This is a genomic window from Pseudoalteromonas apostichopi (genome assembly GCF_030297135.1).
Lineage (GTDB): Bacteria > Pseudomonadota > Gammaproteobacteria > Enterobacterales > Alteromonadaceae > Pseudoalteromonas > Pseudoalteromonas apostichopi.
Window position 1 is genome coordinate 2,037,501 of sequence record NZ_AP028065.1, and the last position, 115,343, is coordinate 2,152,843.

90 protein-coding genes, 2 tRNA genes, 2 rRNA genes and 1 riboswitch (2 of these 95 cut by a window edge) are annotated in these 115,343 nt (G+C 41.8%); of the genes, 62 read left to right on the forward strand and 32 right to left on the reverse strand.

Translation table 11 applies throughout. The features are described from left to right. Both QUE86_RS09165 and rrf read left to right on the forward strand, forming a co-directional pair. Positions 1–2,338 (forward strand): 23S ribosomal RNA (locus tag QUE86_RS09165); it begins 545 nt to the left of the window's first position. 124 nt (positions 2,339–2,462) lie between these two features. Continuing rightward, positions 2,463–2,577: ribosomal RNA gene (gene rrf, locus QUE86_RS09170) — 5S ribosomal RNA — on the forward strand. Between the two features lie 639 nt (positions 2,578–3,216). Here rrf and QUE86_RS09175 read toward each other — a convergent pair. The 8 genes from QUE86_RS09175 to cysG form a co-directional block, all read right to left on the reverse strand. Continuing rightward, the gene (locus QUE86_RS09175; protein WP_286256738.1) at positions 3,217–4,479 is read right to left on the reverse strand and encodes an aromatic amino acid transport family protein; all 1,263 of its coding nucleotides are present in this window, start codon (positions 4,477–4,479) and stop codon (positions 3,217–3,219) included. A 154-nt stretch (positions 4,480–4,633) separates the two neighbouring features. Further along, positions 4,634–4,825: a hypothetical protein gene (locus QUE86_RS09180; RefSeq protein WP_055022144.1), complete on the reverse strand. Its 192-nt coding sequence runs from the start codon at positions 4,823–4,825 to the stop codon at positions 4,634–4,636. A gap of 156 nt (positions 4,826–4,981) precedes the next feature. Beyond that, a complete protein-coding gene (gene cysQ / locus QUE86_RS09185) occupies positions 4,982–5,752 on the reverse strand; it encodes a 3'(2'),5'-bisphosphate nucleotidase CysQ (protein ID WP_130049910.1) in 771 nt (256 codons plus the stop codon). A 3-nt stretch (positions 5,753–5,755) separates the two neighbouring features. Further along, on the reverse strand, positions 5,756–6,352 hold the full coding sequence (gene cysC / locus QUE86_RS09190; RefSeq protein ID WP_130049909.1) for an adenylyl-sulfate kinase: 597 nt from the start codon (positions 6,350–6,352) through the stop codon (positions 5,756–5,758). A 14-nt stretch (positions 6,353–6,366) separates the two neighbouring features. Continuing rightward, on the reverse strand, positions 6,367–8,094 hold the full coding sequence (locus QUE86_RS09195; protein WP_286256748.1) for an SLC13 family permease: 1,728 nt from the start codon (positions 8,092–8,094) through the stop codon (positions 6,367–6,369). A gap of 32 nt (positions 8,095–8,126) precedes the next feature. Next, positions 8,127–9,551, reverse strand: coding sequence for a sulfate adenylyltransferase subunit CysN (cysN, locus tag QUE86_RS09200; RefSeq protein WP_130049907.1), 1,425 nt, complete (start codon positions 9,549–9,551; stop codon positions 8,127–8,129). Beyond that, positions 9,551–10,450: a sulfate adenylyltransferase subunit CysD gene (gene cysD / locus QUE86_RS09205; RefSeq protein ID WP_105173930.1), complete on the reverse strand. Its 900-nt coding sequence runs from the start codon at positions 10,448–10,450 to the stop codon at positions 9,551–9,553. Before cysD ends, cysN begins: the two co-directional genes overlap by 1 nt. A gap of 35 nt (positions 10,451–10,485) precedes the next feature. After that, entirely contained in the window at positions 10,486–11,907 is a 1,422-nt protein-coding gene (cysG, locus tag QUE86_RS09210; RefSeq protein WP_239977516.1) for a siroheme synthase CysG, read from the reverse strand. Between the two features lie 272 nt (positions 11,908–12,179). On the opposite strand from cysG, the gene deoC reads away from it, so the two are divergent. Genes deoC through QUE86_RS09225 form a run of 3 tightly spaced genes read left to right on the forward strand, consistent with a single transcriptional unit; the run spans position 12,180 to position 14,281 of the window. After that, the gene (gene deoC, locus QUE86_RS09215; protein WP_167659195.1) at positions 12,180–12,923 is read left to right on the forward strand and encodes a deoxyribose-phosphate aldolase; all 744 of its coding nucleotides are present in this window, start codon (positions 12,180–12,182) and stop codon (positions 12,921–12,923) included. After that, entirely contained in the window at positions 12,913–13,413 is a 501-nt protein-coding gene (locus QUE86_RS09220) for a hypothetical protein (RefSeq protein WP_054554823.1), read from the forward strand. Before deoC ends, QUE86_RS09220 begins: the two co-directional genes overlap by 11 nt. 19 nt (positions 13,414–13,432) lie before the next feature. Next, the gene (locus QUE86_RS09225) at positions 13,433–14,281 is read left to right on the forward strand and encodes an SPFH domain-containing protein (protein WP_250661556.1); all 849 of its coding nucleotides are present in this window, start codon (positions 13,433–13,435) and stop codon (positions 14,279–14,281) included. 40 nt (positions 14,282–14,321) lie between these two features. On the opposite strand, the gene QUE86_RS09230 is transcribed toward QUE86_RS09225, so the two are convergent. Together QUE86_RS09230 and QUE86_RS09235 are read right to left on the reverse strand one after the other, a co-directional pair. Further along, positions 14,322–15,455, reverse strand: coding sequence for a CsgG/HfaB family protein (locus QUE86_RS09230; RefSeq protein ID WP_167659196.1), 1,134 nt, complete (start codon positions 15,453–15,455; stop codon positions 14,322–14,324). A 125-nt stretch (positions 15,456–15,580) separates the two neighbouring features. Further along, a complete protein-coding gene (locus QUE86_RS09235; protein WP_286256767.1) occupies positions 15,581–19,525 on the reverse strand; it encodes a two-component regulator propeller domain-containing protein in 3,945 nt (1,314 codons plus the stop codon). Positions 19,526–19,687: 162 nt separating this feature from the next. On the opposite strand from QUE86_RS09235, the gene QUE86_RS09240 reads away from it, so the two are divergent. The 22 genes from QUE86_RS09240 (at position 19,688) to QUE86_RS09345 (ending at position 52,126) form a co-directional block, all read left to right on the forward strand. Further along, a tRNA-Trp gene (locus tag QUE86_RS09240) sits at positions 19,688–19,764 on the forward strand. Positions 19,765–19,896: 132 nt separating this feature from the next. Continuing rightward, positions 19,897–20,274, forward strand: coding sequence for a preprotein translocase subunit SecE (gene secE, locus QUE86_RS09245; protein WP_130049901.1), 378 nt, complete (start codon positions 19,897–19,899; stop codon positions 20,272–20,274). A gap of 4 nt (positions 20,275–20,278) precedes the next feature. Then, on the forward strand, positions 20,279–20,836 hold the full coding sequence (gene nusG / locus QUE86_RS09250) for a transcription termination/antitermination protein NusG (RefSeq protein WP_054554826.1): 558 nt from the start codon (positions 20,279–20,281) through the stop codon (positions 20,834–20,836). A 214-nt stretch (positions 20,837–21,050) separates the two neighbouring features. Further along, the gene (gene rplK / locus QUE86_RS09255) at positions 21,051–21,479 is read left to right on the forward strand and encodes a 50S ribosomal protein L11 (RefSeq protein WP_054554827.1); all 429 of its coding nucleotides are present in this window, start codon (positions 21,051–21,053) and stop codon (positions 21,477–21,479) included. A gap of 4 nt (positions 21,480–21,483) precedes the next feature. Further along, on the forward strand, positions 21,484–22,188 hold the full coding sequence (gene rplA / locus QUE86_RS09260; protein ID WP_062568393.1) for a 50S ribosomal protein L1: 705 nt from the start codon (positions 21,484–21,486) through the stop codon (positions 22,186–22,188). A gap of 319 nt (positions 22,189–22,507) precedes the next feature. Further along, positions 22,508–23,002 carry a 50S ribosomal protein L10 gene (gene rplJ / locus QUE86_RS09265; RefSeq protein WP_130049900.1) on the forward strand — a complete coding sequence of 165 codons (495 nt, stop codon included), beginning with the start codon at positions 22,508–22,510 and terminating at the stop codon, positions 23,000–23,002. 81 nt (positions 23,003–23,083) lie between these two features. Next, a complete protein-coding gene (rplL, locus tag QUE86_RS09270; protein ID WP_054554830.1) occupies positions 23,084–23,446 on the forward strand; it encodes a 50S ribosomal protein L7/L12 in 363 nt (120 codons plus the stop codon). 272 nt (positions 23,447–23,718) lie between these two features. Continuing rightward, positions 23,719–27,744, forward strand: coding sequence for a DNA-directed RNA polymerase subunit beta (rpoB, locus tag QUE86_RS09275; protein ID WP_286256779.1), 4,026 nt, complete (start codon positions 23,719–23,721; stop codon positions 27,742–27,744). 97 nt (positions 27,745–27,841) lie between these two features. After that, complete coding sequence (gene rpoC, locus QUE86_RS09280) at positions 27,842–32,014, forward strand: DNA-directed RNA polymerase subunit beta' (protein WP_130049898.1); 4,173 nt, start codon at positions 27,842–27,844, stop codon at positions 32,012–32,014. A 193-nt stretch (positions 32,015–32,207) separates the two neighbouring features. Next, a complete protein-coding gene (gene rpsL / locus QUE86_RS09285) occupies positions 32,208–32,582 on the forward strand; it encodes a 30S ribosomal protein S12 (RefSeq protein ID WP_002958885.1) in 375 nt (124 codons plus the stop codon). Positions 32,583–32,679: 97 nt separating this feature from the next. Beyond that, the gene (gene rpsG / locus QUE86_RS09290; RefSeq protein ID WP_054554834.1) at positions 32,680–33,150 is read left to right on the forward strand and encodes a 30S ribosomal protein S7; all 471 of its coding nucleotides are present in this window, start codon (positions 32,680–32,682) and stop codon (positions 33,148–33,150) included. Between the two features lie 27 nt (positions 33,151–33,177). After that, entirely contained in the window at positions 33,178–35,292 is a 2,115-nt protein-coding gene (fusA, locus tag QUE86_RS09295; RefSeq protein WP_130049897.1) for an elongation factor G, read from the forward strand. A 60-nt stretch (positions 35,293–35,352) separates the two neighbouring features. Continuing rightward, positions 35,353–36,537 (forward strand): elongation factor Tu, encoded by a 1,185-nt coding sequence (gene tuf / locus QUE86_RS09300; protein WP_054564107.1) that lies wholly within the window; start codon positions 35,353–35,355, stop codon positions 36,535–36,537. 994 nt (positions 36,538–37,531) lie between these two features. Further along, on the forward strand, positions 37,532–41,176 hold the full coding sequence (locus QUE86_RS09305) for a cadherin-like domain-containing protein (RefSeq protein WP_286256788.1): 3,645 nt from the start codon (positions 37,532–37,534) through the stop codon (positions 41,174–41,176). 301 nt (positions 41,177–41,477) lie between these two features. Next, entirely contained in the window at positions 41,478–43,067 is a 1,590-nt protein-coding gene (locus QUE86_RS09310; RefSeq protein WP_286256790.1) for an alkaline phosphatase, read from the forward strand. A gap of 11 nt (positions 43,068–43,078) precedes the next feature. Further along, positions 43,079–44,875 (forward strand): alkaline phosphatase, encoded by a 1,797-nt coding sequence (locus QUE86_RS09315; RefSeq protein ID WP_286256792.1) that lies wholly within the window; start codon positions 43,079–43,081, stop codon positions 44,873–44,875. Between the two features lie 73 nt (positions 44,876–44,948). Then, positions 44,949–45,665: a hypothetical protein gene (locus tag QUE86_RS09320; protein WP_239977285.1), complete on the forward strand. Its 717-nt coding sequence runs from the start codon at positions 44,949–44,951 to the stop codon at positions 45,663–45,665. Positions 45,666–45,850: 185 nt separating this feature from the next. Further along, positions 45,851–46,645: a VOC family protein gene (locus QUE86_RS09325; RefSeq protein WP_130049893.1), complete on the forward strand. Its 795-nt coding sequence runs from the start codon at positions 45,851–45,853 to the stop codon at positions 46,643–46,645. 117 nt (positions 46,646–46,762) lie between these two features. Next, positions 46,763–47,428 (forward strand): SDR family oxidoreductase, encoded by a 666-nt coding sequence (locus QUE86_RS09330; protein WP_130049892.1) that lies wholly within the window; start codon positions 46,763–46,765, stop codon positions 47,426–47,428. 138 nt (positions 47,429–47,566) lie between these two features. Further along, positions 47,567–47,947, forward strand: a complete 381-nt coding sequence (locus QUE86_RS09335; protein ID WP_130049891.1) for a hypothetical protein — start codon at positions 47,567–47,569, stop codon at positions 47,945–47,947. Continuing rightward, entirely contained in the window at positions 47,944–50,280 is a 2,337-nt protein-coding gene (locus QUE86_RS09340) for a fatty acid cis/trans isomerase (protein ID WP_130049890.1), read from the forward strand. The genes QUE86_RS09335 and QUE86_RS09340 overlap by 4 nt, the downstream gene beginning before the upstream one ends. A gap of 97 nt (positions 50,281–50,377) precedes the next feature. Then, positions 50,378–52,126 (forward strand): response regulator, encoded by a 1,749-nt coding sequence (locus QUE86_RS09345; protein WP_286256798.1) that lies wholly within the window; start codon positions 50,378–50,380, stop codon positions 52,124–52,126. Between the two features lie 13 nt (positions 52,127–52,139). Here the strand turns inward: QUE86_RS09345 and QUE86_RS09350 are convergent, their stop codons facing one another. Further along, entirely contained in the window at positions 52,140–52,763 is a 624-nt protein-coding gene (locus QUE86_RS09350) for a toast rack family protein (RefSeq protein WP_130049888.1), read from the reverse strand. Positions 52,764–52,892: 129 nt separating this feature from the next. Between QUE86_RS09350 and QUE86_RS09355 the strand changes: the two genes are divergently transcribed. Beyond that, positions 52,893–54,350 carry an ATP-binding cassette domain-containing protein gene (locus QUE86_RS09355; protein ID WP_286256801.1) on the forward strand — a complete coding sequence of 486 codons (1,458 nt, stop codon included), beginning with the start codon at positions 52,893–52,895 and terminating at the stop codon, positions 54,348–54,350. A 28-nt stretch (positions 54,351–54,378) separates the two neighbouring features. Here the strand turns inward: QUE86_RS09355 and QUE86_RS09360 are convergent, their stop codons facing one another. Next, positions 54,379–55,257: a TraB/GumN family protein gene (locus tag QUE86_RS09360; protein WP_130049886.1), complete on the reverse strand. Its 879-nt coding sequence runs from the start codon at positions 55,255–55,257 to the stop codon at positions 54,379–54,381. A 534-nt stretch (positions 55,258–55,791) separates the two neighbouring features. On the opposite strand from QUE86_RS09360, the gene ilvG reads away from it, so the two are divergent. The 7 genes from ilvG (at position 55,792) to can (ending at position 64,243) form a co-directional block, all read left to right on the forward strand. Further along, entirely contained in the window at positions 55,792–57,441 is a 1,650-nt protein-coding gene (gene ilvG, locus QUE86_RS09365) for an acetolactate synthase 2 catalytic subunit (protein ID WP_130049885.1), read from the forward strand. Beyond that, positions 57,438–57,683: an acetolactate synthase 2 small subunit gene (gene ilvM / locus QUE86_RS09370; protein WP_054554110.1), complete on the forward strand. Its 246-nt coding sequence runs from the start codon at positions 57,438–57,440 to the stop codon at positions 57,681–57,683. Before ilvG ends, ilvM begins: the two co-directional genes overlap by 4 nt. A 103-nt stretch (positions 57,684–57,786) precedes the next feature. Next, a complete protein-coding gene (gene ilvD, locus QUE86_RS09375; RefSeq protein ID WP_130049884.1) occupies positions 57,787–59,643 on the forward strand; it encodes a dihydroxy-acid dehydratase in 1,857 nt (618 codons plus the stop codon). 2 nt (positions 59,644–59,645) lie between these two features. Then, on the forward strand, positions 59,646–61,199 hold the full coding sequence (ilvA, locus tag QUE86_RS09380; RefSeq protein WP_130049883.1) for a threonine ammonia-lyase, biosynthetic: 1,554 nt from the start codon (positions 59,646–59,648) through the stop codon (positions 61,197–61,199). A 129-nt stretch (positions 61,200–61,328) separates the two neighbouring features. Continuing rightward, a complete protein-coding gene (locus tag QUE86_RS09385; RefSeq protein WP_286260362.1) occupies positions 61,329–62,333 on the forward strand; it encodes an ABC transporter substrate-binding protein in 1,005 nt (334 codons plus the stop codon). Between the two features lie 50 nt (positions 62,334–62,383). Further along, positions 62,384–63,562, forward strand: coding sequence for a methyltransferase (locus QUE86_RS09390; RefSeq protein WP_130049882.1), 1,179 nt, complete (start codon positions 62,384–62,386; stop codon positions 63,560–63,562). Between the two features lie 18 nt (positions 63,563–63,580). Then, positions 63,581–64,243, forward strand: coding sequence for a carbonate dehydratase (gene can, locus QUE86_RS09395; protein ID WP_130049881.1), 663 nt, complete (start codon positions 63,581–63,583; stop codon positions 64,241–64,243). Positions 64,244–64,288: 45 nt separating this feature from the next. Here can and ubiK read toward each other — a convergent pair whose 3' ends face one another. Continuing rightward, positions 64,289–64,552, reverse strand: a complete 264-nt coding sequence (ubiK, locus tag QUE86_RS09400; RefSeq protein ID WP_054561163.1) for a ubiquinone biosynthesis accessory factor UbiK — start codon at positions 64,550–64,552, stop codon at positions 64,289–64,291. A gap of 111 nt (positions 64,553–64,663) precedes the next feature. Between ubiK and rep the strand changes: the two genes are divergently transcribed. Then, on the forward strand, positions 64,664–66,676 hold the full coding sequence (gene rep / locus QUE86_RS09405) for a DNA helicase Rep (RefSeq protein ID WP_286256812.1): 2,013 nt from the start codon (positions 64,664–64,666) through the stop codon (positions 66,674–66,676). Here rep and QUE86_RS09410 read toward each other — a convergent pair. From QUE86_RS09410 to elbB, 3 genes are all read right to left on the reverse strand, one after another. Then, the gene (locus tag QUE86_RS09410; protein ID WP_130049879.1) at positions 66,666–69,230 is read right to left on the reverse strand and encodes a bifunctional diguanylate cyclase/phosphodiesterase; all 2,565 of its coding nucleotides are present in this window, start codon (positions 69,228–69,230) and stop codon (positions 66,666–66,668) included. The two genes, rep and QUE86_RS09410, sit on opposite strands and share 11 nt — an antisense overlap. Positions 69,231–69,431: 201 nt before the next feature. Continuing rightward, positions 69,432–69,824, reverse strand: a complete 393-nt coding sequence (locus QUE86_RS09415) for a c-type cytochrome (protein ID WP_130049878.1) — start codon at positions 69,822–69,824, stop codon at positions 69,432–69,434. A gap of 181 nt (positions 69,825–70,005) precedes the next feature. Further along, positions 70,006–70,656, reverse strand: coding sequence for an isoprenoid biosynthesis glyoxalase ElbB (gene elbB / locus QUE86_RS09420; RefSeq protein ID WP_130049877.1), 651 nt, complete (start codon positions 70,654–70,656; stop codon positions 70,006–70,008). A gap of 511 nt (positions 70,657–71,167) precedes the next feature. Between elbB and polA the strand changes: the two genes are divergently transcribed. Further along, the gene (gene polA / locus QUE86_RS09425; RefSeq protein ID WP_130049876.1) at positions 71,168–73,903 is read left to right on the forward strand and encodes a DNA polymerase I; all 2,736 of its coding nucleotides are present in this window, start codon (positions 71,168–71,170) and stop codon (positions 73,901–73,903) included. Between the two features lie 252 nt (positions 73,904–74,155). Here the strand turns inward: polA and QUE86_RS09430 are convergent, their stop codons facing one another. Next, positions 74,156–75,076 (reverse strand): lipase family alpha/beta hydrolase, encoded by a 921-nt coding sequence (locus tag QUE86_RS09430; RefSeq protein WP_286256816.1) that lies wholly within the window; start codon positions 75,074–75,076, stop codon positions 74,156–74,158. Positions 75,077–75,500: 424 nt separating this feature from the next. Here QUE86_RS09430 and QUE86_RS09435 point away from each other — a divergent pair, with 424 nt between their 5' ends. Both QUE86_RS09435 and QUE86_RS09440 read left to right on the forward strand, forming a co-directional pair. Beyond that, entirely contained in the window at positions 75,501–76,088 is a 588-nt protein-coding gene (locus QUE86_RS09435) for a YceI family protein (protein ID WP_130049874.1), read from the forward strand. Continuing rightward, positions 76,088–76,606, forward strand: a complete 519-nt coding sequence (locus QUE86_RS09440) for a DUF1285 domain-containing protein (protein WP_286256818.1) — start codon at positions 76,088–76,090, stop codon at positions 76,604–76,606. Before QUE86_RS09435 ends, QUE86_RS09440 begins: the two co-directional genes overlap by 1 nt. 4 nt (positions 76,607–76,610) lie before the next feature. On the opposite strand, the gene yihA is transcribed toward QUE86_RS09440, so the two are convergent. Next, positions 76,611–77,258, reverse strand: coding sequence for a ribosome biogenesis GTP-binding protein YihA/YsxC (yihA, locus tag QUE86_RS09445; protein ID WP_130049872.1), 648 nt, complete (start codon positions 77,256–77,258; stop codon positions 76,611–76,613). A gap of 283 nt (positions 77,259–77,541) precedes the next feature. Here yihA and QUE86_RS09450 point away from each other — a divergent pair, with 283 nt between their 5' ends. The 3 genes from QUE86_RS09450 (at position 77,542) to QUE86_RS09460 (ending at position 80,036) form a co-directional block, all read left to right on the forward strand. Then, positions 77,542–78,174 (forward strand): c-type cytochrome, encoded by a 633-nt coding sequence (locus QUE86_RS09450; protein WP_054561153.1) that lies wholly within the window; start codon positions 77,542–77,544, stop codon positions 78,172–78,174. A 750-nt stretch (positions 78,175–78,924) separates the two neighbouring features. Further along, the gene (gene yihI, locus QUE86_RS09455) at positions 78,925–79,521 is read left to right on the forward strand and encodes a Der GTPase-activating protein YihI (protein WP_286256820.1); all 597 of its coding nucleotides are present in this window, start codon (positions 78,925–78,927) and stop codon (positions 79,519–79,521) included. Then, positions 79,521–80,036 (forward strand): DUF2489 domain-containing protein, encoded by a 516-nt coding sequence (locus QUE86_RS09460; protein ID WP_130049869.1) that lies wholly within the window; start codon positions 79,521–79,523, stop codon positions 80,034–80,036. The genes yihI and QUE86_RS09460 overlap by 1 nt, the downstream gene beginning before the upstream one ends. A 59-nt stretch (positions 80,037–80,095) precedes the next feature. Here the strand turns inward: QUE86_RS09460 and hemN are convergent, their stop codons facing one another. Next, positions 80,096–81,469: an oxygen-independent coproporphyrinogen III oxidase gene (gene hemN / locus QUE86_RS09465; RefSeq protein WP_178926534.1), complete on the reverse strand. Its 1,374-nt coding sequence runs from the start codon at positions 81,467–81,469 to the stop codon at positions 80,096–80,098. A 272-nt stretch (positions 81,470–81,741) separates the two neighbouring features. Here hemN and QUE86_RS09470 point away from each other — a divergent pair. Then, a tRNA-Ile gene (locus QUE86_RS09470) sits at positions 81,742–81,818 on the forward strand. A 250-nt stretch (positions 81,819–82,068) separates the two neighbouring features. Beyond that, a complete protein-coding gene (locus QUE86_RS09475; protein ID WP_286256821.1) occupies positions 82,069–82,383 on the forward strand; it encodes a hypothetical protein in 315 nt (104 codons plus the stop codon). On the opposite strand, the gene QUE86_RS09480 is transcribed toward QUE86_RS09475, so the two are convergent. The 7 genes from QUE86_RS09480 to QUE86_RS09510 all read right to left on the reverse strand — a co-directional run bounded on the left by QUE86_RS09480 (position 82,346) and on the right by QUE86_RS09510 (position 92,153). Further along, the gene (locus tag QUE86_RS09480) at positions 82,346–82,567 is read right to left on the reverse strand and encodes a hypothetical protein (protein ID WP_286256822.1); all 222 of its coding nucleotides are present in this window, start codon (positions 82,565–82,567) and stop codon (positions 82,346–82,348) included. The two genes, QUE86_RS09475 and QUE86_RS09480, sit on opposite strands and share 38 nt — an antisense overlap. Positions 82,568–82,674: 107 nt before the next feature. Continuing rightward, positions 82,675–83,805, reverse strand: a complete 1,131-nt coding sequence (locus QUE86_RS09485) for a site-specific integrase (RefSeq protein ID WP_353506592.1) — start codon at positions 83,803–83,805, stop codon at positions 82,675–82,677. Between the two features lie 239 nt (positions 83,806–84,044). After that, on the reverse strand, positions 84,045–84,758 hold the full coding sequence (locus QUE86_RS09490; protein WP_286256824.1) for a M48 family metallopeptidase: 714 nt from the start codon (positions 84,756–84,758) through the stop codon (positions 84,045–84,047). A 1-nt stretch (position 84,759) separates the two neighbouring features. Next, on the reverse strand, positions 84,760–87,837 hold the full coding sequence (locus QUE86_RS09495; protein ID WP_286256826.1) for a type I restriction endonuclease subunit R: 3,078 nt from the start codon (positions 87,835–87,837) through the stop codon (positions 84,760–84,762). Beyond that, positions 87,837–89,126: a restriction endonuclease subunit S gene (locus QUE86_RS09500; RefSeq protein WP_286256828.1), complete on the reverse strand. Its 1,290-nt coding sequence runs from the start codon at positions 89,124–89,126 to the stop codon at positions 87,837–87,839. Before QUE86_RS09500 ends, QUE86_RS09495 begins: the two co-directional genes overlap by 1 nt. Further along, positions 89,117–91,882, reverse strand: a complete 2,766-nt coding sequence (locus QUE86_RS09505) for a type I restriction-modification system subunit M (RefSeq protein WP_286256830.1) — start codon at positions 91,880–91,882, stop codon at positions 89,117–89,119. Before QUE86_RS09505 ends, QUE86_RS09500 begins: the two co-directional genes overlap by 10 nt. Before the next feature lie 31 nt (positions 91,883–91,913). Then, positions 91,914–92,153 carry an HTH-like domain-containing protein gene (locus QUE86_RS09510; RefSeq protein WP_286256832.1) on the reverse strand — a complete coding sequence of 80 codons (240 nt, stop codon included), beginning with the start codon at positions 92,151–92,153 and terminating at the stop codon, positions 91,914–91,916. Positions 92,154–92,314: 161 nt separating this feature from the next. Here QUE86_RS09510 and QUE86_RS09515 point away from each other — a divergent pair, with 161 nt between their 5' ends. Beyond that, positions 92,315–93,700: an AAA family ATPase gene (locus QUE86_RS09515; RefSeq protein ID WP_286256834.1), complete on the forward strand. Its 1,386-nt coding sequence runs from the start codon at positions 92,315–92,317 to the stop codon at positions 93,698–93,700. A 1-nt stretch (position 93,701) separates the two neighbouring features. Further along, positions 93,702–94,376 carry an HNH endonuclease gene (locus QUE86_RS09520; RefSeq protein ID WP_286256836.1) on the forward strand — a complete coding sequence of 225 codons (675 nt, stop codon included), beginning with the start codon at positions 93,702–93,704 and terminating at the stop codon, positions 94,374–94,376. A 165-nt stretch (positions 94,377–94,541) separates the two neighbouring features. On the opposite strand, the gene QUE86_RS09525 is transcribed toward QUE86_RS09520, so the two are convergent. Next, complete coding sequence (locus QUE86_RS09525) at positions 94,542–95,789, reverse strand: AICE element replication initiation protein (protein ID WP_286256838.1); 1,248 nt, start codon at positions 95,787–95,789, stop codon at positions 94,542–94,544. 43 nt (positions 95,790–95,832) lie between these two features. Here QUE86_RS09525 and QUE86_RS09530 point away from each other — a divergent pair, with 43 nt between their 5' ends. From QUE86_RS09530 to QUE86_RS09545, 4 genes are all read left to right on the forward strand, one after another. Next, positions 95,833–96,150 carry a hypothetical protein gene (locus QUE86_RS09530; RefSeq protein WP_286256840.1) on the forward strand — a complete coding sequence of 106 codons (318 nt, stop codon included), beginning with the start codon at positions 95,833–95,835 and terminating at the stop codon, positions 96,148–96,150. 661 nt (positions 96,151–96,811) lie between these two features. Continuing rightward, positions 96,812–97,519 (forward strand): hypothetical protein, encoded by a 708-nt coding sequence (locus tag QUE86_RS09535; RefSeq protein ID WP_286256841.1) that lies wholly within the window; start codon positions 96,812–96,814, stop codon positions 97,517–97,519. A gap of 21 nt (positions 97,520–97,540) precedes the next feature. Then, positions 97,541–98,044 (forward strand): RNA polymerase sigma factor, encoded by a 504-nt coding sequence (locus tag QUE86_RS09540; protein WP_286256842.1) that lies wholly within the window; start codon positions 97,541–97,543, stop codon positions 98,042–98,044. 5 nt (positions 98,045–98,049) lie between these two features. Continuing rightward, positions 98,050–98,619, forward strand: a complete 570-nt coding sequence (locus QUE86_RS09545) for a hypothetical protein (RefSeq protein WP_167659008.1) — start codon at positions 98,050–98,052, stop codon at positions 98,617–98,619. A 246-nt stretch (positions 98,620–98,865) separates the two neighbouring features. Here the strand turns inward: QUE86_RS09545 and galE are convergent, their stop codons facing one another. After that, positions 98,866–99,879 (reverse strand): UDP-glucose 4-epimerase GalE, encoded by a 1,014-nt coding sequence (galE, locus tag QUE86_RS09550; protein WP_130049864.1) that lies wholly within the window; start codon positions 99,877–99,879, stop codon positions 98,866–98,868. Positions 99,880–100,109: 230 nt separating this feature from the next. On the opposite strand from galE, the gene QUE86_RS09555 reads away from it, so the two are divergent. Further along, positions 100,110–100,613, forward strand: a complete 504-nt coding sequence (locus QUE86_RS09555) for a DUF3016 domain-containing protein (protein ID WP_130049863.1) — start codon at positions 100,110–100,112, stop codon at positions 100,611–100,613. 408 nt (positions 100,614–101,021) lie between these two features. Here QUE86_RS09555 and QUE86_RS09560 read toward each other — a convergent pair whose 3' ends face one another. Further along, positions 101,022–101,312: a hypothetical protein gene (locus QUE86_RS09560; protein ID WP_054554123.1), complete on the reverse strand. Its 291-nt coding sequence runs from the start codon at positions 101,310–101,312 to the stop codon at positions 101,022–101,024. Between the two features lie 72 nt (positions 101,313–101,384). On the opposite strand from QUE86_RS09560, the gene QUE86_RS09565 reads away from it, so the two are divergent. Continuing rightward, a complete protein-coding gene (locus QUE86_RS09565) occupies positions 101,385–101,597 on the forward strand; it encodes a hypothetical protein (protein ID WP_130049862.1) in 213 nt (70 codons plus the stop codon). Positions 101,598–101,865: 268 nt separating this feature from the next. Here QUE86_RS09565 and epmB read toward each other — a convergent pair whose 3' ends face one another. Next, complete coding sequence (epmB, locus tag QUE86_RS09570) at positions 101,866–102,879, reverse strand: EF-P beta-lysylation protein EpmB (RefSeq protein ID WP_286256848.1); 1,014 nt, start codon at positions 102,877–102,879, stop codon at positions 101,866–101,868. A gap of 41 nt (positions 102,880–102,920) precedes the next feature. Here epmB and efp point away from each other — a divergent pair, with 41 nt between their 5' ends. Beyond that, positions 102,921–103,487 (forward strand): elongation factor P, encoded by a 567-nt coding sequence (gene efp / locus QUE86_RS09575; protein ID WP_054554126.1) that lies wholly within the window; start codon positions 102,921–102,923, stop codon positions 103,485–103,487. Between the two features lie 224 nt (positions 103,488–103,711). Then, positions 103,712–104,686, forward strand: a complete 975-nt coding sequence (gene epmA, locus QUE86_RS09580; RefSeq protein WP_256854960.1) for an elongation factor P--(R)-beta-lysine ligase — start codon at positions 103,712–103,714, stop codon at positions 104,684–104,686. 54 nt (positions 104,687–104,740) lie between these two features. Here the strand turns inward: epmA and QUE86_RS09585 are convergent, their stop codons facing one another. Then, positions 104,741–106,840, reverse strand: a complete 2,100-nt coding sequence (locus tag QUE86_RS09585) for a TonB-dependent receptor (protein WP_178926538.1) — start codon at positions 106,838–106,840, stop codon at positions 104,741–104,743. A 230-nt stretch (positions 106,841–107,070) separates the two neighbouring features. On the opposite strand from QUE86_RS09585, the gene QUE86_RS09590 reads away from it, so the two are divergent. The 8 genes from QUE86_RS09590 to QUE86_RS09625 all read left to right on the forward strand — a co-directional run bounded on the left by QUE86_RS09590 (position 107,071) and on the right by QUE86_RS09625 (position 114,620). Beyond that, positions 107,071–107,460: an acyl-CoA thioesterase gene (locus QUE86_RS09590; RefSeq protein WP_130049858.1), complete on the forward strand. Its 390-nt coding sequence runs from the start codon at positions 107,071–107,073 to the stop codon at positions 107,458–107,460. A 124-nt stretch (positions 107,461–107,584) separates the two neighbouring features. Beyond that, the gene (locus tag QUE86_RS09595; protein ID WP_130049857.1) at positions 107,585–107,986 is read left to right on the forward strand and encodes an META domain-containing protein; all 402 of its coding nucleotides are present in this window, start codon (positions 107,585–107,587) and stop codon (positions 107,984–107,986) included. A gap of 64 nt (positions 107,987–108,050) precedes the next feature. After that, positions 108,051–108,152, forward strand: a riboswitch (TPP riboswitch). Positions 108,153–108,299: 147 nt separating this feature from the next. Further along, positions 108,300–110,252, forward strand: a complete 1,953-nt coding sequence (gene thiC, locus QUE86_RS09600) for a phosphomethylpyrimidine synthase ThiC (protein ID WP_130049856.1) — start codon at positions 108,300–108,302, stop codon at positions 110,250–110,252. 65 nt (positions 110,253–110,317) lie between these two features. Next, complete coding sequence (locus QUE86_RS09605; RefSeq protein ID WP_286256857.1) at positions 110,318–111,322, forward strand: FAD-dependent oxidoreductase; 1,005 nt, start codon at positions 110,318–110,320, stop codon at positions 111,320–111,322. Between the two features lie 8 nt (positions 111,323–111,330). Continuing rightward, a complete protein-coding gene (gene thiS / locus QUE86_RS09610; protein ID WP_239976590.1) occupies positions 111,331–111,528 on the forward strand; it encodes a sulfur carrier protein ThiS in 198 nt (65 codons plus the stop codon). A gap of 1 nt (position 111,529) precedes the next feature. Then, positions 111,530–112,312 carry a thiazole synthase gene (locus QUE86_RS09615; RefSeq protein ID WP_130049853.1) on the forward strand — a complete coding sequence of 261 codons (783 nt, stop codon included), beginning with the start codon at positions 111,530–111,532 and terminating at the stop codon, positions 112,310–112,312. A 15-nt stretch (positions 112,313–112,327) separates the two neighbouring features. Further along, positions 112,328–113,851: a thiamine phosphate synthase gene (gene thiE / locus QUE86_RS09620; protein WP_286256861.1), complete on the forward strand. Its 1,524-nt coding sequence runs from the start codon at positions 112,328–112,330 to the stop codon at positions 113,849–113,851. Between the two features lies 1 nt (position 113,852). Further along, complete coding sequence (locus tag QUE86_RS09625) at positions 113,853–114,620, forward strand: HesA/MoeB/ThiF family protein (protein WP_130049851.1); 768 nt, start codon at positions 113,853–113,855, stop codon at positions 114,618–114,620. Positions 114,621–114,658: 38 nt separating this feature from the next. On the opposite strand, the gene asd is transcribed toward QUE86_RS09625, so the two are convergent. Continuing rightward, positions 114,659–115,343: the 3' portion of an archaetidylserine decarboxylase gene (gene asd / locus QUE86_RS09630; RefSeq protein ID WP_205987916.1), read on the reverse strand. 182 nt of this gene lie beyond the right edge of the window; 685 of the gene's 867 nt are visible here — the last part of the coding sequence; its start codon lies beyond the right edge, outside the window; it ends in the stop codon at positions 114,659–114,661.

Sequence of the window (115,343 nt, forward strand, 5' to 3'; positions counted from 1 at the left end):
TACCTTTTGTATAATGGGTCAGCGACTTATATTTTGTAGCGAGGTTAACCGATTAGGGTAGCCGTAGTGAAAGCGAGCGTTAACTGCGCGTTTAGTTGCAAGGTATAGACCCGAAACCCGGTGATCTAGCCATGGGCAGGTTGAAGGTTGAGTAACATCAACTGGAGGACCGAACCCACTAACGTTGAAAAGTTAGGGGATGACCTGTGGCTAGGAGTGAAAGGCTAATCAAACCGGGAGATAGCTGGTTCTCCCCGAAATCTATTTAGGTAGAGCCTCGGACGAATACTTACGGGGGTAGAGCACTGTTAAGGCTAGGGGGTCATCCCGACTTACCAACCCTTTGCAAACTCCGAATACCGTAAAGTACTATCCGGGAGACACACGGCGGGTGCTAACGTCCGTCGTGAAGAGGGAAACAACCCAGACCGCCAGCTAAGGTCCCAAAGTCATAGTTAAGTGGGAAACGATGTGGAAAGGCCCAGACAGCCAGGAGGTTGGCTTAGAAGCAGCCATCCTTTAAAGAAAGCGTAATAGCTCACTGGTCGAGTCGGTCTGCGCGGAAGATGTAACGGGGCTAAACTATGCACCGAAGCTGCGGATTCAAACTTTGTTTGAGTGGTAGGGGAGCGTTCTGTAAGCCGTTGAAGGTGTACCGGGAGGTATGCTGGAGGTATCAGAAGTGCGAATGCTGACATGAGTAACGATAATGCGGGTGAAAAACCCGCACGCCGGAAGACCAAGGGTTCCTATCCCATGTTAATCAGGGTAGGGTAAGTCGACCCCTAAGGCGAGGCCGAAAGGCGTAGTCGATGGGAAACGGGTTAATATTCCCGTACTTGGTATAATTGCGATGGGGGGACGGAGCAGGCTAAACAAGCATGGCGTTGGTTGTCCATGTGAAAGTGAGTAGGTTGAGAGTTTAGGAAAATCCGGACTCTTAAGACTGAGACACGAGACGAGCACCCAAGGGTGTGAAGTTGTTGATGCCATACTTCCAGGAAAAGCCTCTAAGCTTCAGATTATACCGAATCGTACCCCAAACCGACACAGGTGGTCAGGTAGAGAATACTAAGGCGCTTGAGAGAACTCGGGTGAAGGAACTAGGCAAAATCGTACCGTAACTTCGGGAGAAGGTACGCTCCTATCTGTGATGAGACTTGCTCTTTAAGCGGACGGGAGCCGCAGTGACCAGGTGGCTGGGACTGTTTATTAAAAACACAGCACTGTGCAAAATCGCAAGATGACGTATACGGTGTGACACCTGCCCGGTGCCGGAAGGTTAATTGATGGGGTTAGTTTTCGGACGAAGCTCTTGATCGAAGCCCCGGTAAACGGCGGCCGTAACTATAACGGTCCTAAGGTAGCGAAATTCCTTGTCGGGTAAGTTCCGACCTGCACGAATGGTGTAACCATGGCCACGCTGTCTCCACCCGAGACTCAGTGAAATTGAAATCGCAGTGAAGATGCTGTGTACCCGCGGCTAGACGGAAAGACCCCGTGAACCTTTACTACAGCTTGGCACTGAACATTGAACCTACATGTGTAGGATAGGTGGGAGGCTTTGAAGCAGAGACGCTAGTCTTTGTGGAGCCGTCCTTGAAATACCACCCTTGTAGTTTTGATGTTCTAACGTTGGTCCCTAATCGGGATTACGGACAGTGCCTGGTGGGTAGTTTGACTGGGGCGGTCTCCTCCCAAAGAGTAACGGAGGAGCACGAAGGTTGGCTAAGTACGGTCGGACATCGTACGGTTAGTGTAATGGTAGAAGCCAGCTTAACTGCGAGACAGACACGTCGAGCAGGTACGAAAGTAGGTCATAGTGATCCGGTGGTTCTGAATGGAAGGGCCATCGCTCAACGGATAAAAGGTACTCCGGGGATAACAGGCTGATACCGCCCAAGAGTTCATATCGACGGCGGTGTTTGGCACCTCGATGTCGGCTCATCACATCCTGGGGCTGAAGTCGGTCCCAAGGGTATGGCTGTTCGCCATTTAAAGTGGTACGCGAGCTGGGTTTAGAACGTCGTGAGACAGTTCGGTCCCTATCTGCCGTGGGCGTTTGAGAATTGAGAGGGGTTGCTCCTAGTACGAGAGGACCGGAGTGAACGAACCGCTGGTGTTCGGGTTGTCATGCCAATGGCACTGCCCGGTAGCTACGTTCGGAACTGATAAGCGCTGAAAGCATCTAAGCGCGAAGCAGGCCTCGAGATGAGTTCTCACTAGACTTTTAAAGTCTCTGAAGGGCCGTTGAAGACTACAACGTTGATAGGCAGGATGTGGAAGTGGTGCGAGCCATTAAGCTAACCTGTACTAATTACCCGTGAGGCTTAACCATACAACGCCAAACGCGTTTTATGACAGCGTAACAGACAGAAGTTAAGAAACTAAAGTAGACATTTACTTGATATCAGAATTCCGAATTTTAGTTGATTGCCAAGGCGATTAACGACCCAAATTTGCTTGGTGACAATAGCGTTTTGGACCCACCTGACCCCATGCCGAACTCAGTAGTGAAACGAAACAGCGCCGATGATAGTGTGGCATTTGCCATGTGAAAGTAGGACATTGCCAGGCTCCAAATTAAAGAAAGCCCGATTCGAAAGAGTCGGGCTTTTTTGCGTTTGGAGCTGTCAGCTTTCAGCCGTCAGATAATAAATGTCAGCTGAGCGGTGGAGTTGTTTAGTACAGAGACTCCCTCAGCAACAAAACCTTGTAGGAGGTACGTCAGTGCCGAGTTCAGCCCATAACCAACACATTCATGGCTAAAGCCATTCCTACGTGATGCGTATCTCAGATGCCAGAGATTAGATGGCAGTTGATCTACAGGATTGTTTGGTACTTCAGAGTGTTCCTCAGCAACAAAACGAGTAGGAGGCACTTCAGTGCCGAATCTAGGCCATAAGCAATATATTCATGGCTAAAGCCATTCCTACAACGACACTCTTCCTAGAACCTAGAACCTAGAACCTAGAACCTAGCAATTCTTAGTGCCTCCGGCGGGATCTTATTGCTTAGGGGGGACTCTGACCAAAACACCTCCACCGAGCGGCTGAACGCTGAAAGCTGATAGCTCTGTGTTGGGTTTCACTTCGCTCTACCCAATCTACCAGACCTTAAAACGTTACCCTTTTTAACTTTACTCTCGAAACTCGCGAACTAAAAAAGCCCAGCAGGCTTCCCTGCTGGGCTTCTTAATGTATAAGCAGTTGTTGACTATTGAATCATGCTGTAAATAAGCGCAAATACAGCAAGAGAGCCAACTGTTAATACGAACAGTGTGCTCAAGCGGTTTCTGTATTTGTGTAAGCTAGGTACCTTATACACGGCAATCATTGGCATGATGAAAAGGATCATGGCAATGATTGGGCCTGATAACTGATCCATCATGTCTAAAATACTTGGGTTGATCACTGAGCAATACCAAATAGCGAAGAACATGATAACAGTGCCAATCTTATCAACGAGTTTAGGGTTCATATGTGCTTGCTTACTAACAAGACCGTTGAAGCTTTCACGGGCACCTAAGAAGTGACCTAAGAATGAAGACGTAATCGCAATAAAGGCAACTAATGGTCCTAAGGTCGCAATAAATGAGTTATCAGTGATATTGGCAAGGAATGACAAGATAGACACGTTATCAGCTTTTGCTTGTACCATTTGTTCAGTAGATAGTGACAGCACACACGAGAATACAAACAGTAAAACAAACACAATTAATAGTAGGCTGGTACGCTTCAGAATTGCTTCTGACTTCATTTTAGCATTGTTGCCGTAGTGAGCACGCTGTACATTCACAAAGCTTGATATTGCAGCTGCATGGCTAAATGAAAATACAATGATAGGTATTGATAACCAAAGTGTTTTCATGAAGCCCGAAAACTCAGGTACAGATACATCTGGCATTTGCCAGCTTGGGATTAAATAAATCGATAAGAAAAACAAAATAGCGACAAGTGGATAAACAAGTATCGAAAAAGCACGTAACATCAATGCTTCGCCACCCAGCATTAAGCTGATCATACCGCCAACGAGTACGCCAGATAACAACACGCGTGGTGGCGACTCCATGCCTAACTGATTAACGATAAAGCTATCAACGGTATTTGTTAGGCCAACACCATAAATAAGTAAGATAGGGAAGATAGAGAGAAAATACAGTAAAGAGATCAAGCGCCCCGCATTTATGCCAAAGTGCTCTTCTACTACATCAGTAAAGTCAGCTTCAGGCTTTTTTGATGATAAAACAAATCGGGCTAAGCCTCTGTGGGCTAAGTAGGTCATCGGAAAAGCAAGGCATGCCATGATAATCAATGGCCAAAATCCGCCGATGCCGATATTAATTGGTAAGAATAAAATCCCAGCACCGACTGCGGTGCCAAATAAACTTAACACCCATTGGGTGTCATGAAGATTCCATTTTGAGTTACTACTTGTTGTCGATGCATCATACGGCATAGCATCTTGATGTGTGTTCATTAGCACTCCACTATTAGAATAATAATTGTCGCGCAGCATATAGAAAAGCGACTAAGAATGCATGTTTTAGCGTTGTGTTTAGATAACTATGCTGTAAGGAGAGACTTACAAAGGAAGAGAACTGGGCTCATTTAGAAAAGCCCAGTTGTGGTATTTATTCTGCTGCTGCAAGTGCGCGAGCTTTAATGTCTGCGGCGAATGCTAAACCTTTCTTAAAACGTGCCTCAGCTGCTGTGATTTCGCTTTCATCGCCATTAGCGGCAAGCACCCCTTGTGAAAGCGCTTTATATAGTGCGCTAATTTGTGCCTCATAGCCGGCTTCAATTGCTTTTTCAACAGTCGTCATGGTTATTCCTTTAATAGATAAGATAGCAAAATACTATAGGAACAAGGACTTATTGGCTAGATAGAAGTGCCTATAAAGTAGGGAATATTAAAGTTTATGGCTCAATGCTGGGTTTCGCTGTGCTCTACCCAGCCTACGGTATTTAACGGAACGCTTTTAGTTCTGTAATGCTGATACGACAAAAAACGGATTCAGATATTCTTCTTTACTGTTATACAGTAGTGGGCTGCCATCGAGTTTGCTAACCGTTGCGCCTGCTATTTCGGCAATCGCATGACCTGCTCCGGTATCCCACTCACAGGTTGGGCCAAGGCGGGGGTATATATCAGCACTACCTTCGGCAACAAGACAAAGTTTTAGCGAGCTGCCTTTTGAAACCATTTCTACATCTTCAAACTGTTTTACGAATTCTGCTAAATCAGGAGAAGGGTGCGAGCGGCTTCCGACAACACGGATCAGCCCTTTATTTGGCTTACGGGTTACCTTAAGTTCGATACGCTCATCACCTTTATCTTTAAAGGCACCAATTGCTTCAGCAGCAATATACGACACACCTAATGCCGGTGCATCGACAACTGCCAATACTGGTTTACCTTTTTCAATCAAGGCAATATTCACGGTGAACTCGCCATTCTTTTTAATGAACTCTTTGGTGCCATCAATTGGGTCTACTAACCAGTAGCGTTGCCAAGTTTGACGGATATCCCAGCTAATATCAGCGCTTTCTTCGCTTAGAATTGGTACATCAGGGGTGAGGTGTTGTAAGCCATTCACAATCACTTTGTGAGCTGCTAGGTCTGCGTCGGTAACTGGGCTTTCATCAGCTTTGTACTCAACATTAAAGTCCTTTTCGTAAATCCCCATTATTGCACTACCTGCTTGGCGTGCGAGGAGTAATATTTCTTCTAGCAGTTCCGTTTGATTCATGACTTAACCTATAATTTGCTGTTGTTTTAAATACGCTACCAGTTCTTGCACCGATTGGTCTAGGGTGTTTTTGCTGGTATCGATTTTAATTTCTGGCGATGCAGGGATTTGGTAGTCTGAGTCTATACCGGTGAAGTGCTTAATTTCACCTGCACGGGCTTTTTTATAAAGCCCTTTAGGGTCGCGGGTTTCACACACTTCAAGCGGGGTATCTAAAAATACCTCAATAAACTCACCATCCTCTACTAAGTTTCTTACCATATCGCGTTCGCTTTGGAACGGCGAAATAAATGCGGTCAATACCACAAGACCGGCATCGACCATCAACTTTGCGGTTTCGCCTACGCGACGAATGTTTTCAACGCGGTCTTCATCAGTAAAGCCAAGATCTTTACACAAGCCATGACGCACATTGTCGCCATCGAGTAGGTAGGTGTGAACGCCTAATTGGTTTAATGCGCTTTCTAGTGCGTTTGCAACAGTGCTTTTACCTGAGCCTGAAAAACCAGTGAACCATAGAATGGTTGGCTTATGCTTTTTTTGCTCACTACGCTGTGATTTGCTAATGGCGTAATTATGCCAAACGATATTTTCATCCATTGTCTTTACTCTCGTTATTGAAATGGGAATACCAGTGGTATGAGTGTTAAAACCGTAATCGAGTAAATAATCGATAAAGGTAAGCCCATGGCAATATAATCTTTAAGGCGGTAGTTTCCCGCGCTGTAAACCATCAAGTTAGTTTGATAACCAAATGGCGAAATGAAGCTAGCCGATGCACCAAATGCGACAGCCATAATAAAAGGCAACGGTGATACATCAAAACCAACGGCTAGTGCATACGCTACCGGAAACGAAAGCGCAGCAGCGGCATTGTTGGTAATGAGTTCGGTAAACAAAACCGTCATTAAAAATATTGCGATAAATGCCCCGTAGGGCCCAAAGTCACCTAAAACGTATAACATGGCTGATGAAATTTCACCGGCAAGCCCTGTGCCTATCATGAGTTTGGCAAGGCCAATAGCACTACCCACTACTGCGAGTAACTCAATCGGAAAACGACGTTTTACTTCACTTAGCTTGATTGTGCCCGTTAGCATTAAACCGATAAGAAGAACGAGTAGGCCTTTCACTAAGGGAACAAGGCCAATAATACTTAACCCCAATACGGCTGCAAAACTCGCTAACACAATATTTGATTGCTTAGGTTTTAAATGGGTTTGTAAATCAAGACCTGAAATATAAACAAACTCGCGCTTTAAATTGGGTAGCGAGTAAAACTCTTTGCCAGGCGCAAGGATCAATGAGTCACCCGCTTGCAATTGAACTTTACCTAAGCCGCCTTGTAAACGGTCATGGCCGCGACGAATAGCAATAACGGCTGCATGAAACTGCTCACGAAAGCGAACTTCTTTAATTGTTTTACCAATGTATTTTGAAGAATGGCTAACAACAACTTCAACTAGGTGCTCAACGTCTTTCTCATGTTTGTCGTGCACAACTTTTAAGCCATCAAATTGGGTAAGCAGAGGCACTGACTTTATGTCACCTACAAACAGCAGTACGTCACCTTCTTTGATAACTTGTTTTGGTGTAACCGCGCAAATTCGTTTATCACCACGGATTATTTCGGCTAAGAACAAGTCTTTTAATTCACGAAGGCCATTCTCTTCAACACTTTTACCAATTAATTTCGAACCTGTTTCTACTTTACCTTCAAGGTAAAAGGGCACCACTTCTTGGTCGTTTTTACCGTTATCTGGTAAATACTTGAGCATCACCAAAATAGTGATAAGTCCGACGCTCAATGCGCCTAAACCAATCAAGGTAAAATCAAAAAAACCAAGGGGCTCCATTCCTGCTTCAACGGCAAAGCCATTAACAATTAAATTGGTTGAAGTGCCAATCAGCGTAATTGTGCCACCTAAAATGGCGGTATACGATAAAGGTAATAAAAGCTTAGATGGTGAATGGGTCGGGCTTTCTTTTATTGCACTAATCAGCGATGCCACTACCGCAGTATTATTGGTAAATGATGATAAAAAGGCGGTTGATAAACCTAGTTTTGTCACCGAACTTGTCAGGCTGCCTTTCGAAAGAGACTGAGCAAGCTTTTGCACTAGCGTGGTTTTTTCTACAGCTATCGAAACGAGTACAAGTAGAATAAGCGTAATTAAAGAAGGGTTTGCATAGTTAATTAGCATATCTTCAAGACTGATCAGCCCTGCTAAATAACTAATACCAATAGCGCCGACAAATAACCATGCTGGTTTTAGTCGAGTGCCAAAAAGACACCCCACTAATACCAGCATAATGCCTGTTAATACCAGCTGTTGATACATGCTTTTTACTTCCTATAACAGGCGAATAATGATTACTTAAGCTTAGTTATATCAAGCGCTTGCCAATGAGGGAAGTGCTTGCGTACTAAAGCATTAAATTCAACTTCAAAGTCGCTAAAGCTACTTTGCTGCTCTTCAGTGCTAAGTAATTGCTCAATCATACCTGCCGCAACGGTTAAGTTTGATAGGCGATCAATTAAAATAAACGCACCTGTTTCATGGTTGTTGTGGTACTCATCGGCCAAAATTGTTTCAGTAAGCTCTAAGGTTACAATAGCAATTTCGTTAAGTTGTAATGAGTCAGCTTGACCATGCTCAAGGGTATTTACATCAATGGTGTGATCGATCTTTCTAACCACTGCTGAGGTGTTTTTGCTGCCTAACTTAAAGTTGTAGCTTTTACCTAATACTAACGGTGCTTCATGCATCCATACTAATTTAGCTTGAATACGGTTAGTAACAGCTGCTTTTGAAGCTGCTGGCACAATAACATCACCACGACTGATATCAATTTCATCATTTAACGTTAAAGTGATTGCTTGACCTGCTTCAGCCGTATCTAGGTTACCATCGAAAGTCACAATTTCTTTAATGCTTGAGCTTTTACCAGATGGTAAAACTTTTACTGCATCACCAACACTGAACTTGCCAGACGTTAAAGTGCCTTGGAAGCCACGAAAATCTAAGTTAGGGCGCACAACATATTGCACAGGAAGACGTGCTTCAAAACCGCTATCAATTTCAGCCGCTGGTGAGTCTTCAAGTAACTCAAGCAGTGGTTTATCTGTGTAGTAAGGTGTGTGTAGAGAGCGTGTTACTACGTTGTCACCCTTGAGCGCTGACATAGGTACAAACTTGATATTAGTAACATTTAGCTGCTCTGCAAATTTTAGATAATCCGCTTTGATTTTCTCATACACGGTTTCATCGAAATCGACGATATCCATCTTGTTGATTGCAACAACAAACTGCTTAATGCCGAGCGAATCGCAGATAAAGCTATGACGTTTAGTCTGCACTTGTACACCGTAACGAGCGTCGACTAAGATAATCGCCACATCGCTGGTTGATGCGCCGGTAACCATGTTGCGCGTGTACTGCTCATGTCCTGGCGTATCAGCAATGATGAACTTACGTTTTGCTGTTGAAAAGTAACGATAAGCAACGTCAATCGTAATACCTTGCTCACGCTCAGCTTGAAGGCCATCTACAAGTAGTGCTAAATCAAGCTCTTCACCCGCATTACCGACTTTTTCATTGTCTTTATGTAGTGCAGCAAGTTGGTCTTCATAAATTTGATGGCTGTCATGTAAAAGGCGGCCAATCAGGGTCGACTTACCGTCATCTACACTACCACAGGTAAGCATGCGTAAAAGGCTTTTGTCTTGCTGACGCGCAAGGTAGGCGTCGATGCCTAACTCTCTTACTTCATTAATTGTGTCGTTTGTTTTAGACATTAGAAATAGCCCTCACGTTTTTTCTTTTCCATTGAACCCGCAGAGTCGTGATCAATCACGCGGCCTTCACGCTCAGAAGAGGTTGAAAGCAGCATCTCTTCAATAATTTCAGTTAAGGTTCCTGCCGTTGATTCCACGGCACCTGTTAGCGGGTAACAACCAAGGGTACGAAAACGGACAGATTTCATTTGTGGTACTTCACCTTCTTCCAATGGCATGCGCTCGTCATCAACCATGATTAGCGTACCGTTACGCTCTACAACAGGGCGTTCTTTAGCAAGGTAAAGTGGAACCATTTCAATGTTTTCTTGGTAGATATACTGCCAAATATCAAGTTCAGTCCAGTTAGATAATGGAAATACACGAATGCTTTCACCCGGGTTAACTTGGCTGTTGTACGTATTCCAAAGCTCTGGACGTTGGTTTTTTGGATCCCATCTGTGGTGCTTATCACGGAATGAGTAAACACGTTCTTTAGCACGAGATTTCTCTTCGTCACGACGTGCACCACCAAATGCAGCATCGAAGCCGTATTTGTCTAACGCTTGCTTTAAGCCTTGCGTTTTCATGATATCGGTGTGCTTTGCTGAGCCGTGTACAAACGGATTAATATCAATCTCTAACCCTTCAGGGTTTTTGTGGACGATTAAATCAAAACCATACTCTTTAGCTAGACGGTCACGAAACTCAATCATTTCCTTAAATTTCCAGTTGGTATCAACGTGTAAAAGTGGAAATGGAATTTTTGCTGGATAAAACGCTTTACGTGCTAAGTGTAATAACACTGATGAATCTTTACCGATTGAGTAAAGCATCACCGGGTTTTCAAACTCAGCAGCTACTTCGCGCATGATTTTGATACTTTCAGCTTCTAATTGCTGAAGGTGTGTTAAAGCCATTGTTAGTCGTCCTACTAAAATGATTAAAAGTTAAATTAAGCTACGCCAGTGATTGGCTGGGCAAAGCTGCTGGTTTGCTCGGTTTTACCAAACCATGCAAGCTGATGGTGCAATGATGCAACTTCGCCAATAATTAATAAGGCTGGTGAAATAATGCTATGGCGCGAAATCAAATCGGCCAGCTCACCTAATTGCCCTGTAACCACTCGTTGTTCTTTACGTGTGCCGTTTTCGATTATGGCAACGGGGGTGTCTGCACCGCGGCCGTGTTTCAATAATTGTGCTTGAATATGCGGTGATTTAATCACTCCCATATAAATTGCTAATGTCTGATTTGGCTTTGCGAGTGACTGCCAATCTAATTCTTGACCATCTTTTTTACAGTGACCTGTTACAAACTGAATGGCTTGCGCATGATCTCTGTGGGTAAGTGGAATACCAGCATATGCACTACAACCTGCAGCAGCAGTAATACCCGGTACAATTTGGTAACGTACTTGATTAGCGGCTAGCACTTGCACTTCCTCACCACCACGACCATAAATAAACGGGTCGCCACCTTTAATACGGCATACTTTTTTGCCTTGTTTGGCAAAATCGACCAGCATCTGATTAGTATCTTCTTGTGCAACACTATGATCGCCTAAACGTTTACCTACGCAAACTAAGTCGGCATCACGGCGTACTAAATCCATAATTTCATCAGAAACCAAGTAGTCATAAACAACGACGTCGGCTTGTTGCATTAATTGCAGTGCTTTTAGTGTTAATAACTCTGGGTCACCTGGGCCTGCACCAACAACATATACTTCGCCTTCAGGCTCTGGCTTAGCATCTAATAGTTGCTCTAATTGCGCTGAAGCAGCTTCGGTATTACCCGCTTGTACTTTGCTTACCACTGATGAATCAAATACGCCCTCCCAAAACTGGCGACGATCAGCAAAGTGTTTAAAGCGCTGTTTTACTTTATTACGGAAGCTACCTACTAATGTAGCGAGAGGACCAATATGTTGTGGAATAAGTGTTTCTAGTTTTTCACGTAAACGACGTGCTAAAACTGGTGCTGTGCCTGCACTTGAAATCGCAATTGTGATTGGATCACGGTCAACAATTGATGGAAAAATAAAGCTGCACTTAGGTTGGTCATCCACCACGTTAACGAAAATATTGCGCGCATTCGCAAGTTCGAAAACATCTTTGTTAACACTGTCTATATCAGTTGCGGCGATTATCAGCATTTGCTGATCCAGATACTGCTCTTTAAAAGTATCAGAAATCAGGTTTACTTCACCTTGCTTAGCAAGAGCGAGCAGCTCATCGCAAAACTCAGGGGCGACTAGTGTCACATTGGCACGTGCTTTTAAAAACGCACGGCATTTGCGTAACGCGACATCTCCACCGCCGACTACCAGTACTGGTTTGTCGTCTAATTTGGTAAAGATTGGTAAATATTGCACTTTGTTCTCACCCCTAAAACACATCAACGAAACTGCTTATTGCAGGCAAGCAGAATATAGTGCTCTAAAAAAAGTAAAAAATAATTAAAACCAAGTTTATATAACTAAAAGTTATACCCGGTGGTTTGTTTTGGCTTAAGACTTAGTTAACAAGGGATTGCGACGAGTTACAAGTAAATAAGTAGCCTTATGGTGATTAGTTATGATTTATAGCCGAATGATAAAAATTTGCTACTATAGGTCACTAATATGGCAACACAAATATAAGAGCTATGACTAAAATGCAAACAAGCGCTGCCCAAGCGGTGGCACTGATGGACTTAACAACTCTGAACGACAGCGACACAACAGAAACCATTAATAACTTGGTTGCCAGTATTGAGCCAAAGTTAGGTATTCCTGCTGCGGTCTGTGTATATAGCCAGTTTGTAAGCGACGCAAAGCTTGCACTCGCTGAGCGTGAACTACAGCAAGTCAAAGTAGCTACAGTTACTAACTTTCCTAGTGGGGAGCAATCGTTAGAACAAGTGATAAATGAAACGCTGTTTGCTATTGAGCGCGGAGCTGATGAAATTGATTTAGTGATCCCCTATAAAGCACTAATCGCCGGTGATGAGCGCAAAGTTTTTGAGTATGTCAAAGCGTCAAAAGAGGCATGTAGCAATAAAGCGCAACTCAAAGTGATTATAGAAAGTGGCGAATTAAGCGATGATCTCATCTCAACGGCCACTAAACTGGCAATTGAAGGCGGTGCTGATTTCGTTAAAACTAGTACCGGTAAAGTGGCTGTTAATGCAACTCTAGCTGCAACAGATATCATGTTAAACACCATAAAAGCGAGTGGTAAAAAAATTGGTTTTAAGGCTGCGGGCGGAGTCAGAACAGTCACCGATGCTGCTGAGTATTTAGCCCTCGCTGAATCAATTATGGGTGAAGCGTACTTACAACCCGAGCTATTTCGTTTTGGCGCTTCTGGGTTATTAAAAGATGTGTATGCAACATTAAATGAATCGTGAAAGTGAACAAGAGAAAATAGCGCTCGAGCATGGCGCAGCAAAGCTGTTTTTACGCTGTTACGAAAAGCAGTTTGGCGTAAGTATGCGTAATATTTGGCATAACACACCGAGTAAGCCAGACGTGAGTTGTTATAAAGGTGATGAGCGGCTCGATATTGAAGTCGCCCATTTATATGCCAGTGAAACAGAAGCAATGGCGGTGTTAGGTAGGCCGCTGTCTATCTCAATGCAACGAGATCTCGCTGAAATGGCTTTAGCTCCAAGTAACGAGCGTCTGCACTGTGCTTTGCATCGGTTGTTGGCACAAAAAGCCAAGAAACATTACGAATCTACGCAGCCTTGGTTATTAATTCGAAATGCCAGTACTATATGGCATCTTGATGATTTTAAGTCAGTACTTACTCACCTTGATGTACCTAAACAACATCCATTTCAACAAATTTGGTTGTTATGTGATTTTTATCGTGGTGAGCTATTACAAATTTTATAATGGAATGAGATAACAAAAAATGAAATTTAAACGTTCAGGGACGCAAACACTTCTATCGAGTGTTTTTCCAAGTTTAGCATTAGCAGGTGTAGTTGCTGTATCGCTCACGGCGTGTACTAACCCAAGTACACCAGCGGGTGAAGAGGGTTACGTATTTGAAAAGCCGCGCGTGTTTGGTGAAGGCGGTTATCAAGGCACTATGATTGGCCCAGCTAACTACGGCATGTCACTTTGGCGTAATCAGGTGATTAATATAGACATGCGCCCGAACACCTATACTGAAGCATTTAAAATCTTAGCTAACGATGACTTAAACATTAGTTTTGATTTTCATGCGGTCATTTCAATAGAAAGCGGCTCTGTCAGAGCGGTGGTTGAACAATACGGTGGCGAAAATTGGTATCCGCGATTTGTTCGTGAAACATTTAGAACTTATGTGCGTGACATAGTCCAGCAATATGATAGCGGTGTGCTAAAAACCAATCGCGAGAAAATAGCTGCAGAAGTAACAGCCCGCTTAAAAGCGTATTTAGAACCAACGCCATTTAAACTCGCTAATGTTGTGGTGGGAAATATTAACTATCCGGCCATCGTTGCTAATGCCGTTGAGAAAAAATTAGCAGCACAACAATTACTTTCTGAAAAAGAAACGCAAAAAGAAATTGCACGAAAAGATGCTGAGATCCGTGTAGAAGAAGCAAAAGGTATTGCACAGGCGCAAAAAATTATTAATGCCACTTTGACGCCAAACTATCTACAACATGAAGCTATTAATGCGCAGTTAAAGATGGCTGAGTCACCTAACCATACAACAGTTTATATTCCTGTTGGTAACAATGGTGTACCACTGGTGAAAGGCACAAACTAAGGTTTTAAACAGCCAGTGCTGGTACTGGCTGTTAGTTTGCTTAATTAAATTTAAAAATACTGCCAAGGCTTTCTAAACTTGATTTGTTCGTTTTGGCAATACACCCTGAATCATCAAGAGATTTTTTAGTCGTCTCATCCGCAAGGCCTGTCACTTTCAGCTTATTTTCTTGCTGATACTCAGTGAGTGCAATCACCGTTGCTTCATCGTACTCTACGTCTTCTACTTCATATTCTTCGTAGTGAGGTTGCCTTTTTAAATAACCTAAACAAACCAAGTTCAATCGTGACATGGCTAAGTCTGTTTTTTCGTAGTAAGGCATTCTGTGAGTTGGAACATTAACCGATGCAACTGGCGCTTTAGCTGGTGCTGCAGCTGCGGTTACTTTTAGTGGTGCAGGTGCGGTATGGCCTGCTGCAATGGTGTTATCGCTATTATAGCGATAATAAGTTGTTGGTACTTTTGATTCCAAAAACTCAACGGCTTTGACGATGACTTCACGCAGTGCTTTTTCTTTTGGCGTGTTTGACCAGCTACTTAAGTTACCACCAACGAGTGCACCACCAAAATTGGTAGCAGCTGATGTAAAGTCAAAGTCTTTACTGCCACCCTCAACACTGGTAGCGGCTAAAATACGTGAAGTTCGCGTGTCGATTAAGCGCAAATCTATCGCCATGTGCGAACTTGAAAAACCCGCCGACACTGAGCTAAATACGTCACCGATAAAGCCACCACTGCCTACGCGGGTGCCCGAATTGTCATCATCGAATTCAGTAACAGCGGCAACTACGACAATTTCGGCACCTTCAATTTCACCATAAGCAGCACCTGAAGCTGCACTCACACGGCCTGATACAGCAAGGTCTTGTTCTGATAATACGGCATCAAGTGCTTGTCGTTCTAAGACAATAAAGCGATTGGTGCTAACTAATGCGGTTGTTAGTTGATCAGCCATACCTTCACCAATTTCTTTACGCCACCAACGTGAATCGTTTGATTTGTCAGTAAAGCGGGCAACAGCGATCCGAGCTTTTGGGCCATTGTATTGCTGCTGTGCCACTTCGTTTATATCTGGGCTATTGTTATTGCTTGTGGTGGTCGAAGTACTTTGGCATGCAGTCAGTGCCGCAGCAAGTAACGTAATCGAAATCGCTTTGTGTGTTTTGGTGAGCATATGACTTTCCTTAACTTATATCTCATGCAGTAAATAACGCCGCAATATGGGCTTTGTTGTTATTAATGTTTATATGGATAAGCTATAAAAATCAGTGTTTTATTGATAGCACTCAGACGAAAAGTTTATTCACTGATGCGAAATTCAACGCGTTTTTGATATTTTTCTCGGTACTGTTTTGGTGATAAGCCAACATAGCTCTTAAAGCTTCGCGCAAAATAGCTTTGCGAACTAAAGCCCGCTTGCTCTGCTACTTTACCAATCGCTAAATGGCCATCGACTAGCTGTTTCTTTGCAAACTCTAAGCGAGTATTGCGTAAATAGTCAGAGGGAGTTTGTGAATACAAGGCTTTCATTTTTAGTTGCAGAGCACGGGAGCTTAAACATAAGGCTGAGGCTAATTGCTCAACCGAAAAGTTTTCATCTTGATAATGGGCTTGTACTACTTGCTTGAGTTTTTCAGTGAAGGAATAATCTTTATTTTGTACTGTTACAGCGGCTGTATCACTATTCAGAGGAGCTGCCAGTTGGGCTGTTAGATGCTGGTTTAAAATTTGTCTAAGATTAAGCAATCCTTTTACTCTGCTTACTAGTAAAGTGGGCTCAAAAGGTTTGCTCAAAAAGTCATCGGCTAATAAATCAAGTCCTTTCAAGCGGCTGTGGGTATCTGCTTTAGCTGAAAGTAATAACACCGGAATATGGCTGGTGGCCGGGTTTGCTCTGAGTGCTGCTAACAGTTGATAGCCATTCATATTCGGCATCATTACATCACTGATAATGAGCTCTGGTAGGTCTGATTGGCATAAATCAAGCGCTTGCTGACCATCAGCTGCACAGATGCAGTTAAATTCTGCATTAAACAAAGCAAGTAGTAGTTCGGCCATTTCCTTATTATCTTCAACAATCAGTAATGTTTGTTGTGAGTTGCGTAGTTGCGTAATGCTATTAACCTGATTTTCAGCACACTCAACCATAGGCAATGACACAGTAAAGCAACTTCCCTCAGCAATTTTACTGCTTACGCTGATAGACCCACCGTACTGCTCTACAAGTTGCTTTACTAAGCTCAGGCCAATACCACTGCCAGGCTCTGATGATGCTACGCGGGTAAAGCGCTGAAAAATCGACTGTTGATGTTCACTGGCAATACCCACACCTGTATCAGTAATTTTAAAAACCAGTTGTTGCTGCACTTCATCAAGTTGAATATCGACTTTACCGCCGTTAGGCGTGTACTTAAGCGCATTACTTATCAGGTTACTGAAAATAGAATGAGCATGTTCGGGAGCAAGGTTAATCTTACATGTTGTTGAGGTAGTATCATCAAAGCTAAATTGCAGTTGTTTTTGCTCAAACAGAGCACTGAAATCTGCCACTAAGTCTGTTAAAAAGGTTGTAATGGAATAAGGGCTAACAGTGTAAATAGCTGTACTAGGGCGTTGACTCAATTGTAAAAGTTGATTGATCAGTTCAAGTAAGCGTTGGCAGTTACGTTTAATACTAGCCAGTTGATTTTGAGCTTGGGGGTCTGTATTACTTCGCTGTAACTGGCTGATCGGGGCAAGTATTAAACTCAATGGTGTTTTTAGCTCATGGCTAATGTTATCTAAAAATTGATCTTTTAATTTGTTTAGCTCAATCTCGGTTTGTTTTTCTTGCTCTGCGAGTTTGCGTTTGTACAAGGAATTTAAAAGAAGCCAGGTCAGTGCTAAAGCACAAATAAAGTAAATAGCATAGGCTAATTTACTTTGCCACCAAGGAGGCACAACAGTTAATGTTAGTAGCTTTTTGCTGTCACTCCATTGCCCATATTGATCTTTCGCTTTTATTAATAATTTGTAGTTCCCAGCAGGGAGCTGAGGGTAATTAATTTGTCTAAGGGATGCATCTGTATATAAAAATTGTTCATCAAAGCCAGCAAGCTTGTAGCCGAATTGGTAGTGCTTTGGTGTCGATCCGTTTTTTAATGCACTAAATTTAAAGCCGATAACGCCAGCAGATTTTGCAAACGCAAATGTCTGAGTTGCACTCGCAAGGGTATTTGCTTGCTTATCGAAGTGATTACTCTTAATGACTCTGTTGTTTAATAATAATTCGGTTAAAACAGGGGTAGGGGGAGAGTGCGATAACTTTAGTTGCTCAGGATAAAAATGATTATAACCATTGATGCCACCAAAAAATAACTCGCCATCGTCTGCTTGAAAGCTCGCACCCAGTATAAAAGATTGGTGCTGAATGCCATCTTCTGGCAAAAACTGCTGCATTTGCTCTGTGGTGGGGTTATAGCGAGTGAGTCCGCCATTGGTTGCTAGCCAAAGCATACCTTGCTTATCGGCGAGAATGTCAAAAATGTTATCGTTCGCCAAACCTTGTTGCTCAGTAATTTGTTTCACCCTGAAGTTATGCTTATTAACTTGATTCAAGCCTTGCATGGTGCCAACCCAAACACTATCGCCATTCAATAATAAAGAGGTGACCATGTTATGGCTGAGCCCAGCTCCGTTAGAGCCTTGCTCATCTAATAAACTAAATTGCTTAGTAGTGATATCCAGTTTATTGAGCCCAGCTCGAGTGCCGACCCAAAGTGAGTGCTCTTCACTATCGTAAGCAAGAGTAAATACGGTGTTATTGGCAAGACTGTTTTGAGAATCACTATGTTTATAGTGAGTAACTTTGCCTGATTTTGGCTCAAAGCGAGTTAACCCTTGGTTACTCCCAAGCCAAAGAGCACCAACTTTGTCGCTAGTTATTGCGTATACACGGTCACTGGCTAGCTGGTGGCTTTGCATAGTGAAGGCTTTAAATTCATCACGACTATCTAGATACTTAATTAAGCCACCACCGTAAGTACCTATCCATAACTGCTTGTTAGCATCTTCATGAAGGGCAAATATATTATTATTTGGCAGGGCATTTTTATAATGTTGGTAACCAAACGCTGTTTGACGGTTGAGTCCGTCACGGGTGCCAATCCATACCTCGCCATTGGCTCTTTTTATTATTGAGCGAACAAAATTATGACTTAGTGAATTTGGCTGTGAGGTTTGTAACTGATGAGAAAACTGCTGTTGCTTAGGATCATAGCGATGCACACCATAACCATCGGTGCCCAACCAAATAATGCCTTGTGAATCTTGATAAAGAGATAGGAGAAAGTCGCTAGTCAAGCCATTGGGGTTTTGCTTGTCATGGTCGTATCGAATGTATTGGTCTTGTAAGTCAGCATCTGCAGGTAAAAAGTATAGACCTCGCCCGTAGCTTGTAAGCCAAAGGTTTTGCTGTTGGTCAATAAGGCTGTCAGTGATCCAGACACCATTTAACTGTTCGATTTGCTCACTGGTTTGCGTAAGTAAATCTAATGAATATAAGCCTTGCTTTGCACCAATAAGCAGTTTTTCATGATTCAACAATTTTAGATGCCAGAGCGGTGAAGTGATTTGAGTATGTTGAGTAAATTGCTCTGTGCTTGGGTTAAATGAAATAAGTCCCATATCAGTGGCAAGCCAGATGAGTTCATCGGTAATAACAATGTCACGTACAAGCGGCAACTGCTGATCTATTTTGTATTGGAAATGTTCAAATTCTTGGTTTGATATATCAAAACGAGTTAACTTACCATGTTCGTGACCTAGCCAAAGAACATCACCTTTAGCCAGTACCATTGACCAAATTTTATCTTCACTTAGTCCTGCCTCATTAGAAGTCGAATAAACCTCAAATTGGCCAGTCTCAGGATTGAGTTTATTGAGTCCTTTGCTGGCGGTCGAAAACCACAGCTGATTATTACTGTCCTTGGCGCAGCCTGTGATCCAATTTCCAGAAATACTTTTATTATTGCTGTTAGCTTTGAAGCGTTTAAATTCATAACCATCAAAGCGGTTCAAACCTCCCTGTGTGGCAAACCATAAAAAGCCTTGCTGATCAGTTATGCTGCAAGTGATAGAGTTTTGACTTAGACCTTGTTGGCTATTAAAAGTAGCTAGGTGTAACGAGCGAGCATTAGCCTGCTTACATATCAAGGTGACGAGGCATAACAGTACAATATTAAAAGAGAGTTTAAATGGCAGCACACTGATCCATGTAGTTTTTAGTTCCTATATCGGGTTTATAATAAACTGCTTTTTAATCAATGTTAATATTGATTTTTAAACGAACTGATGAGATTTTAACTAATGGGTATCTTTTACTCTTGTGTTAATGAATTGCGTAAGTATAATAGGCATCCACTTTGCAGGGGCGTAGTTCCAATTGGTAGAACAGCGGTCTCCAAAACCGACGGTTGGGAGTTCGAATCTCTCCGCCCCTGCCACTTTTTAAACAATGTGTGTTGAGTCTGAATTTAAAAATCGGTTTAAACAAGTCAGTTTTTAAGTTTAGATTTTAATGGATTAACCCTGCCAGAGCGCAGGGTTGTTGTGTCTGTAGTTAAGGTAAAAATATTATGAGCACGAATGTAGAAACACCATCAAGTGCGATGGATTCAGTAAAGTGGATTGTAGCAATTGCGCTACTAGCAGGCGCAGTCGTTGGTAACCACATGTTTGCAGACCAATCTGTATTATTACGTGCTATTGGTGTAGTGGTTGCTGTTGCAGCTGGTTTAGGCATTGCCTCACTAACTGAAAAAGGTCGTACTTTTCTTGCGTTTGCAAAAGAGTCACGTATCGAAGTACGTAAAGTTGTGTGGCCAACTCGCCAAGAAACAACACATACGACATTAATTGTAATGGTTGCAACTGTGATTATGGCACTTATCCTTTGGGGATTAGATGGCATTTTGTTCCGCGCAGTAGGCTTTTTAACTGGATTGGAGATCTAATCCCATGTCGGATGAGAAGAACGAAAAGAAACTACGTTGGTACGTAGTGCAAGCTTTCTCTGGTTACGAGAAGCGTGTAGCACAAACTATTCTTGAGCACATCAAGATTGAAGGTTTGGAAGATAGTTTTGGTGAAGTATTAGTACCAACTGAAGAAGTTGTTGAGATGCGCGCTGGTCAAAAGCGTAAATCTGAGCGCAAATTCTTCCCAGGTTATGTACTAGTTCAAATGGACATGAACGATGCAAGCTGGCACTTAGTGAACAGCACAGCACGTGTTATGGGCTTCATTGGTGGTACGTCTGATCGTCCAGCTCCAATCAGCCAAAAAGAAGCTGATCGCATCTTGAACCGTCTGCAAGAGAACTCTGAAGCGCCTAAGCCTGCAACATTATTTGAACCAGGTGAAGTTGTTCGTGTTATCGATGGTCCATTTGCTGACTTCAGCGGTGTTGTGGAAGAAGTTGATTACGAGAAGAGCCGCGTAAAAGTGTCTGTTCTTATCTTCGGTCGTTCGACACCTGTTGACCTTGAATTCGGTCAAGTTGAGCAAGACAAGTAAGTAAGAAATTAAAGCTGCCAAAATTGTTTAATATTTTGGCAATAAGCTTGAAAAAGGCCGCTGATTAACTTATAATCAGCGGCCTTTTTGTGTTAGGGCAAGTTATAACTTGTTTTATCACTAAAAAGTGAGAACCAATTTTTAAACTGGGAAGCCGTTAGAGTACGCGTCCTCGCGCGCACAAGGCTATGACCCACCAAATGAGGTATTTATTATGGCTAAAAAAGTTGAAGCTATTATCAAGCTACAAGTTGCCGCTGGTATGGCTAACCCTAGTCCTCCAGTAGGTCCAGCACTAGGTCAACACGGTGTAAACATCATGGAATTCTGTAAAGCGTTCAACGCACGTACAGAGTCTATCGAAAAAGGCGCTCCAGTTCCTGTAGTGATCTCTGTTTACGGTGACCGTTCTTTCACGTTCGACATGAAAACTCCACCGGCTGCTTACTTACTTAAGAAAGCTGCAGGTATCAAATCAGGTTCTGGCCGTCCTAACACTGAAAAAGTGGGTACAGTAACTCGTGCTCAACTTGAAGAAATCGTTGAGACAAAACGACCTGACCTTACAGCGGCTGATATGGACGCTGCAGTTCGCACTATCGCAGGTTCTGCGCGTGCGATGGGCTTGAACGTAGAGGACTAAGATAATGGCAAAATTAACTAAACGTATGCGTACAATCCGCGAAAAAGTGGATGCGACTAAAGATTACGAAATCAACGAAGCAGTTGCTCTTTTAAAAGAGTTAGCGACAGCTAAATTCGTAGAAAGTGTTGACGTTGCTGTTAACCTTGGTATCGATGCTCGTAAATCTGACCAAAACGTACGTGGTGCAACTGTACTACCTAACGGTACTGGTCGTGAAGTTCGTGTTGCTGTATTCACACAAGGCGCTAACGCAGATGCTGCGAAAGAAGCTGGTGCTGAATTAGTGGGTATGGAAGATCTTGCTGAACAAGTTAAGAAAGGCGAGATGAACTTTGACGTTGTTGTTGCATCTCCAGACGCTATGCGTGTTGTTGGTCAACTAGGTCAAATCTTAGGTCCACGTGGTCTAATGCCAAACCCTAAAACTGGTACTGTAACGCCTAACGTTGCAGAAGCAGTTAAAAATGCGAAAGCAGGTCAAGTTCGTTACCGTAACGACAAGAACGGTATCATCCATACTACTATCGGTAAGGTTGATTTCACTGCTGAGCAACTTCAACAAAACCTTGAAGCTCTTATTGTTGCGCTTAAGAAGGCTAAACCTTCTCAAGCAAAAGGTACTTACGTGAAGAAAGTAACTATCTCTACAACAATGGGCGCAGGTGTTGCTGTTGACCAAAACTCTCTAAGCACAGTTGTTGCTTAATTAAGAGTTTACATGGCGCGAAATTTGAACTATAATTTTGCGCCATTTTGTTGAGAAAGTTAATTTCAAAACAAGTAAAGAATTCGGGTTGAAGTCCATAATTTCGTAATGCTCTCGGGTAAAAACGATAAATTGGGCTTCCGTCCAAGACCGTAGGCGGCTTCGGCCTTAATATTTTACCTACGTAGACGGTGTGAATCCCCAGATAGATTTTTCCTAATCTTCTGGCTCTCGCCGTAAAAAGCATCTCCATCTTAGATGGGGAAGAGTAGAACAGGGAAGCCAATTTCGGCAACCCATTAAACCAGGAGTAACACCCATGGCTTTAAATCTTCAAGGCAAAAAAGCAATTGTTGCTGAAGTCAACGAAGCAGCCACTGGTGCTCTTTCTGCAGTTGTTGCAGATTCTCGTGGTGTAACAGTTGGTGCTATCACTGCCCTTCGTAAAGAAGCTCGTGAAGCTGGTGTATGGATGAAAGTTGTTCGTAACACTTTAGCTAAACGTGCTATTGAAGGTACAGATTTTGAGTGCCTTTCTGACTCACTTGTTGGTCCAAGCTTAATCGCTTTCTCTTCAGAGCACCCAGGTGCTGCTGCGCGTATCTTCAAAGATTTCGCGAAGAAGAACGAGAAATTCGAAGTTAAGACGGCTGCATTTGAAGGTAACGTAGTAGACGCAGCTATGCTAGCAACTCTACCTACTTACGACGAAGCTGTTGCACGCTTAATGAGCGCTATGAAAGAAGCGTCTGCAGGTAAATTGTGTAAAACAATTGAAGCAGTACGTGTACAGAAAGAAGAGCAAGCTGCTTAATTTTAAGCTGTTTTTTTGTTCACTTTCGGTGTAATATTTTTTTTGGGCTATATTTAGTCCGTAATAATTAGGAAATTTGTAATGTCTGTAACTAAAGACCAAATCCTTGATGCTATTGCTGAAATGTCAGTAATGGACGTTGTTGCTCTAGTTGAAGCAATGGAAGAAAAATTCGGCGTAACTGCAGCAGCTGCTGTTGTTGCTGGTCCTGCTGCTGAAGCAGCTGAAGAAAAGACTGAGTTCGACGTAATCCTTACTGGCGCTGGCGCTAACAAGGTTGCAGCTATCAAAGCTGTACGTGGTGCTACTGGTCTTGGCCTTAAAGAAGCTAAAGCACTTGTTGAAGCAGCTCCTGCACCTATCAAAGAAGGTGTATCTAAAGAAGAAGCTGAAGCACTTGCAAAAGACCTTACTGAAGCTGGTGCTGAAGTTGAGGTTAAGTAATCTAGCTTACGCTAGGTTCGCTGCCTGAGTAATCAGGCAAGGGCTGGTGATTATTTAATCACCGGCCTTTTTGCGCTATGGAGCGATGCAATCCTGTAACGCAAATAAAATCTAATTTTCTCTTTACTTTCAAGTTGTTACCTTAATCGGTGTTGAAAGTGGCAGAGCAAAATAGAACAACAATTTAATGTTGTACATCTTGGCATAGATGCCAGTTAAGTCTGTTCTTACAAGAACAGGTCGGGTCAAAGATCAGCAAGCTGAGGAACCCCATGGCTTACTCTTATTCTGAAAAGAAACGTATCCGTAAGGATTTTGGTAAACGTCCACAAGTTTTGGATATACCTTTCTTACTGTCGACGCAGTTAGAATCGTTTAAAAAATTCTTAGTCCCTGACGCTGATGGCGATCACGGTTTGGAAGCTGCATTCCGTTCTGTGTTTCCTATCAAAAGCTACTCGGGAAATTCTGAGCTTCAATACGTAAGTTATCGTATTGGTGAGCCAGTATTCGATGTAAAAGAATGTCAAATTCGCGGTGTGACTTATTCTGCTCCACTTCGCGTAAAATTGCGTCTTGTGGTGATGGACAAAGAAGCACCAGGCACAGTTAAAGACATTAAAGAGCAAGAAGTTTACATGGGCGAAATTCCGCTCATGACTGATACCGGTACCTTTGTTATCAATGGTACAGAGCGTGTTATCGTTTCTCAGCTACACCGTAGCCCTGGTGTATTCTTTGATAACGACCGCGGTAAAACTCACTCGTCAGGTAAAGTGCTTTATAACGCGCGTGTAATTCCTTACCGTGGTTCATGGTTAGACTTCGAGTTTGATGCAAAAGATAACCTTTATGTACGTATTGACCGTCGTCGTAAATTACCGGCGTCAATCATCTTACGTGCACTAGAGTACTCAACGGATGAAATCCTAGAGATATTCTTCGATACAACTACGTTTGAAGTTGCTGACGGTAAAGTTCTTATGGAACTTGTTCCTTCGCGCTTACGTGGTGAAACTGCCGCTTTTGATATCAAAGGCGAAGACGGTGAAGTCCTTGTTGAAGCGGGTCGTCGTATTACTGCGCGTCACATCAAGAACATCGAGAAAAAAGGTATTAACCAATTAGAAGTACCGCATGAGTACATCATTGGTCGTGTTGTAGCTAAAAACTATGTTGATGAGTCAACAGGTGAGATCATCGCAAACGCGAATGACGAGCTATCACTTGAGCTAATGGCTGAATTGGTTAAAGCAGGTCACACTAAGATTGATACTCTATATATCAACGAAGTTGACAGCGGCGCCTACATGTCAGATACATTACGTATCGACACAACAAGCAACCGTTTAGAAGCATTAGTAGAAATTTATCGCATGATGCGCCCAGGCGAGCCACCGACGAAAGACGCGGCTGAAGCCTTATTTGATAACTTGTTCTTCTCTGACGAGCGTTACGATTTATCAACAGTTGGTCGTATGAAGTTCAATAGCCGTGTAGGTTATGACTCAGATACTGGCCCTGGCACATTATCGAAAGAAGACATCGTAGCTGTTATGAAAGTGCTTATCGCTATTCGTAACGGTGTTGGCGATGTTGATGATATCGACCACTTAGGCAACCGTCGTATCCGTAGTGTTGGCGAAATGGCTGAGAACCAATTCCGCGTTGGTCTAGTACGTGTTGAGCGTGCTGTACGTGAGCGTTTAAGCTTAGGTGACCTTGACGCTGTAATGCCACAAGATCTTATTAACGCTAAGCCTATTTCGGCAGCGGTTAAAGAGTTCTTTGGTTCATCTCAGTTATCACAGTTCATGGACCAAAATAACCCGCTTTCAGAAGTAACGCATAAGCGTCGTATTTCTGCATTAGGTCCGGGTGGTTTAACACGTGAACGCGCTGGCTTCGAAGTTCGAGACGTTCACGTAACTCACTATGGTCGTGTATGTCCAATCGAAACGCCTGAGGGTCCAAACATCGGTCTAATTAACTCACTGTCTACGTACGCACGTACTAATGACTATGGTTTCTTAGAAACACCTTACCGTAAAGTGGTAAACGGTGTAGTTACTGATGAAGTAGATTACTTATCAGCCATTGAAGAAGGTCAGTTTGTTATCGCTCAGGCGAACTCAAACTTGAACGAAAACAATGAGTTTGTTGATGAACTAATTCCATGTCGTCACAAAGGTGAATCAACCTTTATGGGCAAAATGGACCAACAATATATGGACGTATCACCACAACAGGTGATCTCTGTAGCGGCAGCACTTATCCCGTTCCTAGAACACGATGATGCTAACCGTGCATTGATGGGTTCAAACATGCAACGTCAAGCCGTACCAACTCTTATCGCGGACAAACCGCTGGTAGGTACAGGTATCGAGCTTACACTAGCGAAAGACTCTGGTGTAACTATCGTTGCTAAGCGTGGTGGTGAAGTAATGTATGCGGATGCAAGCCGCATCGTTGTAAATGTACATGAAGATGAGCGTGTCCCTGGTGAAGCGGGCATCGATATTTACAACCTTACTAAATACACTCGCTCAAACCAAAATACATGTATTAACCAAAAACCAACTTGTATGGTTGGTGAGCCGGTAACACGTGGTGACGTATTAGCAGATGGTCCTTCGACTGACCTTGGTGACTTAGCACTTGGTCAAAACCTTCGCGTGGCATTCATGCCATGGAACGGTTATAACTTCGAGGATTCAATCCTACTATCAGAGCGCGTAGTTCAAGAAGATCGTCTAACGACTATCCACATTCAAGAACTACAATGTATCGCACGTGATACTAAATTAGGTCCAGAAGAGATCACAGCAGATATTCCTAACGTAGGTGAATCTGCACTAGGCAAGCTTGATGAGTCAGGCGTTGTTTATATCGGTGCTGAAGTTAAAGGCGGCGATATCCTAGTAGGTAAAGTGACTCCGAAAGGCGAAACGCAATTAACACCAGAAGAAAAGCTACTACGTGCTATCTTCGGTGAGAAAGCGTCAGACGTTAAAGACAGCTCTTTACGCGTACCAAACTCTGTAACTGGTACTGTAATCGACGTACAAGTTTTCACCCGTGACGGTGTTGAAAAAGATAAGCGTGCGTTAGAAGTTGAAGACATGCAGCTTCGCGAAGCGAAGAAAGACTTCAACGAAGAGTTCCGTATCTTAGAAGCAGGCGTATTAGAGCGTGCTCGTAAGTTACTTGTTGACGCTGGTCTGAACGCAGATTCAATTGCAGCACTAAATGCTGAAAAGCTGCTTACTCAAAGCCTTGCTGAAGAGGATAAGCAAGCTGAACTTGAGCAACTAGCCGCTCAGTACGATGAGCTTAAAGCTGAATACGATAAGAAGTTTGAAAACAAACGTCGTAAGATCACTCAAGGTGACGACTTAGCACCAGGCGTACTTAAGATTGTTAAAGTATACCTAGCTGTTAAACGTCGTATCCAACCGGGTGATAAGATGGCGGGTCGTCACGGTAACAAAGGTGTTATCTCGACTATCGTACCAGTAGAAGATATGCCATACGATGACAAAGGTCGTACGGTAGACATCGTTCTGAACCCGCTAGGTGTACCATCACGTATGAACATCGGTCAGATCCTAGAAACTCATATGGGTCTTGCTGCACGTGGTGTGGGTGAGCGCTTAGAAGAAATGATGAAAGAGCAGCGTGAACTGCACGAAATCCGTAGCTTCGTTAAGAAAGTTTACGAATTAGGTGATTGTCGTCAGAAAGTCGATATCGACTCGTTCTCTGATGATGAAGTTCGTCGCTTAGCTGAAAACTTGAAAGGTGGTTTACCGATCGCAACTCCAGCCTTTGATGGTGCTCGTGAAAGCGAAATCAAAGACTTACTTGAGCTTGGTGGTTATCCAAGAAGCGGTCAAGTTACACTTTATGATGGCCGTACTGGCGATCAGTTCGAACGTCAAGTAACTGTTGGTTACATGTACATGTTGAAACTTAACCACTTGGTTGATGACAAGATGCACGCACGTTCAACTGGTTCTTACAGCCTTGTTACTCAGCAGCCGCTGGGTGGTAAAGCTCAGTTCGGTGGCCAGCGTTTCGGTGAGATGGAGGTGTGGGCACTAGAAGCTTACGGTGCTGCATATACTCTACAAGAAATGCTAACAGTGAAATCGGATGACGTGAACGGTCGTACTAAGATGTATAAGAACATCGTAGATGGTAACCATAAGATGGAACCAGGTATGCCAGAATCGTTCAACGTATTGTTGAAAGAAATCCGCTCACTGGGTATCAACATCGAGTTGGAAGAAAATTAAGCCATTTAGGTGCGGCGTAAGCCGCATCTGTTAGGCCGAATAGAATGTAGGGGCGATTGTTTCGCCCTCAAGATTAACCTCCGACAGGAGAGCTAAGGTGAAAGACTTACTTAAGTTTCTGAAGCAACAAAATAAGACCGAAGAATTCGATGCAATTCGCATTGGTCTTGCTTCGCCAGATATGGTTCGTTCATGGTCATACGGTGAAGTAAAGAAACCTGAGACAATCAACTACCGTACTTTCAAGCCTGAGCGCGACGGCTTATTCTGTGCCCGTATTTTCGGCCCAGTGAAAGATTATGAGTGTTTATGTGGTAAATATAAGCGCCTTAAGCACCGTGGTGTTATTTGTGAAAAGTGTGGCGTTGAAGTAACGCTAACTAAAGTGCGTCGTGACCGTATGGGTCATATTGAGCTTGCGAGCCCAGTTGCGCACATTTGGTTCTTAAAATCATTACCGTCACGTATCGGCTTAATGCTAGACATGACACTTCGTGACATCGAGCGCGTACTTTACTTCGAATCATTCGTAGTAACTGAGCCTGGTATGACAACGCTTGAGCGTGGTCAGCTTTTAGGTGAAGAAGAGTACTTAGATGCACTTGAAGAGCACGGTGATGAGTTTGAAGCGAAGATGGGTGCTGAAGCAGTATTAGACTTGCTTCGTGAACTTGATCTTGGCCAATTAATTGCTGAAATGCGTGAAGAGTTACCAACAATTAACTCTGAAACTAAGCGTAAGAAGATCACTAAACGTCTTAAATTAATGGAATCTTTCCACCAATCAGGTAACAACCCTGAGTGGATGATCATGACAGTACTTCCAGTACTTCCGCCTGATCTACGTCCATTAGTACCTCTAGACGGTGGTCGTTTTGCGACTTCTGATCTGAATGACCTTTACCGTCGTGTTATTAACCGTAATAACCGTCTTAAACGTCTATTAGATCTAGCAGCACCAGACATTATCGTACGCAACGAAAAACGTATGTTACAAGAAGCGGTAGATGCGCTACTTGATAACGGTCGTCGCGGTCGTGCGATTACAGGTTCTAACAAACGTCCTCTGAAATCGCTTGCTGATATGATCAAAGGTAAGCAAGGTCGTTTCCGTCAGAACTTACTTGGTAAACGTGTAGATTACTCTGGCCGTTCTGTAATCACAGTAGGTCCTACGCTTAAACTACACCAGTGTGGTCTTCCTAAGAAGATGGCACTTGAGCTATTCAAACCATTTATCTACGGTAAGCTAGAGCGTCGCGGCATGGCTACGACTATCAAAGCTGCTAAGAAGATGGTTGAGCGTGAAGTAGCAGAAGTATGGGATGTACTAGACGAAGTAATTCGTGAGCATCCAGTATTACTGAACCGTGCACCAACACTTCACCGTTTGGGTATCCAAGCGTTCGAACCTGTGCTTATCGAAGGTAAAGCGATTCATTTACACCCATTAGTTTGTGCGGCATACAACGCTGACTTCGATGGTGACCAAATGGCGGTACACGTACCGTTAACGCTTGAAGCACAATTAGAAGCACGTGCTCTAATGATGTCTACTAACAACATCCTATCTCCAGCGAATGGTGAGCCAATCATCGTTCCTTCACAGGACGTTGTATTAGGTCTTTACTACATGACTCGTGATCGCATCAATGCGAAAGGCGAAGGTATTGTATTTAAAGATCCTAAAGAAGCTGAAAAAGCATACCGCAGCGGTAATGCTGAGTTACATGCACGCGTAAAAGTACGTATCAGCGAGACAATCAGTAATGAAGATGGTGAAACAGTTGAGCAAGTATCTATTGTTGAAACAACAGTAGGTCGTGCGATCCTTTCACTAATCCTACCTAAAGGCATGCCGTTTGAGTTAATCAACCAAGCCCTAGGTAAGAAACAAATTTCTGGCTTATTAAACGAGTGTTACCGTCGTCTAGGTCTTAAAGATACAGTTATCTTTGCTGACCAAGTAATGTACACCGGTTTCCACTACGCAATGAAGTCAGGTGTTTCAATCGGTATCGATGACTTAGTTATCCCACCGGTTAAAGCAGAAATCATTGAATCAGCGGAAGCTGAAGTAACTGAAATCAACCAACAATTCCAATCAGGTCTTGTAACGGCTGGTGAAAAGTACAATAAAGTTATCGATATCTGGTCACGTGTAAATGAAAACTTATCACGTGAGATGATGGCGAACTTATCAAAAGACACTGTAATCAACGCTAAAGGCGAAGAAGAAGAGCAATCTTCATTCAACTCAGTGTTTATGATGGCAGACTCAGGTGCACGTGGTAGCGCCGCTCAGATCCGTCAGTTAGCGGGTATGCGTGGTCTAATGGCACGTCCAGATGGTTCAATCATCGAGACACCAATCACGGCGAACTTCCGTGAAGGTCTAAACGTACTACAGTACTTCATCTCAACGCACGGTGCGCGTAAAGGTCTTGCCGATACAGCACTTAAAACAGCAAACTCGGGTTACTTAACGCGTCGTCTAGTAGACGTTGCACAAGATTTAGTAATCAATGAAGACGATTGTGGCACAGAAGATGGCTTAACAATGAAACCGCTTATCGAGGGTGGTGACGTTGTAGAAGCGCTTCGCGAACGTGTTCTTGGTCGTGTTGTTGCTGAAGATGTATTAATTCCAAATACTAACGAAGTACTTGTTGAGCGTAATATCATGCTTGACGAAAAACTGTGTGACCTTCTAGAAGAGCATTCAGTAGATGAAGTACGCGTTCGTTCAGTAATCACTTGTGATAATGACTTTGGTGTATGTGCTAAGTGTTACGGTCGTGACCTTGCACGTGGCCACATCATTAATCCAGGTGAGTCAGTAGGTGTTATCGCGGCGCAATCAATCGGTGAGCCGGGTACACAGCTTACGATGCGTACCTTCCACATCGGTGGTGCAGCATCTCGAGCGTCTGCTGAAAACAGTGTACAAGTTAAAACTAACGGTACATTGAAGTTACACAACGCGAAGTACGTATTAAACACAGACGGTAAGATTGTTATCACGTCTCGTTCAACAGAGATCACTATCATCGATAGCTTTGGTCGTGAGAAAGAGCGTTATAAAGTACCTTACGGTGCGGTGTTATCTGTACAAGATAATGCAGAAGTTCAAGGTAACGATATCGTTGCAACTTGGGATCCGCATAGTCACCCAATCGTTCTTGAGCATAAGTCAAAAATCTCGTTCAGCGACATTGATGACTCAAATACCGAAGCACAAACAGATGAGTTAACTGGTTTAACTCGTGTGGTTGTTAAAGACTTAGGTAAAGCAAATGCGAAAGAACCTAAACTAATCATCGAAAGCGATGAGCGTGGTCTGCAAGAAACACGTCTACCTTCATTCACAACGATTGAAGTAACCGACGGTGCAACTGCAAACCCAGGTGACGTACTTGCACGTATTCCGCAAGAAGGTTCGAAGACTCGTGATATCACGGGTGGTCTACCTCGCGTAGCTGACTTATTCGAAGCACGTAAACCGAAAGATCCTGCAATTCTTGCAGAAATCACAGGTACTATCAGCTTCGGTAAAGAAACAAAAGGTAAGAAGCGTCTTGTAATCACTCCAGCTGAGGGTGACGCATACGAAGAGATGATTCCTAAATGGCGTCAACTTAACGTGTTCGAAGGTGAGCAAGTGTCTAAAGGTGAGGTTATCGCCGATGGTCCAGAGTCACCACATGACATCTTACGCTTACGTGGTGTAACTCATGTAGCTAACTACATCGTTAACGAAGTGCAAGAGGTTTACCGCTTGCAGGGCGTTAAGATCAATGACAAGCACATTGAGACAATTATTCGTCAGATGCTACGTAAATGTATCATCCTTGACGGCGGTGACACTGAGTTCTTAGCCGGTGAACAAGTTGAAGTGGCACGCGTTAACATCGCGAACCGTGAACTTGAGAAACAAGGTAAGATCCCAGCGAAGTTTGAAATCCAGTTAATGGGTATCACTAAAGCGTCACTTGCAACAGAATCTTTCATTTCTGCAGCATCATTCCAGGAGACAACTCGTGTCCTAACTGAAGCAGCTGTAAATGGTAAGAGCGATGAACTTCGTGGTCTGAAAGAGAACGTAATCGTGGGTCGTCTGATCCCAGCTGGTACAGGCTTTGCGTATCACCAAGACCGTTTGAATCGTCGCAAGCAAGGTGAAATCGTTGAAGAGCAAACAGTAAGTGCTGAAGAGGCGACTCAAGCACTAACTGACGCACTTAACGCAGATATCTCTGGAAACCAATAATCTCAGCTTAATCAATAGATTAAGAAATCGTAAGGCAGTTATCTTCTGCCTTACGATGAGTTAAGGTTGACAGGTTAAACTTTGCTCATTAAAATTCCGCCACCCATTTGCCTGCACGTTTTGTAACGAGCATGTAAACAGGGCGGATTTTTTCATTTTTTCAGTAGTAATTTTAATTTCAGGAGCTATTTAAATGGCAACTATTAACCAGCTAGTGCGTAAGCCACGTCGTAGCAAAGTTACTAAAAGTAACTCAGCTGCACTTAAAGCTTGTCCGCAAAAGCGTGGTGTATGTACTCGTGTATATACAACTACACCTAAGAAACCAAACTCTGCATTACGTAAAGTAGCGCGTGTTCGTTTAACTAACGGTTTCGAAGTAACATCTTACATCGGTGGTGAAGGCCACAACTTACAAGAGCACAGTGTAATCCTTATCCGTGGTGGTCGTGTTAAAGACTTACCAGGTGTGCGTTTCCACACTGTACGTGGTGCACTTGACTGTGCAGGCGTTAGCGACCGTCGTCAAGCTCGTTCTAAATACGGTGCTAAACGCCCTAAGGGCTAATGGTTCTCCGTTAGTAAGGCCAAGCACTAAATTTTTAAATTAATTGTTTTGGGTATTGACTCTAAAAGAGCAAACCTGAAGATACCGGAGATACAAAATGCCTAGAAGACGCGTAATAGGTCAACGTAAAATTCTTCCAGATCCTAAGTTCGGATCGGAACTTCTTGCTAAATTCGTTAACGTAGTAATGTTAGACGGCAAGAAATCTACTGCTGAAAAAATCGTTTATGGTGCGTTAGACGTGGCTGCTGAGAAATCAGGCAAGTCGCACCTTGAAATCTTTGAAGCTGCACTTGAAAACGTTCGCCCACAGGTAGAGGTTAAATCTCGCCGTGTTGGTGGTTCAACGTACCAAGTACCAGTTGAAGTACGTCCAGTACGTCGCAACGCATTAGGTATGCGTTGGTTAGTAGACGCTGCACGTAAGCGTGGCGAAAAATCTATGGGCTTACGTTTAGCTCAAGAAATCGTTGACGCTGCTGACAACAAAGGCACTGCGGTTAAGAAACGTGAAGACGTTCACCGTATGGCTGAAGCGAATAAAGCATTCGCTCATTACCGTTGGTAATCTGCCCTTAACCTTTAAGAGGATCATATGGCACGTACAACTCCACTTGAGCGCTATCGCAATATCGGTATTTGCGCTCACGTAGATGCAGGTAAAACCACCACAACAGAACGTGTTCTGTTCTACACAGGTCTTTCTCATAAGATCGGTGAAGTACATGATGGTGCTGCAACTATGGATTGGATGGAGCAGGAACAAGAGCGTGGTATCACAATCACTTCTGCTGCAACAACGTGTTTCTGGAAAGGGATGGACGCTCAATTTGACGACCATCGCATCAATATCATTGATACTCCAGGACACGTAGATTTCACTATCGAAGTAGAGCGTTCTTTACGCGTACTAGATGGTGCGGTAGTTGTTCTTTGTGCTTCATCTGGTGTACAGCCGCAAACTGAGACAGTTTGGCGTCAAGCGAACAAATACGAAGTTCCTCGCATGATCTTCGTAAATAAAATGGATCGCACTGGCGCTGACTTCTTAACTGTTGTGGACCAGGTGAAATCTCGTCTTGGAGCAACGCCTGTTCCAATTCAGCTACCAATTGGTGCTGAAGACGACTTTAAAGGTGTTATTGACCTTATTAAGATGAAAGCCATTAACTGGAATGCCGAAGATCAAGGCATGACTTTCTCTTATGAGGCCATTCCGGCAGAGCTTCTGGAGCTTGCAGAAGAATGGCGTTCTCACATGGTTGAGAGCGCTGCTGAAGCATCAGAAGAACTAATGGACAAATATCTAGAAGGTGAAGACCTGACTGAAGCTGAAATTAAAGCAGCTTTACGTCAGCGCACATTAGCTAACGAAATTGTTCCAATGACGTGTGGTAGTGCATTTAAGAATAAGGGCGTTCAAGCTGTGCTTGATGCTGTTATCGAATATATGCCTGCTCCAACACAAGTGAAACAAATCCAAGGTATCGTTGAAGATGGTACTGAGGAAGAACGTCCTGCTGATGACAACGCACCGTTTGCCGCACTTGCTTTTAAGATTGCGACAGACCCGTTCGTTGGCACCTTGACCTTCTTCCGTGTTTACTCTGGTACTGTTAAACAGGGTGACGCGGTATACAACCCAGTTAAAAGTAAGCGTGAGCGACTTGGTCGTATCGTTCAGATGCATTCAAACTCACGTGAAGAGATCAAAGTAGTCTACGCAGGCGACATCGCAGCGGCTATTGGTCTTAAAGACGTAACAACAGGTGAGACACTGTGTGATCCGAACTCAGTCATTACGCTTGAGCGTATGGAGTTCCCTGAGCCAGTTATCTCTGTTGCGGTAGAGCCTCGCACAGTAGCTGACCAAGATAAGATGGGAATCGCGCTAGGTAAACTAGCGGCAGAAGATCCATCTTTCCGAGTACAAACTGACGAAGAATCAGGCCAGACTATTATTTCTGGCATGGGTGAACTTCACCTTGATATCATTGTCGACCGTATGAAGCGTGAATTCAGTGTTGAATGTAACGTTGGTAAGCCACAGGTAGCATACCGTGAAGCTATCCGTTCAGCTGTTGAAGTTGAAGGGAAGTTCGTACGTCAATCAGGTGGTCGTGGTCAATATGGTCACGTCTGGCTTAAACTTGAACCGATGGATATTTCGGAAGATGATGCGCCAATTTATGAGTTCGTTAACGAAATCGTTGGTGGTTCTGTTCCTAAAGAATACATCCCTGCGGTAGACAAAGGTATCCAAGAGCAAATGACTCAAGGTGTACTGGCAGGCTACCCATTACTTGGCGTTAAAGCGACTCTGTTTGATGGTTCATTCCATGATGTAGATTCGAATGAAATGGCATTTAAGATTGCAGGTTCAATGGCGATGAAGAAAGGTGCGCTTGAAGCAAACCCAGCTCTTCTAGAACCAGTAATGAAGGTTGAAGTTATCACTCCTGAAGAAAACATGGGTGATGTAGTTGGTGACTTAAACCGTCGCCGCGGCATGATCGAAGGCATGGAAGAAGCATTCGGTGGTCTTAAGCAAATTAATGCGCAAGTACCACTTTCTGAAATGTTTGGTTATGCAACTGATCTGCGATCTGCAACACAAGGCCGTGCATCATACTCTATGGAGTTTTTGAAGTATGCAGAAGCCTCTAAGAATGTTGCAGATGCAATAATTGCAGCTCGCGCTGTTATATGATTTAGCTTGTCTGGCCCAATAGTGGGTCAGGCGTTAATTTCTTTATAGGAATTTTTTAAGATGGCAAAAGAAAAGTTTGAACGCGTAAAACCGCACGTAAACGTTGGTACAATCGGCCACGTTGACCACGGTAAAACAACTCTAACAGCAGCAATCACAAACGTACTTGCAAAAGTATACGGTGGTGTAGCTAAAGACTTCGCATCAATCGATAACGCTCCAGAAGAGCGTGAGCGTGGTATCACAATCTCAACTTCACACGTTGAGTACGATACTCCTACTCGTCACTACGCACACGTAGACTGTCCAGGACACGCCGATTATGTTAAAAACATGATCACTGGTGCTGCTCAAATGGACGGCGCAATCCTAGTAGTTGCTGCGACTGACGGTCCTATGCCACAAACTCGTGAGCACATCCTACTTTCTCGTCAGGTTGGTGTACCTTACATCATCGTATTCATGAACAAATGTGACATGGTTGACGACGAAGAGCTACTTGAGCTAGTTGAGATGGAAGTTCGTGAACTTCTTTCAGAGTACGACTTCCCAGGTGATGACTTACCACTAATCCAAGGTTCAGCGCTTAAAGCGTTAGAAGGCGAGAAAGAGTGGGAAGACAAAATCGTTGAGCTTGCAGAAGCACTAGATTCTTACATCCCAGAGCCAGAGCGTGACATCGATAAGCCATTCATCATGCCTATCGAAGACGTATTCTCAATCCAAGGTCGTGGTACTGTTGTAACTGGCCGTGTTGAAGCTGGTATCATCAACGTGAATGACGAAGTTGAAATCGTAGGTATCAAAGAAACTACGAAGACAACTTGTACAGGTGTTGAGATGTTCCGTAAGCTTCTAGACGAAGGTCGTGCGGGTGAGAACATCGGTGCACTTCTACGTGGTACTAAGCGTGAAGACGTTGAACGTGGTCAAGTACTAGCTAAGCCTGGTTCAATCACTCCACACACGAAGTTCACTTCAGAAGTATACGTACTTTCTAAAGATGAAGGTGGTCGTCACACTCCATTCTTCAAAGGTTACCGTCCACAGTTCTACTTCCGTACAACTGACGTAACAGGTGACGTACAGTTACCAGACGGCGTTGAAATGGTAATGCCTGGTGATAACATCAAGATGACTGTAGAACTAATCTGCCCAATCGCGATGGACGAAGGTTTACGCTTCGCTATCCGTGAAGGTGGTCGTACAGTTGGTGCTGGTGTTGTTGCAACTATCGTTGAGTAATCAACTATAGTAATGCATCAAGCATTAAGAAAAACCCGAGCTTAGTCTCGGGTTTTTTATGGGTGAAGAAAAGCTATCAGCTGTCAGCTTTCAGACGTCAAATCACAATTCTTAGGGCAGGTTGGTTTGAGCGAAGCGAAACCCAACACAATCCATGCAAACCTTTTCTTTTATGGCCCCATTACCATAAACCATTCCTCCTAATGGCTTGATCTAGACCCTTTGAACTTTATCCTCGCTAACCACTGTATAAAAAGCATCATTACGTTATTGTTTTATCGTTTTATTCACTAATAACGTCATTTTAATGTGAATATATCACTAAGTTTTTATTGTTAATGCGGTTTCTGTTTTGGGCATTTTAGGTTCTTTATGTGTAATTAGATTTAATTGTTTAAATATCAATTAAATCTTATGAGGGTTGGGTAAATTTTGCTTAATCTATTGTTTCTAAAAAGGAAGCCGAAAATCAATCTTATAGTAGTATTTTGTTAATGGGTTTTGTTAGAATTACTGCCGTCATGTAAATGGAATGGTTTTATCAGGGATGGCTAATGACTAGCTTAAATGCTACTTGTCAAAAAATAGCTTTGCTATTTGCTGTATATTTTTAAATCCCCTTTAGATGCTCAGTATCTTTATAGCTTGTACTTTGATGGTTTGATCTAAATTGCTCATAAGTATCAGTAGGATTTCTCTTTCTATCTTAAAAAGCTTTGAAACACTGAAGACATACATAAAATTCAAACCTCGGTGGGGATTGTTGTGTTAATTATTTGCCAACAATCGGTATGAATAACTATGTATATATCAATCTAATTAATGTTAATTCCTTTCCTGTAACAGGCACTTCCTTCTGTAGTGGTCGAAAATTTTTAAAATATAGATCACATTTAAGTAAGGAGTTATCGCCCAATTTTTTAGTTATTAAATCGAATAGTAGCTTTAAAACAGTAGGTGAATTTTAAGTTATTAATATAAAAAGGAATTAATAGTGTATAAAAATAAACTTACGCAAACTGCTTTATGCGTTGCCGCTGCAATTGCCTCAACATCAACAATTGCTGCCAATAGTTGGTTATCTAGAGTCAGTACCGTCGATCAGAATCAGCAAAAGAAAGTATTTGCAGCTAACAGGATGCAAAGCCTTTCTGCTGTCAGTACTGATTCGTCAACTGCAATTTTTGATATAACAGTGTCGTTATACAATAATCCAGAAGGTACAGAGCAGAATGCCTATGAAGAAATTTTTAAAAACTTCGCAGATGCTATTTGTGAGCAAACAAATGGTGAGCATAAGCTTGGCACAGTGAGTGTATTTAGAGAAAATAAACATCGCTCTAAATCAGATATTATTTGGGGGTCAAGAGAATGGCCTAGAGCTAATGCGTCAGGTTTTGGTGCGAATGGCATGCATATTTGGTTTGGTGATGTTTTCCCGAACGGTGCAGGTGCTGGCAAAGACCATGATATGCTTCAAGATCCTAAAGGTGCTGGTTATACACTTGCCCATGAATGGGGGCACTATGCTTATGGCCTTTTTGACGAGTATCAAGGCGTAGCTGAAAGCGCAGATGCAAATAGCCCTATAAAAACTGATTTAGCTACTAACTCTATTATGAGTAATCAGTGGAAAGCTCTACAAGGTGATATGCTTTGGCTTAATCACTCTACTGCAACAAATATTGGTAATGTTGATAGAACAGCTCAAGGTCGAGTATACGGAAAAAGTGCATGGGAAGTGCTATTACAAGATGCCAAAGATGATCCTAAGTTAGGAAGAAAAACGGCTCAACCAGAGCGTACTCGCTTTCTTACCCTGGCTAACAATGCTCCAGATGATGTAACACCAGTAAAGGTTGAACTACCTTCAGCTCAAGCATCATGCCGAGATCAACTTGATGTAGTTTGGGTTGAAGGTGATATTGATATGCAAGTGGTTATTGACCGTTCAGGTAGTATGGGCGGCTCGGCAATCAATAATGCCAAACAAGCAGCTAAAATTCTTGTTGATGCTACAGCTGAAGGTACTACATCAATGGGGTTAGTTAGCTTCTCTAGCTACTATAGTGTGATACAAGATTTTCCTGTAACTAAAATTGAAAGCCCAGATGTTTCAGTAAAAACTGAACTAAAAGCAGCAATTGATTCAATCAGAGCTGGAGGGTCAACAGCCCTTTACGATGGTTCACAATTAGCGCTTGATAACTTAGAACAATACCAACAAACTCAAGCAAGCGGTGCCCCAGGTGTTGTTTTTGTCCTAGCCGACGGTAATGACAATGATTCTCGCTTGTCACAGGCGTCGGTTATCAGTAATTATCAACAAGCTAATATGCCAATTTTCAGTTTTGGCTATGGTAGTGCATCACCAACTGGCCCACTTCTCACTTTAGCTAATGCTACTGGTGGTAAGTACTTTTCTTCACCAACATCATTGGCTGAAATTGTTGATGCTTTCTTGCAAGCTAATGCGATTGCGACAGATAATCAGAATCTTGCATCTACAACATACTCAATTGATAGTTCTCAAAGCGCCAGTCAGCCAATTTATGTTGATTCTGGGCTAGATAACATAAATGTTTTTGTAAATCACAATGCAGATCTTGCAGATCTTGAGTTAGCGCTATTTGATGGTGCTGGCACACTCGTTACCGATATAGATTTCAACTGTATAGATACTGCTAGCACTCAATCATGTAGTGCTAATATTTCTAATCAGAAACTATCTGCACATGGTGCAGGGCAGTGGCAGTTACAGTTAACGAACCTAAATCAAAGTAGTAGCCTTACTGCTGCGGTAAATGTGAGTGCTGAACCAAGCTTATCAGGTACATACTCTGTCAATGTTGAAGGAGTTGATGGAAACGCAGTTACTTACCCAGCTCCTATGATCCTGACTACAGCAATCACAAAAGATAAACTAATTACAGGCGCTAATGTTAAGGCAACTATTACAGATCCAAACCAAGTTAAAAGCGAACTTGAACTGTTTGATAATGGCATTGGTGGAGATGCTGTTTCAGGGGATGGAATTTACTCAGTAATTGCACCTTATAATCAAAATGGTATTTATCAAGTTGAAGTGCATGTAGACAATAATGACAGCAAGGCTGTGTACACCACAACAGGGTTATTAACGCCAACGATTGATGGCTCAGTACCAGAAGCTGAGACATTGCCAAGTATCGATGAGAATTTTGTTCGTATAGCTAAAACTTCACTAGTAGTCAGTGATGTACCATACAGCGATAGTAATGACAGTTATTATCTGAGTGATGATCTTACTCCAAGTAATGCTGGAATTGAGGGGATGGTTGACTCTCAGGGGGACCTAGACTTTTATCAAATCGAAAACATTGATACGACAAGTGAGTTTGTTGTTCGTGTATCTGACTTAAGCTTAGGGATGAAACCTAGCCTTACATTATATAAGTCAGATGGCATAACTGTAATTGATCAAGATATTACGTTGGATACAAACCCTTCTAAAACAGGTTATGTGTTCTATAAAGTTGCTACTACGGACTTAGAGTCAACTCTTTACGCCGTAGTACAGCATGAAGATACGACCGCAACTACTGGGGGATACCAAATTAGTGCGGGTGCTCCATTAAATACTGACACGCCTCCAAATAACGCACCTTTAGCAGCTGAAGATGTTGCATCAATTTGGTCAGGTCAAACAACAGTTATCAATGTTTTAGAAAATGATACAGATTTAGACGGTGATACTCTATCAATTGATAGCATACAAAATAATGGGACCTTGGGCGTTGTAAGTTTAGTTGATGGTCAGATTACATACGATGCATCAACAGCGTTTGACGATGAAGTTCCCGGGACAGTTATTTCTGATTCATTTAAGTATATTGTGACTGATAATAATGGCGCATTTGTTGAGGGGCAGGTAACCATATCTGTATCTATCAACACGCCTCCAACAGCTGAAGCAGATATTGTTTATGTTGACGAAAATGGAACTGTAAATATTTCACCATTACAAAATGATAGTGATGCTGATGGTCATTCAATAACATTAATTGATTATTTGGATACTCTAACAGGTGAATTAACAGATAATAATGATGGTACTTGGACATATTCTACAAATGGTCAATTTGATTCATTGACAAAGGGTGAACAAGTAACAGATGCATTGACTTATACGATAGCTGATGAAGTGGGTTCAGAGTCTATGGCTCAGGTTTCTGTGATTATTACGGGTATCAATACTATACCTACAGCCGAAGCTGACGAGGTTTCAACATCTAAATCATCAACAGTACTCATAGATGCTTTAGGGAATGATAGTGATGAAGATGGCGATGTTCTATCTGTAGTCTCATTAGATGCGGAAGATGTTAAAGGAACTGTTACTGATAATGGGGATGGTACATTCACATATGACCCAGCTGGAAAGTTTGCTGATTTATATGCTGGCAGCTCAGCGACAGAAACATTTAGCTATGCTGTATCTGATGGTTCAGAACAAGTTTCAACAACCGTTACTGTGACTGTCAACGGTGAAGGTAGCAAACCTGAAGTTGAAAAATCATCTTCAAGCAGTGGCGGTAGTTTATTTTGGCTAACTTTACTTCTAGCGCCGTTTAGCTTGCTAAGACGCCGCAAAAAGTAAGTTAATTAAATAACAATGCAACTATAGGCCTTTGAGTAATAGGCTCAAAGGCTTTTTTATTCATGTTGATTACATAGAAGTTCTTTAAAAGGAAATTTGAATCAGTCTCAAACTACTAGCCCTATTATTTCCCCTAAAACTAAATACTTGCCTTCTTGCACTGCTTGTGCTGTTTCACCATTTCGTCATGAAAAGTCACTTTTTTAGTAACAATGCGTTCTTAGTATTACTGCGCTAATTATCCAAGTGCAGCTTAGTTAGCACTCAAATTCTTAAAATAATGTACTAACGGAACGTAACGATGAAAATTAATAAAATTGCTACTGCAATTGGTTTAACGTTGGCATTGTCAGCCACGGCCAATGCAGGTGTGTTACCAGACAGTCAAAAACAAAATGATTGGTATAGTGCTGCTGAAATAAAATTAACAGAAAAAGAAGCGGCGGCCCAGGTTGAGCAAACGTTTAAAGCTAAAAATGTCATTCTATTTGTTGGTGATGGTATGGGTATTTCAACGCTTACTGCATCGCGTATCATGGCGGGTCAAATGGAAGGTAAGTCGGGCGAAGAAGGCTTATTAAGCTTTGAGGAGTTTCCTTACTCTGCGCAAATCAAAACGTATAACGTTGATGCGCAAACACCTGACTCAGCAGGCACAATGACAGCAATTATTTCAGGCGTTAAAACTGATGTTGGTGTAATTGGTGTAAACGAAAACATCGAGCGTGGCAAGTGTGCAACAGTTGCGGGTAACGAATTAATTACTGCTACAGAGCTTGCGGAAATCAAAGGTCTAGCAACAGGCGTTATTTCAACAGCGCGCATTACACACGCAACACCTGCAGCAACGTATGCAAAATCAGCCGATCGTAACTGGGAAGATGTATCAGACATGCCAGCTGATGCCGTAGAAGCTGGCTGTGAAGACATTGCATCGCAACTCGTTAATTTCGAGAAGAACCTTGAAGCACGCTTCGTAGGAACCGACGTTGATGGTCTTGAGGTGGTGATGGGCGGTGGTCGTCGTCACTTTTTACCGAAAGACGCAGCATTCAACTCAGCTGATGCAGTCAGTGAAGTGGAAGGTGACCGTACGGATGAGCGTGATCTAACTGCTGAATGGCAAGAAATGTACCCTGATGGCAAGTACGTGATGGACCAAGCAGGCTTTGATACGCTTAATGCCGATACAAAACGTGTATTCGCATTGTTCAATGAGTCACACATGCAATATGAAGCTGACCGCGCTAACGATGTAGCGGGTGAGCCGTCATTATCTGAAATGACGGGTAAAGCGATTGATATCTTAAAGAGCAATGAAAAAGGCTTTTTCTTAACCGTTGAATCTGGGCGTATTGATCATGCTCACCATGCGGGTAATGCTTACAACGCGCTAAACGATACTGTTGAATTTGCCAAAGCTGTGCAAACAGCTGTAGAAAACACCAATCCAGAAGAAACTCTTATCCTTGTTACCGCTGACCACAGTCATGTATTTACTATCGCAGGTTATCCAAAGCGCGGTAACCCTATCTTAGGCCAAGTAGTTGCAATAGGTAGCGAAGAGCCAAGCCTTGCTGCTGATGGTATGCCTTACACTACAGTGGGTTATGCAAATGGTTTAGGTTTCCGTGATTTAGGCGATGAGACAGATGCAGATGTATCTTATAACGAAGCAGCATTGGCTGGTCGTGTTGATTTAATGGGGGTTGATACAACGACACCTGGTTATCACCAAGAAGCCACTGTGCCATTAGGTTCTGAAACTCATGCGGGTGAAGATATTTCACTTCATGCAAAAGGTCCAGGTGCGCAACTAGTACAAGGCGTTGTGGAGCAAAACGTAATTTTCCACATCATTAACCAAGCTCTAGAACTAATTGAAGAATAATGGCGACGACGATGAAAAAACTAAATTTAATTTCTCTTGCTGTAGTAGTGGCATTAGCGGGTTGTTCTGATGACAATGACAACTCACCAAAAACATTAACCGTTGAAAATACATTAGCTGTTGGTTCTGAGCAGTGCGTGAACGGTGGTACAGCAACCCTAACAGGTGCAGATAGCAATGATAATGGTGAGCTAGACTCAGCAGAAGTAACGGATACAAGCGTTGCATGTAATGCACCAGCAACGTCGTTAACGGCATCGCAATTAGCGCCGTTGACTGATAATGAGTGGTTTAAGTCAGCACAAGTTAAAGTCGCTACCAGCGAAGAAAACATTGCTGCAGTTGTAAAAGAGTCAGGTAAAGCGAAAAACGTGATCCTATTCGTGGGTGACGGCATGGGTATTTCAACGGTCACTGCTGCACGTATCATGGCGGGTCAGCTAGAAGGCAAGCTAGGTGAAGAGCATCAGCTTAGCTTTGAAACACTACCATTCTCAGGTTTTGCTAAAACTTATAACGTAGATGCGCAAACACCTGATTCAGCGGGTACGATGACAGCAATGGCATCGGGCGTAAAAACGGATGCTGGCGTTATCGGTGTTGATGAAGACATCGAGCGCGGTAACTGTGCAACGGTTGCAGGTAATGAGCTAGTAACAGCCACTGAGCTTGCTGAGATTGCAGGTAAGTCGACAGGTATTGTTTCTACAGCGCGGATCACTCACGCAACGCCTGCAGCAACATATGCTAAATCGGCTGACCGTAACTGGGAAGACGTATCAGATATGCCTGAAGCCGCAGTCACCGCTGGCTGTGAAGATATTGCATCGCAATTAATTAACTTTGAAGCGAACCTAGAAGCACGCTACGAAGGGCTAGATGTTGATGGTTTAGAAGTTGTCATGGGCGGCGGTCGTCGTCATTTCTTACCGAAAGACGCAGCTTTTAATTCTGCTGATGCTGTGAGCTCAGTAGAAGGTGACCGTACAGATGGTCGTGACTTAACTGCGGAGTGGAAAGCCAAATACCCTGCAGGTCAATATGTGATGGACCAAGCTGGTTTTGATGCAATCGATGCAGATACAACTGAGCGTGTATTTGGTTTATTCAATGAATCACACATGCAATACGAAGCAGACCGCTCGAATGACGTAGCGGGTGAGCCGTCACTTTCTGAAATGACCGCAAAGGCAATTGATATTTTAGATAACAATGCAAATGGCTTTATGTTAACAGTTGAAGCAGGACGTATTGATCATGCCCACCACGCAGGTAATGCCTATAACGCATTGAGCGACACTGTTGAGTTGTCAAAAGCTGTACAAGTTGCCCTTGATAAGACTAGCATTGAAGACACACTAATCATCGTAACTGCTGACCACAGCCACGTATTTACCATTGCAGGCTATCCAAAACGTGGTAACCCAATTTTAGGTAAAGTAGTACCAGTGGGTAGTGATGAGCCATCACTTGCAGCAGACAATATGCCATACACAACGGTTGGTTATACCAATGGTGGCGGCTTCCGAGATTTAGGCGATGAGACTGATGCTGATGCAGGTTATAACTTTGCGCCAGTAACAGGGCGTGTTGATTTAACTGATGTTGACACAACAACACCAGGCTTCCATCAAGAAGCTGTTGTACCACTAGGCTCAGAAACACACGCAGCAGAAGATGTTGGTGTGTATGCAGTAGGCCCAGGTGCACATTTAGTAACAGGTACTAATGAGCAAAGCCTTATTTTCCATGTTATGGATTATGCCGCTGACCTTGTTAAACAAGCCGATGCTAAATTAGCACAATAATGAGTGCTTGGGAGGCTCTAAGCCTCCCTTACTCAATTAGTTATAAAGTAAACCAAGATAAAAAGAGAATCCCGTGAAAGCAGCCATCTTACTTGCCTCATTACTTAGCCCACTTGCTGTTGCAGGGCAATGCGATATGAACACCGGTTTTACGCAAGCAGACTATAAAGTCACAACAGATATAGTTGCTAATAAGCAGCATACTGAAAACACCTTTACCCTTTGGCGTACGCCTCATCAGGTGGCTAAGCAGAATCCACAGTTTATTGAGCTATGGCAGCAGTTGCGCAATCAACAAATTCGCCCAATTCGTTATTTTCAGCATGCGCAGCGTGGTATTGAATATCAACCATCGGAAGTGCAAGGTGAACAAGATTGGAGTAGCAAATATCAGCTAGTAAGCGATAAATTCCTAGCCTCTATGACGCACCAAAAAAGCGCAGGAGAAGGCTGTGAGCTAACGGATTATTACACACAACAGCAGGGTGATAGCAAAATAGAGTTAAGCTGGCTTGCCAATCAAAAGTTACTCAAAGCAATTCGTATTTCAACACCCAGTTATAGCCGTGAAATTGTTTTAACAGCCAGCCATCACAATCAGCAAAAAGTACAGGTAGAATTTGCGAAATGGGATAACTATCAAACGACCGATTACGCAGATATCGGTGATAATGAAAGCGACCCGTTTTTAGCTAAAATGATCAACTTAGGGTTTGTTGAGCATGGTGCAAGCGGATTTTATGATGCGCAAGGTAATCAGCTAAAAGGTGAGCATGGGCATCATCACTAATTAAATATCGCAATGCCGCTTTTTTAGCGGCATTTTTGTATCTGCAACTCAGCGTTGCTAGCGCTACTCATTGCCCTTTTCAGCTAAGATAAAATTATGTGCTTCAACGAAGTGTTGCAACTATTGTCTGGTTTAATTGGTAAATTTTGCGATTGTTGCTTAAGTTTAACCAAGGAGGAACAGCCATGACAAAAATAAATACAAAACACCCCGCAGGTACTTTCTGCTGGGCAGAGTTATGCGCGAAAGACTGGCTAGCTGCGAAGCAATTTTATACGCAATTATTTGATTGGGATTTTGACGACCAACCAATAGGCGAAGATATGTTTTACACCATGCTGCAAAAGCAAGGTGATGATATTGCCGCTATGTATCAACTGCCAGCAAGTATGAGCGAGATGCCAACCCATTGGTTATTGTACATTGCTGTTGATGATGTTGATCAAAGCACAGAGCAGGCAAAATCATTAGGTGCAACTGTTTTGGCAGGGCCGCATGATGTAATGAAAGCAGGTCGCATGGTGATGCTACAAGAGCCAGGCGGTGCAACATTTGCCTTGTGGCAAGCTGGTGAGCATATCGGGGCTAAACGAGTGCAAGAGCTTAACCTGCCTTACTGGTTTGAACTTGTGTCGAAAGACATGCAAAAAAGTCGCGACTTTTATTGTCAGTTATTTGGATGGCAGTTTGAGGTGAAACCCATGGAGGGCATGGACTACATCTTATTCACCATTGATGAGCAACCGATAGCAGGCATGCTTGAAATGACCAATGAATGGCCAGATGACATTCCACCCCATTGGATGCCGTATTTTGCCGTAGCAGATTGCGATCAGGCGGTTGCCAAAGCAACGCAGCTTAATGGGGTTATTTGTGTGCCAGCGACAGACATCCCAGATGTTGGGCGCTTTAGTGTTATTACCGATCCACAAGGGGCTGTATTTTCAATTCTTAAATCAACCATTGATGAATTAACTTAACATCTTGGTTTTTGTTAATCTGTCCCAAGGTATATATACACCCAAGCCACCTCAAGATGTTGAAACTCGCACCTTGAGGTGGTTTGGATATAGAAAACCCAACTAAGGAGCAGATTGATGACTAAGCATGTGGTGGTTACAGGGGCCAATAAAGGTATTGGCCTTAATTTTTGTAAACAGTATTCAGCCCAAGGTTACCGTGTTACTGCAGTGGTTCGCACGCCAAGCGAAGAGCTCCAAGCACTCGATGTGAAAGTTATTAGCGACATTGATGTATCTAACGCCGGTGATGTTGCAACACTTGCCAATTACTTACACGGCGACAAAATTGATATTTTGATTAATAACGCCGGTATTTTTCATAACGAAACTTTAGCTGACATGGACTTTGCTGCCATCGAAAAGCAAATAAGTGTGAACAGTATCGCGCCTATTCGTATTACTCATGCGTTACAGCAAAACTTAGGTATTGATGCAAAAGTGGCGATGATCACATCGCGCATGGGTTCAATTACTGATAATGGCTCGGGCGGTTACATCGGCTATCGTATGTCAAAAGCCGCGCTTAATGCAGCTAGTGTTAGTTTAGCCCATGAGTTAAAAGATAAAAAAATTGCCGTAGGGTTATTCCATCCGGGCTTTGTACAAACGCAAATGGTTAATTTTGCAGGAGATATCAGCCCTGAAACTGCTGCAGAGCGGCTCATCAAACGGATTGATGAATTAAATCTTAGCAACACAGGTGGGTTTTGGCATTCAAACGGCGAAACGCTACCTTGGTAATTCTTTTTTCTAGGTTTTTATAACTCGGCTAGTTAGCAGCTAAAAAGCTGCTAACGGCTGATAAGTTTCGCTAATTATTGAACTTATAGTTTGCTATACTCGTACAATTAAAAGTCATTTTGATGTAGAGAACAGCACATGGAATTAGAGCAAAATAGCGATTTAACCCTTCCTCTTTTTTATTTCGATGAAAATCTTCATAGCCGTGACATCGAGTCTCCAGATTTACTATTACATGTAACGCTAAGCGAAGAGTTACTCGCACAGCTTTGCCAAAACCCAGCTGTTGATAGCAGTGTCGCAATTGCTATTAATGAATACCGTCTTGAAGTGTTAAATGATGACTATCAAGCATTGAATGATGGCGAGCACGATGCGCAACTGACTTTAGTTCGTGGGCCACTATTAAGCGCTATGCTTAGCTGCGACAATGACCAAACCTTTGTGTCGCCTCAAGTTGATATGATGCCGACCTTTGATTTAGGTGATGACGTTGAAGATATCGAGGAGGAAGGATGAGAAAACTCCTCACGACCGTATTTGGCCTCATTTTATTAAGTGGCTGTGCTTATCTAGGTGCAGCTCATTACGATGAACTGTTTGGTGAAGAGCAGCCAAGAGAGCGTGTTGTTGCCGCATCAACTTTAGAGGGGGCAGAGTTTTTAAACGATGTAAAACCTGTTCTCGATACTCGTTGTGTTGTTTGTCACGGCTGTTATGACGCACCTTGTCAGCTTAAATTATCTTCAGTTGAAGGAATTGACCGAGGTTTAAGTAAAGAGCTTGTCTATGATGGTACTCGGTTATTAGCGCAAGAGCCAAGCCGCTTACTTTTTGATGCGACAAGTACCGCTCAGTGGCGTGAAAAAGGTTTTACCCCAGTACTAAATGAGCGTGCACAAACAGAAGAAGCTAATCTTGCTGGAAGTGTGCTTTACAATGCTTTAGTGCTTAAGCAAAGCAGCCCACTGCCTAAGCAAGCTATTTTAGGCGATGAGTTTGATTTTTCACTCGATCGTGAACAAACATGTACCACGATGAACGAGTTTGACTCATTTGCTAAGGATAATCCTCACAGTGGTATGCCTTATGGTTTGCCTGGTATCTCAAGCGAAGAATTTCAGCACCTTGCTAAATGGCTTAAAAAGGGCGGTTACCTTGCTCATATTGAGCCTCCTGAAGAAGGAGTGCTAAAACAAGTCGAACGCTGGGAAGCTTTCTTAAACCAAGATGGTTTAAAGCATCAACTAGCGGCTCGCTATATCTATGAGCACTGGTATTTAGCACATATTTACTTCCCTGAGCATGGCGATAAACACAGTTATTTTAAGCTAGTACGTTCTTCGACTCCGCCGGGTGAAGAGATTAAATATATTAGTACACGTCGCCCTTATGAAGATCCTAAGGTTGAGCGAGTTTACTACCGATTGATGCATGACCGTTCGACTATCTTAGCGAAAACACATTTACCTTTAGCATTAAATGACGAAAAGCTAGCGCGCATAAACTCGCAATTTATTGAGGCTGATTACCAAGTAAATAAACTACCAAGCTATAAACCAGAAGTCGCATCAAACCCATTTAAAGCGTTTGCTGCAATCCCAGTAAACTCACGCTATCAATTTATGCTTGATGAAGCTGAGCTGATTATTATGGGCTTTATTAAAGGGCCTGTTTGTCGTGGTCAAATTGCGTTAAACGTGATTAACGATCAGTTCTGGGTTGGCTTTGCGAAACCTGAAATGGCGGCGACACCAAAAGTGGGTGAATTGTTGTTACAACATGAAGATGCCTTAGCATTACCAGCTGAAGAAGAAAGTAATGCCTTGCCGATTTCTAGTTGGGTGAAGTATTCAAAACGCCAAAACAAATATTTGTCTGCTAAAGTTGCACTGGCAAATAAAATGTTTGAGAACGGTCAGCACCTAACAACAGATTTACTTTGGCAAGGTGATGGTCATAACCAAAATGCAGCACTTACGGTGTTTCGTCATTTTGATAGCGCAACGGTTGTTAAGGGCTGGATTGGCCAGCAACCAAAGACCGCTTGGATACTTGACTACGCATTATTTGAACGTATTCACTACCTGCTGGTGGCGGGCTTTGATGTGTATGGCAACATTGGTCATCAGTTGTTAACTCGCTTGTATATGGACTTTTTACGTTTAGAGGGTGAAGCAAACTACCTTGCCTTGTTACCAGAAGCTAAGCGTAAAGAAATTAAAGCCCAGTGGTATCGTAAATCACCACCTAGCTTAACGAGCTTCTTTGAAGATGAATTGTCATTTAGTCAACCTACAGGCATTGAATACAAAACCAAGGACCCTCAATCTGAGTTGTTCAATATGCTTAAAGATAAACTGAAGCCCATTTTGAGCCCTCGCTATGACTATACCAAAGTGCCTGAACCATTAGCTAAAATTAACGATCTTCCGGTTAAAGCCGTTAACTTGCTGCCGCAAATTTCATTTGTGTTAGTCAAAGGTAGCGATGATAAACATAAGGCATACACCCTGATCCACCATAATGCTCATTACAATATTTCAAGCTTACTGAACGAAGAGGGTCAGCGTGCTTATGATGAAGATACAGTGACGATTGTGCCTGGATTTATAGGTGATTACCCAGAAGCAATTTGGTATCTACACAACGAACAGCAGATTGCTGCATTTGCAGCTGGGCTTGCAAAAGCAACAGATGAAGCAGCCTACAGAGATCTGAAAAGCGAGTTTGCAATTCGCCGTACGCATCCGCAGTTTTGGCAATATAGTGATATTTTACACCGTGTAGCAAAAGAATATCGTGGCGTCGAGTTTGGTTTGTTTGATTATAATCGATTGGAAAATAGATAAATTTCTGTTGAGTGTCATCTTTAAAGCCCACTTCAAGTGGGCTTTCTTGTATTCTATGAACTACAATTATTTTAAAAAAAATAATGAGTAAAGCACGTTGCAGCTAATCATAGATATTAGAAAACGATATCGCTGGGGATTATTGGCGATTGCTATATTGATCTCTGTATCAGCTATCTTGATACAGAGCCTTTTGTATATCCAAAAGGGTGATGCCAAAGTCATTAATATTGCCGGTAAGCAACGCATGCTGTCACAAAAAATAGCCTTGTATGGCAATGCACTTACCAATCTTGAATCCGAACATTTTCAACAGCAACACCGAAGGCTATTGCAACAATCCGTTGAGCAGTTCATTGCAGGGCATCAATTTTTAATTCAGCAAGATGAGCAAGGTCACTATATTCATTTGAATGAGGCGCTTGAGGCTCATTACTTCTCGCCGCCTACTGCATTAGATGAGCACGTGAAGCGTTATGTTAGTAAAGCGCAGCTATTACTCAACAATACCGATGGTTTTGGCTATGTGGATCGCCCAACATTTGTTAGCAACCAGCTTGAGGCGCTGCTAACTAAACTGGACCAAGCGGTTAAATTACTTGAGCAAAAATCAGTTCAAAAAGTGACATTTTTGGCGGTTTTAGAGTTGTTGTTTTGGCTCACAACCATAGCGTTATTAGTCGCTGAGCTATTTTTCATTTTTAAACCTATGGAGAAACTGATCACTAACAACATTGCTAAGTACAAGGAGCAAAAAGAGTTTGCTGAGCGTGTAAATAAAAATAAAGAGCGTTTTATCGCCCGCACCAGTCACGAGTTTAGAACACCATTGCAAGGATTAACTGCATCAATCGAAGCCCTTGATATTAGCGACAGTCAGCAGCTAACTAAACAGCAGGCGCTTTATTGCGTTAACAGGTTGGTGGCAATGCTAGATGAGTTAAATGACTTACATCAGCTTACTTCGGGGGAATGGCAGTTAAGTTTTACTAGCAGCAATTTGTTATCAACATTAAAGCAAGCTATCTCACCGTTTGGATATGCCTGTAATGATAAAGGTATTACCTTGAGCGTGAATTTAGCTGAGTCACTCAATAAAGAGGTAATCACTGACCATGCTAGGCTGACTCAAATCGTTGCTGAAATTATTAATAATGCCGTTAAATTTACTCCAAGCCAAGGCCGTATTGCCGTAACAGCAGCGTGTCAGGGTGAGCGGCACTTTGTAATGGAAATACAAGATAACGGTAAAGGCTTTGAAAAACCGCCGACAGACTTACTTAGTTACGAAAATGACTTTGAACAACATTTCCAAGGGTTAAAAACTGGGGTGCTACGGGTTATGCACATTGTCAAAGCATTAAAGGGAGAGATCCAATTTCTTAATGCCGAGCCACAAGGTGCAAAGGTCGTGGTGAATTTAGAGCTAGAGTGTGCAACCACACCTGCAATGCCTGAGTCACTTCCGCAATCTTTACATTGTTTAATCGTCGAAGATAACCCACTTAATGCCACTATTTTAGGACGTATAGTAAGTCATTTAAATTACAGTTTTGATGTGGCTGAAAATGGTTTAATCGCCACAGATAAAACGTCAGATAAGCACTATGATTTAATCTTTATGGATTTGAATATGCCGGTTATGGATGGCTTTAAAGCAATTGATATTATTCGCAATGAGCAGGGCCAGCAGGTGCCTATTTTGGTGGTAACTGCCAATACATCAAATGATGATTTGCAACGAGTGTATGAGCTTGGGGCAAACCTGCACATATACAAACCTATCACCCTAGATTCGGTGCAAAAAGCTCTCAGCATTTTATTTACTGAGAGCTCACAGGGATAACCTAAGTATTAAATTAGTGTGTTACCTTGATGTCGCCAACACCCACTTCTACTTCAATATCGTATTGGCCGTTGCCACGATAGCTTGAGTGCGAGCTAACAACTTTTCGGCTGGTATTACCGTCATTTTTTAAGCCGCGAATTTTGGTGTCGCCCACACCGGTATCAAGCTCTATGTGTTTGTAGTCATCAAGCGCACTATCAATTCTTACCGCGCCCACACCTAGTTCAATATCAACCGAATTACTCGCATCGTTAATTTCGATATCGCCAACACCTAGTTCGACATCAATTGCCATCGATTTAGGCATTTTTACATGCCAGTCTTGTTGAATGTCATCGTTATCTAATTTTAAGTTAAGTGAGCTAGCACTTTGCGAATGGCTTAATTCAATATCTGATAAATCAACATCAGAGCTGAACCAGCTATTGTCATTCTTTGGTTCAATGCGTACCGTAACTACGACTTCGCTGCCGTCATAGCTTTCGACTTCTAAGCTGCCTACCGGAAAATCAATATCAAGCTGGCTTGCGCCATTAATTGCGAAGTTGTGACTTAGTTCGCGTGAATCTTTTGCCATAGCGTATGACGTTGTCAGTGCTAGGCCTATTGCTGCTACACAAAGTAATTTTTTCATAGTCTGTTTCCTGTTGATGACCTTTTATACCTTAGTCGCAGCTGTGTTCAAAAAAGGTTTAAACGAATTTTATTTTTTTATTGAATGCGGTAACGTCAAGCTAACGGTAACTTAGAATGAGGATTCAAAGTGCAACAAGTACAGTTGGTTAATGTTAAAGCCAGCCTAAAGGGGCAGGGTAATGACGTTTATTATTTAGATGATCTCAATATCAATGTATCGCCATTGCAGCAATGGGTTTTACTAGGCGCTAATGGCGCGGGAAAATCGGCCGTGGCTGCTGCCATTGCAGGTTTTGCGAAAATAGAGCAAGGCCACTATGAGAATCGCTTTGAGCGAATTGCGTTAGTTTCCCCTGACAGTCAAAAGCAACTCCTCGCAACTGAGCTTACAAAAGATCTAGATGATATTATTGATGGCGTAACTACTTTTAGTACGGTTTATGAGCTTATAATTGCTGGTCGGGACGAACATCAGCTTGATAGCGAGTTGCTTCAGCAGTTAATTAGCCTATTTGATTTTAGTGACAAAGTTAGCAAAGCATTTCGCGATCTATCAACCGGTGAAACCCGCAAACTTATGCTGATTCGAGCATTAATAGGTCGACCAGATTTACTTGTACTTGATGAGCCTTTTGATGGTTTAGATGTCACGGCCATGACTGAGCTCAATCAGTTACTAGCTAAGTTTAGTAAAACAACGACCCTCATTTTTGTGCTCAATCGGTTAACTGAAATACCAGATTTTGTTGATCACTACGCCTATGTTAAAGAGGGCCATGTGATTCAGCAATTAGCAAACCCCTCCCCTGAGCAGCGCGATGACTTACTAAAGTTATTACATCTCACTCATACTCAGTTACAGATACCTGAGGCTGATATTGACCATCAAGCGCCTCCGCTCGATGACTCTATGCTGGTAAGACTCAATAACGCAGCAGTGGGCTATGGCGGTGAGGTCGTTTTTGAAAAACTAAACTGGCAAATAAACCAAGGCGAGCATTGGCAGTTAACAGGCAAAAATGGTTCAGGTAAAACCTGTTTGCTGAACCTTATCACTGGTGATAACCCACAGTGTTATAACAATGATATTAAGGTGTTTGGCTATCAGCGCGGAAGTGGTGAGAGCATTTGGCAAATTAAACAGCACATTGGTTATATTTCTAACGCGCTGCATATGGATTATCGGGTCAGTATCTCGGCGCTCAATACGGTAGTTTCGGGCTTTTATGACAGCATTGGTCTTTATCAAAAAGCCACTGATAAACAGCTAACCATTGCTAAAAAGTGGTTGGCTTTATTAGGTTTAAGTGATAAACAAAGCAGCTCATTTAGTCAGTTGTCTTTTGGTGATCAACGCTTGCTGTTAATTGCACGAGCTATGGTTAAGCACCCTAATTTATTGATTCTTGATGAACCTTGCTTAGGTCTCGATGAAGCAAATAGGCAGCGAGTTTTATTACTGATAGAAAAGATCTGCGCTGCAGGTACCAGTACCGTGGTTTATGTTAATCACCACGCGAGTGATAAAATTGCAGGTATCGAAAACTATTTAGAGATGTCTGATTTCACAAAAAAAGCGCCATAAAGCGCTTTTTATATTCGGATTACTTAACTTAGATACGGGTAATGGTAAAACCTTTATCTGTTAGTTGTTTTAACAATCCGTGTTGCTCAGGTAGGTGTAAAGCCCCGACAGCAATAAACAGCTTTTCTTTACCGATGCGAGCAGATAGTTGATTAACCCAATTGTTGTTACGGTCTATCAACATAACTTGCTCACTTAGCTGACCATATTGAGAGTCATCAAAACTTTCGTTGTAAAACTGCGTAAGTGTTTTCATATCGCCCGATTTCCAAGCCTTAATAAGACCAAAAAAGTAGGTATCTACATCAGCAAGTTGGTCGAATGTTTCTTCGATCATTTTGTCATTCATAATTGCTAAGTGTTCAAACATTTCCATTTGGTGTTCTAGGGTTTCTAGCTCACCAACTGATATGTCATGCTGTTTAGCATAAGCAAGTACTTGCTTGTCGATGCCGTACTGATCTGAAAAACCAACACTTTGGAACTCCATTTGCATCATGGTGACCATTACCGCCCACGGTGCTAGGTTTTTAAACATCGCAATATCAATTGATTTATCAGCAAAGTATTTTTGTAATTTAGTGTAGTTTTCTGGCGATAACTCTGACTGTAAGGTTTTACCATTTTTCAGCATCATAAATGGCAATGACCGGCGCTGCATTTCCATGGGGGAAATCACGCTGATATCGACTTCAACGATGACTTTATCTGAGTTATCGAGTGCTTTAGTTACCTTGCTTGGTAATCCTTTCATGCTTTTATCACCAACATGGACAGTACCAAATAAATAAGAAGTAACTCCGTTTTTCTCTACTTTCCATAATCCCGGCTCTGCGAGTACATGTTGGCTGAAACCAAGCAGTAGCAGCATAAAAAACAGGGCATTTATACGCTGGACGAACTTCATAACTTTCCTTTTCATAACGTGGTTATTTTCAATACTAAACTAATTTTTCAGAGGCGTTAAAATAAATCAGCTTAAAGCAAAGAAAATTGCATGTTTTTGATAAAAATTAATCAATCATAGAATAGTGAATAACGAGGTATGAAATTTCGATATATAAAAAATAGTGAAATATAAATCTCGATATTTTCATTTGTTAGATATTTATTTCTTTAATTTTGCTTTTTAGACTATTTTTTGAATTGATTTTTATGTTGACTTACAGGCCCTAGCGCGGTACTAATAGAAAAAGGCAGCGGGATGGCTAGATATCCGCTACAAATGAACAAATTTTGGTTACAGATAAATGCTTACAAACAAACTTTCTCTAATTCTAATTAACGTCGTGGTGATTATTATCACCGCGGGGGCTAGTTAGTGCTTAGAGAAAAGTAAAGCATTTAAAAGCCCCCCGCACTTAACAGTTCGGGGGGCTTTTTCGTTTTAAGGTTTGAGTCGCAGCAAATACACAATGTCACTGAGGAATGAGGATTTACGATGACAGGCGCAGAGTTAACAATCGATTTATTAGCTAAACATGGCGTTAAGGATGTTTTTGGTTACCCGGGTGGTGCCATTATGCCTATTTACGACGCTTTGTACGGTGCGCCAGTCAAACATTATTTGACCCGTCATGAACAAGGGGCTGGCTTTGCCGCTGTGGGTTTTGCGCGAAGCACAGGTAAGTTAGGCGTGTGTTTTGCTACTTCCGGCCCTGGGGCGACCAACTTAATCACAGCCCTTGCCGATGCGATGATGGATTCAGTGCCATTACTTGCTATCACAGGTCAAGTACCAACCGCAGCGATAGGCTCCGACGCCTTTCAGGAAGTGGATGTGTTAGGCATGTCGTTATCTTGCACCAAGCATAGTTACATGGTTGAAAGAGCTGAAGATTTAGCCGAAATATTACAAGAAGCCATCCACTTAGCGCAAAGCGGCCGTCCTGGCCCTGTGTTAGTGGATATTCCGAAAGACATCCAAATGGCGCAAGTACCATTTCATCCTTGGTTAGCTGCCGAAGATCACTTACCAAAATTAGACTCAAACCAAGTTGCTATTGCCAATCAAATCTTAAGTGAAGCCCAGCGCCCTGTAGCGTATATCGGTGGTGGTGTACAAGCTGCCAGTGCACAAGATGAATTAATGCAGTTTTTAGAAAAAACACATATGCCTGCAGTATCAACGTTAAAAGCGTTAGGTAGTGTATTACCTGATTATGAATATGACCTAGGAATGCTAGGTATGCATGGTGGTAAAGCGGCTAACTTAGCGGTGCAAGAGTGTGATGTTTTGGTCTGTATTGGTGCCCGCTTTGACGACCGTGTCACTGGAAACTTAAGCAAGTTTGCGGCAAAAGCAAAGGTTATTCACCTTGATATTGATGCCGCAGAGATTGGTAAACGTAAGCCTGTAAAAGCGTCATTAGTGGCAGACTTAAAAACTTCATTACCGCAACTAGAGTGTTTTGTAACTCCAGATGAGTGGCTAACGCACATTGCAAGCATGATGAAAGAGCATGCATGGCGCTATGACTACCCGGGTGAAAAAGTATTCGCACCTTATTTATTGAACCAGCTAAGCCAAAAAATGCCATCAACTGGTGTGGTGTGTTGTGATGTGGGTCAGCATCAAATGTGGGTTGCGCAGCACATGAAATTTAGTCACCCAAGCAATCATTTAAGTAGTGGTGGTGCAGGTACCATGGGCTTTGGTCTACCAGCAGCCATCGGTGCACAAGTTGCTCGCCCAAATGATTTTGTGATCACAGTGTCGGGTGATGGTTCAATCATGATGAACATTCAAGAACTGGCAACGATTCGTCGTAACAATCTGCCAGTTAAAATTTTAATCTTAGATAACCAACGTTTAGGCATGGTACGTCAATGGCAGCAGCTATTTTTTGAAGGTCGTTATTCTGAAACAAACCTTTCAGATAATCCTGATTTTGTGCAGTTAGCAGCAGTGTTTGGTATTCCAGGTCAAACTATCACTAAAGCAGATGAAGTTGATGCTGCGGTTGATGCGTTAGTAACTAGTAAAGGTCCATACATTCTCCATGCCTGTATCGATGATAAAGAAAATGTATGGCCGCTTGTACCGCCTGGTGCAGCCAACGATGAAATGATGACGGAGACAGTAAAATGAAACACACCCTAACGATTGCACTAAAGAATCAAAGTGTCGCTGTAGAGCGCTTTTTACGCGTTGCGCGTCATCGCGGCTTTGACCTAACAACAATGAATTTAGAAATGGCTGATGAAGCGTTTCACGTCACCATGACAGTAGACAGCGATAAGCCGATTTATCTACTAACATCACAGTTGAATAAATTGGTCGATGTAAAACACGTCAATGTTGAAAACCAATTTCAACAACAAGCAATCTAGTAATAAATCAACAGGTAACTAGAGCAATCAACTGATGCTTTAGTGAGTAATAAATTAGGAATGAGGAAGTCAGTGGCATGCCACTGCAAAAACTGAGGTAATTATGGCTAAATTAAGAAGTGCAACAACAACAGAGGGTCGAAAACGTGCAGGAGCGCGTGCTTTATGGCGTGCAACAGGAATGACAGATAAAGATTTCGGTAAGCCTATTATCGCTGTTGTAAACTCGTACACTCAGTTTGTACCGGGTCATGTTCACCTTAACCAGCTCAGTGAGCTGATGGCCGAAACCATTACCGAAGCGGGTGGTGTACCAAAAGAATTTAATACTATTGCAATCGATGATGGTATCGCGATGGGTCACGGCGGAATGCTGTATTCACTCCCATCGCGTGATTTAATTGCTGACTCAGTAGAGTACATGGTAAATGCCCACTGCGCTGATGCCATGATCTGTATTTCTAACTGCGACAAGATCACTCCTGGAATGATGCTGGCAGCACTTCGTTTAAACATTCCTGTCATTTTTGTATCAGGTGGTCCAATGGAGGCGGGTAAAACACGCCTTGCTGATATCGACATCAAACTTGATTTAGTTGATGCCATGGTTAAGGGTGCTGATACTTCAGTAAGCGATGAAGACTCTGAAAAAGTTGAGCGCTCGGCATGCCCTACCTGTGGTTCATGTTCGGGTATGTTTACTGCTAACTCAATGAACTGTTTATTAGAAGCGATTGGTCTGGCCCTACCGGGTAACGGTACTACACTTGCGACCCACAAAGACCGTAAACAACTGTATGTTGAAGCAGGTGCACGCATTGTTGATTTATGTCGTGAGTATTATCAAAAAGATAATGCAGCAGTGTTACCACGCGCTATTGCCAATCGTACCGCTTTCATGAATGCAATGGTGGTTGATATTGCTATGGGTGGATCATCAAATACGGTTTTACACTTACTAGCAGCAGCGCAAGAAGCGGGTGTTGATTTTGATATGTCGCATATCGATGAGCTTTCTCGCAAAACACCATTCTTATGTAAAGTGGCACCAGCGACAAACAAATACCATATTGAAGATGTACATCGCGCTGGTGGCATGATGGCTATTATCCGTGAGTTAGGTAAAGCAGGCCTTGTCGATTTATCTGTTGATCATGTGGCGGGTCATACAATGGCTGAAATGGTAACTAAATGGGATGCGACTGATCCAAGTAATGAAGTAGCGCAAAAATTTTATAAAGCAGGCCCTGCTGGTATCCGCACAACAAAAGCAATGAGCCAAGAATGCCGCTGGCCTGAACTGGATAATGACCGTGAAAATGGTTGTATCCGCAGCGTTGAAAATGCGTTTCGTCAAGATGGTGGCTTAGCGGTGCTATCGGGTAACTTAGCCCTTGATGGTTGTATTGTTAAAAGTGCTGGTGTGGTTGAAGAAATGCTGCATTTTGAAGGCCCAGCAGTCGTTTACGAATCACAGGATGACTCGGTTGAAGGCATTCTTAACGGTGAAGTAAAAGCGGGTGATGTTGTTGTGATTCGCTACGAAGGGCCAAAAGGCGGCCCAGGCATGCAAGAAATGCTGTACCCAACCAGTTATTTAAAATCAGTTGGCTTAGGTGAAAAGTGTGCGCTGATCACTGATGGTCGTTTCTCAGGTGGTACATCGGGTTTATCAATTGGTCACGTTTCCCCAGAAGCTGCAAGCGGTGGTGCAATTGCCTATGTTGAAAATGGCGATAAGATAGTAATTGATATCGCAACTCGCGAAATCACATTAGCTCTTTCTGATGAAGAGCTTGAAGCTCGTAAGCAAAAGCAACTTGCACGCGGGAAAGATGCTTACAAACCTCTAGATCGTGACCGTTATGTTTCATCTGCACTTAAAGCCTATGCCTTACTGGCCACCAGTGCAGACAAAGGAGCTGTGCGTGATTTAGCTAAACTTGAGGAGCTTAGTTAATTATGGTTTCTCAAGAGCTCGATTATTTTCGCGCTATCATTCAAGCGAACATGGAGCCGCTTGCAAAAGTCACTGAGGTTAGCGAAATGGCAGATCTTAGTGCTCGGCTAGGCAATCATGTGTGGTTAAAGCGTGAAGACCAACAACCTGTTTATTCATTTAAACTACGCGGTGCATTTCATAAATTGAGCAAATTGCCAAAAGGTTCTGATGTGATTACAGCATCGGCTGGTAATCATGCGCAAGGCGTAGCTCTAAGTGCTTCATTTTTAGGGCATAAAGCAACTATTGTTATGCCTGTTACAACACCAGAAATTAAAGTGAATGCAGTGCGTTCTTTAGGTGGTGAAGTGGTATTACACGGCCATCATTTTGATGCTGCAAAGGCTCATGCTCTAGAGCTCACAGAGCAGCGCAATGGGGTGTTTGTACCACCGTTTGATGATGCAGATGTGATTGTTGGTCAAGGTACCGTTGCTCGTGAATTAATGCAGCAACTCAATGATCTTGATGCAGTCTTTATTCCTGTAGGCGGAGGTGGTTTACTTGCAGGCATGGCAGTGTACATTAAGTCGTTACGTCCTGATATTAAAGTCATCGGTGTTGAAGCCGATGAGAGTGCCTGCTTAAAAGCAGCCCTTGAAGCAGGTAAGCCGGTTGAGCTTGACCGTGTTGGTAGCTTTGCAGATGGTGTAGCAGTCAAAGTCATCGGCACAGAAACGTTTCGTTTAGCACAAAAGTTTTGTGATGAAGTGGTGACTGTAACGGGCGATGAAATCTGCGCAGCAATGCAAGATATCTTTGTTTCGACTCGCGCTATAGCTGAACCTTCAGGGGCGCTATCAACAGCTGGCTTGAAAAAATGGTGTCAACAAAATGGAGTGAAAGGTTTAAATGTAGCCGCGATTTTATCGGGTGCAAATTTAAACTTCGACCGCTTACGTTATGTTGCTGAACGAACAGCTCTTGGCGAAAAGAACGAAGCATTGCTTGCCGTGACTATCAAAGAAGAGAAGGGCAGCTTTAAGCAGTTTTGTAACTCGTTAGGTGGCAGAGCTATCACCGAATTTAATTATCGCTATGCAGGCCCTGGCGAAGCACAAATCTTTGTAGGTATTGCTTTAAGACAAGGCCAACAAGAGCTTGATGAGCTAAAAGCGACACTGACAGAAAACGGCTATACGTTTTGTGACCTATCAGATAACGAGCTGGCTAAATTGCATATTCGTTATATGGTTGGTGGTAAAGCGCCAGCTCAACTTCATGAGCGTTTATTACGCTTTGAGTTTCCTGAATACCCAGGCGCACTGGCACGATTCTTAGATACCCTTGGTAGTAACTGGAATATTACTTTATTCCATTACCGCAACCATGGTGGATCGATTGGTAATGTGCTGGCGGCCTTTGCTATTGAACCGAGTGATTATGAGGTATTCAATGAGCATTTGAACCGTTTGGGATACAACGTTCAAGATGAAACGAACAACCCATGTTTCACCCAGTTCTTAACTAGCCAAGGTCAAGAACTTAGTGAAGTTAAAGCGGCAAATCAGTAGCTTAATATAATCAAGACTGTTCACTAGCAGTCTTGATTTTTCCTCTATTTTTCCTATAGTTAATGCACGGTTCTAGAGCAAGGATGATGCGTGCAAGGTATAAAAAGCCTACTAGGGTTAATCTGTTTAATGCTCTCTATGAGCGCACTGTGCGCTGATAAAGTTAGCTTACAATTAAAATGGACTCACCAGTATCAATTTGCAGGCTATTATATGGCTGCAGAAAAAGGCTTTTATAAGGAAGCGGGCCTTGATGTCTCTATTATACCTGCCGATCCAAACCACCCAGATACCTTCCCTAAAGTGTTAAGCGGCAAAGCTGACTTTGCTATTACTCACTCAGGCATATTACAAAAGCGCCAGCAAGGCGCACCGGTTGTTGCCCTTGGGGCAATATTGCAGTTTTCGCCTTATTGCTGGATGGTAAAAAATAACTCAGATATTTTTCAGCCTAGAGACTTTGCTGGTAAAAAGCTAAGTAAAATCGGTTCAATAGAAAATGCTGAGTTACTGGTGATGTTACAACGTGCAGGATTGAGCCTAGAAAGCTTGATGGCAGCTAGCCATGAAGGAGGCGTTAAAGAGTGGCTTGCCGGTGATATAGATGCGGTACAAGTTTATGTCACTAATGAGCCTTACACGATGACATTGCAAGGAGTAGGTCACCGACTCATTTGCCCGCAAAAGTTTGGTTTGAATGTGTATGGCGATATTTTATATACCTCTGAGCAATTTTTAGCGAAAAAGCCAGAGGTTATTGAGCGCTTTTATCGTGCCAGCTTAAAAGGGTGGCGTTATGCCTTATTACACTTAGAAGAAAGCATCGATGTAACCAAGCAGCACTATGCTACCCAGAAAAGCGTACAAGAGCTGGCCTATGAAGCGCATGTTTTAAAAAGCTACATCCAACCTCCAGGAATTAATCTAGGCAATATGTCGATGGCAAAGTGGCGCTTGATTGCAGATTTATATGGCTTAGATCAGGATGAGTTTGATCAGGCTTTTGAAGGCTTTATGTATGATCAACAGCAAACAGAAGGGTTTGAGCTATCTTGGATGCTGATCCTTGCAATCATTTTAAGTATTGCATGTGTGCCATTGTACATTCGCTTGATCAGCAGTAACCGACGTTAAATAAGATAAAAACTGTTATACTGCTTTTTATTTCTTGTCGCTAAGTAGTTATGACACTTGCCGAGCACTTTGCTGCCTTAGATGCACTGCTATTTTCAACCCGCCAATACTGGCAATGTACCGCATTTGATTTTGATGATCTTCCTTGGCCTGAATTAGCCCACTTATTATGGGCGCTGGATGACCAACAAGTGAGTGAACTAGATGCCGATCAGCAAGCTTTATATCGTTATTTTGCTGATGAAATTGAAAACATTGAACAGCTGGCTGAGTTGTGTGAGTTACCTGCTATCAATTTGGCTCGTAATGAGTTTCCGTTTTGGATAAGTAATGGCATTAAAGGCCGTAAATTTGAGCAATTACAAGACTTTGTTGCAGCTGTTAGTCAGCAGTCATTTAACCAGCCCGTTTTAGAATGGTGCGCAGGTAAGGGGCATTTAGGTCGTATGTTGGCATTTAATGGAGCGCCAAGTGTACATAGCATTGAGCTACAACAACACTTGTGTGATCAAGGTCAGCACAGTGCTAAGCAACAGCAATTGGCAATGCAATTTTCACAAGCTGATGTATTAACCGACGACACCGATGGTTTTTTTGAGCGCCAGCAGCATGCAGTTGCTTTACATGCCTGTGGTCGTTTGCATCAAACATTTATGCAGCAAGCGAGCAAAGCGAAAACCCAGCAAATCAGCTTTTCACCATGTTGTTATCATTTATTCACAGATAACGCCTATCAAGCAATGAGCGAGCCTGCAAAACAAAGCCAGCTTGCGCTTACTCATCGCGATTTAAAACTAGCGCTGCAAGAAACTGTGACCGCACCAAGCCGAGTTGATAAGGTAAGAAAAACAGAAGTTGAATGGCGACTTGGATTTGATGCATTACGTAAATCACTCACTGGTGAAATGCACTATGTAAGTGTGCCATCAGTGAACAAAGCTATATTTTCTGATTCTTTTGGTTCATTTTGTTTATGGGCTGCTGAGAAAAAATCATTATCACTGCCTGAAGGTATTGATTACAATAAGTTTTTAACTATAGGTAAAAAACGCAAAAGGGTTACTGAGCGAGTTGAACTCGTCCGACATGTATTCAGAAGGGCAATTGAAGTTTGGCTCGTGCTCGATCGTGCTTTATATTTGCAACAACAAGGTTATCAAGTAACAGTTAGTACGTTTTGTGAAAAGCAGCTGACACCAAGGAATATCTTGATCCAAGCTAATTATTAAATACCGTAAAGAGGCGCAATGAGAAAGTTAAAAAATTTATTCGAAAATAATAGACGTTGGGCTGCGCGTACGAGTGAAAGTGATCCCGAGTTTTTTAAAATTCTATCAATGCAGCAAAATCCAGAGTACCTGTGGATCGGTTGTTCTGATTCACGTGTACCTGCAAATGAAATAGTAGACTTGCTACCTGGAGAGTTATTTGTTCATCGAAACGTAGCAAATGTCGTTGTTCATACTGATCATAACTGTCTTTCGGTGATGCAATATGCCGTTGAAGTACTTAAAGTGAAGCACATAATGGTCGTTGGCCACTATGGTTGTGGTGGTGTACAGGCGGTATTGAACGGAGCGAGTTTTGGTTTAATTGATAACTGGCTTCGTCATGTAGGTGATGTAAAAGAAAAACACATTGAACAACTCAACTCATTACCAGAACAAGAGCGTTTAAATAGCCTGATAGAACTCAACGTTATTGAACAAGTACGTAATGTTTGCCGTACTAATATCGTCCAAGATGCCTGGGCAAAAGGTCAAGATTTAACAATCCATGGTTGGGTTTATGGTTTAGCCAATGGCCACCTTAATGATTTAGAGTCGGTAGTAACTTGTGCTGAAGAAGCCAGTGATACATACGGAATTGCGGTTAAGCGTGTTTTCGAACGCGTTGCCGAAAAAAGTTAATACCGAATATGGTAGAAAAAAGGAGAGCTAATTAGCTCTCCTTTTTTATTGTTCGTCTTGTTTGCTAGCAAGTTGCTGCTCAAGTAAAGCAACTTTCTCTTCAAGCTCAGTGAGTTTCTCACGAGTACGAATAAGTACTTGGCTTTGAATATCAAACTCATCACGGCTTACAAAGTCCATCTCAGCAAGTTTGTTTTGAATAGCTTGCTTAGTCTTGCCTTCGACTGTTTCGGCAAGGTTTTTCACGCCTTGTGGCATGTTATCAGTGATTTGCTTAGCGATTTCTTCAAGTTTTGCTGGGTTAATCATCTTCGTCCCTTGAGTCACGTAAAAAAACAATCTTACCTTATTGGCTAGGCGTAGTGTAGTGATTACGGTAAAATTGCCCGTCCTATCTTTGGATAATTTCTTTAGGGGCTTATGAAACTCAACCCAAAACAAGATGAAGCGGTAAAATATATCAGTGGACCGTGTCTGGTATTAGCCGGTGCGGGTTCAGGTAAAACGCGTGTTATTACTAATAAAATTGCTTACTTGGTGCAAAAGTGTGAGTACCAAGCACGTAATATTGCCGCAGTTACATTTACCAATAAAGCTGCAAAAGAAATGCGTGAGCGTGTAACGCAAACACTGGGCAAGCAAGAGTCGAAAGGCTTATGGGTTTCAACGTTTCATACGCTTGGGCTTGAGATTATCAAAAAAGAGTTAACTACTTTAGGTTTTAAACCTGGTTTTTCGTTGTTTGATGACCAAGATACCAACCAGTTATTAGCTGAGCTGACCGAAGAAGAGCTTAAAAAGGACAAAGATTTACTTAACCTGCTGAAGATGCAAATAGGTAGTTGGAAGAACGAATTGATTCTACCTGAGCGTGCTGTTAGCGAAGCCCGTGAGCCGCAAAAAGCGTTATTTGCTCAGTTATATGCTCGTTATCAAAATCAACTGCGCGCCTATAATGCCCTTGATTTTGATGATCTGATCATGATCCCAACTTTATTGCTTAGTCAAAATGTCACGGCACGTGAGCGCTGGCAACAGCGTTTTCGTTACTTGCTGGTGGATGAGTATCAAGATACGAATACTAGTCAGTATCAGCTAGTTAAGCTATTAGTGGGTGAACGAGCCCGGTTTACCGTGGTAGGCGATGATGATCAATCTATCTACTCATGGCGTGGTGCAAAGCCACAAAATCTGGTGCTATTGAGTAAAGATTTTCCGGGCTTACGTTTAATTAAGCTAGAACAAAACTACCGAAGTGCTGGACGAATTCTTAAAGCTGCAAATATTCTGATTGCTAATAACCCGCATGAGTTTGATAAAAAGCTATTCAGTGAACTTGGTTATGGTGAGCCCATTAAAGTAATTGGTTGCCGAGATGAAGAGCATGAATCTGAGCGAGTGGTTGCAGAGATCATTTCTCATAAATTCATGAAGCGCACTAGTTATAAAGATTATGCGATTTTATACCGTGGTAACCACCAAGCGCGAGTGTTTGAAAAAGCACTCATGAGTAACCGTATTCCTTATAAAATCAGCGGCGGTATGTCGTTTTTCTCTCGCTCAGAAATCAAAGATATCATGGCGTACTTGCGCTTATTGGTGAATCAAGACGACGACAACGCATTTTTACGTATTGTTAATACGCCACGTCGTGAGATTGGTACTGTCACACTGGAAAAGCTAGGTACCCTTGCTAATGAAAAGCATATCAGCTTATTTGCTGCATGCTTTGAGCCTGAGCTTGCGCACCGATTAAAAGGGCGTGGCTTTAATGCCTTAGCTGGCTTTGCCCGTTGGGTAGTTGAGCTATCTGATAATGCAGTTCGGGGTGATACCCTTGAAGCAGTAAAAGAACTAGTTAGACAAATTAATTACGAAGCTTATCTATATGAGTCATCTCCGAGTGCAAAAGCTGCTGAAATGCGCATGAAAAACGTCTCAGAGCTATATCGTTGGATCACCGATATGCTGACAGGTGATGCAGATAACCCACCGCTGAACCTTGCTGAGGTGGTTAGTAAACTGACCTTGCGCGATATGCTTGAGCGTAACGAAGAAGAGGACGAATCTGATGCCGTGCAATTACTAACATTACATGCTTCAAAAGGCTTAGAGTATCCGTATGTGTTCATGGTTGGCATGGAAGAGGGCTTATTACCGCACCAAGTAAGTATTGATGAAGATAACGTTGAAGAAGAGCGTCGTCTTGCCTATGTAGGAATTACACGCGCCCAGCAAGAGCTAGTAATGACCTATGCTAAAATACGTCGTCAGTTTGGTGAAACCTCAGACACAGAGCTAAGTCGCTTTGTGCAGGAGTTACCACAAGATGACTTAGCCTTTGAAGCGAAGAAGCCACCTTCCTCACAAGCTGAGCGTATGGAGAAAGGCCAGGCACGAGTGGCTAATCTAAGAGCGATGCTTAAGAAGTAATGAATTGTGCGCTAGGTGCTTCGTGCTCGAAGGGAGCCAGCGCATGCTGTTTACCAATAAACAGCGATAATCCGTGCTTATCTAGCAAAGTGCGGTAGTTAAAAATCGACGGACCTTTAGCTATTACTTGGATATTTTGCAGCTTAGTGATAGCTAAAACACCTTGTAGTTGCAAATGATAATTCTCTTGCTGTAGAACACGCTTACTGAATGTTGAACTCAACAATAAGTAATCGAACTGGAACTCAGTTAATAAGTTTAACTCACAGCGATCTTTAGCAAATTCATTTAAACCAATCGAAAACCCTTGTGCGACCAAGCTTTTTAAGTTTTCAATTTGTATCGCTGAAGCGTAACGAATTTCTTGTTCGTTGAACAATAAACACATTCTATTTGAATCGTGTGCGTTTAATAACTTACACAGTGCCTGAAAGTTAATACGCTCTAAAACTAATCCTGAACAAGAAAACAGTACTTTTTCGAGTTGGCTGTTACTTGCTAGGGAAAAGGCTTGTTTTAGTAGATTAAGCTCAACTTCGAAGTGCTGAACACGATCGGTCGCAAATTTTTTGAGTACTTCAAAGCTAGTGCTACCAAGCACAGGGTGCTCACCAAATGCTTCTAGTAAAGACTCAGCGTGAGTTTTTTCATCCAAGGTAATGATTTCTGCACATCTAAAGTGCATAGGCAAATCATCTAGGTGATGCATATTCTCTACATCATGCTGTACATTACTGGCATTAAGCAGTGGATGAAAACACTCAAAGCGATTTCGGCCTGCATTTTTGGCGTAATACATCGCGGCATCCGCATCGCGAATAATTTCATCAGTGTGTTTGTAGCTTGGTTTTGAGTAGGTGATACCAATACTGGCACCACTTTGAATACATTGACCTTTCATACAGAAAGGTTTTTTCATAATTTCGATGATACGTTTTGCAACATCTTGGGCTTGCTGTTGTTCAGTTAAGTGAGTTAGCAATACCACAAATTCATCACCACCTAAGCGTGCGAGTAGATCATGCTCACGAATACAATGCGAGAAAGACTCTGCAACACCAATTAAAAATTGGTCACCTGCCTGATGACCAAGGTGATCGTTTATATCTTTAAATTTATCAAGGTCAATAAATAGCACCGCAAATTGCTGCTCTGGGTAGCGCTGGTAATGCTGCAATGTTTTTTCAAGCTGAGTTAAGAATAAACTGCGATTAGGTAAACTAGTTAATGAGTCGTGGTGTGCATCGTGATACAACTGTTGTTCTATTTTTTTTCGCTCTTCAATTTGCATTTGCAGGTGCATATTAGCTTGGCGAAGCTCTTTAGTTTTTTCAGTGACTCGATGTTCCAATTTTTGGTGACTGAGCTTTAACTCTTGGTTGGCTAGATGAGTTTGGATAACGTTAGCAATTTGATGTGATACAAATGTAATTAGCTCACAATCATCCTGACTAAACTCATGTTTATTATTATAAGCTTGGCAAACAATGAGACCTATAACACCTTGCGAAGTTTTGAGCGGAGCACCTAACCAACTAGTCGCAGTGCGCTCTGATGGAACATTAACAGGCCTCTCTACAACGCCAAGTTTGATGAGCTCTTTTGCTCTTTCACTGTCTATGACCTGGCACTTTTCAGTGCTGAGAACCAGTTCACTGTAGCCTTTAGCAAATGGTCGTGGTTTGCCATTATCGTTAAACTCATCGACGCAATAAGGAAAACTCAACCAATGAGATTGTTGGTCATACAATGCGATGTATAAGTTATCTGCATAGGTAATATTTTTGATAATGCTATGAACATGCTGATATACATCATCAAGGTTTTTACTTTGCGTTGCCAGCTCTGATATTTTGAATAGCAGTTGTTGGCGTTCGAGAGCATTTTTGCGCTGTTGAATTTCGTCGTTAAGTGCTTGGTTACTTTGAGTTAATGCACGGGTTCGAATTTTAACTTCAGACTCTAGTAGTTCACGCTTTTTCACTCGTTCAATTGCTGTTGCTAAGTACAGTGACATAGCTTCTAGCAATTCAATTTGTTGCTCTGAATAGCATTGGTTTATGTCGTAGCTTTGCGCAACCATTACGCCAATAATGACTTTTTCACGGTAGACGGGTACGCCTACCCAGTGCTCTGCAGGTGTACCAAAACATTTAAGTAAGCCTTGTTCAACAGCTTGCTCAGTCTGTTGTTTGGTAAAGTAGCTGGTTTTACCTTGCTTGAATACGTAACCCGTTAAGCCTTCTTTGAAGTACTGCTCATACTTTAATGGTACAGAAAGACCATCTTTTTCATCAGCGAAATAAGACAACTCAAGAGTATCGTAAACCGGGTTATGCAATACAACGAAGAAGTTTTTACTCGGAATATAGTCTTGTAAAATATTATGAATAGCGGGATAGAGCAGGGTTAATTCGGCAACAGTACTTGCTTGCTCTGATAATTGTAAAAGAGCATTTTGCAAGTGATGTGATTGCTTATACTTTTGTAAAAGCGATTTTAAGCGAGCATTCTTACGGGCTAGCTTATCAATGTGTGTTGCTGAATCTTCCAATGATTTAGAACCAGATCTTATTGTTGTTTAAATTTCGTCCTATATAGTTCCACTTTTTTATTAGATCGTCAAGTAACAGATGTTAACAAAATGGTAATTTATTATGGGTCTGAATTGGCTACAGAGCTAGCTTAGCGCTTTAAAATAGACATAAAAAAAGGGCCTAATAAAATTAAGCCCTTAGTATTAGTTTTAAAACTATTACTTGCTAGTCATGAAATCGATAGCAGCGCTGATTTCATCTTCAGAACAATCCATACACGTACCTTTAGGAGGCATTGCGTTGAAACCGTTAAGCGCGTGATCTAAAAGTGTATCTTTACCTTTAGCGATACGAGGAGCCCAATCATCAGCTGATTTAGGAGCACCTAGTGCGCCAGTACCATGACAAGCAAAACAAGCTGCTTGGTAAACTTGCTCACCAGAACGAGGACCTGTAGGCTCAGCAGCGGCCGCAGCTTTATCACCTTCTAGATATACAGAACCAATTGGCGCTAGACGCTTTTTAATTGCATCTTCAGTCAAAGAGTTGTCATACGCTTGTGCATATGCCGTTGTTGCTAGCAGTAATAATGCAGCTGATAGTTTTTTCATTTTGCCTTGCTCACTTCGATTTGAACGTGATCAATCACGATATCTGACGGAAATTAGAACGATTATAACGCTAAGCCACAATTTATAAAATGATCTAAAAGGCTTTTTCTATAGAAAAACCTTCATTTTTTGCGTTAGCGCAAGAAAAGCCTGCATTAGATGCTGGCTATTTGCCCGATTATTAAGCGAGTTCTAATACTTTTTTTACTAATTTTTCGATACCTGCGTCAGCATCTAAAATGCTTTGTGCCAACATATAAGCAGGGGTTGTGACCACTTTATGCTGCTGATCAACAACGATCTCATTAACTGCACAGTTCTGATGTGCACCGCCAAGCTGCTCGATAGCTGCTGCTGTATCAGCGTCGTTACCAATGGTGGTTTTGACACCCTTGCCATATATAAGTGGAAGCATCGCAGGGGCAATGCAAATATACCCAGCCGCTTTATTGGCCTCGACAAAGGCTTTCGCAGTTGTAAGTACATCACTTTGAACTTGGGCATCTACGCCCTTGACTGCAAAATCTGATAAGTTTTTCGCGGCACCAAAACCACCTGGTACAATCAAAGCGTCGAATTCATTTACATTTAGCTCTGTAAGGGCTTTAATTTCACCACGTGCAATGCGAGCAGCTTCAACTAACACATTACGGTTAGGTGCCATTTCTTCACCTGTTAGGTGATTAATGGTATGCATTTGTTCAATATCAGGTGCGAAGCACTCATAGCTCGCGCCTGCTTTGGCTATATGTAATAAAGTTAATACTGACTCATTGATCTCTGCGCCGTCGTAAACGCCGCAACCTGCTAAAATAACTGCCACTTTTTTCATTTTTGAACTCTCCTTAATGCGATTAGCTTTAGTTTAACAAGGATACGAGTCAGCCGACAAAATAAAAAATTTTTGTAGCTCGATAACTCGCAAAGCGTTATGAATAGCTGTTTATGCCTTTTTATAAATTACTAACGAAAAAAAAAGTATAAAGGATCGCTATGATCTTTGATCCATTATGCTAGAATACTCCCCCGGTTATGAAAAGGGATGTTAATTCGGTATCGAATAAGCAAAAGGTTATCGCTACTAAAACCGTTTTCCACATCGGACTAAAATAATAAAAAAAGAACGTCGTAATATCTTTTTTAAATCAAAACATGAACTTACTAAAATTTCCTAAATGTTTTTTCATTTTGGGAGAATTAACTCTGTCTGTTATCTACAAAGTTATCCACAACTTGCTCTTTAATAAACCTCTATTGGTTAATAATTCACAGTCGTTTTCTTGATGGCCTTATGGCATGCTTACAAACAATTTAATGTTATTCAATTAGGATCCAATTTCACCATGGCTCAGATCCCTGAAAATCCACTTATTCTTGTTGATGGTTCTTCTTATTTATTCCGTGCATATCATTCGCCACCACACCTTACTAACTCAAAAGGTGAAGCGACAGGCGCAATCTATGGCGTAGTTAATATGCTTAAGAGTTTGATCAAGCAATATGATCCATCACACATGGTGGTGGTATTTGATGCCAAAGGTAAAACCTTCAGAAATGACATGTATAGCGAATATAAAGCTAATCGCCCACCAATGCCGGATGACTTACGCACTCAGATCGCACCATTGCATAACATTATTAAAGCAATGGGTTTTCCGCTTATTAGTATTGAAGGTGTTGAGGCTGATGATGTCATTGGTACGTTTGCGCGTATTGCTTCAGAGCAGCAACGTCATGTACTGATCTCTACCGGCGATAAAGATATGGCGCAGCTTGTTAATGAGCATGTCACGCTTATTAATACGATGACTGATAGCATTTCAGATCCAGACACTGTGGTTGAGAAGTTTGGTGTTGGCCCTGAGCTGATCATTGATTATCTTGCCTTAATGGGCGACAAAGTAGATAACATTCCAGGTGTTGATGGTTGTGGTCCAAAAACAGCGGTGAAATGGCTGCAAAAATATGGATCATTGCAAGGTGTAATTGATCATGCTGGTGAAATTAAAGGCAAAATTGGTGAAAAGCTTGCTGCAGCACTTGATCATCTGCCACTTAGCTATGAATTAGCAACAATTAAGTGTGATGTTGACGTTGAGTCGGATCTAGAAAGCTTTAAGCTGCAAGAACCTAATCGTGACGAACTTATCGCACTCTATGGTGAGTGTGAGTTCCGCCGCTGGTTAGCTGAACTACTTGATAACCCTAAAGATGCTGACACTCATTTAGATGTACCAACAGAAGCTAACGAATTACCAAAAGTTGCTGATGCGCATTATGAAACAATTTTAACTGAAGAACAGCTTGATACCTTAGTGACGCAGTTAAATGATGCCGAACTTTTTGCTTTTGATACTGAAACAACCAGCCTCGATTATATGCAAGCGCAATTGGTCGGTATGAGCTTTGCGGTTAAAGCAGGAGAAGCAGCGTATTTACCGGTAGCACATGATTATCCAGATGCGCCAGATCAATTAAGTTTAGAAACTGTAATGGCAAAAATTGGCCCAATCTTAGCTGACGAAAACAAAGCGAAAGTTGGACAAAACTTAAAATACGATAAAAGTGTGTTAGCGAATGCTGGCTACGAGCTAAAAGGCATTAAGTATGACACTATGCTGGAGTCGTATGTATTTAATAGTGTAGGTAGCCGTCATGATATGGACTCACTGGCACTTAAATACTTAGGCCACAAAAATATTAGCTTCGAAGATATCGCTGGCAAAGGTAAAAAGCAGTTAACATTTAACCAAATTGAGCTTGAAAAAGCGGCACCGTATGCCGCTGAAGATGCAGATATAACACTTCGTCTTCACCAAGTTTTATGGCCAAAAATTGATGCAGATAATCAGCTAAAGTCGGTATTTGAAGACATAGAATTACCTCTCGTTTCTGTGCTTTCTGATATTGAACGTACAGGTGTTGCAATTGATAGCAACATGCTGGCAGCTCATAGCCAACGTTTGGGTGAACGCTTATTAGAACTTGAGCAAGAAGCCTATGATATTGCAGGTGAAAAATTTAACTTAGGCTCGCCTAAGCAGCTACAAGCGATTTTGTTTGAAAAGTTAGAGCTTCCTGTTATCAAGAAAACACCAAAGGGTGCACCTTCAACTGCAGAAGAAGTGCTGCAAGAATTAGCTCATGATTACCCATTACCTAAGGTGATTATTGAGCATCGTGGTTTGTCAAAACTGAAATCAACGTACACAGATAAACTACCGCTAATGGTTAATGAGCGCACTAAGCGAGTGCATACTTCGTATCATCAAGCAGTAACAGCAACAGGGCGTTTAAGCTCAACTGATCCTAACTTACAGAATATTCCAATTCGTTCAGAAGAGGGACGTCGTATTCGTGAAGCCTTTATTGCTGCTCCTAGCCATAAAATTGTGGCGGCCGACTACAGCCAAATTGAATTACGTATCATGGCGCATTTATCACAAGATAAAGGCCTACTCACTGCATTTGCAAATGGCTTAGATGTTCATAGTGCAACAGCAGCAGAAGTTTTCGGGGTAAGTCTTGAAGAGGTTACCAGCGATATGCGCCGTAAAGCAAAAGCGGTTAACTTTGGCTTAATTTATGGCATGTCGGCATTTGGTTTATCACGTCAATTAGATGTGCCACGCCATGAAGCACAACATTATATTGATAAATATTTTGAGCGTTTCCCAGGCGTACTTGAGTACATGGAAACAACTCGTGAAAAAGCAGCAGAGAAAGGCTATGTAGAGACGATTTTTGGTCGTCGCTTACATTTACCAGAAATCAATGCACGTAACGGTGCTCGTCGTAAAGCTGCAGAACGTGCTGCTATCAATGCACCCATGCAAGGTACGGCCGCAGATATTATCAAAAAAGCGATGCTTAAAGTTCATCAATGGGTGAATGCACAAGCTGAAGGTTCAGTGAAGCTTCTAATGCAAGTGCACGATGAATTAGTTTTTGAAATTAAAGAAGAGTGTGTTGATGAGTATAAAGCTGAAATATGTAAGTTAATGTCTGAAGCTGCTACTCTCGATGTGCCATTGATTGTTGAAGCCGACAGTGGTGACAACTGGCAGCAAGCTCACTAATAGTCGCAATAAATGAGAGCTGTCAGCTATCAGCCGTCAGCTTTCAGACTAAAAGTTAGCGATTTGCTTGACCGTTATACCGTATTTATCTCGAATCTAGCTTCCAATTTAAGGGTCGCGGCATAAAGCCGCTGCTACAAGTAGGCGTGAAACTTGTTTCGCGCGTCTGAAGGCTGAAAGCTGATCGCTTCTGTATATAGAGCATCGCTTCGTGCGACCCGATTTAGCCAAAAATAAATCATTACTCTTTAACTATAACCCCAACTCCTGCAGTCTCTTTACGTGTTGGCGATAAAGCTCAATAGGGTCAACTTCACGAAAATTGTGTAAACCAATAAACTGATTAATCTCATCTAAGTGGTTCATTTCATAATTATCTTTAATTACATAGCCTAAATGACTACTACAGCGTGATATAAGGCCATCATCTTTTCCTAAAATGAGTAATGAGCCAAGTAGCATGGGCAAATCAGTTAGATCCAGTATATTAGTGAGTGCTGCTGTACCACTCCACGAAAAATAGTACACACCATTTTCGGCAACTATCTGACCTTGCTCGCATTTATTTACCGGTAAGCCTTCAGGGTATTTTTGATTAAATGTGTTCGCACCCTGAGTACTTAAGCTATTTAATGCACCAAGTGTGTTTTGTGGTAATTCACTGTTACCTGATAGTAGTGAAATAACACCACCAAGCGCATCAAATATTAACTGGGCTGCATGTTGTGCTTGAGAGTTTGCTGGCAGTTTTTGATTAATAAGATCAATAATTTCACTACCATAATTTGCCCCTCCGATACTGGTTACGGAGGCAATAAGATCAGGTCTAGTTGATGCAACGTAGCGCACAGTTTGCGCTCCTTGACTGTGGCCAATCAAGTTTACTTTTTTGGCACCTGTCAATGCTAAAATTGTTTCGACTTGAGTGAGTAATTGTTCGCCTCGTATCTCAGAGCTATTTATAGCAGAGACCGCTGGTGTGAACACCAAGGTACCATCTTGGTTGAGACTGGTTGCAACATTATAAAAATAATCGAGGCCGAGTAAATTATCAAAACCCATTAGCCCGTGAACTAAAACAACAGGATATTGTGTCGTTGTTTTTTTTGCATGACAGCAAGGATTCATGAAAAAAAGTAAGGTAACAAATAAAAATAAGGGGATTTTCTTCATACCTTTTACTCTTCTACTGCAATTTTTATCACTAACAAGCCTTAAAAAAGTCTGATTTTAGCGTGCTTTAAATTCACTTTACCCTAAATTACGGCTCGCTGTAATGTTAATTTAAGGTAAACAAGAAAAGATGGTTTTAGTGTTTCGTTATATCTTTATCAATTTGTGTTGTTTCTGCGGTTGTGCAATTTATTTTTAATCTGGTATTTGCTAAAGTCCGCGCCGTCCTCATCCTGTAGGACATCCTGTTGATGATGCATCTGAAAGGATGCAACGTATTGATAGCTTCTCCCCAGTTTGCTATAACGACTCACTCCTTGTTGAGTGAGTCGCTTTTTCTTTCTCTTATCATACAATTCATTGCACAAATCAACGCAAGTGATACCATCAAAGTGATTCTTATTTACTTTCGAAGGAATGCGTTATGTTTAAATCTATGGCAATTGCTGCCTTTTCATTATCGAGTATTTTAGTTGCCCCTTTAGCCAGCGCAAACTGGCAAGTTAATAATGAGCAAAGCAACGTGAGCTTTGTGTCTATCAAAAAGAACTCAGTTGCAGAAGCGCATCATTTCAAAAAAGTATCTGGAACACTAGATGAGCAAGGTCAATTTAAGTTGATGATCGACCTGGCATCGGTTGAAACACTGATCCCTATCCGCAATGAGCGCATGACTAAGCTGTTATTTGAAACGGCTAAATTTCCTAATGCTGTGTTAACTGCTGATTTAAGCAAAACATTGTTAAAACTTGAGCCTGGCCAACATGTACTTAAAGGTTTAAAGGCTGAGTTAGACTTTCATGGTAATAAAAAAGACCTAACAATTGATGTGCTTGCTAATATGTCACCGAAAGGCGATGTAACCGTATCATCTTTTACACCCGTTATTATTAATGCGAGTGATTTCAAAGTAACAGAAGGTATTAGCGAACTGCAAAAGCTTGCAGGTCTACCATCTATTGCAACAGCTATACCTGTGACATTCTCTTTGACGCTTGATAAAGATAAATAATGCAATCACTTGCCGAATTAGAAGCCGCTCTTCAGGCTCCCGATAAACCCTTTGATCAATGGCAGCCACAAAATTGTGGGCAATTGCCAATGACGATTGATGCGCAAGGGCGGTGGTTTTATGCCGGCAGTGAAATAAAACGCGAGGCAATGGTTAAGCTCTTTGCCTCAGTTCTTTGCAAAGAAGTTGATACTTATTTTTTAAAAACGCCGGTCGAGAAAATGGCCATTACAGTCGATGATGTGCCTTTTGTTATTATTGATTGGCGTTTTGAAGACACAGAGCAAGGTCCTGCGCTTTGTTGTGTCGATAATTTGCAGCGTGCATGGCTCATATCAGCAAAGCAACCATTGGTATTACGTGAATTTGAAGGTGTCAGTGTGCCTTATCTTCAATTAGCACATGGCTTGGCTGCGCGGGTATCGAGAAATGTTTATTATCAGTGGGCCGAAATAGCCTGCTCAGACGAGCAGGGCTATTACTTAGAATCATTAGCCAAGCGTTATTACTTGGCCTAAGCGATTAAGCTTCTGGTTGTTCGTCAGACTCAGGAGCTTCAACTTCAATGGGTCCTAAAAACCACTCATCTAGCTTTTTAGCAACTTCAGGTAAGCCTGTGCCTTTTAATGAAGAGAAGGCATGAACTGTAATATCACCATCTAAGCTACTTAACTCACGGCGAACTTGTAAAACTTGCGCTTTACGTGCGCCTTGTTTGAGTTTGTCGGCTTTAGTTAATAGTGCCAGCACTGGAATTTCACTACCAACGGCCCAGTCGATTAAGTCACGGTCTAAATCTTTTAACGGATGGCGAATATCCATTAAAACAACGATACCTTTTAAGCTTTGACGCTTTTGTAAGTATTCACCTAGCGACTTTTGCCATTTTTTCTTCATTTCGATAGGTACTTTAGCGAAACCGTAACCCGGTAAGTCGATAAGGCGTTTATCGGCATCAAGTTCAAAGGTATTGATCAGCTGAGTACGACCTGGTGTTTTAGAAGTTCGAGCTAACTTTTGATCAGTCAAAGTGTTTAGAGCACTTGATTTACCAGCATTAGAGCGACCAGCAAACGCGACTTCAATCCCCGTATCAGCAGGTAAGCGTGAGATATCAGGTGCGCTGGTAACAAAGGACGCAGTGTTGTATTTGATACGAGATTTGAGCACAGGCTCTCCTAGTCTTTTATAAAAAATAACAAGCAGTGGCTAATTTCCACTTAAGGCACGTATTTTATACTATTAAAGCAGCATTCAAAAGCGTATTTAAGCGTGCTAAATTGGCTTTAAATTAGGAAAATTACTAAGTAGAAACTTAATCTAAGTCAAATCCCTATAAATTATGAGCTTAATGTGGGCAGAAAACGTGCCAGAGAATTTATTATCGTGTAGAATATAGAAATCACAACATCCATATTGTAGATGATACAGGGTCGGAAACAGAGAATTCACCATGAAAAAAATAGCACTATCTTTAACTATATTGCTTGGTACGTTGTCAGCAAGCAACGCAACAGCATTTGATGGCGATGTAAACGCAGGTAAAGAGAAATCGGCAACGTGTGCGGCTTGTCACGGCCCAGACGGTAATGCACCGGTTAATATCTACCCTAAAATTGCAGGCCAACACGCAGATTATATCTATAAACAATTACAAGAGTTTAAATTAGGTATGACATCTGGAGGCAAAGAAGGTCGTATGGATCCAGTAATGAGTGGTATGGCTATGCCGCTTAGCGATCAAGACATGAAAGACCTAGCTGCTTACTTCTCTTCTTTAAATATGTCTGAAGGTACAACACCTAAAGATGTAGTGGAAGTGGGTCAACAGCTTTATAAAGCCGGTGATGCTGAGCGCGGTATTCCAGCATGTGCTGCGTGTCACGGTCCACGTGGCAACGGTACATCACTAGCAAAATTTCCGAAAGTTTCGTTCCAACATCCAGAATACATCAAGTCACAACTTGAAAAGTTCCGTGATGGTACGCGTAATAACGACTTAAACGGTATGATGCAAGATATCGCTAAAAAGCTAACAGATAAAGACATCGAAGTACTTTCAAAATACTTAGGTGGCTTACACTAAAGTCTGATTGCGGATAGAAATACTCCGTATTAATATGTGATTAGTGTGAAAAAAGCAGCGCAAGCTGCTTTTTTTGTATTTAACACATGTCGAAATCTCCTACTCTCGTGTGAGACATTGTCCATAGTGAGCTGTAAGCTAAATCCTATTTTTATTTCTATTTTTAGCATAACTCTTTGTTATTAAATGGATTGCACTTGTTGCAATATCTTATCTGTAAGAAAAATTATATAAATTAGTTGTAACAAAATTATTAATGAGTAAATTAACCACTGTCGCTGAGACATCAAAACAACATGGACAATGTAATAAGGAAAGTGATTGCGGCAAGTCTTTAGGGGTTGACACTGGTTAGGTGTCCTAAAGGAAATAACAAAAAAGCGTCAGGATTGACCGAGAATAATAAAAGCTCATGGAAGTTTAATAATAAAAACAAAATGGAATGCTACACGGAAGGTTAAAAAAATAACAAAATGGATAAACAATAATAATAAAAATAATAAAGACTAAAAAGTCGAAGGGAGAAGTGTCCAGATAATTGGCGCTCAGATTAGTAGGCGGTAGAGATGTTTTCTCTACCGCCTTTTTATTTGTCCTGTTACAATAGCCACCGTTTGTACTAAAAGTATAAAAAGTGCGCAGTTCGTCAAGTTGACCAACCACATCCGCACATCGAATTCTTCTGGTTATGCCAGCATTACAATGCCACAAAGGCGTTGTGCACAACCTCTTAAGTGAGATGATCAAGATATGAGTAGAAAGAAAAAGTCGCGTAAAATTCCATCAAATGGTCCTGTACGTTTAAGCAAAGAAAAGCTTAAAGAAATGCGCGCGTTAAAAGAGCAGCGAGTTAAAAAGACCAAAGGCGCTAAACCAGGGTCTCGAAATGCACCTGATGTACTAAGCGCAGAAAACGCAGCTGCGAACAATCAACCGAAAGATAAGCGTGTTGGTAGTAAAAAGCCTATTTCTTTAGTTGCCCCTAAGGCCGAGCCGAAAGTTGAAATGAAACGCAACTTGAAACCAATGGTTGAGCTTAAAAAAGTGGCTGAGCCTGAATTAACGCCAGAGCAAGAGTTAGAAGCGCTAGAAAATGACGAGCGTCTACTGAAGTTGGTTGAGCGTCATGAGCGTGGCGAGTTATTAACTGGTAAAGATGCTAAGTACTTTAATAGTCGTATTGCTCGTCATCAGGCATTATGCGAGCTATTAGGTATTGAAGATGAAGACGAGTACGAAGATGACTTTGAAGATGATTCATTCGATGAAGGTGAGTCTGACTTCGATAAGTACTTATCAGATGACTTAGCCAACGAATGGTTTGATGACGAAGATGAGGATGAGTGATGAGCACAACCTTGATTATTGCCATAGTAATTGGTGCGGCAATTATCGCAGGGCTTGCGTTTTATGCAGGACAACTTCTTTATAAACTAAAAGAGCAAAATAAGCTTATAGCCAAGAAGCAAGCTGAGCATGAACAAAAGCTTGCAGCATCAAAAGCAAAACGTAATGCAAAGTTAGCCGATAGCATTCATTTAATTGCCCGTGCAATGAATGAAGAGCAATGTGAGTTCTCTGAAGGCTGCTTACGCATTTGGGTGCTGATCTCTCAATACAGCTTTGCAGAAGAGTTTGAGTTAAGTGAGCGTTACCCTGGCATCTTTAAAATGTACGAAGTCGTAAAAGATATGCCAACGCACGATGCTCGAAAGAAATACTCTAAAAAAGAGGTTTTCAAAATGGACACCGTTCGCTGGCGTGCTGAAGAGCAGCATAGCGATGAGATTAAAGCAGATTGCGCCCGCATAATTGAAGAGTTTAAAGCCGCGCCAGGCAGCGAAAACGTAGTATTCAATTAAGCAGAAGTTGTGATTTAAGCAAAATAAAAAGCAGAGCCTAGGCTCTGCTTTTTGTTGGGCTAGATAACTCGTGAGAAACGAGTTTGCTTGATTTGTTGTTGTAGGTGCGCATCAAAGCACATACAAATAATACGAATAAATAAATTACCGCGGGCTGTTACTGTGATCTTATCTTGGCTAACAGTCACCAAGCCATCAGCAAGCAGTGGGTCGAGTGCTTTTAGTGCCTCACAGAAGTAGCTAGCGAAGTTGATATTAAATTGTTCTTCGATTGCTGGAATATCAAGCTCAAACTGGCAGATCAATTGTTTGATTACTGCGGCACGTAAAGTATCGTCATCAGTTAGAGCGACACCTTTACATACTGCACTGCCAAACCCTTCTTGCACAGCTTTGTAATAGTGCTTTAACTCTTTTTCGTTTTGTAAAATAGCATTGCCAATTTGCGAAATAGACGACACGCCTAAACCTAATAAGTCACACTGTCCATGCGTTGTGTAACCTTGGAAATTACGATGTAATTGACCTGCGTTTTGCGCAATTGCCAGTTCATTGTCTTTACGGGCAAAGTGGTCCATACCGATAAACTGATAACCCGCCGCTAACATCTGCTCAAGTGTATTTTTGAACATAGTGAGCTTATCGCCAGCAGATGGTAAGTCAGCGTCTTTAATCTTGCGCTGTGCTGCGAATCTATCTGGTAAGTGAGCATAGTTAAATACCGAAACGCGATCGGGGTTTAGTTCAATAAGCTGTGCAATCGTCTCTTTGAAGCTCTCAGGCGTTTGCAAAGGTAAACCGTAAATCATATCGGCATTAATAGATTTAAAGCCAAGCTCACGAGCTTCACTAATCAAGCCTTTTACAGATTGCACGCTTTGTGGACGATTAACCGCCAGTTGCACATCATCATTGAAATCTTGAATTCCAAACGAGACACGATTGAAGCCAAGCTTACGTAGGTGAACTAGCATGCCATCAGCTAAAGAACGAGGGTCAATCTCAATACCACGCTCGGCATCATCAGCAAAATTAAAGTGCTGTTCAACTAACGTCATTAAGCGGCTCATTTGTTCTGCCGATAAAAAAGTTGGCGTACCACCTCCTAAATGCAGTTGCTCAACTTTATAATCAGCAAAAAGCGTTGCTTGCTCAGCAATCTCAAGCGCTAAATTATCTAGGTATAAATCGGCTTTGGATTGATGACGTGTGATCACCTTGTTACAGCCACAGTAATAACAAAGCTGACTGCAAAAAGGGATATGGATATACAGCGATAAAGAACGGCTTTTCGACGCTGCAATCGCGTTAATCATATCTTGTTGGTTATAACCATCAGCTAAAGACAATGCCGTTGGGTAAGATGTATATCGAGGCCCAGAAATATTGTACTTGTTGATCAGAGATTGATCCCAGCTTGGTAAATTTATCACAGTCAGCACTCCGCAATTGATTGAGCGGCTATTTTAACGAGTTTACTGATCTAGCTATTTGATCTAGAACAATGTCGGAAGCTAGAAACTAATCGGCATGCTTTAAGGTTGTTGTAAAAACAAAAAGTTTACTATTTGAGCAATTGAATTAGTGATTGTTAAAATAAAGGGTTTTGCTAGTGACAAGGTTACAAAAACTTTTTATACTGCATCCCGCTTTAGTCAGTTAAACCTGCTAAACGCATCAAAAATTTAGCTTTCGCTAATACATTGGCCCCTTAGCTCAGTTGGTTAGAGCACACGACTCATAATCGTTAGGTCCCCAGTTCAAGTCTGGGAGGGGCCACCATTTTCTTTATATTAAAACATGTAAATCAACGCTTTACACCAATCTTTAACAGTTTTGTTCCACTTTTGTTCCATCCATGTTTTTATCCTTAAAATTCAACCAAATAAAATTATTTTTAATTTTTTAAAAATATTTTGTCAGGTTTTTTGAGTTTGTCTCGTCTATAGCTGCAAATGACACGAAGTTGTTCTATTCGGTGGTAGCGATAGGCAGTGTCTTATGTATCTATTTTTACGAAAAGGACAAGCTCATGACGACTACAACATCAACTGTGAATACGCTAAAACTTGATTCAACGAATGCACCATTTAGTGATGCTGCTCTTTGGTTAAAAGAAGGTTGGGGGCTATTTAAAAAGGCGCCGTTTAAACTTTTCTTACTAATGACACTGTTCGCTATTTTGCCTGGGCTAGTGCAACTATTGCCAGCACCTATAGGTTTAACATTATCGAAATGGTTAGCGCTTATATTAATGGCAACGGTGTGGCCATTGTTGTTTAACCTGAATAATCAGCGAGGTTTTTCATTTAAGCATAATGCAACTGTTCTTGTTCACTCAGTGTAGCTAATATGCCTTTATCATTATCGTCAGAGAGTAAAATGCAAAAAGTATTGCCGTACTCCTGCCAGAACTGTTTGGCCTCAGCCTCATCGTCGAAAGGTTCAACTAGCAAACTTATTACTTCATCTTTGATCTTTACTGGGATTAATAGAGCAATATCTCCCGACAATTCAGTAATTACATACATATTCGTTTTCCTAAAATAGAAAAGCCGGTTCCCCTAAAAAGAGGAACCGGCTAAATATTAATAACCATTAATCTGATATGTGTCTGATCACAAGGTTGGTGCGCTACTTAATCCACCTCAACCAGCAAAGCTATTTGACCTGTCACTTCACGCAACCTATCGGTTGATAGGTGGGCATACCGAGTTGTTGTTTGGGGATTATGATGCCCTAATAAATGCTGGGTTTCGTATAGAGTTGCACCAGAGTTAATTAACATGCTGGCGAAACTGTGCCGAAGATCGTGTATTCGCAAATCAACCAAGCCTCCTGCTGAAGCCTTGATGCGGGCAAATGCTTTTTTCGGGTGATGAATATGCTGACCTTTCATCTTCCCTGGAAAGATAAAAGTGTTGCCCTTCTTACGAAATGGCTTTTGCTCCAATATCGTTTTCAATGCAGCATCGTTTAACACCACTGTCCTGGAAAAACCTGATTTAGTATGAGGTAAGAATAAACTACCTTTACCATCGACTACCTCTAAGTTTGACCAACGAGCAGAAAGGATTTCACCGATGCGCATACCCGAAAGCACGGCTAGCTTGAGTGCATTTGTAGGTGTACGAGATGGTTCTGCATCGCAAGCAGCAATGAAGTTATCCAGCTCTTCCTTAGTCAGATACCTTTCACGCCGATTGTTTTCTTTAAGTTTGCGAACCCCAGCAGCCGGATTGATGAAAGGTTGTGGGGCAAAGTTCCACTCAATCGTCAACTTAAACATACGGTGTGCTAGGCTTAGCATCCGATTGACCGTTGCTGGCATATGATCTTCAAGCATCTTATCCAGAAAACGTTGAATATCATGCTTTGTAATCTCAGTTAACCGCCTATCCTGCCACATTGGATACATATGGTTATCAAGGATAGACTGATCGCCTCTAAAGCTGCGTTTGTTAGCCTTGGAATAGGGCATGTAATGCTGCTCAGCAAACTCGTAAAAGTTTAAGATTGCCCTGGCTTCATCTCGCTGCTGCTTAGGATCTATATCGTCAGCTAACTGCCGTTTGTATTCAGCAATTTTCATTCGGGCAGAATTAACATCAATAGGACCATACTCGCCGAGTTGGATGCTTCTCTTGCGGCCTAAGAAAGTATAACGAAACAAAAATCGTTTACGTCCTTGCCGATTAACTATAAGACGTAATCCAGTACATGCTTCATCTGAATACTCGGTTTCCCTCTGGGGTTGCCGGCAAGCTATCTATCTGACGTTTGTTAAATTTGAATCTCGTTGGGTACATAAGAAACTCCATAAACAAAAACGCCGGACAAGAAGCTGACCGGCGAAAAGAATAATGGGAAAAATAAAAGTGAATTGAGCCAGTAACCTTCTGGCTCCAATTACTTGTTTGAAATGTTTAGACCCAAAAAACTATGGAAAGCTGGATCTCAGATTTCTTATATATGTTTGTATAGTGGATTGACCCGACGACTTGTCGCTTAATAACTCCAGTTTTCATGTCTGACGGGGAGTTTGTTAAGCTCATCCTTATATAGTCGCCACTTAGGCAAAAATAAGTCCATTAATGATGTGAATCTCTTGTTGTGAGTTGGCTCGATCAAGTGTGTCATCTCATGCACCACTATGTACTCTAAACACTCAGGAGGCTTTTTTGCAAGCTCTAGGTTCAGCCAGATACGTTGAGCCGCAGGGTTGCAAGTTCCCCACTTAGTTTTCATTTTTTTCACACCAAATTCAGCAACGGAAACCTGCATAATTTTCTCGTATTGCTTAATCAGCTCTGGAATTGCCGACTTTAATCGAAGACGATACCATTCATTGAGTATTTTACTTCTTTGTTCTGGAGAGCTTTCACGCCTAGTTTCAAGCACTATATATTTATGGTTCACTGAAACACTTGGTTTGGCATCTACATACTTAACTCTTAGCTGATAGCGTTTACCCTGAAAATAGTGACTTTCTCGCTCGATAAACTCTCGCGGCGCTTCACGTTGTTGATTAATAAACTTCTTTTGCTGCTGCTTCACCCAAGAGAGTTTTGAGATAACAAAGACTCGAATAGTATCGATTTCCATACCAAGAGGTGCGGAAACTCTCACGCGCCCATTTGGCGGATGGACACTCAAATGGACGTTTTTGATATTCTTTTGAACAATCTCAATAGGAATATCACCTAACTGAATCTCTGCCATATCAGTAACTTGGCTGCTGCTTAATTATGGCAAACAGACGCTCTACCTCTTCAATATCGTTCAATACTTTGTAGATAGCTTGTTTAATTAGATTTTCCTTAGCTATATTACCACGCCAGCCGTCACTTCTACTCACCATAACAGCAGTATCAACCTGAATAGCGAGTGATTCATCTTTATCAAGATTATTCCATAACGCTCTCTTACTAGGAGTATCTAACGAATCAGGCGTTTTATCTTCTTTACCTGCCGCTACTTTCTTCGCTAGCTCTGCTACTTTCTTTAAATACTCTTGATAGTCGATAGCCTTTTGCTTGTGTAGCTTAATAATTTCATCAAGGAGTTTCGACATTTCGTCGAAATAGGCAGGATCTAGCAAGTGGTCCTTAAGAATTTTGCTACGAACATTGTTTTCAATAGTCTCCGCTACTGCTTCATTACTGCCCTTTATTCCGCTTGGTAACCCATTAATTGCTTCGGCAATTCCACTATTCACAATGACTTCAATCAAAGGCATATCACCAAAAGGGGATATCACTTCAGAATAATCAGCCTGAATGTAGTTATCAATCAGGTGTCGCATATCCGCTTCGTACGCTTTCAAATCAATGATTTCCCCACTCGCGTTTTTAATGATTTCACGAAGTTTAAGATAATGATCCATCCGGCTTTTGATATGGCCTGCTTCTTTATCGCTGTAACTTGCTTCAATCATTTCATCAGCAATGTTGGCGTATGCGCGTATAAAAGCGACTATCGCTTTATAAAGCGTATGTCTTAACAGCTCTGTGGCTTTAAGTTCCTCAGGAATTTCTGTGTTTCCACAAAAATAATGGATGTGTTGTAAATCACCTTTTGGAGGTTTAACCGGCTCACAAAGTAATTCTAACTCTTCTAGTGCGTTATCTAATCTTTCCTTTGCAGCTTCTAACCTATCTTTCAACAGAATGTTACAGTCTTCAGCATTAAAGTCATCGTAATCCAACTCATTGGTGTAGACTGCAACAGCATTCTCAACCTTACTGAATAGATCTTTATAGTCGATGATGTAGCCAAATTCTTTGTCTTCACCATCAAGCCTATTTACACGACAAATAGCCTGAAAAAGCCCGTGATCTTGCATGGATTTATCAATGTATAAATAAGTACAGCTTGGTGCATCAAAACCAGTTAGTAATTTGTCTACAACAATAAGCAGCTTCATGTTGGCAGGCTCCTCCGTAAATAGCTGCTTTACATGCTCCTCATACGTCTCTGTCTTACTCATTTGGGGCTTTGGTTTAACATCTTTAAGTAGCTCGGCATAAGTCTTAAAGATATATTCCTTATCGGTTTCTGTGTTAGCTCCCGTATCTTCTGTTGATATATCTTTAGACTGAGGACTGTAAGAAGTAACTATCGCACATTTACCTTTAAGGTTAGTTGATTGGAATATCTCATAGTATTTACATGCCTCAAAAATACTTGATGCGACCAAAATAGCATTACCGGATTGGCTACTTAGGCGAGGCTTATCCGCAAAGTCAAAAATAATGTCGGCAACAACCTTATTCATGCGAGACTTGGAACTGAGGACATTTTGCATGGTACCCCATTTCTTCTTCAACTCTGCTTGCTGGAATTCGTTCAAACCTTTAGTTGCCGCAGCAAACCACTTATCGATTCTTTTCTGAGAGCTAATTCTCTGGTCGATATCTCGCGCTTCGTAAACTAAATCAAGAACTACGCCATCTTCAACGGCTTCGTTAAACTTGTATGTGTGAATGTACTTTCCAAATACTTCAAGGCTGGTTGCTTTGTCTTTTTTAAGTAATGGTGTTCCGGTAAAACCAATAAACAGTGCGCTAGGAAGTAACGCTTTCATAACCTTGTGTAGTCTGCCACTTTGAGTACGATGACACTCATCAACAAATACAAACAACTCACCGACAGCATGGCCAGTAGATGATTCTAGCTCTTTAATAAAAGCCTCAAATTTCTTATTGTCTTTTAGGTTTGGATCTTTAGGTGCAAATTTGTGAACTAGGGAACAAAGTAATCGAGGCTTTGCTTCACCTAGCAATCGCATAAAATCTCGACCGCTGGAAGTGCGACTGATAGATTCTCCCGCATCTTTAAACACGCGCTCGATTTGTTTATCAAGTTCGTCACGATCAGTTACAACTAACACTCGGGCATGAGGGTTATTTTCTAAAATCCATTTAGCTAACAGCACCATAGTGATACTTTTGCCACTACCTTGCGTATGCCATATAATACCCCCTTCTTTTCGGCGAATATGCTCTTGAGAAGCCTTAATACCGAAATATTGATGAACCCTAGGTAACTTTTTAACTCCCGCATCAAACAACACAAAATCAAACATCAATTCAATGATGCGTTGCTTGGTACACATCTTATTCAGATATTTATCGAGCTTATAACCTTCATTATCTTGCCCATCTTCCTTCCAACTTAGGAAATACTTCTCACCAGTACCTATGGTGCCATACCGAAGCCCCTGCGAGTCATTACCCGCAAAAACGAACTGAACAGTAGTAAAGAACTGTTGAATGAACTGATCTTGTTGGTTAGTGATATTTTGACGAATACCTTCAGCCAAGTCCTTTCTGCTGTTTTTTAACTCCAAAACCGCGATAGCAATACCATTAACATAAAGAACAACATCCGGGCGCTTTTCTCGCTCGCCAAATACAGTTACTTCTTCGGCAATATAAAAATCATTTTCTTCAGGCGCATTCCAATTAATTACTTGAATCGTTTCTGTTGGAACACCGGCTTCAAACTTTACTGGCACACCAAAACGAAGCAGCTCATATACTACCTTATTGTTATGATACAAACTCTGGCCATGTTCATTGGCTTTCGCTTCTAGCTCAGACAATACTCGGTTGATTTGTTCATCCGAATGCCCTCGATTTTCCAGAAACTTACGAAGGTAACTCTGTTCAATATTCTGGTTGTTTGACCTATCTCGCCAGTCACCTAAATAGGTATACCCTAGCTCATTTTGGAATAGTTTAACTACACGATTCTGCGTTACTCGTTCTGATTTATTTATTGCACCTGAAGAATCCATTACGTCTCCATTTGTTCTGGCTTTTCTAAGCGAATTTGACCAGTAAGCAATGCCTGCATCATGCCTTGTTTTAGCTTTTTATTCTTTTCTAACTTATTACTTAAAGCTAGAATCTCGCAGTCAATATCTCTGAGAGCATCGACAACTTGTCTCTGCATTGTTTCACAAGGGTATGGGATCAATATATCCTTCAATGTATTTTTAGATACACCATAAACTTTTAAACCTGTCGCTTTCTGATTTAACTGAGATTTGACATACACTATTTCATGAATAAAACCTTTGAAACCATCAATAAAATGGTCACCTTTAGGTCTCATTAAAAAAGTATGTAACCCGGCAATAACTACCTTTTCACCGACACCCGAAACTTCAAAGCTCTTACCAATTCCGTCGTAATCCTCAGAGGCGTCAGCCATGATCAGATCTCCATCTTTCAACTTGGCATAAGCTGCTACTTTATCTATGTCTAGTGCAGGTACAGGTTCACTGTTTAGGTCAACATGAGTGCCAAACTTAGTATGAATATCGCCATAATGGATATATAAAGCACCATCACCACCTAAATCAGAACGCGAATATGTGGCAGTAGATAAGAAAGTAAATGCTTCGTCATAACTTACTTGGCTCCAACCATCCTTCAGCTCACCATCCTCATCAAATGGATTTAATAACTTTTGCATGGCACCTAGTTTGATTAGCTGCTTTTTCTCGATTAACTTTTCAAGCGAGTGAACCAACTCATCCATATCTGTTAAAGCTTTTGCAATTGCCGATTGTTCACTTTTAGTTGGGGGGAGTGGTATATCAAATTCTCGAATCTCTTCAAGATGTAAATTAGTGACTGTACCTTGTTTTGAACGCCGGCTAATTTGATCAGAAATTATGTTCGAACGAAACACTTGCTCTAAGAAGTTGACGTCTACTTTACTCTTTCGAACTTTTATAAGAGCTAAACTAACAAATATTGAAAATTCCCAATCCCAGTCAACCACCTTAGATATGCCAATCGTGCCATTTTTTGAGAGCAGTAAATCACCATGTTCTGGCTTTGCACGTTTAATGAGTTCACGATGTTCCTCTATGGAAATAAACTTAAGCTTTTCCGTATCAATAACATTGCTCTGAATATCTGTGACTCTCAAAAATGGTATGCCATAACTGGTATACTTTGGTGTATGGTGAGTTCCATCAATTATTACAGCAGTAAGTTCTTCTAACTTTTTGTCACTCCAGTCTGATGGAATAATACCCGCATCTGTATATTTGTAACCCTTTTTTAGTTCCATACAAACCCCATCTTATGCAAGTGACCAGCGACAGCATCCTCTAGCACTTTAACTTGCTTAGTTTGCGCAGGCATAGCACTTTCATAGCGTTCTGCTAACTCCTTGATGCGGTTAGTCAAGCGTTCACTTAAGCGGTCCAGCTCACTATGAACATCACTATCAATAGTTGCCAACCACTTATCTTCGACCACCAGTTGCTTGATTTGCTCTTCATCTAAAGTAGGGTAAAACTCAAGTAAGACTTCATCTAACGCAAGCTCTTTTTCCTTAACCGCTTTTTTCGTCGCAGCTATTTGTTCTGTTAAGCTAAGGTATTGCTGTAGAATCTTTATCTCAGTCATAAATTCAGCATCAGGTGTTTGAACTAGCGCCTTTTCTACAAGAGCTAAAATAGGAACCTGCATGACTTTAATATCTTTTTTGCCCTGTTTAATAGACTTATCTAATCCTAAATACCGCTCAATTACTGCAAATTCTTCGGATTCAAAAGTTATTCCTTCGATACGATCTTTTATTGCCTTTTGTGTCACATTGCCTTTAGCATTCTTCAAATTGCTCAGCCATGGGCTGTGTTTTAGTTCGGTAAGCTGTTGCTCCTGTTTCGCTACTGTACTGCACAACGCCTTATAGGTAACGTAACTGGTGTGTTCTAAACTTTCCCAGGCTAGGTCAATATAATCCTGCAACGCTACGTTAGCTTCTGCTTTAGTACCAACACCGTTAAGGGCACCTTCTTCGCCACTATGCTTTTCGACCAATTCATCTAACAAACTTTGTTCAGTTTCTTGCTGTGTCTTCAGCGCATTGATGTGTTGTTGCTCTTCCGCAAAATAACGGTTAATCACTAAGTATTTAGGCACTAAATCACAAGTCCAGCCTTTATCTACGGTTTTAGTTACTTCTCCTTTTTTATTCTTTTTCTCTTCCTCAATACGATAAGTTGACGCTTGCCAACCACCACCAACTTCTAGCGGTGCTGCTATCAGGTAACAATCATCCTGCATGATTTCATACCAATAGTTCATTAGGTGTTGATAGACATCATACTTATCAACTAATGGCCTATCGGTGTAACTCTCTAGCAAATCCTCAGAAATATCATAGATCACATCTTTGGGATGGCATCCCGGTTGCATAGCTTTAAGGAACTTTTGGGTATTTTCACGCCAACTTCCAAAGACCGAATTCATTTGCGCAGTAAAAGCCTTAAACTCAGCATGTTCAAATATTGCTTGCTTAATTTCTAGCGTCCCTACCTGTAATGCCAAGTAGCTATCACTTCGCTCGGCATTGCTAAATAATGCGCGACGTAATTCGGGAAAAACTTCCCAGTATGGTTTTAGACTAGACTCTTCACCATCCACGTCTACTTTAGGTATATCCCCCAACAAATGTGCTTCAATATCTTGAATATCTTCAGTTACAGAACCATCGATATAACGAGGAATGTTGAGGTTAAATTCGTTCTTTTCGATCTCGGTAAACGAAACCATTTTACTGTAGCCTGGAATAACAAGCTGTTTGTTGAAGACGTCTACAATGCGATGAATATCCATTTCACGAAGACGGTTTTTGTTTCCGTCTTTGATGAAGCCTTTACCTGCATCAATTATAAAAATACCTTTACGAGCATTAGCTGCTTCTTTATCAATTAAAATAATACATGCAGGGATGCCAGTACCGTAGAAAAGGTTAGCGGGTAAACCAATGATGCCCTTGATATAGCCTTTTCGAATTAACGCCTCACGTATATCGGCTTCAGTCTTACCGCGAAATAATACGCCGTGTGGTAAAATACATGCGCCTTTACCTTGACTTCTTAGACTTCGGATAATGTGTAGCAGGTATGCATAGTCACCGTTCTTATTCGGTGGAACACCATAACTTTCGAACCGATCGTATGGGTCTTTTTCGGTGTCAACACCATTACCCCAGCGTTTATCACTGAATGGAGGGTTTGCAACAACAAAATCAAACTGCTTCATTTGATCTTCATCTTCAGGAAAACGAGGGTTGGCTAAAGTATTTCCTTGCTTTATCTCTGCAGTAGGGTTGTTATGCAGGATCATGTTCATGTGTGCCAAGGCACTTGTCGCATTGTCTTTTTCCTGACCATACAAAGTTACAGCCGTTTTAGCCTCATCTGCAACTTTCAACAATAAGGAACCTGAGCCACACGTAGGGTCATAAACAGTGGTAATTGCGGAAGTACTCGCCTTATCAATACCAATAATTTTAGCCATGATCCGACTGACTTCTGCAGGAGTGTAGAACTGACCCTTACTCTTTCCAGATTCAGTTGCAAAGTGACGCATTAAATACTCATAAGCGTCACCTAAGATATCATCCCCTTCGGCTCGATTCTTACTAAAATCTAACGCCTTGTTTTCAAAAATGGCTACTAGGTTAGTTAGGCGTTCGACTTTTTCTTTTGCATTTCCAAGTTTTTCTACATCATCAAAATCAGGCAATGCTGTTCGAGAAAGCTTATTGGCATTTGCAAGTGGAGCGACGATTTTCTTGTTGATATCATCACCAATAGTCGGTTTACCCTTAAGTGCTACCATATCAGCGAAGCTTGCACCTTCCGGTATAGTAATAGGGGCGAAAGGTTGGCCTGAGTACTTATCACTGATGTATTTCACAAACAGCATAAAAAGCACATAGTCTTTATACTGACTTGCATCCATGCCCCCCCTGAGCTCATCGCAGCTGGCCCATAGCGATGAATATAGTTCTGATTTTTTAATTGCCATTATAATTCCATAAAAGTTTGTAATTCGAAGATTATATTTTGCTAACGTCCAAGCCCGCACTTTTTAGCCTGTTAGTTAAGTTCCTCATTTTGCTAAACTCTGTTCCTAAACTAGGTTGAAGCCCAACACCCTGACAAAACTCTTTTGCAGTAATGTTTTTTAATTCATCTGCAAATTTAATCATTTGAAGGTGTAACTCCATTGTGTATTGATTTCTCGGAGAACTAGCTAGAACCTGCTTGATTTCCTCAAATATTTCAATTTCAGACATAAACAGCCCCTTCTTATATAATTTAGCTAATTTAGCTAAATCACAATTTAAACACAACAAATTTCATCCGTAATTGTAAATTTTACATGTAGTTATTCTTTGAGAAGTACATCTCTTGATGATATAAATAAGAAAACTTTTATACTAAACAAGAGTGTACATTGAAGTTACAAGGACTTAACCTGGCCAGCCATGATGTTTTCGGTGATATTGAAATTCCACTTGCTAGGAAAACAAAAGAAAAAGGAAATTTTAAGACTGTAGTCATTGGACCCAATGGAACGGGGAAAAGCAACTTGTTGCGCTGTATAGCAGACGCCCTCACCATCGAATTTTCAGAAGATAAAACCAAGTCTAAAAAAGATATTGATTATGAATATGAGATGAATCTATATTCAGATAATAACGTCATATCTATAAATTCAGATAGCAAGCAAGTTTCCCTTCCTATAGCCAAATTACTTGCTGTTACCAGCACTCCTCAAGATAGATTTCCATTTGTCTCAAAAAAAGGGGTGAGAAAGTCAGAAGAGTATGTCTACTTAGGACTCAAAACTGCATCAAACAACATTTTCTTTTCGAATCTAAGAGAAGAGTTATTGCTTCACCTCTTTACTATATACAAAGATAAAACTAAAACCCTTTCGGCAGCCAATGTATTACAAACGCTTAATTTCTCAGAAAACTTCAAAGCTATCCTTACGAAAGGAAGAGCTTTCAGCGATTTTAAAACGTTATTGTTTGGTGACGAAAGTAGTAGAGAAGCAAGCGATAAATTTGAAACTATTTTTGATAATACTTTTTATAGTAAAAGCAAAGATATCATCTCGAGGGTAGTACGTGAATTAGAAAACAACAAAAACAACTATCCAATTGACGTAAAGCTGGAAGACCGCACTCAATTTAGTCTAAAAGTAACCTTTCTAGATGTTATTGAGAAACTGTTAAACCTCAATATTTTATCAGTATCAGAGTTAGCACTGTTTTCTTCCAATGGACATGACATGAATCAAGCCAGCTCTGGTGAATATAACATATTGAAAATATTTTTATCCATCATTGCCAATATAGAAAACAACTCGGTTATCTTAATTGATGAACCTGAAATTAGCCTACATCCTAATTGGCAAATGGATTTCATTTCGATATTGGATCTAGCTTTATCTAAATACACTAATTGTCATTCGATTATTGCTACGCATTCGCATTTTTTAATCTCTAATGTTAATGCCGAAGAGTCGATGATACTGAATATGTCACCAAGTTCGCACTCTAGGAAAGTTCAAATAGAGGAGTTAGAAATAGATCCCTTTGGTTGGTCTCCTGAAAACATACTTTACAGAGTTTTCGGGGTAACAGCTTTAAGAAACAAGTACTTTGAATTAGATCTTCGAATAATAATTGATTATGTTGCATCACCAAAAGATGATCATGCAGATTTCATCGATGCAATACGGAGGGTTAGAAGATTTAATATAGGAGATAAAGATCCTCTTTTTCCAATCATTTCTAAAGCAAATAAATTATATGAAGAACTAGAGGATTAATATGCGCGATATTTTTAATATGATCGACATATTGCCACGATCAATAACCTATACAGCAATTGAACAGAATTGGGTTGATACTTTGATAAACTCCAACCTTACTCACCAAGAGATTTGGAGCGGATCTGTAAATTCGACAGGTGTTCGCAGAAAAGACAGAGACGCTTTAATTACCAAGATTAAAATTGAACTAGAGCAAATCCAAAATGGATACTGCTATTACTGCGGTTTCAAATTTACCTATAGATTAGGAGAAAAAGCATCCCGTAAAATTCAAAGGGAGCACATTGCACCTAAAAGTAGGTATAAAGAATTTACTTTTGAAGCTGAAAATTTAGTATTAGCCTGTGATCTTTGTAATAGCACTGATTATAAAGGTGATATCAATACTATTTTAGCCTATTCAAATAATTATAACGCATGTACATTTAATATAATCCACCCTTATTTGGACCACAGACAGCGATACCTTTCTTTGGATGAGAGTGGTTTACTGTGTGTATTGAGAAGCTCAAATAAGGGAAAAAATACGGTAGAATTATTTGGTTTAAACGAAAAATTTCACGTCGAGAATAGAGCTATGCATACAATTTGTAGTAAATACAACGTTGATAGTGTAACAGAGCTGCTTTTACAAGCTCAATTGGCTAAAAATACTAGCATTAGCCAAATATAAGCAAGAAGTTATTAACTAGCAACGAGTAATTTTCTTTTAATTATTCAACATGAGGAATTTCAACCGTACTGAGTATTAATAATACAGCTAAATATCTCGGTAAAAAAAGCCTCATGAACACGACGACCCGACGTAACAACCGTCAGGTCGACGATTCAAGCCAAATCAACTTTCGGTAGACTCAATAGCTTTCATACCCAGAGTAATTCTCCTATTTTTACCGCGTTCTCCCAACACCAAGATCACCCCCTGTGCCTCAAGTGACTTTTCTATAGCTGGTAGTCGCTTACCTAGAGAAATAGGCGTTTGTGGCCAATGTTTTGTGCTTCGTAATACATTTGGCCTTTGACCTTCGGAAAGCGCTAGAAGTAGACGAGAAGGAGTTCCTACCCATAGATCAGGTTCCTTGTGTTTTGCTGCAAACTCCAACACAGCATTAGATAATGGGTCCTCAATTAATGCTTCCAGCATACTGGTATTGATATTATCCAAATATGCCTTTTGTAGCACTCCAGGCTCTAGAGCGAGGCAAATTTCCATTGCTGCTAACCAGCGCGAGAACTGCATCATACGAGATGCATGACACACATCTACATCATCAATTACAGCTAATATATCAGCAATCAACTGCAGTAACCCCGTAAAGATGATGGATTTCTCAGCCATTATTTCCTTGCTCAAGGTCATTTCATCTTTCCGCTCTTCTTCAGGCATCGGTTCCAATTGAAAAGTCAGGGTGCGTGTAGCACAGTCACCTTCTTTAATCAGTGGGTGAATAGAATTGAGTACCGTGGGCCCTAAAAGAGACAAGGTAAACTCCTGAGCATTGGTATATAAAGCGCGACCACTTATAGCGCCTCCTGTTGCAGCATTACAGGGATGATCTGACCAATTGGAGTCGAATTCACGGATGTTATCGTAGATCAGCAAGTGTGCATTTTGCCGTGATATTGCCATATCGTTGACCGTTTTAGTAAAAATACCGATAGGGTTTGTAACCGGATCGACAAAAGTCCTCAGAATAGTCTTACAGAAAAAGCTTTTTCCCGCGCCCGGACTCGCAATTATCACTAGTATGGGGAAACCAGCATGCTTGTGCTTCGGCGTCGCTAAGGTATAAGTCATCCACCCGATCAACAGGTAAAAGTCTATATCAGTTAATCTGACGTACTTTTCGAGTAGTGTGAAATCATCTTCTTCTGCAACGCTAGGCAGTGCCAGAGAGTTCTCCATTCGTTGATATATACATTCAGAGCCACTAGTAATCTCGAATACTTCGCCATTTTCAACACGGATCCGAGTACCATCATTGTCGCAAACATCGATTTCAATTCCGCCACTATCAAGTGGTGCGACCCGCTTGTAGATATCTAAGTCTGCTTCACCATCAAACTCTGCAATCGCTGATAACATAGCGATTGCTTCTTTTACGTCATCACCTTTGAGAAAGTCATATGTGCAAAAAAGACATCTATTCGAGCCATCTTTCCTGCTATCTAGCCAAGCCCATCAAAGCTTGAGTAGTGCTTCCAAGATAAACATTAGACTTGAGACAGAGGCAGAATGGAAAAAAGACAAATTTTTCACATCTGATGGGCTAGTGGCCGACGAATATGTAAAAGCACTAACAACATTTCAGTTAATGTTAGGTCGCACACCTGATCAAGCTGCAAGCTTTGTTAGCTCTCTAACAGGGTATGAGCTGAATTACACACAGCTGCAAAAAGTGGACTATGGCGAGCATTTGCGAGTGCTTACTGGCTTAACCTGTTAGTCTTTGAGAAAAGGTCGGGGAAATAGAAATGACTGGCTCAGTACTATCACTGAAAACCTGAAAAGACCAAACTCCTTTTGTTGCATCATGTCTTGGAAGCGTTCCTTCCCCAAGGGCGCTATTTCATCCGGCAACGCTGACCTTTCCCCTAAATGGATTCTAGCGACTCCTAGCGAATCCAAGAGAAAATAAAATATGTGGGCATGAATGGCTGGCCGATCTTTGGCCGGTACAGGAGGAAAATTAAGTTTCTATAGTTGAACACTGAAAAAAAGAATATACATAGCCCGACCTGGCCTAACTTTCCATCATACTACGAAGGATAAGAAACTATAGGTTTCAAGTCGAAAAACGAGCCTTTGTAAAGTCTAAGTGAGCGAAACTCATAATCGTTAGGTCCCCAGTTTAAGTCTGGGAGGGGCCACCATTTTCTTACTGTAAAAATCCAAAATTAAAGCTTTAAGCTGTTTTTATAGCTGCGCTCAATTTCTTTTTATCCTTAAAATTCAACCAAATAAAATTATTTTTAATTTTTTAAAAATATTTTGTCAGGTTTTTTGAGTTTGTCTCGTCTATAGCTGCAAATGACACGAAGTTGTTCTATTCGGTGGTAGCGATAGGCAGTGTCTTATGTATCTATTTTTACGAAAAGGACAAGCTCATGACGACTACAACATCAACTGTGAATACGCTAAAACTTGATTCAACGAATGCACCATTTAGTGATGCTGCTCTTTGGTTAAAAGAAGGTTGGGGGCTATTTAAAAAGGCGCCGTTTAAACTTTTCTTACTAATGACACTGTTCGCTATTTTGCCTGGGCTAGTGCAACTATTGCCAGCACCTATAGGTTTAACATTATCGAAATGGTTAGCGCCTATGTTAATGGCAACCGTGTGGCCTTTATTGTTTAACCTAAATAGTAATCAAGGCTTTTCATTTCGACACAATACAACATGGGCGAAGTGGGGACGAGTTGCGGTTTGGTCAGTAGTGGGTATTTTACTCGCGCTGGTGCAACTTGCTGTAGGGAGTACTTTGATTGGAAGTGAGCAGTTATCGGCATTATTATCTGGTCAGTTTGTTGATGTTGAGCGTTGGCGCGTAGGAGTTATGTTTGTATCAATTGTTCCTATGAATATGCTGCTTATATTTGTGGTACCTCTGTTACTTTTAAGTAATTCTTCACTTAGTGCAGCTGTAAAAGAAAGCCTTGCAACAGTACTAAGAGTGATTAAACCGCTAAGCGTGCTTTGTTTGATTAATATGCTTGTTACCTTTGCTGCACCGTATAGCCTTTTACCTATGCTACTGATGGGGCCTGTATTAGCGTGTACTTTCTTTTGTGCCTATAATCGTTTGTTCAAATAATAATAAAAACATGGAAGTACAGTGAAAGCTGATGTTCAAATAAACACATTGCTGAATGAATACGCGCCGCTGTTGGCGCGTGTTGCTGCAACCTACGAGATCAATCAAGCGTTACAAGATGAGCTAATTCAAGAGATGTCATTGGCGCTTTGGCGCGCATTTGAAAGTAATGAATCATCAACAGATATTGCCTTTCGAGGCGATGCTAGCATAAAAACCTATATCGCCCGAATAGCTCACAATAAAGCAGTTGATCATGTGATTAAAGAGCAAAACCGTAAAGAGGTTGCAAGCTCTGAGAGTGTTGATTACACCCAAGCTTTAAGTGCACACAAATCACAAGACGACAGTTTAGATTTAATGGCTGCCCTGCGTAAATTAACGCTGAAATATAGGCAGGTGCTTGCTCTACAGCTTGAAGGGTTTAATCAAAGTGAGATAGCCGAAACACTGGGTCTGTCTGAAGATGCTGTTGCGAAACGTGCAAGTAGAGCAAGGCAACAACTTGCAAGCCTAATGGAGTGAATGAAGTGGATAAATTCGAAGCAGATGATCAATTAGCTAAGTGGCAGCAGGCATTCGTGCAGGCAACGCCGAAAGTGGATAGCGCTGCATTAATTGCACAAACACAAAAGTCGCGAACTAAATTAAAGCTAAAAGGTTTAATAGACTCTTTATTAGGTGTTGTGGTAACCGTGTTTTGTATTTACGCCATGTTGTTTGAGGCAAAACATACTTATGAAACCTTCATGTTTGCACTATTAGTGCCTATTCCACTAGGTTTTGGCGTTTGGTCTTACCGTTTAAGACGAAAGCTTTGGCGGGCTGAAACGCTAGACGTAAACGCGATGCTCAACTTTAAAGAAAGCCAGCTGAAACACCAAGTTCATTACTGGTATGTGAGCTTTATTGGCTGTGTTGCTCTTTGGTCCGCTCTGCTAATTGTTGCCTTGTTTAACATGGTTATGTTTAAAACATACAGCCTATGGCTTATCCAGCTTGGTATCAATGGCATTATAGTGTTCGCTGTTTATATACGTCATAAAAAACTAAAATCACAGCTTGCTGCAGCGCTAGAGAGTATTCAAGCGATGCGCTGATATTGCTACTTGACGGGCTGTTCCTAAAACTTATATAACTTGTTATTCAAATAATAATAAAGGATATAAAGATGGAAGTTTTATACAGTATTTTGTTTTGGGGATCGCCAGTCGGCTTAGGGTTGTTCTTTTTCTTATCCTGCACTGGGGCTGGGGTACTTTTCTGGGGGATTGCGCAGCTTAAGAAAGCCTCATCAAATTAAAAAGCCGATGTGTGAACATCAGCTTTTTAATTTTAGACTTTGACTATTTGTAACCGTTAGGGTTATTACTTTGCCAGCGCCACGTATCTTGCATCATTTCATCGATGCCTCGTTCAGCTTGCCAGCCAAGCTCTTTTAACGCTTTTTCTGGTGCTGCATAGCAAGCTGCAATGTCACCTGCTCTACGCGGTGAAATTTGATATGGGACAGCTTGACCGCTGGCTTTTTCAAAAGCGGTAACCATTTGCAGTACTGAGTAACCATTACCTGTGCCAAGGTTAAATACGTGTGCACCTGTATCAGTTGCAATACGGTTAAGTGCTTTTAAGTGACCTAATGCTAAATCGACGACATGGATATAATCACGAACACCTGTACCATCTACAGTATCGTAGTCATCCCCAAATACACCTAGCTTTGCTAGCTTACCCACTGCGACTTGCGAAATATAAGGTAATAAGTTGTTAGGTATACCATTCGGGTCTTCACCAATCAGGCCGGATTCATGCGCGCCGACAGGGTTAAAGTAACGTAAGATAACAAAGGCAAAGCGTTCATCTGATTTTGCGATATCTTGTAGCATCATCTCAACCATAAGCTTTGATGTGCCATATGGGTTGGTCGTACCGCCAACCGGGAAGTCTTCACGAATTGGCAAGCTTGCAGGGTCACCGTATACAGTTGCTGATGAGCTAAATACTAACTTAAATACGCCAGCGTCACGCATGGCATCAACCAAAGTCAGTGTACCTTGTACGTTGTTTTGGTAATACTCAATAGGCTTTACAACCGATTCACCAACCGCTTTTAAACCAGCAAAGTGAATAACACTATCAATTGCGTGTTCACGGAATATTTTGTCTAGGCAGGCTCTATCTAAAATATCACCTTGATAAAACGTGACGTCTTTGCCAGTGATTTGTTTTACGCGAGCCAATGACTCATTCGATGAATTACTTAAATTATCAAGAACAACAACGTCAGTGCCTTGTTGTAATAATTCTAAAACGGTGTGAGAACCGATGTATCCGGCTCCGCCGGTGACTAAAATGGTCATAAAATATCCATGAACTATACCTGGTTGAATTAGCCTTATTTCAGCACATTTTGCGTTAAATTACATAAATAAATTGTGATTCATAACAATAAAGCAAAAATATGAATCGCTTGTTTTTGATTACATTTTGCACCATATTGGTTACACCTAAGTGTTTAGATATTAAGCTATAGTTAATTGTCAGCAGCTAAAATTTAATCATTAGCTATACCTGTTAAGTGGAGAAACAGATGAATACAGTAAAAAAAATTGCCTTAGCAATGGTCATTGCACTACCTGCTTTTGCTCATGCAGGAGAGGCAAAAGTTAAATGGCATGACTTTAACGATTACCGTGATGTAGAACCTGGCAACAATTCACCAAAAGGTTCATTTCATAAAAATGTGGCGAAAAATTTTGAAAAACACTTCAACAAGCTTGCCGAAAAGTTACCTGAAGGCTACACCTTTAACGTTGAAGTGACAGAGCTTGACCTAGCCGGTGATGTGCGTTTTGGTACCATGAATGAGTTACGTATCATCAAGCCAATTTACTTCCCACGTATCGACCTAAATTATTCGATTACCGATAAAAACGGTAAAGTGATAAGCGAAGCAAATGATATCAAGCTTAAAGATATGGGATTTATGGATCGCATGAAAATGGGGCGCGATGAAGCCTACTATTACGATAAGCGTTTAATCACTGATTGGTTTGAAGATGAGTTATTGCCGTCGTTAAATCTGGGTGAATGATAGCTGTCAGCTGTCAGTTTAAAGTTGAACTGTGTTGTTTGTGGGTCTTGTAAAAGACCTATATCGTGGGAGGCGTTTTAACGCCGAAAAACAATTAACGGCTAAAGCTGCTCCCACATGTTGGCGCGAAATTTATTTCGCACGAAAATATTTGCACAAAGATAAGTGAATGAGGAAGTGATGATAATACTTTTTTGTTTCCCTCTAAAGCGCAGCGCCTCTTTGTGAATTAAAGATCTTTTTCCAACCACAGAGGACACAGAGAGCACAGAGGAAAAGAAGAGAGATTCAAATAGTGTTTATGTTCAGCGAAGCGTCTCTTATCTCTCTTTGTGAGATTAAATGTCTTTGGTGTAGGCGTGAAATTTATTTCGCGCGTAAGCCTCTATAAAAATAGAGGCTTCTACGTTACTTAAACGTCGCTAACAGTTGTAGTAACTGTTGCAGTTTAATAACGGTTTTTTTCAGTTTTTCTTCGTCCATACCGTCGTTGCTTAAGCTTTCTACATCAGCAGCAACATCGAGAACGTAAGGTTTAAAGCGTTTTGCTTCAAAATCAAAGCCAGCATCTTTTGCAAATAAGGCTTTGAATTTACCATGGCCTTGCTGCTGTAAGTCATCTAATTTTTTATCAGCATCAAGTGCCTGACGATAAACGATTTTTAGGTTAGCATTGAGTTGTTCAATAATTGAATCCATTTTTTTCCTAAAGCTTTAGACTGCAATGCCGATATAGTACGTGGATTGTCATAAAAAGTCAGGTAATGAACTATGAATATATCAGGATCAAGCCTACCAGCGATGAGTGGCGGTGGCGAAAGTGCAGAAGTTTACAGCGCATCGCTTGCTAAAAAACAGCAAAAGGCTGATGGTGCTGCGGCACTTGCACTTATCGAAGGCGCAGCAACATCGAGTGCTGCAGCGCAAACACCTGCTAAGTCGGTAACTGCGACACTAGGTAACAACGTAAACGTATACGTTTAGTTGTTAAATTAGATAGGGCGTGTTGACCCTTTATGATTGATTTTGCAGCAGTGTGTTTGGTATTTAGGCAAGGCAGAGCCTATGTAGTGTGGTTGTTCCACATAAATAGGCGATAACGCAGCATTAATGCCAAACACGCGCTGCCCTTCGGGTTCTTCCTAGGGGCGATTAACTCTTTGTTACTCGATTTTTACTTAGCCCACTAGGTTACAAATCTCGCGCCGCGATTAAATCGCCCCTAGAGTGAACAAATTTCAATCAATAAAGGTCAACACGCCCTTAGATCGATAGGCGTTTTACTTTTTTCGCCACCGATCTCGCGCACCAGCTTAGGAACCAAGAATCCCGGCAATGCTGCCAGCATAGCCGTCACGATTTCTCGTGCCTGACTCTCAGCTATATCAAAATGGCTGGCACCCTCAACTTTATCTAGTAGATGTAAGTAGTAAGGAAGTATATCTGCCTCAAAAAGTGCTTCACTTAGTGCAACTTGTGAATCAACAGAATCATTCACATCTTTCAGTAATACCGCTTGATTTAATAACGTAACCCCCGCGACTTTTAATTTTTGCATAGCCGCTTTAAATTCATCATCAATTTCGTTGGCGTGATTGATATGGTTTATAAACACCACTTTTAAAGGCGATGCAGCAAAGCGCGAACATAGCTCATCGGTAATTCTTGCTGGGATCACCACAGGCAAGCGGCTATGAATACGCATGCGTTTAATTTGCGGTAGCTGTTCGAGCTCATCCATAAACCAACTAACAGCATCGTCCTTGGCCATCAATGGATCACCACCACTCAAAATGACTTCGTTGATGTTGGCGTCGGCTTTTATATATGCCAGTGCCTCAATTAAACTGCGTTTGTTTAATTGGTTTTCTTGATAAGGAAAATGACGTCTAAAACAATAGCGGCAATTTACAGCACAACCGGTTTTAAACATCACTAAAACGCGAGAGCGATACTTGTGTAATAAGCCCGGTTGATTATTATCTTGTTCTTTTAGAGGGTCTTTATCGTAACCTGTTTTTGCTAAAAACTCTTGGTGTTTTGGCATCACTTGCAGCAAAAGAGGGTCGTTTATGTCGCCATAACGCATTTTTTTGATAAAAGGCAGTGGCACACGGACAGGAAAAAGACTGCGTGCTTTGAGGTCTTTTTCGTCTACTTTGCTTGATAATCCTAGCATTTCTAGCAAGCGTTCAGGACAAGTGACAACATTTGCCAATTCTTTTTGCCAGTTTTTATGCAAATTTACTTCATTTCTTTGTATCATTGACACGTAGATTACTCGAAATTATTTAGACAGAGGAAACGATGGCGAATTATAGCACCAATGAGTTCAAGGGCGGCCTAAAAATTATGTTAGACGGCGAACCTTGCAGCATCTTAGAAAATGAAATGGTAAAACCAGGTAAAGGCCAGGCGTTTAACCGTGTTCGTATTCGTAAACTTATCACAGGTAAAGTACTAGAAAAAACATTCAAGTCAGGTGAATCAGTTGAAGGTGCAGACGTAATGGATACAGATTTAGCGTATCTATACACTGACGGTGAGTTCTGGCACTTCATGAACAACGAAACATTTGAGCAAATCGCTGCTGACGAAAAAGCGCTTGGCGACAATGCAAAATGGTTAGTTGAAAATGACGTTTGTACAATCACGCTTTGGAACGGTAGCCCAATCGCTGTGACTCCACCAAACTTCGTTGAATTAGAAATCACTGAAACAGATCCAGGTCTAAAAGGTGATACAGCGGGTACTGGCGGTAAACCGGCAACATTAAGCACAGGTGCTGTTGTTCGTGTTCCTCTATTCGTACAAATCGGCGAAGTGATCAAAGTTGATACACGTAGCGGTGAATACGTGAGCCGTGTTAAGTAACAGGCTTTGTTAATACCAATTCGCAATAATACTTAATCATTTTGAGGGATTAAACCTGTCGCTAGCTACGTTAAAAATTTCTGATTTAGAACAACTAAATAACGAAATTTTTGCCTTGCTATCAACAAGGTTTTATTGCCTCAAAATAGACCACTTAATTAAGCGAGTTGGTATGAATTATTATAAAATCCCAGCTTCTGCTGGGATTTTTTTTGGGAAACACTATGTCTAATGTCCTTTGGCAACCAAGCGCCGATATTGAAACTTTACGCCACCGTGCCGCTATCATCCGCCGTATTCGCGAGTTCTTTTATGCACGTGATGTTATGGAGGTTGAAACGCCAAGCTTAAGTGCGGCCAGTGTAACCGATGTGCATTTAGCGACATTTAGTACCGAGTTTGTTGGTCCTGGTCATGCTGGTGGCTTACCACTTTATTTGCAAACGTCACCTGAGTTTGCCATGAAGCGTTTACTTGCTGCAGGCTCTGGGGCTATTTTCCAGCTATGCAAAGCCTTTCGTAATGAAGAGGCGGGTAGTCATCATAATCCTGAATTTACAATGCTTGAGTGGTATCGTCCGGGTTTTGATGAATTTGCCCTTATGGATGAAATGGATGAGCTTATGCAATTAGTGCTTGGCGTAGAAAGCGCAGAGCGACTAACTTATCAACAAGCTTTTATGAACGCCTTAGGTGTTGACCCATTAACCGCTAATATCAGCACTTTGCAGCAACTAGCAACGGAGCAGGGCTTTGCCGATATTGCTGCGCATGAAACGCACCGAGATACCTTGTTGCAGCTATTATTTTGTATGAAGGTAGAGCCAACGATTGGCCAAGAAAAGCCTTGTTTTGTTTATCATTTTCCAGCTTCGCAAGCGGCTCTTGCCCAAATTTGCCAACATGATGAGCGAGTCGCAGGGCGCTTTGAGTTATATTTCAAGAATATGGAGCTGGCAAACGGCTTTAATGAACTAACAGATGGCAAAGAGCAAGCAGCTCGCTTTTGTGAAGACAATCAATACCGTGAAGCGAATGGTTTAAAGCAAGTGCCAATGGATGAGCGCTTAATCGCTGCGCTAGAGCATGGCTTACCACAATGTGCGGGTGTAGCGCTGGGTATTGATCGACTCATTATGCTGGCAACGAATAAGCAAAAGATTAAAGACGTACTCGCCTTTGATGTTGAAAGGGCTTAATTTATTAGGTTCTAGGAATTTGGGTGCTAAGTAAAAAACTTAGCACCGAATTGCTTATAGCTCGTAAATAAATGTCACACCGGCAACCATTGGTTCGCCAAGCTGCGTGTAAGTGTGAGTGGTGTATCCATCTAATGGGTCGTTACCAAACTCAAAACCACGGGTTGGTACGTCTTCGTCAAATAAGTTACGTGCCCATGCATTAATGCTCCAATTATCACCTTCATAACCAAATGAAGCATTCACTAAATTCGTGCTTGGTGCTTTTGAGTTATGGCTATCAGAGAAGTAATAATCGTCTTTACCCTCTAAACCAATCGATGCATAAAGTGCAGGCGTAAAGTTATAACGCGCAGTGAATGCATATTGGTATTTAGGTGCTTGTGCTTGGTCGCGACCATCTTGATCAAGACCTGATTGAGCCACAAAGTCATTGATTTCTGTATGTAGATAACCTGCACTACCTGTTAGTAGTAAATTGTCAGTTGCTTGGAAGCTACCTTCAATTTCTAAACCGTAGTTTTCGCCAGAGCTGGCGTTATCGATATAGCCTGTGAACTTTTGACCTTCAACTTGCCACGATTTTAGCTGCATATCTTCTCGATACATATAAAAGGCGGCTAGACGTAACACAAATTTATCGTCTAGAGAGCTGCCTTTAACACCAAACTCACCGCTCCATAAGTACTCAGGGGCAAATGATGTGTGATTAGCAAAAAAGTCAGCATCGAGGTTTAAGCCTTCGTCTTTTGCTTTTGCTAAAGCTTCAGAGTTAATACCGCCAGCTTTATAGCCACGGGTGATGCTGGTGTAGATCATGGTGCGATCAATGACTTGATATTCAAGCGCAAGCTTACCACCGACCATGACATCATCAGTTTCTTCAATAAAACCGTTATTGTCGGTGTAGTCGCCTTGGTACTGTTCAACGCGCAGACCTGTAATTAAGGTTGTTTTTGGGCCAATAGGTGTAGCTAACTGCCCGTATGCAGCAATATTGCTGGTTTCATAATTTGATGCAAAAGGTTGTGCCAGCCAAGTGTATTGGCGCTCTAAATCGACTTCGCGGCCTTGGTAATAAATACCTGCCACCCAATCGCCCGCTTTGCCATTAAATTGTAGCTCGGCTGCTTGATCTTTTCGGTCGCGTAAATAGGTATCTGTTGAGCTATAACCCCACTCATGTAGGCCTGCAGCACATAGTTCAGGCTGAGCTTCATCGTTACATACCCAATCTTCGTCGAAGCTGTATAGCAGCTCGCTGTCGATCCCTGAAACATTTAGGCTTACATCAAACCAATCGAAGCCGGTGTAAATGTTTGCAAGGCCAACGGCGATACTTTCTTGATTATCCTCACCAGGCTCATCAGCAACGCTATTACGGCTATTATCGAGCGTGAAAGCATCATAACCGTTATTAATATCAATATAATGAACGTTAAGTTCTGTGCGTAAGTGGCTAGTTAATTGGCTGTGCAATTTAAAGCGAGAAACGAGCTCGTCTTGTTGTTGGGTATCTTCACCTAAATAACGGTTTTCTACATAACCATCAGACTCGCGTTGATAAACACTGGCACGTACTGCAGTATCATCAGTAATACCAGTACCTGCTGCAATACCTGCTTCGTAGCTATTGTAGTTGCCCGCACCCAGTTGCACTTTAACGCTTGGATCAAAGGTTGGCGCAGCTGATTCCATTTGAATCATGCCAGCTAAAGCATCAGCACCAAAGCGAGTTCCTTGTGGACCGCGATAGATTTCAACTTGGTCGATATCAAATAATAGCGAACTGCCACCTAAACCAGAGTAGTTAATGCCGTCAATAACTAAGCCAACCGACGGGTTAATAGGATCAACAAATTGCGAGCGTAATCCAACACCACGAATTTGCACGAAACGACCACGAGATGCGCCTGAGGTAAAGTTTACGTTGGCAGCGCTAGCTAGCATCTCATCTAAAAACTTTGCACCACGTTGATTGATTTCATGGTCTGAAAACAAGCTTGCACTGGCACTTAAAGTTTGAATGCTCTCTTTTTGGAAATCACCGGTAACTACAATTGTTTCCAGCTCACCGTCTTCAGCGTAAGCAATCGAAGATGCTGCGAATAAAGGCAGGATGGCAGCAGATAATAATGATAAACGTCGTTTCATGCGGGTTCTTAACTCCATTTTAGGGACTGCTATTCTAGCAACCTAGCTAGCCAAATGGCTATAAATACCAATTCGCAATAATACTTAAGCATTTTTGACGGGTTATACCTAGCATTACCTGCGAGGCTTGCTTGCCCAAAAATAGAACGCTCAATTAAGCGAAATGGTATAAATCAATTTTTATGGTATAAACGCAGGCAATTATACGTAAATTGATTAGGAATACGACTATGACCTTTAGAGTAGACTTTAAAGTGCGTGATTATGAGTGTGATTTACAAGGAATTGTAAATAACAGTGTTTATTTTAATTACTTAGAGCATGCTCGTCATGAGTTTTTACATGCCCAAGGTGTCGACTTTGCAAAGCTAGCAAGAGAAAAAGTAAACCTTGTGGTGCTTCGCAGCGAAATGGATTACAAGGCATCACTTGTGCCTGGTGATGAATTTTATGTTGCTGTTGAGCCTGAGCGAATTAGCCGCTTAAAGTTTGCGTTTAGACAAACGGTATACCGTAAACATGACGATAAAGTAATGCTTCAAGCTTTGGTCATTGGCACATCAGTTAACGAAAAAGGTCGTCCTTTTTTACCAGAAGAAGTCGATAACTTATTCAAATAGTCTGCGTTGTTCTTCGAAAAGCTAACTTAGAACAATTTTTTACAGATAAAACATGTTTTTTTAACGATCAATTGCGTTAAATGTTGTTATTATTACTACATTGAAATTTGAGTCGTAAAAAAATATGAAGTTAGTAGCCTTGCCTCTTCTTTTAGTACTATTTTGCATGGGTTGCTCATCGACCGGTACTGTATCGAGTGAGCAATTAAAATATACACAGTGGCAATTATCAAAAGTGAATGGTTTAGCAATTCCTGTATCCCAAACTGCCTCTATACGGTTTATTGAAGCGATGCAGGTTAATGGCTTCGCTGGTTGTAATAAATTTTTTGGTGAGGGTGCGCTAAACGAAGATATGCTAACAGTCAATAAGTTAGGTATGACACGTAAATCGTGTGGCGAGCAAATTGATGATCTTGAGCAGCAATTACTTTCAACGTTGAAGGAAGGTGCAGCCATTAATTTAAATGGTGAGCAACTAACCTTGCAAGGCGAGCATCACTTTACCTTCATTGCAAAAAACTAAAGTTGCTGAGCTTGCAGCAATTTTTTAACTGACGTACACTCAGGGCGTTTTATAAGAAACGAATTTATACTTGTCGGAGTGCCTTTAACAAGGCTGAGATCGCGAAAGCGGGATCCGTGAACCTGATCAGGCTAACACCTGCGTAGGGAACAAGCTGCCTCAATGGGCGCTTGTGCGCCAAATTTCTGGGGCATAAGCGGCGCAGGCTGCACTAGTAAGCATTAGCTTATTAACAACGATCCAATGGCGTTAGCCACTCTCTATTGCTTTTGCAATATCTGACAAGACAACCCTTAAAGTAATGAGGTAAGTCATGTCAAATACAACAACTAAACCATCTCGCCGCGAAGTGCGTGCGGCAGCATCTGATTATATTTATAACTTAACTGGGCAACCCTTTCCTAATTCTCATAAAGTGTATGTGGAAGGCACACAAGATAATGTGCGAGTAGGGATGCGCGAAATCACCCTTAGCGATACCTTTATCGGTGGCACTGAAGAGAACCCAGTGTTTGAACCTAATGCCCCAATTCGCGTTTACGATACATCAGGCCCTTACACTGACCCTGATTTTAAGCTTGATGTGCGCAAGGGACTTGAGAAATATCGAGAAAAGTGGATTGAGAGTCGCGGCGACACTGAAGTCTTAGACTCAGTCACTTCGCAATTTTCTCAGCAACGTATGGCGGATGAAGGCTTAGATCATATTCGCTTTGAGCACTTGCCAAAAATCCGCCGTGCTAAAGCGGGTAAAAATGTGACGCAAATGCATTATGCGCGACAAGGCATTGTGACTCCAGAAATGGAGTATGTGGCAATTCGCGAAAACATGGGACGCGCTAAAATTCGTGAAGAGTTACTTGCAGCGCAGCATAAAGGCGAATCGTTTGGGGCCAGCATTCCTGATTTCATTACCCCTGAATTTGTGCGTGATGAAATTGCACGTGGCCGTGCGGTGTTACCGAATAATATCAACCACCCGGAAACCGAGCCAATGATCATTGGCCGAAACTTTTTAGTTAAAGTGAACGCGAATATTGGTAACTCATCAGTCACCTCATCAATCGAAGAAGAAGTTGAGAAGATGGTGTGGTCAACGCGTTGGGGCGCCGATACGGTAATGGATTTATCAACAGGCCGCTATATTCATGAAACCCGTGAATGGGTGGTACGTAATTCACCAGTACCAATTGGTACTGTACCTATTTATCAAGCGCTTGAAAAAGTAAACGGTGTTGCCGAAGACCTTACGTGGGAGATTTTCCGCGATACCTTGATTGAACAAGCTGAACAAGGTGTTGATTACTTTACCATTCACGCTGGAGTATTACTTCGTTATGTACCTATGACGGCAAAACGTGTTACCGGTATTGTGTCACGCGGCGGTTCAATCATGGCCAAATGGTGTTTAGCACACCATAAAGAAAACTTTTTATACACTCACTTTGAAGAGATCTGTGAAATTTTAAAACAGTACGATGTGTGTTTTTCACTGGGTGATGGCTTGCGTCCAGGTTCTATTGCAGATGCCAATGATGAAGCCCAGTTCAGTGAGTTACGTACTTTAGGTGAGCTGACAAAACTTGCTTGGAAACATGACGTACAAGTATTCATTGAAGGCCCAGGCCATGTGCCGATGCATATGATCAAAGAGAACATGGAAGAGCAGCTAAAACACTGTGAAGAAGCACCGTTTTACACCCTCGGCCCACTGACAACGGATATTGCACCGGGGTACGATCATTTCACATCGGGTATTGGGGCCGCGCAAATTGCCTGGTATGGCTGTGCCATGCTTTGTTATGTAACACCTAAAGAGCATTTAGGTTTACCAAATAAAGAAGACGTTAAAGAAGGCCTTATTACTTATAAAATTGCCGCCCATGCCGCTGATTTAGCAAAAGGCCACCCTGGGGCGCAAGAACGCGATAACGCATTATCAAAAGCACGCTTTGAGTTCCGTTGGCACGACCAATTTAATCTAGGTTTAGACCCTGAACGCGCTCGTGAGTATCACGACGAAACACTGCCACAAGAATCAGGAAAAATTGCACATTTTTGCTCTATGTGTGGCCCTAAATTTTGCTCGATGAAGATTACTCAAGAAGTACGTGATTATGCAAAAGATCTTGAGGCTAGAGGCATTGATCCGAATAACGTGGGCGATGCTATCGAAATCAAAATGGTCGATGTTGAAGCCGAAATGAAAGCAAAGTCAGACGAGTTCAAAAAAACAGGCTCTGAGATTTACCACAAAGCAGTTTAATTGATGGAGCTAGGCATAGCGATAGGTTCTGGGTTTTTACCTAGAGCCTAGCGCCTAGAAAGTTTATGTCTTTAAAGATAGCGATACTTGGTTTTGGCTTAACGGGTCGTTTGACTGCACTAGCACTTGCCAAAGAGCATCAGCTAAGTGTGTTTGAGCAGGATGATCAACATGCTAGCAATAGTGCTGGCAGTGTTGCCGCAGCGATGTTGGCACCACTCGCTGAATCAGTACTGTGCGAACAGGATCTAGCATTAAAAGGGCTTAATAGTATTTCACGTTGGCAGCAAATCTTAAGCGAACTTGATGAACCTGTATATTTTCAACAAGCAGGCAGCTTAGTGGTTGCTCACCAGCAAGATAAGGGCGATTTACAAAGTTTTGTGAGCCGTTTAAAGCCCCTTGGTAGTAATCAAGCGAAATCTTTGTCGAGTATTCAAATAGCCGAACTTGAGCCTGAGCTTGCGGGGCGTTTCCATCAGGGGGTGTATTTACCCTGTGAAGGGCAGCTAGATAATCAGGCATTTTATAGCGCCAGTTTCAAAAAGCTTACATCGCAAGGAGTTCAATTTAAATTTGCTTGCAAAGTTGAGCTGAATGGTCATCAAGTGAATGGTCAAAGCTTTAATTATGTATTTGATTGCCGAGGCTTAGGTTCTAAACAGAATGAGCCTTTACTTCGCGGAGTACGAGGTGAGGTGGCGCGTTTATATGCACCAGAGGTGAATCTTACTCGACCTATACGACTGATGCATCCGCGCTACCCAATTTACATTGCACCAAAACCAAACCACCAATTTGTGATTGGTGCTACGGAGATTGAATCGCAAGACACAGGCAAAGTCACAGTGCGCTCTGCACTAGAGTTATTGTCTGCTGCTTATACGGTGCATAGCGGTTTTGCTGAAGGGCGTATCGAGAGCTTGCAATCGGGGCTTCGTCCTGCGTTTGCAGACAACCGCCCTAAAGTCAGTATACAAGATCGAGTTATCAGTATTAATGGCTTATACCGGCACGGTTATTTACTTGCGCCTCTGGTGGTTGATGAAGCTGTTAGCTTAATTGCTTAAGGATAAAAATGAATATTTTAATTAATGGTCAGTCAGTTACAGTGAGCGACGATACATCTCTCACTCAGGCCTTGAATCAATTTGGCGCTAGACCCCCATTTGCGGTTGCTGTTAATGGTGACTTTGTACCTCGCAGTCAGTGCGATGCTAAAATCCTCAACGATGGCGACAGCATTGAGTTATTGTCGCCGATTCAAGGAGGTTAAGATGGATAGTTTTTCGGTTTATGGTGAGCAATTTAGCAGTCGTTTACTGATTGGCTCTGCACTCTATCCTTCGCCAAGTGTTATGCAGGATTCGATAGTGGCCTCACAGGCTGACATTGTCACCGTTTCATTGCGTCGTCAGCAAAGCGTTGCAGCGGGTGATGATTTCTGGCAATTGATAAAAAACACTGGCTTAAAGGTGCTGCCAAATACTGCGGGTTGCCACAGTGTGAAAGAAGCGGTGACGTTGGCGCAAATGTGCCGCGAAGTGTTTGCTACTGATTGGATCAAATTAGAACTAATAGGTGATGAATATAATTTACAGCCTGATCCAATTGCACTGCTCGAAGCAACTAAAATTTTATTGGCTGATGGCTTTAAAGTTTTACCTTATTGCACCGATGATTTAGTGCTGTGTCAGCGTCTAGCTGATTTAGGTTGTGAAGTATTAATGCCTTGGGGCGCACCGATTGGAACAGGTAAGGGTTTGCTGAATCCTTACAATTTAAAAATGATCCGTGAACGTTTACCTAACCATACTTTAATAGTTGATGCGGGTTTAGGTTTACCATCTCATGCCTGCCAAGCGCTTGAATTAGGATATGATGCCGTATTATTAAATTCGGCAATTGCAGGTGCTGGTTGCCCTGTAACTATGAGTAAAGCGTTTAGGAATGCTGTTGAGGCGGGGCGATGTAGCTATTTGGCTAAAGCGATGCCTGAAAAAGACGTAGCAAGCCCGTCAACGCCAACTCTCGGTATGCCGTTTTGGCATCAAGAATAAAATGTGAGGAATAACATGAATCAGGTTGTATGGACCATAGCAGGCTCAGATTCGGGCGGCGGCGCAGGCATTCAGGCCGATATCAAGGCAATGCAAAGTTTTAATGTACATGGCTGTACGGTTATTACTGCTTTAACGGCACAAAACAGTTTAGGTGTAGAAGCACTAAACCCGATTTCAACAGAGGTTATTGAATCACAGTTACTCGCGTTAGCCAGTGATATGCCTGCCAGCGTTATTAAGATTGGCATGCTTGCAAATGTGCAGCAGATACAGCTTATTAGTGAACATTTAAAACATTACAAAGCAACTTGGGCAGTGCCGCCTTTGGTTGTTTATGATCCGGTTGCTATTGCTTCAAGTGGTGATTTATTAACAGAAGAAGATACTGTTAGTGCCATCAAAGAGTGTTTATTGCCATTAGTCGATGTAGTAACACCGAACACGCACGAAACGCAGTTATTAACCGGTGTTTATTTGATTGGCCCAAGCGCAGTGAAAGAAGCCGCTGAAAAGTTAACAAGCTATGGTGCAAAAGCGGTGATCATTAAAGGTGGTCATTGGGATTACCCAAGTGGCTATTGCATTGATTACTGCGTGCAAGGCGAACAAGCATATTGGCTTGGCAACGAAAAAATTCAAACTCCGCATAGTCATGGCACTGGATGTAGTATGGCGTCGGTAGTTGCTGCTTGCTTAGCAAAACAGTACCCACTTAAAGATGCCTTCATTTTAGCAAAAGCCTATATAAACCAAGGTTTAAAAGCGGCTGTTCGTTATGGTGAAGGTATTGGTCCTGTTGCACATACTCGCTTTCCAACAACGCTGGCGGATTACCCACAAGTAATCGAAGCGGGGAGTTGGTTAGGTGATGAGCTCGACTTTGATTGCCCGGTTAATTTTACCATGGCAGCAGGCTTTGCAGAATGTGACTCGAAACAGCTTGGTTTATATGCCGTTGTAGATACCGTTGATTGGTTGGAGAAGTGTTTAGCCGAAGGGATTAAAACTGTTCAATTAAGAATGAAAAATGCAGACGATGCTGCACTCGAAGATGCGATTGCAAGTGCAGTTATGTTAGGGCAGAAATACGGTGCGCAGGTGTATATCAATGATTACTGGCAATTGGCGATTAAGCATGGTGCTTATGGTGTGCATTTAGGGCAAGAAGATTTACAAACCGCTAATTTAATTGCCATAAAAGAGGCTGGATTACGTTTAGGTGTTTCGACCCATGGTTTTTATGAGATGCTGCGTGCACATAATTACAGACCAAGTTATATGGCGTTTGGCGCTATTTACCCAACCACCACCAAAGACATGACAGGGCAAATTCAAGGCTTAGAAAAGCTCGAAAAATTTGTACCTTTAATGGCTGATTACCCAACAGTCGCAATTGGTGGGATTGATTTATCACGTGCAGAGCAAGTGGCGAGCACGGGTGTTGGTAGTGTTGCCGTAGTACGTGCGATTACTGAAGCCGAAGACTACCAAGCAGCCATTGCCAAGTTAAAACACGTGGTCGAAGGTCAGCCTTAATATGAGCGCGTTAAGCGACAAAGAGCAAATTCGTTATAGTCGCCATTTACTAATAAAAGAGGTGGGGCTTGCGGGTCAGAAAAAGTTAAAGTCTACACATATTGTGGTCGTCGGCGCTGGTGGGCTTGGCTCACCTGCATTGTTTTATTTAGCGGCTGCAGGTATCGGAACGCTCACTTTGATAGACGATGATAAGGTTGAGCTTTCAAACCTACAGCGACAAATACTGTATAAAGTAAACCACATGGGGCAGGCAAAAGCGCAGGCGGCTGCTAAGGTGATAAGCAGTTTAAATAATCAAATAAAGGTTAATCCATTATGCCAAAAACTTGATGAAACTAACTGTTCCGAGCTTCTTAAGGGTGCTGACATCATCCTAGATTGCAGTGATAACTTTACTACCCGCTATTTGGTTAATCGCTATTGTTTAGCTAGGTCTATTCCACTTGTTTCAGCTGCAGCTATCGCAACACAAGGGCAGGTGATGAGCTTTGATTTTCGTGATGAAAATAGCCCTTGCTATGGTTGTGTATTCCCGCAAACGGATGAGCAAACTGCACTTAATTGTGATAATGCTGGGGTATTGAGCCCGTTACTCGGGGTTATGGGGAGCATGCAAAGTTTATTGGCTATCAATATATTGCTTGGCCATAAAGCGGGCAGTGAGTTTATTCAATTCGATGGGCTAACACTACAACAGCAGCGCTTCAGTATACAAAAAGATAGCGAATGCTCAGAATGTAATAACAGTGTGTGGACACGTTGTTAGCAAACCACTTTTTAGCTAAAGTGGTTTGCTTGGGTATATTAGTCGTTAATTTTCGCAAATGGTGTGCCCATGCGCGTCACTGTTTCAGGGTGTTGATCTGATAAGAACTCAGCTTGATTTGCACCCCAAGCTAATATAACAGTAGAGCCTAATTTAAAGCGGCCCATTTCTTCACCCTTCTTAAGGGTAATTGCATTGTCACCTTCAGTTGGGTAATTCCAACTAAATACATCTTTACCCGCTGGTGGCGTTACTGTGCCTGCCCAGATAGTCTCAATGCTAGCAACAATTGTCGCACCAACAAGTACCATAGCTAGCGGACCAATTTCGGTCTCGAATATAGCCACGACACGCTCGTTACGAGCAAATAGGTTAGGAACATTTTGTGCTGTTAACGGGTTAACCGAAAATAAATCACCCGGTACGTAGATCATTTTGCTCAGCGTACCATCAACAGGCATGTGAATACGGTGGTAATCTTTAGGTGCTAAGTAAATAGTCGCAAACTTACCGCCTAAAAACGGCGCAGTGTCTTCTTCATTGCCGCCAAGTAACGCTTGTAAGCTGTAGTCATGACCTTTGGCTTGAATGATTTGACCGTCTACTACATCGCCTAATTGGCTTATTGCACCATCAACTGGGTGAGCAACAATGTCGCTTTCCTCAGCAAGTGGACGAATACCTTCTTTTAATGGGCGAGTGAAAAACTCATTAAAAGTTTTG

Excerpts from the sequence above, each read along its gene's own strand:
- QUE86_RS09175 (WP_286256738.1), bottom strand. The coding sequence starts at position 4,479 with ATGAACACACATCAAGATGCTATGCCGTATGATGCATCGACAACAAGT.
- QUE86_RS09180 (WP_055022144.1), bottom strand. The coding sequence starts at position 4,825 with ATGACGACTGTTGAAAAAGCAATTGAAGCCGGCTATGAGGCACAAATT.
- cysQ (WP_130049910.1), bottom strand. The coding sequence starts at position 5,752 with ATGAATCAAACGGAACTGCTAGAAGAAATATTACTCCTCGCACGCCAA.
- cysC (WP_130049909.1), bottom strand. The coding sequence starts at position 6,352 with ATGGATGAAAATATCGTTTGGCATAATTACGCCATTAGCAAATCACAG.
- QUE86_RS09195 (WP_286256748.1), bottom strand. The coding sequence starts at position 8,094 with ATGTATCAACAGCTGGTATTAACAGGCATTATGCTGGTATTAGTGGGG.
- cysN (WP_130049907.1), bottom strand. The coding sequence starts at position 9,551 with ATGTCTAAAACAAACGACACAATTAATGAAGTAAGAGAGTTAGGCATC.
- cysD (WP_105173930.1), bottom strand. The coding sequence starts at position 10,450 with ATGGCTTTAACACACCTTCAGCAATTAGAAGCTGAAAGTATCAAAATC.
- deoC (WP_167659195.1), top strand. The coding sequence starts at position 12,180 with ATGACTAAAATGCAAACAAGCGCTGCCCAAGCGGTGGCACTGATGGAC.
- QUE86_RS09220 (WP_054554823.1), top strand. The coding sequence starts at position 12,913 with ATGAATCGTGAAAGTGAACAAGAGAAAATAGCGCTCGAGCATGGCGCA.
- QUE86_RS09225 (WP_250661556.1), top strand. The coding sequence starts at position 13,433 with ATGAAATTTAAACGTTCAGGGACGCAAACACTTCTATCGAGTGTTTTT.
- QUE86_RS09230 (WP_167659196.1), bottom strand. The coding sequence starts at position 15,455 with ATGCTCACCAAAACACACAAAGCGATTTCGATTACGTTACTTGCTGCG.
- secE (WP_130049901.1), top strand. The coding sequence starts at position 19,897 with ATGAGCACGAATGTAGAAACACCATCAAGTGCGATGGATTCAGTAAAG.
- nusG (WP_054554826.1), top strand. The coding sequence starts at position 20,279 with ATGTCGGATGAGAAGAACGAAAAGAAACTACGTTGGTACGTAGTGCAA.
- rplK (WP_054554827.1), top strand. The coding sequence starts at position 21,051 with ATGGCTAAAAAAGTTGAAGCTATTATCAAGCTACAAGTTGCCGCTGGT.
- rplA (WP_062568393.1), top strand. The coding sequence starts at position 21,484 with ATGGCAAAATTAACTAAACGTATGCGTACAATCCGCGAAAAAGTGGAT.
- rplJ (WP_130049900.1), top strand. The coding sequence starts at position 22,508 with ATGGCTTTAAATCTTCAAGGCAAAAAAGCAATTGTTGCTGAAGTCAAC.
- rplL (WP_054554830.1), top strand. The coding sequence starts at position 23,084 with ATGTCTGTAACTAAAGACCAAATCCTTGATGCTATTGCTGAAATGTCA.
- rpoB (WP_286256779.1), top strand. The coding sequence starts at position 23,719 with ATGGCTTACTCTTATTCTGAAAAGAAACGTATCCGTAAGGATTTTGGT.
- rpsL (WP_002958885.1), top strand. The coding sequence starts at position 32,208 with ATGGCAACTATTAACCAGCTAGTGCGTAAGCCACGTCGTAGCAAAGTT.
- rpsG (WP_054554834.1), top strand. The coding sequence starts at position 32,680 with ATGCCTAGAAGACGCGTAATAGGTCAACGTAAAATTCTTCCAGATCCT.
- fusA (WP_130049897.1), top strand. The coding sequence starts at position 33,178 with ATGGCACGTACAACTCCACTTGAGCGCTATCGCAATATCGGTATTTGC.
- tuf (WP_054564107.1), top strand. The coding sequence starts at position 35,353 with ATGGCAAAAGAAAAGTTTGAACGCGTAAAACCGCACGTAAACGTTGGT.
- QUE86_RS09310 (WP_286256790.1), top strand. The coding sequence starts at position 41,478 with ATGAAAATTAATAAAATTGCTACTGCAATTGGTTTAACGTTGGCATTG.
- QUE86_RS09315 (WP_286256792.1), top strand. The coding sequence starts at position 43,079 with ATGAAAAAACTAAATTTAATTTCTCTTGCTGTAGTAGTGGCATTAGCG.
- QUE86_RS09325 (WP_130049893.1), top strand. The coding sequence starts at position 45,851 with ATGACAAAAATAAATACAAAACACCCCGCAGGTACTTTCTGCTGGGCA.
- QUE86_RS09330 (WP_130049892.1), top strand. The coding sequence starts at position 46,763 with ATGACTAAGCATGTGGTGGTTACAGGGGCCAATAAAGGTATTGGCCTT.
- QUE86_RS09335 (WP_130049891.1), top strand. The coding sequence starts at position 47,567 with ATGGAATTAGAGCAAAATAGCGATTTAACCCTTCCTCTTTTTTATTTC.
- QUE86_RS09340 (WP_130049890.1), top strand. The coding sequence starts at position 47,944 with ATGAGAAAACTCCTCACGACCGTATTTGGCCTCATTTTATTAAGTGGC.
- QUE86_RS09350 (WP_130049888.1), bottom strand. The coding sequence starts at position 52,763 with ATGAAAAAATTACTTTGTGTAGCAGCAATAGGCCTAGCACTGACAACG.
- QUE86_RS09360 (WP_130049886.1), bottom strand. The coding sequence starts at position 55,257 with ATGAAGTTCGTCCAGCGTATAAATGCCCTGTTTTTTATGCTGCTACTG.
- ilvG (WP_130049885.1), top strand. The coding sequence starts at position 55,792 with ATGACAGGCGCAGAGTTAACAATCGATTTATTAGCTAAACATGGCGTT.
- ilvM (WP_054554110.1), top strand. The coding sequence starts at position 57,438 with ATGAAACACACCCTAACGATTGCACTAAAGAATCAAAGTGTCGCTGTA.
- ilvD (WP_130049884.1), top strand. The coding sequence starts at position 57,787 with ATGGCTAAATTAAGAAGTGCAACAACAACAGAGGGTCGAAAACGTGCA.
- ilvA (WP_130049883.1), top strand. The coding sequence starts at position 59,646 with ATGGTTTCTCAAGAGCTCGATTATTTTCGCGCTATCATTCAAGCGAAC.
- QUE86_RS09385 (WP_286260362.1), top strand. The coding sequence starts at position 61,329 with ATGCTCTCTATGAGCGCACTGTGCGCTGATAAAGTTAGCTTACAATTA.
- QUE86_RS09390 (WP_130049882.1), top strand. The coding sequence starts at position 62,384 with ATGACACTTGCCGAGCACTTTGCTGCCTTAGATGCACTGCTATTTTCA.
- can (WP_130049881.1), top strand. The coding sequence starts at position 63,581 with ATGAGAAAGTTAAAAAATTTATTCGAAAATAATAGACGTTGGGCTGCG.
- ubiK (WP_054561163.1), bottom strand. The coding sequence starts at position 64,552 with ATGATTAACCCAGCAAAACTTGAAGAAATCGCTAAGCAAATCACTGAT.
- rep (WP_286256812.1), top strand. The coding sequence starts at position 64,664 with ATGAAACTCAACCCAAAACAAGATGAAGCGGTAAAATATATCAGTGGA.
- QUE86_RS09415 (WP_130049878.1), bottom strand. The coding sequence starts at position 69,824 with ATGAAAAAACTATCAGCTGCATTATTACTGCTAGCAACAACGGCATAT.
- elbB (WP_130049877.1), bottom strand. The coding sequence starts at position 70,656 with ATGAAAAAAGTGGCAGTTATTTTAGCAGGTTGCGGCGTTTACGACGGC.
- polA (WP_130049876.1), top strand. The coding sequence starts at position 71,168 with ATGGCTCAGATCCCTGAAAATCCACTTATTCTTGTTGATGGTTCTTCT.
- QUE86_RS09430 (WP_286256816.1), bottom strand. The coding sequence starts at position 75,076 with ATGAAGAAAATCCCCTTATTTTTATTTGTTACCTTACTTTTTTTCATG.
- QUE86_RS09435 (WP_130049874.1), top strand. The coding sequence starts at position 75,501 with ATGTTTAAATCTATGGCAATTGCTGCCTTTTCATTATCGAGTATTTTA.
- QUE86_RS09440 (WP_286256818.1), top strand. The coding sequence starts at position 76,088 with ATGCAATCACTTGCCGAATTAGAAGCCGCTCTTCAGGCTCCCGATAAA.
- QUE86_RS09450 (WP_054561153.1), top strand. The coding sequence starts at position 77,542 with ATGAAAAAAATAGCACTATCTTTAACTATATTGCTTGGTACGTTGTCA.
- yihI (WP_286256820.1), top strand. The coding sequence starts at position 78,925 with ATGAGTAGAAAGAAAAAGTCGCGTAAAATTCCATCAAATGGTCCTGTA.
- QUE86_RS09460 (WP_130049869.1), top strand. The coding sequence starts at position 79,521 with ATGAGCACAACCTTGATTATTGCCATAGTAATTGGTGCGGCAATTATC.
- QUE86_RS09475 (WP_286256821.1), top strand. The coding sequence starts at position 82,069 with ATGACGACTACAACATCAACTGTGAATACGCTAAAACTTGATTCAACG.
- QUE86_RS09480 (WP_286256822.1), bottom strand. The coding sequence starts at position 82,567 with ATGTATGTAATTACTGAATTGTCGGGAGATATTGCTCTATTAATCCCA.
- QUE86_RS09490 (WP_286256824.1), bottom strand. The coding sequence starts at position 84,758 with ATGGCAGAGATTCAGTTAGGTGATATTCCTATTGAGATTGTTCAAAAG.
- QUE86_RS09495 (WP_286256826.1), bottom strand. The coding sequence starts at position 87,837 with ATGGATTCTTCAGGTGCAATAAATAAATCAGAACGAGTAACGCAGAAT.
- QUE86_RS09500 (WP_286256828.1), bottom strand. The coding sequence starts at position 89,126 with ATGGAACTAAAAAAGGGTTACAAATATACAGATGCGGGTATTATTCCA.
- QUE86_RS09505 (WP_286256830.1), bottom strand. The coding sequence starts at position 91,882 with ATGGCAATTAAAAAATCAGAACTATATTCATCGCTATGGGCCAGCTGC.
- QUE86_RS09510 (WP_286256832.1), bottom strand. The coding sequence starts at position 92,153 with ATGTCTGAAATTGAAATATTTGAGGAAATCAAGCAGGTTCTAGCTAGT.
- QUE86_RS09520 (WP_286256836.1), top strand. The coding sequence starts at position 93,702 with ATGCGCGATATTTTTAATATGATCGACATATTGCCACGATCAATAACC.
- QUE86_RS09525 (WP_286256838.1), bottom strand. The coding sequence starts at position 95,789 with ATGTTATCAGCGATTGCAGAGTTTGATGGTGAAGCAGACTTAGATATC.
- QUE86_RS09535 (WP_286256841.1), top strand. The coding sequence starts at position 96,812 with ATGACGACTACAACATCAACTGTGAATACGCTAAAACTTGATTCAACG.
- galE (WP_130049864.1), bottom strand. The coding sequence starts at position 99,879 with ATGACCATTTTAGTCACCGGCGGAGCCGGATACATCGGTTCTCACACC.
- QUE86_RS09555 (WP_130049863.1), top strand. The coding sequence starts at position 100,110 with ATGAATACAGTAAAAAAAATTGCCTTAGCAATGGTCATTGCACTACCT.
- QUE86_RS09560 (WP_054554123.1), bottom strand. The coding sequence starts at position 101,312 with ATGGATTCAATTATTGAACAACTCAATGCTAACCTAAAAATCGTTTAT.
- QUE86_RS09565 (WP_130049862.1), top strand. The coding sequence starts at position 101,385 with ATGAATATATCAGGATCAAGCCTACCAGCGATGAGTGGCGGTGGCGAA.
- epmB (WP_286256848.1), bottom strand. The coding sequence starts at position 102,879 with ATGATACAAAGAAATGAAGTAAATTTGCATAAAAACTGGCAAAAAGAA.
- efp (WP_054554126.1), top strand. The coding sequence starts at position 102,921 with ATGGCGAATTATAGCACCAATGAGTTCAAGGGCGGCCTAAAAATTATG.
- epmA (WP_256854960.1), top strand. The coding sequence starts at position 103,712 with ATGTCTAATGTCCTTTGGCAACCAAGCGCCGATATTGAAACTTTACGC.
- QUE86_RS09585 (WP_178926538.1), bottom strand. The coding sequence starts at position 106,840 with ATGAAACGACGTTTATCATTATTATCTGCTGCCATCCTGCCTTTATTC.
- QUE86_RS09590 (WP_130049858.1), top strand. The coding sequence starts at position 107,071 with ATGACCTTTAGAGTAGACTTTAAAGTGCGTGATTATGAGTGTGATTTA.
- QUE86_RS09595 (WP_130049857.1), top strand. The coding sequence starts at position 107,585 with ATGAAGTTAGTAGCCTTGCCTCTTCTTTTAGTACTATTTTGCATGGGT.
- thiC (WP_130049856.1), top strand. The coding sequence starts at position 108,300 with ATGTCAAATACAACAACTAAACCATCTCGCCGCGAAGTGCGTGCGGCA.
- QUE86_RS09605 (WP_286256857.1), top strand. The coding sequence starts at position 110,318 with ATGTCTTTAAAGATAGCGATACTTGGTTTTGGCTTAACGGGTCGTTTG.
- thiS (WP_239976590.1), top strand. The coding sequence starts at position 111,331 with ATGAATATTTTAATTAATGGTCAGTCAGTTACAGTGAGCGACGATACA.
- QUE86_RS09615 (WP_130049853.1), top strand. The coding sequence starts at position 111,530 with ATGGATAGTTTTTCGGTTTATGGTGAGCAATTTAGCAGTCGTTTACTG.
- thiE (WP_286256861.1), top strand. The coding sequence starts at position 112,328 with ATGAATCAGGTTGTATGGACCATAGCAGGCTCAGATTCGGGCGGCGGC.
- QUE86_RS09625 (WP_130049851.1), top strand. The coding sequence starts at position 113,853 with ATGAGCGCGTTAAGCGACAAAGAGCAAATTCGTTATAGTCGCCATTTA.